The sequence below is a fragment of the Pedobacter flavus genome (assembly GCF_036324285.1).
Classification (GTDB): domain Bacteria; phylum Bacteroidota; class Bacteroidia; order Sphingobacteriales; family Sphingobacteriaceae; genus Pedobacter; species Pedobacter flavus.
Genome location: NZ_JAZDQU010000001.1, coordinates 1002278 through 1117620, shown reverse-complemented (window position 1 = coordinate 1117620; position 115343 = coordinate 1002278). Strand labels below are relative to the sequence as shown.

95 protein-coding genes, 3 tRNA genes and 1 riboswitch (2 of these 99 running past the window's edge) are annotated in these 115343 nt (G+C 33.4%); of the genes, 38 read left to right on the top strand and 60 right to left on the bottom strand.

The genetic code is table 11. The features are described 5' to 3' along the window. The 8 genes from VRU49_RS05155 to VRU49_RS05120 all read left to right on the top strand — a co-directional run. Window positions 1-804, top strand: the 3' portion of a protein-coding gene (locus VRU49_RS05155) for a dienelactone hydrolase family protein (protein WP_330145716.1). Its footprint begins 48 nt before the window's first position; only the last 804 of its 852 coding nucleotides appear in the window; the start codon falls outside the window, past its left edge; its stop codon occupies window positions 802-804. Window positions 805-886: 82 nt separating this feature from the next. Further along, a complete protein-coding gene (locus VRU49_RS05150) occupies window positions 887-1477 on the top strand; it encodes a superoxide dismutase family protein (RefSeq protein ID WP_330145715.1) in 591 nt (196 codons plus the stop codon). 224 nt (window positions 1478-1701) lie between these two features. After that, the gene (locus VRU49_RS05145; protein ID WP_330145714.1) at window positions 1702-2988 is read left to right on the top strand and encodes a Gfo/Idh/MocA family oxidoreductase; all 1287 of its coding nucleotides are present in this window, start codon (window positions 1702-1704) and stop codon (window positions 2986-2988) included. A gap of 18 nt (window positions 2989-3006) precedes the next feature. Beyond that, on the top strand, window positions 3007-6462 hold the full coding sequence (locus VRU49_RS05140) for a 3-keto-alpha-glucoside-1,2-lyase-like domain-containing protein (protein ID WP_330145713.1): 3456 nt from the start codon (window positions 3007-3009) through the stop codon (window positions 6460-6462). Continuing rightward, a complete protein-coding gene (locus VRU49_RS05135; RefSeq protein ID WP_330145712.1) occupies window positions 6462-7916 on the top strand; it encodes a Gfo/Idh/MocA family protein in 1455 nt (484 codons plus the stop codon). Before VRU49_RS05140 ends, VRU49_RS05135 begins: the two co-directional genes overlap by 1 nt. A 3-nt stretch (window positions 7917-7919) precedes the next feature. Then, entirely contained in the window at window positions 7920-9005 is a 1086-nt protein-coding gene (locus tag VRU49_RS05130; RefSeq protein ID WP_330145711.1) for a Gfo/Idh/MocA family protein, read from the top strand. 56 nt (window positions 9006-9061) lie between these two features. Then, the gene (locus VRU49_RS05125; protein WP_330145710.1) at window positions 9062-9454 is read left to right on the top strand and encodes a DUF1398 domain-containing protein; all 393 of its coding nucleotides are present in this window, start codon (window positions 9062-9064) and stop codon (window positions 9452-9454) included. Window positions 9455-9580: 126 nt separating this feature from the next. Continuing rightward, complete coding sequence (locus VRU49_RS05120) at window positions 9581-10843, top strand: DUF819 family protein (protein WP_330145709.1); 1263 nt, start codon at window positions 9581-9583, stop codon at window positions 10841-10843. 147 nt (window positions 10844-10990) lie between these two features. Here the strand turns inward: VRU49_RS05120 and VRU49_RS05115 are convergent, their stop codons facing one another. Both VRU49_RS05115 and VRU49_RS05110 read right to left on the bottom strand, forming a co-directional pair. Further along, on the bottom strand, window positions 10991-11626 hold the full coding sequence (locus tag VRU49_RS05115) for a Crp/Fnr family transcriptional regulator (protein ID WP_330145708.1): 636 nt from the start codon (window positions 11624-11626) through the stop codon (window positions 10991-10993). Between the two features lie 103 nt (window positions 11627-11729). Further along, a complete protein-coding gene (locus VRU49_RS05110; RefSeq protein WP_330145707.1) occupies window positions 11730-13799 on the bottom strand; it encodes a TonB-dependent receptor in 2070 nt (689 codons plus the stop codon). Between the two features lie 261 nt (window positions 13800-14060). Here VRU49_RS05110 and VRU49_RS05105 point away from each other — a divergent pair, with 261 nt between their 5' ends. Genes VRU49_RS05105 through VRU49_RS05095 form a run of 3 tightly spaced genes read left to right on the top strand, consistent with a single transcriptional unit; the run spans window position 14061 to window position 16201 of the window. Beyond that, window positions 14061-14720 (top strand): TetR family transcriptional regulator C-terminal domain-containing protein, encoded by a 660-nt coding sequence (locus VRU49_RS05105; RefSeq protein ID WP_330145706.1) that lies wholly within the window; start codon window positions 14061-14063, stop codon window positions 14718-14720. Between the two features lie 2 nt (window positions 14721-14722). Next, complete coding sequence (locus VRU49_RS05100; protein WP_330145705.1) at window positions 14723-16042, top strand: ABC1 kinase family protein; 1320 nt, start codon at window positions 14723-14725, stop codon at window positions 16040-16042. Between the two features lie 3 nt (window positions 16043-16045). After that, complete coding sequence (locus VRU49_RS05095) at window positions 16046-16201, top strand: DUF2256 domain-containing protein (RefSeq protein ID WP_330145704.1); 156 nt, start codon at window positions 16046-16048, stop codon at window positions 16199-16201. Between the two features lie 200 nt (window positions 16202-16401). Here VRU49_RS05095 and VRU49_RS05090 read toward each other — a convergent pair. The 3 genes from VRU49_RS05090 to VRU49_RS05080 form a co-directional block, all read right to left on the bottom strand. Next, a tRNA-Glu gene (locus VRU49_RS05090) sits at window positions 16402-16473 on the bottom strand. A gap of 80 nt (window positions 16474-16553) precedes the next feature. Next, window positions 16554-16625: transfer RNA gene (locus VRU49_RS05085), tRNA-Glu, on the bottom strand. Between the two features lie 30 nt (window positions 16626-16655). After that, window positions 16656-16728 (bottom strand) — tRNA-Met (locus tag VRU49_RS05080). A gap of 180 nt (window positions 16729-16908) precedes the next feature. Between VRU49_RS05080 and era the strand changes: the two genes are divergently transcribed. Together era and der are read left to right on the top strand one after the other, a co-directional pair. After that, window positions 16909-17799 carry a GTPase Era gene (era, locus tag VRU49_RS05075; protein ID WP_330145703.1) on the top strand — a complete coding sequence of 297 codons (891 nt, stop codon included), beginning with the start codon at window positions 16909-16911 and terminating at the stop codon, window positions 17797-17799. 131 nt (window positions 17800-17930) lie between these two features. After that, a complete protein-coding gene (gene der, locus VRU49_RS05070) occupies window positions 17931-19232 on the top strand; it encodes a ribosome biogenesis GTPase Der (protein ID WP_330145702.1) in 1302 nt (433 codons plus the stop codon). A gap of 5 nt (window positions 19233-19237) precedes the next feature. Here the strand turns inward: der and VRU49_RS05065 are convergent, their stop codons facing one another. Continuing rightward, a complete protein-coding gene (locus VRU49_RS05065; RefSeq protein WP_330145701.1) occupies window positions 19238-20854 on the bottom strand; it encodes a S41 family peptidase in 1617 nt (538 codons plus the stop codon). Window positions 20855-21027: 173 nt separating this feature from the next. On the opposite strand from VRU49_RS05065, the gene murQ reads away from it, so the two are divergent. From murQ to VRU49_RS05015, 10 genes are all read left to right on the top strand, one after another. Then, on the top strand, window positions 21028-21837 hold the full coding sequence (gene murQ, locus VRU49_RS05060) for an N-acetylmuramic acid 6-phosphate etherase (RefSeq protein ID WP_330145877.1): 810 nt from the start codon (window positions 21028-21030) through the stop codon (window positions 21835-21837). A 2-nt stretch (window positions 21838-21839) separates the two neighbouring features. Then, a complete protein-coding gene (locus VRU49_RS05055; protein WP_330145700.1) occupies window positions 21840-22406 on the top strand; it encodes a hypothetical protein in 567 nt (188 codons plus the stop codon). Between the two features lie 38 nt (window positions 22407-22444). Further along, the gene (locus VRU49_RS05050; protein WP_330145699.1) at window positions 22445-23185 is read left to right on the top strand and encodes a Bax inhibitor-1/YccA family protein; all 741 of its coding nucleotides are present in this window, start codon (window positions 22445-22447) and stop codon (window positions 23183-23185) included. Window positions 23186-23379: 194 nt separating this feature from the next. Beyond that, a riboswitch (SAM riboswitch) is annotated at window positions 23380-23493 on the top strand. Window positions 23494-23573: 80 nt separating this feature from the next. Beyond that, a complete protein-coding gene (metH, locus tag VRU49_RS05045; RefSeq protein WP_330145698.1) occupies window positions 23574-27239 on the top strand; it encodes a methionine synthase in 3666 nt (1221 codons plus the stop codon). A 232-nt stretch (window positions 27240-27471) separates the two neighbouring features. Beyond that, window positions 27472-27834 (top strand): four helix bundle protein, encoded by a 363-nt coding sequence (locus VRU49_RS05040; RefSeq protein WP_330145697.1) that lies wholly within the window; start codon window positions 27472-27474, stop codon window positions 27832-27834. A gap of 278 nt (window positions 27835-28112) precedes the next feature. Next, a complete protein-coding gene (gene metF, locus VRU49_RS05035) occupies window positions 28113-29063 on the top strand; it encodes a methylenetetrahydrofolate reductase [NAD(P)H] (protein ID WP_330145696.1) in 951 nt (316 codons plus the stop codon). Window positions 29064-29067: 4 nt separating this feature from the next. Next, the gene (locus tag VRU49_RS05030) at window positions 29068-30573 is read left to right on the top strand and encodes a glycoside hydrolase family 10-like protein (protein ID WP_330145695.1); all 1506 of its coding nucleotides are present in this window, start codon (window positions 29068-29070) and stop codon (window positions 30571-30573) included. Between the two features lie 122 nt (window positions 30574-30695). Continuing rightward, window positions 30696-31616 (top strand): ribosome small subunit-dependent GTPase A, encoded by a 921-nt coding sequence (rsgA, locus tag VRU49_RS05025; protein ID WP_330145694.1) that lies wholly within the window; start codon window positions 30696-30698, stop codon window positions 31614-31616. Window positions 31617-31635: 19 nt separating this feature from the next. After that, window positions 31636-32088 (top strand): D-aminoacyl-tRNA deacylase, encoded by a 453-nt coding sequence (dtd, locus tag VRU49_RS05020; protein ID WP_330145693.1) that lies wholly within the window; start codon window positions 31636-31638, stop codon window positions 32086-32088. A 27-nt stretch (window positions 32089-32115) separates the two neighbouring features. Beyond that, on the top strand, window positions 32116-32442 hold the full coding sequence (locus VRU49_RS05015; protein ID WP_330145692.1) for a nucleotide pyrophosphohydrolase: 327 nt from the start codon (window positions 32116-32118) through the stop codon (window positions 32440-32442). Window positions 32443-32497: 55 nt separating this feature from the next. On the opposite strand, the gene VRU49_RS05010 is transcribed toward VRU49_RS05015, so the two are convergent. The 4 genes from VRU49_RS05010 to VRU49_RS04995 form a co-directional block, all read right to left on the bottom strand. Further along, entirely contained in the window at window positions 32498-32887 is a 390-nt protein-coding gene (locus VRU49_RS05010; protein ID WP_330145691.1) for an HIT family protein, read from the bottom strand. A gap of 1 nt (window position 32888) precedes the next feature. After that, window positions 32889-33362, bottom strand: a complete 474-nt coding sequence (gene greA, locus VRU49_RS05005) for a transcription elongation factor GreA (RefSeq protein ID WP_330145690.1) — start codon at window positions 33360-33362, stop codon at window positions 32889-32891. 141 nt (window positions 33363-33503) lie between these two features. Continuing rightward, complete coding sequence (locus VRU49_RS05000) at window positions 33504-33974, bottom strand: OsmC family protein (protein WP_330145689.1); 471 nt, start codon at window positions 33972-33974, stop codon at window positions 33504-33506. Between the two features lie 28 nt (window positions 33975-34002). Further along, the gene (locus VRU49_RS04995) at window positions 34003-34932 is read right to left on the bottom strand and encodes an NAD(P)-dependent oxidoreductase (RefSeq protein WP_330145688.1); all 930 of its coding nucleotides are present in this window, start codon (window positions 34930-34932) and stop codon (window positions 34003-34005) included. Between the two features lie 82 nt (window positions 34933-35014). Here VRU49_RS04995 and VRU49_RS04990 point away from each other — a divergent pair, with 82 nt between their 5' ends. Further along, window positions 35015-36214, top strand: a complete 1200-nt coding sequence (locus VRU49_RS04990) for a multidrug effflux MFS transporter (protein WP_330145687.1) — start codon at window positions 35015-35017, stop codon at window positions 36212-36214. Between the two features lie 3 nt (window positions 36215-36217). Here the strand turns inward: VRU49_RS04990 and rsmA are convergent, their stop codons facing one another. Beyond that, complete coding sequence (gene rsmA / locus VRU49_RS04985; protein WP_330145686.1) at window positions 36218-37003, bottom strand: 16S rRNA (adenine(1518)-N(6)/adenine(1519)-N(6))-dimethyltransferase RsmA; 786 nt, start codon at window positions 37001-37003, stop codon at window positions 36218-36220. Between the two features lie 101 nt (window positions 37004-37104). Between rsmA and pdxA the strand changes: the two genes are divergently transcribed. The 12 genes from pdxA to VRU49_RS04925 all read left to right on the top strand — a co-directional run bounded on the left by pdxA (window position 37105) and on the right by VRU49_RS04925 (window position 49784). After that, window positions 37105-38184: a 4-hydroxythreonine-4-phosphate dehydrogenase PdxA gene (pdxA, locus tag VRU49_RS04980; RefSeq protein WP_330145685.1), complete on the top strand. Its 1080-nt coding sequence runs from the start codon at window positions 37105-37107 to the stop codon at window positions 38182-38184. Window positions 38185-38471: 287 nt separating this feature from the next. Next, complete coding sequence (locus tag VRU49_RS04975) at window positions 38472-38996, top strand: YceD family protein (protein ID WP_330145684.1); 525 nt, start codon at window positions 38472-38474, stop codon at window positions 38994-38996. A 16-nt stretch (window positions 38997-39012) separates the two neighbouring features. Continuing rightward, the gene (gene rpmF / locus VRU49_RS04970) at window positions 39013-39204 is read left to right on the top strand and encodes a 50S ribosomal protein L32 (RefSeq protein WP_330145683.1); all 192 of its coding nucleotides are present in this window, start codon (window positions 39013-39015) and stop codon (window positions 39202-39204) included. A 103-nt stretch (window positions 39205-39307) separates the two neighbouring features. Then, window positions 39308-40246: a phosphate acyltransferase PlsX gene (gene plsX, locus VRU49_RS04965; protein WP_330145682.1), complete on the top strand. Its 939-nt coding sequence runs from the start codon at window positions 39308-39310 to the stop codon at window positions 40244-40246. A gap of 7 nt (window positions 40247-40253) precedes the next feature. After that, the gene (locus tag VRU49_RS04960) at window positions 40254-41243 is read left to right on the top strand and encodes a beta-ketoacyl-ACP synthase III (RefSeq protein WP_330145681.1); all 990 of its coding nucleotides are present in this window, start codon (window positions 40254-40256) and stop codon (window positions 41241-41243) included. 70 nt (window positions 41244-41313) lie between these two features. Then, entirely contained in the window at window positions 41314-41790 is a 477-nt protein-coding gene (accB, locus tag VRU49_RS04955) for an acetyl-CoA carboxylase biotin carboxyl carrier protein (protein WP_330145680.1), read from the top strand. A gap of 41 nt (window positions 41791-41831) precedes the next feature. Next, the gene (gene accC / locus VRU49_RS04950) at window positions 41832-43175 is read left to right on the top strand and encodes an acetyl-CoA carboxylase biotin carboxylase subunit (protein WP_330145679.1); all 1344 of its coding nucleotides are present in this window, start codon (window positions 41832-41834) and stop codon (window positions 43173-43175) included. Window positions 43176-43232: 57 nt separating this feature from the next. Next, on the top strand, window positions 43233-44093 hold the full coding sequence (tatC, locus tag VRU49_RS04945) for a twin-arginine translocase subunit TatC (RefSeq protein ID WP_330145678.1): 861 nt from the start codon (window positions 43233-43235) through the stop codon (window positions 44091-44093). A gap of 116 nt (window positions 44094-44209) precedes the next feature. After that, on the top strand, window positions 44210-44650 hold the full coding sequence (rpiB, locus tag VRU49_RS04940; RefSeq protein ID WP_330145677.1) for a ribose 5-phosphate isomerase B: 441 nt from the start codon (window positions 44210-44212) through the stop codon (window positions 44648-44650). 24 nt (window positions 44651-44674) lie between these two features. After that, the gene (locus VRU49_RS04935) at window positions 44675-46306 is read left to right on the top strand and encodes a M28 family peptidase (RefSeq protein ID WP_330145676.1); all 1632 of its coding nucleotides are present in this window, start codon (window positions 44675-44677) and stop codon (window positions 46304-46306) included. A gap of 110 nt (window positions 46307-46416) precedes the next feature. After that, window positions 46417-47805: a LutB/LldF family L-lactate oxidation iron-sulfur protein gene (locus VRU49_RS04930; protein WP_330145675.1), complete on the top strand. Its 1389-nt coding sequence runs from the start codon at window positions 46417-46419 to the stop codon at window positions 47803-47805. 89 nt (window positions 47806-47894) lie between these two features. Then, entirely contained in the window at window positions 47895-49784 is a 1890-nt protein-coding gene (locus tag VRU49_RS04925) for an alpha-ketoacid dehydrogenase subunit alpha/beta (protein ID WP_431311596.1), read from the top strand. Here VRU49_RS04925 and VRU49_RS04920 read toward each other — a convergent pair. The 22 genes from VRU49_RS04920 to VRU49_RS04815 form a co-directional block, all read right to left on the bottom strand. Continuing rightward, a complete protein-coding gene (locus VRU49_RS04920) occupies window positions 49781-50395 on the bottom strand; it encodes a SprT-like domain-containing protein (RefSeq protein WP_330145673.1) in 615 nt (204 codons plus the stop codon). The two genes, VRU49_RS04925 and VRU49_RS04920, sit on opposite strands and share 4 nt — an antisense overlap. A 55-nt stretch (window positions 50396-50450) precedes the next feature. Beyond that, on the bottom strand, window positions 50451-52559 hold the full coding sequence (feoB, locus tag VRU49_RS04915; protein WP_330145672.1) for a ferrous iron transport protein B: 2109 nt from the start codon (window positions 52557-52559) through the stop codon (window positions 50451-50453). A gap of 3 nt (window positions 52560-52562) precedes the next feature. Further along, window positions 52563-52778, bottom strand: a complete 216-nt coding sequence (locus tag VRU49_RS04910; protein ID WP_330145876.1) for a FeoA family protein — start codon at window positions 52776-52778, stop codon at window positions 52563-52565. Window positions 52779-52926: 148 nt separating this feature from the next. Next, window positions 52927-55725: an outer membrane beta-barrel family protein gene (locus VRU49_RS04905; protein ID WP_330145671.1), complete on the bottom strand. Its 2799-nt coding sequence runs from the start codon at window positions 55723-55725 to the stop codon at window positions 52927-52929. Window positions 55726-55979: 254 nt separating this feature from the next. Beyond that, window positions 55980-56393 (bottom strand): VanZ family protein, encoded by a 414-nt coding sequence (locus VRU49_RS04900; protein WP_330145670.1) that lies wholly within the window; start codon window positions 56391-56393, stop codon window positions 55980-55982. Window positions 56394-56396: 3 nt separating this feature from the next. Beyond that, window positions 56397-56777, bottom strand: a complete 381-nt coding sequence (gene gcvH, locus VRU49_RS04895) for a glycine cleavage system protein GcvH (RefSeq protein WP_330145669.1) — start codon at window positions 56775-56777, stop codon at window positions 56397-56399. A 32-nt stretch (window positions 56778-56809) separates the two neighbouring features. Next, window positions 56810-63952, bottom strand: coding sequence for a T9SS outer membrane translocon Sov/SprA (gene sov / locus VRU49_RS04890; protein ID WP_330145668.1), 7143 nt, complete (start codon window positions 63950-63952; stop codon window positions 56810-56812). A 37-nt stretch (window positions 63953-63989) separates the two neighbouring features. Continuing rightward, entirely contained in the window at window positions 63990-64574 is a 585-nt protein-coding gene (ruvA, locus tag VRU49_RS04885; RefSeq protein WP_330145667.1) for a Holliday junction branch migration protein RuvA, read from the bottom strand. A 5-nt stretch (window positions 64575-64579) separates the two neighbouring features. Continuing rightward, the gene (locus tag VRU49_RS04880; protein WP_330145666.1) at window positions 64580-66895 is read right to left on the bottom strand and encodes an NADP-dependent malic enzyme; all 2316 of its coding nucleotides are present in this window, start codon (window positions 66893-66895) and stop codon (window positions 64580-64582) included. A 141-nt stretch (window positions 66896-67036) separates the two neighbouring features. After that, window positions 67037-68203, bottom strand: a complete 1167-nt coding sequence (locus VRU49_RS04875; RefSeq protein WP_330145665.1) for a lytic transglycosylase domain-containing protein — start codon at window positions 68201-68203, stop codon at window positions 67037-67039. A gap of 10 nt (window positions 68204-68213) precedes the next feature. Further along, complete coding sequence (gene gatA, locus VRU49_RS04870) at window positions 68214-69623, bottom strand: Asp-tRNA(Asn)/Glu-tRNA(Gln) amidotransferase subunit GatA (RefSeq protein WP_330145664.1); 1410 nt, start codon at window positions 69621-69623, stop codon at window positions 68214-68216. Window positions 69624-69641: 18 nt separating this feature from the next. Continuing rightward, the gene (locus VRU49_RS04865; protein WP_330145663.1) at window positions 69642-69839 is read right to left on the bottom strand and encodes a Sec-independent protein translocase subunit TatA/TatB; all 198 of its coding nucleotides are present in this window, start codon (window positions 69837-69839) and stop codon (window positions 69642-69644) included. A gap of 12 nt (window positions 69840-69851) precedes the next feature. Continuing rightward, window positions 69852-70220 carry a Sec-independent protein translocase subunit TatA/TatB gene (locus VRU49_RS04860; protein ID WP_330145662.1) on the bottom strand — a complete coding sequence of 123 codons (369 nt, stop codon included), beginning with the start codon at window positions 70218-70220 and terminating at the stop codon, window positions 69852-69854. Window positions 70221-70263: 43 nt separating this feature from the next. Continuing rightward, complete coding sequence (locus tag VRU49_RS04855; RefSeq protein WP_330145661.1) at window positions 70264-71526, bottom strand: murein hydrolase activator EnvC family protein; 1263 nt, start codon at window positions 71524-71526, stop codon at window positions 70264-70266. Window positions 71527-71544: 18 nt separating this feature from the next. Beyond that, window positions 71545-72354, bottom strand: a complete 810-nt coding sequence (gene lolB1, locus VRU49_RS04850; protein ID WP_330145660.1) for a lipoprotein insertase outer membrane protein LolB1 — start codon at window positions 72352-72354, stop codon at window positions 71545-71547. Continuing rightward, entirely contained in the window at window positions 72332-73981 is a 1650-nt protein-coding gene (locus VRU49_RS04845; protein WP_330145659.1) for a tetratricopeptide repeat protein, read from the bottom strand. Before VRU49_RS04845 ends, lolB1 begins: the two co-directional genes overlap by 23 nt. Before the next feature lie 53 nt (window positions 73982-74034). Further along, entirely contained in the window at window positions 74035-75519 is a 1485-nt protein-coding gene (locus VRU49_RS04840; RefSeq protein ID WP_330145658.1) for a lipopolysaccharide biosynthesis protein, read from the bottom strand. 16 nt (window positions 75520-75535) lie between these two features. Beyond that, a complete protein-coding gene (locus VRU49_RS04835) occupies window positions 75536-75808 on the bottom strand; it encodes an acylphosphatase (protein WP_330145657.1) in 273 nt (90 codons plus the stop codon). Next, the gene (locus tag VRU49_RS04830; protein ID WP_330145656.1) at window positions 75809-76756 is read right to left on the bottom strand and encodes an NAD(P)H-dependent flavin oxidoreductase; all 948 of its coding nucleotides are present in this window, start codon (window positions 76754-76756) and stop codon (window positions 75809-75811) included. 25 nt (window positions 76757-76781) lie between these two features. Next, a complete protein-coding gene (locus VRU49_RS04825) occupies window positions 76782-77951 on the bottom strand; it encodes an amidohydrolase family protein (protein ID WP_330145655.1) in 1170 nt (389 codons plus the stop codon). A gap of 49 nt (window positions 77952-78000) precedes the next feature. After that, window positions 78001-79143, bottom strand: a complete 1143-nt coding sequence (locus VRU49_RS04820) for a glycosyltransferase family 4 protein (protein WP_330145654.1) — start codon at window positions 79141-79143, stop codon at window positions 78001-78003. Beyond that, window positions 79144-79830, bottom strand: a complete 687-nt coding sequence (locus VRU49_RS04815; RefSeq protein ID WP_330145653.1) for an acyltransferase — start codon at window positions 79828-79830, stop codon at window positions 79144-79146. A 354-nt stretch (window positions 79831-80184) separates the two neighbouring features. Between VRU49_RS04815 and VRU49_RS04810 the strand changes: the two genes are divergently transcribed. After that, window positions 80185-81225, top strand: a complete 1041-nt coding sequence (locus VRU49_RS04810) for a glycosyltransferase (RefSeq protein WP_431311595.1) — start codon at window positions 80185-80187, stop codon at window positions 81223-81225. Between the two features lie 29 nt (window positions 81226-81254). Here VRU49_RS04810 and VRU49_RS04805 read toward each other — a convergent pair whose 3' ends face one another. The 5 genes from VRU49_RS04805 to dxs all read right to left on the bottom strand — a co-directional run bounded on the left by VRU49_RS04805 (window position 81255) and on the right by dxs (window position 88030). Beyond that, window positions 81255-82376: a glycosyltransferase family 4 protein gene (locus VRU49_RS04805; RefSeq protein WP_330145652.1), complete on the bottom strand. Its 1122-nt coding sequence runs from the start codon at window positions 82374-82376 to the stop codon at window positions 81255-81257. After that, on the bottom strand, window positions 82363-83745 hold the full coding sequence (locus tag VRU49_RS04800) for an O-antigen ligase family protein (protein ID WP_330145651.1): 1383 nt from the start codon (window positions 83743-83745) through the stop codon (window positions 82363-82365). The genes VRU49_RS04805 and VRU49_RS04800 overlap by 14 nt, the downstream gene beginning before the upstream one ends. Window positions 83746-83924: 179 nt before the next feature. Next, the gene (locus VRU49_RS04795) at window positions 83925-84830 is read right to left on the bottom strand and encodes a glycosyltransferase family 2 protein (RefSeq protein WP_330145650.1); all 906 of its coding nucleotides are present in this window, start codon (window positions 84828-84830) and stop codon (window positions 83925-83927) included. Beyond that, window positions 84823-86076 (bottom strand): oligosaccharide flippase family protein, encoded by a 1254-nt coding sequence (locus VRU49_RS04790; protein ID WP_330145649.1) that lies wholly within the window; start codon window positions 86074-86076, stop codon window positions 84823-84825. Before VRU49_RS04790 ends, VRU49_RS04795 begins: the two co-directional genes overlap by 8 nt. A gap of 25 nt (window positions 86077-86101) precedes the next feature. Further along, on the bottom strand, window positions 86102-88030 hold the full coding sequence (gene dxs, locus VRU49_RS04785; protein ID WP_330145648.1) for a 1-deoxy-D-xylulose-5-phosphate synthase: 1929 nt from the start codon (window positions 88028-88030) through the stop codon (window positions 86102-86104). A 239-nt stretch (window positions 88031-88269) separates the two neighbouring features. Between dxs and glyA the strand changes: the two genes are divergently transcribed. After that, window positions 88270-89541, top strand: a complete 1272-nt coding sequence (gene glyA / locus VRU49_RS04780; protein ID WP_330145647.1) for a serine hydroxymethyltransferase — start codon at window positions 88270-88272, stop codon at window positions 89539-89541. 90 nt (window positions 89542-89631) lie between these two features. Here the strand turns inward: glyA and VRU49_RS04775 are convergent, their stop codons facing one another. From VRU49_RS04775 to VRU49_RS04670, 22 genes are all read right to left on the bottom strand, one after another. Beyond that, the gene (locus VRU49_RS04775) at window positions 89632-90327 is read right to left on the bottom strand and encodes a ComF family protein (RefSeq protein ID WP_330145646.1); all 696 of its coding nucleotides are present in this window, start codon (window positions 90325-90327) and stop codon (window positions 89632-89634) included. A gap of 76 nt (window positions 90328-90403) precedes the next feature. Continuing rightward, a complete protein-coding gene (gene rlmN, locus VRU49_RS04770) occupies window positions 90404-91453 on the bottom strand; it encodes a dual-specificity RNA methyltransferase RlmN (RefSeq protein WP_330145645.1) in 1050 nt (349 codons plus the stop codon). A 50-nt stretch (window positions 91454-91503) separates the two neighbouring features. Then, entirely contained in the window at window positions 91504-92475 is a 972-nt protein-coding gene (rluF, locus tag VRU49_RS04765; protein ID WP_330145644.1) for a 23S rRNA pseudouridine(2604) synthase RluF, read from the bottom strand. A gap of 150 nt (window positions 92476-92625) precedes the next feature. Beyond that, entirely contained in the window at window positions 92626-93687 is a 1062-nt protein-coding gene (locus tag VRU49_RS04760; protein ID WP_330145643.1) for a hypothetical protein, read from the bottom strand. Window positions 93688-93691: 4 nt separating this feature from the next. Further along, window positions 93692-96010 carry an SLBB domain-containing protein gene (locus VRU49_RS04755; protein WP_330145642.1) on the bottom strand — a complete coding sequence of 773 codons (2319 nt, stop codon included), beginning with the start codon at window positions 96008-96010 and terminating at the stop codon, window positions 93692-93694. 73 nt (window positions 96011-96083) lie between these two features. Continuing rightward, the gene (locus VRU49_RS04750) at window positions 96084-97730 is read right to left on the bottom strand and encodes a capsule assembly Wzi family protein (protein ID WP_330145641.1); all 1647 of its coding nucleotides are present in this window, start codon (window positions 97728-97730) and stop codon (window positions 96084-96086) included. After that, on the bottom strand, window positions 97720-99123 hold the full coding sequence (locus VRU49_RS04745; protein WP_330145640.1) for an undecaprenyl-phosphate glucose phosphotransferase: 1404 nt from the start codon (window positions 99121-99123) through the stop codon (window positions 97720-97722). The genes VRU49_RS04750 and VRU49_RS04745 overlap by 11 nt, the downstream gene beginning before the upstream one ends. A gap of 386 nt (window positions 99124-99509) precedes the next feature. Then, the gene (locus tag VRU49_RS04740) at window positions 99510-101198 is read right to left on the bottom strand and encodes a capsule assembly Wzi family protein (protein WP_330145639.1); all 1689 of its coding nucleotides are present in this window, start codon (window positions 101196-101198) and stop codon (window positions 99510-99512) included. Window positions 101199-101212: 14 nt separating this feature from the next. Then, entirely contained in the window at window positions 101213-102889 is a 1677-nt protein-coding gene (locus VRU49_RS04735; protein WP_330145638.1) for a capsule assembly Wzi family protein, read from the bottom strand. A gap of 70 nt (window positions 102890-102959) precedes the next feature. Then, the gene (locus tag VRU49_RS04730; RefSeq protein WP_330145637.1) at window positions 102960-103625 is read right to left on the bottom strand and encodes a hypothetical protein; all 666 of its coding nucleotides are present in this window, start codon (window positions 103623-103625) and stop codon (window positions 102960-102962) included. Between the two features lie 7 nt (window positions 103626-103632). Then, window positions 103633-105573 carry a polysaccharide biosynthesis protein gene (locus VRU49_RS04725; RefSeq protein ID WP_330145636.1) on the bottom strand — a complete coding sequence of 647 codons (1941 nt, stop codon included), beginning with the start codon at window positions 105571-105573 and terminating at the stop codon, window positions 103633-103635. 132 nt (window positions 105574-105705) lie between these two features. Beyond that, window positions 105706-106680, bottom strand: a complete 975-nt coding sequence (locus VRU49_RS04720; protein WP_330145635.1) for an MraY family glycosyltransferase — start codon at window positions 106678-106680, stop codon at window positions 105706-105708. 8 nt (window positions 106681-106688) lie between these two features. After that, complete coding sequence (locus VRU49_RS04715) at window positions 106689-107588, bottom strand: NAD-dependent epimerase/dehydratase family protein (protein ID WP_330145634.1); 900 nt, start codon at window positions 107586-107588, stop codon at window positions 106689-106691. Window positions 107589-107598: 10 nt separating this feature from the next. Continuing rightward, window positions 107599-108351: a glycosyltransferase gene (locus tag VRU49_RS04710; RefSeq protein WP_330145633.1), complete on the bottom strand. Its 753-nt coding sequence runs from the start codon at window positions 108349-108351 to the stop codon at window positions 107599-107601. A 9-nt stretch (window positions 108352-108360) separates the two neighbouring features. Then, complete coding sequence (locus VRU49_RS04705; protein WP_330145632.1) at window positions 108361-109362, bottom strand: NAD-dependent epimerase/dehydratase family protein; 1002 nt, start codon at window positions 109360-109362, stop codon at window positions 108361-108363. A gap of 210 nt (window positions 109363-109572) precedes the next feature. Next, the gene (locus VRU49_RS04700; RefSeq protein WP_330145631.1) at window positions 109573-110364 is read right to left on the bottom strand and encodes a hypothetical protein; all 792 of its coding nucleotides are present in this window, start codon (window positions 110362-110364) and stop codon (window positions 109573-109575) included. 216 nt (window positions 110365-110580) lie between these two features. Next, window positions 110581-111477 (bottom strand): glycosyltransferase family 2 protein, encoded by an 897-nt coding sequence (locus VRU49_RS04695; protein WP_330145630.1) that lies wholly within the window; start codon window positions 111475-111477, stop codon window positions 110581-110583. Continuing rightward, window positions 111470-112666: a hypothetical protein gene (locus VRU49_RS04690; protein WP_330145629.1), complete on the bottom strand. Its 1197-nt coding sequence runs from the start codon at window positions 112664-112666 to the stop codon at window positions 111470-111472. Before VRU49_RS04690 ends, VRU49_RS04695 begins: the two co-directional genes overlap by 8 nt. Then, window positions 112659-113837 carry an N-acetyl sugar amidotransferase gene (locus VRU49_RS04685; RefSeq protein ID WP_330145628.1) on the bottom strand — a complete coding sequence of 393 codons (1179 nt, stop codon included), beginning with the start codon at window positions 113835-113837 and terminating at the stop codon, window positions 112659-112661. Before VRU49_RS04685 ends, VRU49_RS04690 begins: the two co-directional genes overlap by 8 nt. Before the next feature lie 38 nt (window positions 113838-113875). Next, complete coding sequence (locus VRU49_RS04680) at window positions 113876-114622, bottom strand: AglZ/HisF2 family acetamidino modification protein (RefSeq protein ID WP_330145627.1); 747 nt, start codon at window positions 114620-114622, stop codon at window positions 113876-113878. A 2-nt stretch (window positions 114623-114624) separates the two neighbouring features. After that, the gene (gene hisH, locus VRU49_RS04675) at window positions 114625-115242 is read right to left on the bottom strand and encodes an imidazole glycerol phosphate synthase subunit HisH (RefSeq protein ID WP_330145626.1); all 618 of its coding nucleotides are present in this window, start codon (window positions 115240-115242) and stop codon (window positions 114625-114627) included. A 5-nt stretch (window positions 115243-115247) separates the two neighbouring features. Then, window positions 115248-115343 carry the 3' end of an N-acetyl sugar amidotransferase gene (locus VRU49_RS04670; RefSeq protein ID WP_330145625.1) on the bottom strand. 1056 nt of this gene lie beyond the right edge of the window, so the window shows 96 of its 1152 coding nt (coding positions 1057-1152); the start codon falls outside the window, past its right edge; its stop codon occupies window positions 115248-115250.

Below are 115343 nucleotides of genomic sequence, written 5' to 3'. Positions count from 1 at the left end.
ATAAGCAGAAAAAGTTTTATTAAGAAACTAGCCATTCTAACAGGTAGTACTGCTATGGCTTTAACACTTTTACCTTTATTAGAAAATAATTACGCAGCAGCAGCTGGTTATAATGACCCTAATTTAGATACGGAGATGATAACCTATGCAGGGTTAGAAGGCCCAATGAAGGCTTTTCTTGCTAAACCAAAAAACAAACGTCAATTAGGGTCAGTAGTTATTATCCATGAAAATAGAGGATTAAATCCACATACGATTGATGTTACTAAAAAAATGGCCTCTGAAGGTTTCTTAGCATTAGGAATAGACGCACTTTCACCTTTGGGTGGAACCCCTGAAGATGAAGATAAAGGGAGAGAACTGATTGGGAAATTAGATCCTATGAAAAATTTAAAAAACTATTTGATGGGTTTAGAATATCTTAGAACACATAAAAATAGTAATGGAAAAGTAGGTTGCGTAGGGTTTTGTTGGGGCGGATTAATGGCTAATAGAATAGCAGTGGCTGATCCAAAACTTCAAGCTGCTGTTGCTTATTATGGCTCACAAGCGCCTGTTTCGGATGTGCCTTTAATTAAAGCTTCATTAATGCTACATTACGCCGGTTTAGATGAAAGAATTAACGCAGGAATTCCAGCTTACGAAGCCGCATTAAAAGCCAATAACATTGATTATCAACTCTTTATTTATGAAGGTGTAAATCATGCTTTTAATAACGATACCTCTCCAACTAGATATAATGAGGCTGCTGCAAAATTAGCATGGGAAAGAACTATTTCTTTACTGAAGAAAAAGTTAGGATAGCTCTAACCCAAATTACATAATTCATTTTAAAACAATATGTTAGGTTCGGTGTAGTATTAATAGATTATTTAAACTGATTATTATGAAAACAAAATTAATTTACACCTTATTATTTGGTATTTCTGTCGCTATAAGCGCTTGTTCCAATGAAAAAAATAACTCGTCTGAAGAATCTGTAGATGTTGATACCAATATTATTTCATCGGATACTACCATTTACAACGAAGCTAAAGCCACTATTAGTGGAACAAAAACAGATACTACAGTAACTGGAACGGCCAAATTTGTTAAAAAAGGGGATTATGTAGAATTAACGCTCGATCTAGATATCCCCAAAAAAGCAAATTCTACAGTTGCAGTGCATTTACATGAAGAAGGGGATTGTGGAGATAATGGACAGGATGCTCATGGACATTGGAATCCAACAAACGAGTCACATGGAAAATGGGGAGCCGCACAATATCACTCAGGTGATATAGGAAATATTAAATTGGATAATAATGGTAAAGCTAGTTTTAAATTGGAAACCAATAGGTGGACAATTGGAGGTCAAGATTTTACGAATATCTTAGACAAATCAATTATAATACATGCTGGAGTAGATGATTATAAAACTCAACCTACTGGCAATTCTGGAAGTAGAATTGGATGCGGAGTTATTAATAAAATGTAGTTCTCATCCATAATTCATATTAAAATGCCTTCAAAAATTAATCAATTTTTGAAGGCATTTTTTTAACTCAAAAATCTTATCGCTTACAACAAATAATTTAATTGATGGAAATTCAACGGATGTTTGTGTATCTAATAATTTCTTACTAAAATTAGGCAACTAAATTTAACTTATAAGTACCAATTCTATAATTGGTTACTTAAAACCAAACAAACCTAAACTAAATGAAATCCAAGCAAGCGTCAGAAAAAGATATTAATTCTAGAAGAGACTTTTTAAAAAAGTCTGCTTTAGGATTAGCTGCATTTACCATTGTACCCAGACATGTATTGGGAGGCGAAGGATATATCGCGCCTAGCGATAAACTCACTAAAGCTGTAATTGGGGTTGGTGGCATGGGTCGAGGACATTTCGGATACGAAAACACGCCAGTTGTTGCCATTTGCGATGTAGATAAAAATCATCTTCAACAGGCCGCAAGTATGCTCAATAACGGGGTAAAAACGTTCTCCGATTATAGAGAGCTTATTCAACTTCCTGAGGTAGATATTGTTCATATCGCTACACCTCCACATTGGCACGGGATTATGGCTGTGGATGCAGCTGTTGCTGGTAAAGATATTTGGTGCGAAAAACCTATGACACATACCATTGGCGAAGGAAAACGAGTTGTTGAAGCTATAAAACAACATGGGAATATGTTTAGGCTTAATACTTGGTTTAGGTTTAAAGACACCTTTTATGGTATGGGAACTTCCGTTAAACCCATAAAAAAATTGGTTGATTCGGGAATGTTAGGCTGGCCGCTAAAAGTTACGGTTAGTAAACACACGGGTTACGATTGGAAATTTTATTGGGTTGGAAGAGAAAATTTACCAGAAATGCCTGTTCCACCAGAACTAGACTACGATGCTTGGTTAGGTCCAGCTCCATACAAACCTTATAACGCTCATCGTGTTCACCAAACTTTTAGAGGGTATTGGGATTACGATGGCGGCGGATTGGCTGATATGGGCCAACACTACATAGATCCTATTCAATATTTCTTGGGTAAAGATGACACCAACCCTGTTTCTGTGGAAATTGATGCTCCACAACAACACCATGATGCTGTAGGCACTTGGAAAAGAATTACATATACGTATGCCGATGGATGTCAAATTATTTTAGATGGCGAAGGGAAGGACGAAAATGTAGCCTATATCGAAGGTCCAAAAGGTAAACTATATCCAGGTTTTAAATCAGATATACCTGATTTAGAAAGAAAACTTGCACAGTTTCCAGAACCTCCATCACAAATTGTAGAATTTTCGGAATCTGTAAGAACAAGGAAAAAATTCGCATTAAATGAAGAAAACGGACATAGATCGTGTAATATTATTAATATGGGACTTATCGCTTTAAAATTAGGCAGATCTCTAAAATTTGATCCTGTTAAGCAAGAATTTATTGGCGACGACGCAGCGAATAAATTAATAAACCCAGTAATGCGTGCCCCATATTCCATTTAATTTAGAATCTATAACAAGATGAAAAAAATATTCTTTGCTCTTTTGGTGACCATTTTCTTAACAAATGGATTAACCAATACAGGTGTTTATGCTCAAACCGACACTAGGACTACAGCTACTAAAATCGCTGATTTATTAGCACAATTACCTGCTCAATCTACCCTTCAATTCGAAAAAAATATGAAGGAAATTGGCGCTTTAGGCGAGACAGGCTTTACAAATTTAATTCTCAGCCTAAATAATGAAGGCGCATCTAAACATTTAGTTGAATATGCAATTACCGGATTTACTGCTTTTTCTACTAAACCTGGACAAGAGAATTATAAAAATCTAGCTTTAAACGCTTATTCAAATGCCCTTCCTAATATTCTATCCGCTAAAAATAAAGGCTTTATAATTAGTCAATTCGAATTAATAGGCAACGATAGCTCGGTTCAAGTTTTAGAACTATATTTAAACAACGAGCAATTAGTTGACGAAACTTCAAGAGCATTAGCTAAAATCAATACACCTTCGGCAATAAATGCATTATCAAGTGCATTAAAATCTAATTCAAATAAAATTAAATTATCAGCCATAGAAGCCTTAGGCCATACTAATTCGCCTGCTGCAACAGGACTTATTATTGCCAATTTAGTTGGTAATGATGTAAACCTTAGAAAAGTAAGTTATTTTGCCTTAGCTAATTTAGGCCATTCTCTTTCTGAGTCTATCTTATTAAAGGCAGCAGAAAATGTTGGATTTAAATATGACCCAACTAATGCTGTGTCTTCTCTTATAGTTTACACTAATCAACTTTCTAAATCAAACAAAACAAAAGCTTCAGAATTAGCAAAAACTATACTTTCAAATGCTAAAAATGCAGACCAGGTTAATATTAAAATCGCTGCATTAGAAATTCTTAGCAGAGCAACAAGTGATCAAAAAATATACTTTGACGCATTAAAAGATTCACAACTAAATTATAGAATTGCAGCTGTTCAATTTGCTACTCCATATTTATCTGATAATAATGCCAAATTATGGCTAAAAGAATTAAAAAATGCAGATCCATTAACTAAGGTTGCTATAATTGAGATGTTCGCTAATAAGGCCTATTCGCCAGCAACTAACGAAATAATGAAATGGGTTTCATCCACAGATAAAAATGTAAAAATTGCTTCGGTTAATGCGGTTGTAAAATTAGGTCAATCTTCAAAACTCCCAGAATTAATTGCTTTAATGAATAAAGGTGGTTCTACTAATATTGAAGTAATTGCAGATGGAATAATGAAAATGCAGAAAGAAGGTGTGGCACAAACAATTGCTGCTCATTTAAAATCAGCTAAGCCTGAAGTTAAGGTTGCATTAATCAATATTTTAGCTTCAAGAGCTGCAAATGATGAAATTAATTTTATTTACGAAGAATTAAATAGTCCAACTCCAGAAGTTAAAAACGCAGCTTTTCAATCCTTAAAACACATTGCATCTTCAAATAATTCTCAGAATCTATACGATTTAATAAATAAAACATCGGATAAAAATCACCTTGTTCAGATTCAAGAAGCAATTATTGCGGTTAATAAAGGAATAAAAGATGTAAATCAACAAGCCGCTCTGATTAGAGAAGTTATGGACAAAGCTACAGCTGAGAAAAAACCATTGTATTTTAAAATTCTGGCAAGCTTAGGCGATTCTAATTCTTTAGCTAAATTAACAGAAATATATGCGCAAGGGACAGATTTAACCAAATCTCAAGTTATAGAGGCATTATCTAATTGGAAAGATAGCAGTAGTGCTCAAGAGCTTATAAAAATTGCTAGAAACACAAAAAACACAGAACATTTGGCATTGGCCGTAAATGGGTATTTACAACTTATAAGAAAATCTCAAGCTACCCCAGACCAACGTTTATTATTATTACGTAATGCTTTCGAAGTAGCTCCAAATACGCTCATCAAACAACAAATATTAAAAGACTTAACTCAATCTAAAACTTATCAAACTATTTTATTTGCTGGTAAATATTTAGATGATCAATCCTTACAACAATCAGCTGCTCAAACTGTAATGAACATTACAATGGCTGGAAAATACAGTGGGGAAATCATAAAAGAACTATTAAATAAAACTATTGTCGTTTTAACTGGTCCAGACTCTGATTATCAAAAGGAAGGCTTAAGGAAATATCTTTCAGAGATGGAAAATGGAGAAGGTTTTGTAAAAGTATTTAATGGTAAAGATCTTTCTGGTTGGAAAGGGTTAGTTGGCGATCCTATTAAAAGATCAAAAATGACCGCAGCAGCTCTTCAAGAAGCACAACAAAAAGCTGACGCCGCAGCGCAAGAAAGCTGGAAAGTTATAAATGGTGAATTACATTTTCAAAGTCATGGGGATAACCTTGCCACTATTAAAAAATATGGTGACATAGAAATGCTTGTGGATTGGAAAATTATAGATGATAAAAAAGGGGAAGGTGATGCTGGTATTTATTTAAGAGGCACCCCTCAAGTTCAAATCTGGGATTTAGCCCGTACAAATGTAGGTGCTCAAGTAGGCTCTGGTGGATTATACAACAATCAAAAAAATCCAAGTAAACCTTTATTGGTTGCTGACAATCCTTTAGACGAATGGAATACTTTTAGAATTTTAATGATTGGAGACCGAGTTACTGTTTATTTAAATGGCAAATTGGTTACTGATAATGTTATTTTAGAAAATTATTGGGATAGAAGCTTACCGATTTTTGCAGAAGAACAAATAGAACTTCAAGCACATGGATCTCCTGTTGCCTATAGAGATATTTATATACGCGAAATTCCTCGTCCTAAGCCTTTTGAATTAAGCGAAGAAGAAAAAAAAGAAGGTTTTAAAGTACTTTTTGATGGCACAAATATGCACCATTGGGTAGGAAATACCACAGATTATGTAATCGAAAATGGGAACATGGCTATTAGACCAAAACCTGGCAAAGGTTCTGGAGGTAATCTATTTACAAAAGAAGAATTTAGTGACTTTGTATTTCGTTTCGAATTTCAACTTACGCCAGGTGCAAATAATGGATTAGGAATTCGTGCACCTTTAGAGGGAGATGCCGCATATGTAGGTATGGAATTACAAATTCTAGATAACGATGCGCCTATTTATAAAAATTTAGCCGAGTACCAATATCATGGCTCAATTTATGGCACAATTGCCGCTAAAAGAGGATTCCTTAAACCTGTTGGCGAATGGAATTACCAAGAAGTAATTGCAAAAGGATCAAAAATTAAAGTCATATTAAACGGGAATGTTATTCTAGATGGAGATATAGAGCCTTTCAAAACTAATGGAACGCCCGACAAACAAAATCATCCTGGATTAAAAAGAACATCCGGACATATCGGTTTTCTGGGACATGGCTCACCTTTACAATTTAGAAATATCAGAATTAAGGATTTATCAAAAGATAATACCCAACTATCCACTTCAAAACCTATCAAAAAAACAAAATAATGAATACCGAAAATAAAAATGCTTCTAAAGAACAATCTAGAAGAAATTTTATCAAATCCACTACGCTAGCAACTGCAGGATTTATGATTGTCCCAAGGTTTGTATTAGGAGGTAAAGGATTTTTAGCACCAAGCGACCGATTATTGTTGGCTGGAATTGGTGTAGGTGGACAAGGAGAAAGTGACATCAATGCGATTGTTAGCGGTGGAAAAACCGATGTCTCTTTTTTATGTGATGTAGATGATAGAAGAGCAGCAAATTCTATTAAAAAGTTTCCTAAGGCAAAGTATTATAAAGATTATAGAAAACTTCTAGATAAAGAAGCTAAAAACATTGATGCGGTTATGGTTTCTACGCCCGATCATACACATGCGCAAATAGCCATGGCTGCAATGCAATTGGGTAAACATGTTTATGTTCAAAAACCTTTAGCACATGACATTTATGAGGCTCGAATGTTAACCGAAGCTGCAAAAAAATATAAAGTGGTTACACAAATGGGGAATCAAGGTGCATCTGGCGATGGTGTTAGAAGGTTACAAGAATGGTACGATGCTGGAAAAATTGGCAAAGTACATACTGTTTATGTATGGACCAATAGACCCGTATGGCCTCAAGGAATTTCTTGGCCAACCACAAAAGCCCCTATCCCACCCGAATTAGATTGGGACCTTTGGCTTGGAAGTGCACCATACAAAGACTATGTAGATAAATTAGTTCCTTTTAATTGGAGAGGCTGGTGGGATTTTGGAACAGGTGCCATTGGAGATATGGGTTGTCATCTTTTTGAACCTCCTTTTAAAATATTAGGTTTAGATACCCCAATTAGTGTAGAATGTAGTGTTGGAAGTGTTTATGTAGATGAATTTAAAAGAGCATACCTACCAGAAAGCTGTCCGCCTTCTAGTCACGTAACCATGACTTTTAACCCTACACCAAAAACCAAAGGTGAAGTTCGTATCCATTGGATGGATGGAGGAATAAAGCCGGCAAGACCCGAAGAACTTGGCGCAAATGAAAAACTTGGCGACAATGGCGTTTTATTTATCGGAACAAAAGGAAAAATGATTTGTGAAACTTATGGTAAAAACCCAAAGCTATTACCACTTTCTAAGAATGATAATGACAACACCAAAATATCAATAAAAAGAGTCCCTGGGCAAGAAATTGGACATTATACTCAGTTTGCAGAAGCAGCTATTGCTGGATATGGAAAAATGGAATTAAGCTCCCCTTTTGAAATTGCAGGACCTTTGACAGAAACTTTATTAATTGCAAATTTAGCAATAAGGGGGACAGATATTCAACGCTTAGATGCGGCAGGAAAGGTTACTTACCCTGGAAGAGATATAAAAATGATTTGGGATAAAAACACTATGCGGGTTACCAATTTTGAGGAAGCTAACCAGTTTGTGAAAAGAACCTACAGAGAAGGTTGGACTTTAGGCGTTTAAAATATGTCGGCAGAAAAAAAGATAAAAATTTTAGTGGTTGGTTGTGGAAACATGGGAACAGCACATGCTACAGCTTATCATAACAGTCCTGAATTCGAAATTTGTGGTTTAGTTTCGAGAAATAAAAGTAAAGAAATACTGAACCAAAAATTAAACTCTAATTACCCCTTGTTCAGCGAATTTTATGAAGCATTAAAAATAACTAAACCAGATGCCGTTTGTATTTCTACCTATCCAGATACTCACGAAGCTTATGCTATTGAAGCATTAAATAATGGTTGTCATGTTTTCATAGAAAAGCCACTTGCCGACTCAGTAGAAGGAGCGCTTAAAATTGCAGAAGCTGCAAAAAACAACAATAAAAAGCTGTTAGTAGGTTACATTTTAAGATATCATCCTTCTTGGAACCTTTTTACCGAAAAGGCAAAAGAAATGGGAAAACCATTAGTAATGCGCATGAATTTGAATCAGCAAAGTCAGGGTGCAAAATGGAATGTCCATAAAAATTTAATGAATAGCTTAAGTCCAATTGTAGATTGTGCGGTGCATTATATAGACATTATGTGTCAAATGACTAGATCAAAACCGATAAGAGTAAGCGCAATTGGAGCCAATTTAAGTCCAGAAATACCAAGTTGGAACTATAATTATGGTCAGCTTCAAATAACTTTCGAAGATGGCTCAGTTGGCTGGTATGAGAGTGGATGGGGACCAATGGTTAGTGATACAGCATTTTTCATTAAAGATGTATTTGGCCCAAAAGGATCTGTTTCTATAGTAGCAAAAGAAGCTGCAAAGTATGGTAATTCAGACAATATTGATGATCATACAAAAACAGAATCCATAAAAATTCATTATGCTGATTTAAATCAAGAACAATTATTTAGCAGAAAAGATGAATGGTTAGACTTAACCGACGAACCCAATCATCAGGAACTTTGTAATAGAGAACAACAGTTCTTTTTAGAAGCAATAAAAAACAACTATGATTTAACGCTACAAACAGAAGATGCCATTAATAGTTTAAAGATTGCCTTCGCCTGCGATGAGTCAGTTAAAAAAGGAAACACTATAGATTTAAAACTATAAAATGCTTATATTTAATTTTTTAGCAGTCAATATTTTTAACATTTAACTAACAAAAAGTGGATTTTAAATACGAACAAATTAAAGAAGCCCATAGTAAAGTTAAGTCGGGTGCAGATTTCCCTAATTACTTAAAGGAATTAAATCAATTAGGTGTTTTAAGTTATGAAACCTTTGTAAATAATGGTTCAACTATTTATATAGGCAAAAATGGTTATACGGTTAATTCTCCAGAAAAATATTCAGAATTAATAGTTTCCGATCAACCGAACATAGAACAATTTATGAAGGATTTGAGGAATCACCAACAAGGCAATACAGACTATTTAACTTTTTGTTCGGATTGTGCTAAATCGGGTGTAGAAAAATGGGCTGTAAATATTGAAAATAGAACGTGTATTTATTTCGACAAAAACAATCATAGCATGCTCATTGAGAGCCTACCTCTCTAATACTGCTCTAGAAAATAAACGTTCAACAATTAAACTCAAATTCTTAAGTTTAAAACGCTTAATTAAAAGAGAAATTATCTTTTTCCTATAAAAACAGATAATTAGAAATACATTATATTTACGGCCATGAACACACCTCCTGAAGCTTTAATAAGTAATGATGCCGTAGTATTCGGTCTTTTAATGGCAATTTTAGCCTTAATATTTTACACCAGTGGTTTACAAACAAAATTTTGGAAGAAATTCTATTCTTTTGTTCCAACCGTTCTGTTATGTTATTTTATCCCTGCCCTATTTAACACCTTTAACATTATTTCGGGAGAACAATCTTCATTATACTCAATGGCATCTAGGTATTTATTACCTGCCAGCTTAGTGTTTTTTACGATTGGGATCGACATAAAAAGATTAGTGAAACTGGGTCCAAAAGCAACCATCATGTTTTTTGCCGGAACATTGGGTGTTGTACTAGGAGGTCCTTTAGCCTTTTTCCTAGTTGGTTCTGCATTTCCTGATATATTATTTTTTGAAAAAGAAGAAACTTGGAGAGGGCTTTCTACTATTGCAGGAAGTTGGATTGGAGGAGGAGCAAATCAAGCTGCTATGCTTGAAGTATTCGCCCCTAGTAAAACTTTATTCGCTCAAATGATAGCTGTAGATGTTTTAATTGGAAATATATGGCTTGGACTTTTATTATATGGCGCGCAAAATAAAGCTAAAATAGATAAATGGTTAAAAGCTGATAGTTCTGCAATTGATGAATTAGAAACTACCTTAGAAAAAATCAATAATGAAGAAAAAGTAACCAATACCGGTGTTCCACATTGGATGATTTTATTAGGTGTAGGATTTGGAATGACTGCCCTTTCACATTTAGGTGCAGATTATTTAGCCCCATGGATTGAGACTAACTACCCTGAATTGGCTCAATATTCTTTAACCAGTAAATTTTTCTGGATCGTAATTATTGCGACCACATTGGGGATGTTTTTATCATTTACAAAAGCTAGAAAATTAGAAAACATCGGTGCTTCTAATATCGGGTCATTATTTCTATATGTTTTAGTAGCTACCATTGGCATGAGTATGGATTTAAAGGCTTTATTCGACAATCCGAAATTTTTCTTGGTAGGAATTATTTGGATCTTTATCCACATAACCATCATGTTATTAGTAGCAAGAATAATAAGAGCTCCTTTCTTTTATGTTGCGGTTGGAAGTCAGGCAAACATTGGAGGTGCGGCCTCTGCCCCTATTGTAGCTGCTGCATTTAGCAAATTTTTAGCTCCTGTTGGTGTGTTATTAGCTGTTTTAGGATATGCCGTAGGCACTTATGGAGGCTATCTAACAGGATTAATTTTACAGTGGATTTCAGGAATATTAGCGTAGTTAACTTTTTATAAAATAAATCATTGATGCTTTTCATGTCGATTTAATTAAGAAATTAAACATGAGAGGCATCAATGACTTCCCAAAATTATAAATACAATTCTCTAAACCTCAAATTATAAATTAAGTTATTAGAACTTGATTTACTTATTTCAAGAGTATTTCTACACTATTACGATTTAATTTTATTCGCTTATTCTTTTCCAAAGCTTTTAATAAACGAGAAATCACTACTCTAGAGGTATTTAATTCTTTGGCAATTTCTTGATGAGTTTTAAAAATCTTGGTACTGTTCTCGATTTTACTTTTTTCGAATAAATAGTTCAGTAACCTATCATTCATATCCATAAAGGCAATCGTATCAATCGCATTTAACAACTCATTAAACCTATTGTTATAGCTTTCAAACACAAAAGACATCCAGCTCTTATATTTTCCAATCCACTCCGACATTTTTTGAATAGGGATCATCAACAATGCACCAGGAAGCTCCCCAATTGCTCTAATTTCACTTTGCTTTTCACCCAAACAACAAGTCATAGTAATGGCACAAGTATCTCCTCTTTCCAAATAATACAATAAAAGCTCCCCACTGTCGTAATCCTCTCGCATTACCTTAATTGCACCGGATAAAAGTAAAGGCATCGACTTAACATATTGCTGATAATCAATAAGCACATCCCCTTCTTTAAACTCGATATATTTAGAAATTTGAACAATTTCCTCTAATAATTCAGGCTCAAAAACATCCCCATAAGAGGCATAAAGTAATTCCTTCATCATAAAACTAAGTAAAGCTATAAATCTTAATAAAGATCTATTTAAAAGATAAAATTAAAATAATAAACCTATCTATTAACTAAATCGGGTTAATTTATAAGTGATTTTACAAATTAAAGTTTAATCCAAATGAAAAGTTACGTGCAGGAGCTGGATTATAAAACCTATTTCCTATTGCATTTAAATCATTACCCAAACTATAAGATTTATTTAACAAATTATCGCCACTTACAAATAACTGTAATTTATAATCCCTTCTATTCCAATTATAGCCTAATTTTGCCTGCATTAAATGATAATTTGGAGCCCAAATTAAATTGGCATCATTTAATGGGATACGATCTGTAAATTGATGTTGTAAATAAAGAAAAGCATTATTTAAAAACCCTATTTCCATAGAGTGTACAACATTCCACACTGGAGTTCCCGTTAACTGATTACCAGAATAATTAACCCCATTTACGGCATAATCTCTAAATTTAAACTGATTATAAGTAAAAGATTGATTGACCAATAATTCATTAACCAACCTATCCTTTCTAAATTTTAAAACTTTCAGATTTAAACGTCCTTCAACACCCTGCTGATCTGTACCACCGGAATTAATGAAATAATCCGTCTCGTTGGGTAATCTTCTATTTACAATACTTTTTTGAAGCTTAAAAACATAATAAGAAACATCCAAATTTAAGACCCCAGAAGCTGAATTGTATCTAAATCCAGATTCATAATTTATACCTACTTCTGGCTGTAAATTTGTATTTATGCGGTTGTCTGATGGTCTAATTTCGGCAATAGTTGGAGTAGAATAACCCCTACTAACAGATGAACGCCAATTTAAACCCTCGTTCAACTCATAATTTAATCCCAGTTTTGGCATCCATTGAGCATTAAAACTTCTATTATTAAAATCATTTTGTTGAAGAGGAAATTGATTCAAGAATTTAAATTTATAAAAATTTAAACTTACCCCAGCTTCAACATTTAAACGTTTTGTTAATTGTGACTCATATCGTAAAAAGACAAAACTTTGAGTTGAATTTACTTGATCAAAAATTTGAGGATTGCCTTTTATACCTTTTACATTATCAAAATTTTTAATAGCTGCAGATGTAGTTTGAACCTCCATCCCTAAATTTAATCGCCAATTTCTTTCATCGTTACTAAACCATTGAAAGTAAGAACGACCTCCCAAATTACGCTCTAATCTTTGTTCGTAATTTGTGATAAAAGGATTTTTAAAATTAACCTGCCCTCCAAAAACAGAAGTCACATTTTTTAACGACTTTGAAATAAAAACTTCATTTACAAGTCCGCCTAAGAACATCTTATTATCTATACCTATGTTTTGCTCAATAGCACTTGGCAAAGTCGCTGTAGCGGGCCTAGAAAGCCTAGGATTAGATTCAAACTGAGAGAAGGTTAGTCCGCCGGGCGTTTTATAATTTAAATGAGAATAAAACCCAAAAATCTTCATTGAATTATTACCTCCGTAGGTCATATTATCAGAAAATTGGAAAAACCTGCGAAACATTGAACTATGCTCCCTATACCCTTTAAACTCTTGAAAAGATTGTTGTAAAGTGAAACTATGATTTTTATAATCCTTCCTTAAACCTAAATTTTGATTTAAAGCCCCAAAACCTCCAAAATTTATATTTGCAGAAATTTTTGAGGTGTGTAGTAAGCCTGAATTTAACAACACAACCCCTCCAGAATTGGCTCCAAAAAGACTGCCATCTGGTCCTTTTAATATGGTTATTTTATTTAAAACAGATGGATCAATAGCATTTAAATAAGTATTTCCGCCGGCGTCCGTCAAAGGCACATCATTATAATAAACCTTAATATTTCTAACGCCAAATGGGGAGCGCAATAAACTACCTCTTATAGATAAGCGGTAACTACCAGGTGTACGTTCTTCCATTCTAACCCCCGGAGCTGTATTTAATAAATTCACCATCGAATACTTAGAACTTCTTTCCAATTGCTTTGTAGAAAGAATAGATACCGACGTAGGCACTTTAATCAGCTTTTGTTCGCCCAAATAGGCATTAATTGTAACCTCATCTATCTTAAGCAACGTATCTATTTCTTGGGCATAAGAAATACATGGCACAGCAAAAAACAAAAGTCCAACTATTCCTTTTGCCAGCATATAACCTTTGTACTTCATATTTATTGCGAAATGAATTTAATTTAAGATGGAAAGATATTTAATTTAAATGCAGAATCCATATTAAATTGTAGATCACCGCATTTAATCTAACTTGAAAAATGTGGAAATAGAATAAAAAAACATTCAAGTCTTATTTTAAAAAAGATATTGTTATAGAATAGTAACTAAACTTTTATCCGTACACACTAGTGTAAAATTGCACCAAATTGACAATCAGTAAGTTTGTTTATACACTATATTTGTTTAAAATAATTAGAAATGAAAAATAAAACAGCATTATCTCGCGATTTCATTTTCACTCAATACAGTGATTATCTACTAAATAATGGAGAGAGACCCAAAAATGTATATCTCTTTGCCAAGAAAAATAAGTTTGAAGAAAATGAATTCTATCATTTTTTCTCTGGATTTGAGCAGATTGAGAAAGAAATGCTCAATCATTTTTTTCTAAAATCTGTTGAATTAGTTACAAATGAACCACATCAAGAGCAAACATCAGCCAAAGAAACATTGCTGAATGTTTATTTTGTATTCTTTGAAAACCTGACCATGAACCGTTCAATAGTAATCAAGATATTGGGCGAAAGTAAATTACAAAATTTAAAAATTTTAGATACACTAAGAACTAGCTTTATTTCATTCATCGACTCCTTAGAATTTAAGGAATTGGAAATCTTAGAAAAAGCCAACGAAAATATTCAAAAATTAAATCAAAAATCTAGACAAGAGGCTTTGTGGATACACTTTTTATCGGTTTTAGAATTCTGGAAAACAGACCAATCCCCTGACTTTGAAAAAACAGACATTTTCATTGAAAAAACCATTGATACTGGATTTGAATTATTAGACAACGAACCTTTGAGAAAAATGATGGATTTGGGTAAATTTTTATGGAAAGAAAAATTTAAAATGGGTTAGTGATGAAAATATTAGATAAAATACCCACCACCAAATTAGAAAGAACCAGCAGTTTATTGAAAGCAGGTGCTAAAGTGGGTGTAAATTACCTTAAATATTATGGGAATAAAATAACCAAGGAAGAAGATGAAGCCCGCAAAATACTACACCAAGATAATGCAGAAGATATTTACGACTCACTCAAAGAATTAAAAGGATCTGCACTCAAAGTAGCTCAGATGTTGAGTATGGAAAAGAATATTCTACCAATAGAATATGTAGAAAAATTCTCATTATCTCAGTTTTCAGTTCCCCCACTATCTGGCGCCTTGGTAAAAAAATCCTTCAGAAAATATTTTGGTAAAAATCCAGAAGAAATTTACGACTATTTTTCTCCAGAATCTGTAAATGCAGCCAGTATTGGACAAGTGCATAAAGCGCAAATAAAAGACAAAAATCTTGCTGTAAAGATTCAATATCCTGGAGTTAGAGAAAGTATTTCAAGCGACTTAAAAATGGTAAAACCTATTGCCATAAAGATGTTCAACATCAAAAAAGAAGGGTCTGAGAGTTACTTTCAGGAAGTTGAAGACAAATTATTTGAAGAAACGGATTATTGCCTAGAGCTAAAACGTAGTGTTGAATTTGCAAGTGAATGTAAACACCTACCTAATATCCTCTTTCCACATTATTATCCGGAATTTTCGTGTGAAAAAATTATCACGATGGACTGGATGCAGGGTATTCATTTTTCAGAATTCACGAAAAATAAAAACACTGAACAGGATTTAAATTTAATTGGTCAAACGCTTTGGGATTTTTACATGTATCAAATGCATGTACTTAAAAAAGTTCATGCCGATCCCCATCCCGGTAATTTTCTTATCAGCGATGATAACCAATTATTGGTTATTGATTTTGGTTGCATTAAAGAAGTTCCAGAAGATTTTTATATTCCTTATTTCGAATTGGCAAAAAAGGAAAATTTAGAAAACAAAAAGTTCTTTATTGAAAAATTATATGTTTTGGAAATTCTTCGTGAGGATGACAGCGAAAAAGAGAAAGAATTTTTCAGCCAACTTTTTTATGAATTACTAGAACTTTTTACCCGTCCATTTAATCAAGAAGTTTTCGATTTCTCCGATGAAGCATTCTTTAAAGAAATTGCCGAATTAGGTCAGCGATACGCCAAACTGAACGAAATAAAAGGTTTGAACACCAACAGAGGCTCAAAACACTTTATTTATTTAAACCGTACCTTCTTTGGCTTGTACAATATGATGCACGATTTAAAATCTAAACACATCTTGATTAATAATTTCAAAAAACATATTCAAGATTAAACCATGCCTTCCAACTTGCCATCAAAAATATGTATGACTTGTGGTCTGCCTTTCAACTGGCGCAAAAAATGGGAGAAAAATTGGAATGAGGTAAAATATTGTAGCGAAAGATGTAGGAAATATAAAAAATCAGCTGCTATTGGATTCCTTAAAATCTAAATTGAGAGAAAAGGAATAAATAAAGTGTAGTTAAATTTGTCTTTCTATCAGTTTTTTTTTAATGGATTATATTCAAAAGCTTAAGAAAATTCATTTTATCTCGAGTAAAATAGAATCGAATTACATATTTCAGAAGAACTGCAACCGCCTCAAAACAAAAACAGGAGAAGCGATAATAAATCACTTCTCCTGTATGAGAGTAGCCCGTAGGGGAATCGAACCCCTGTTTCCAGAATGAAAATCTGGCGTCCTCACCCCTAGACGAACGGGCCATAAAACAGTAAATCAACGAGATAAATAATTTATTATTTATCTTAAAAAAAAACACCAACGAAATAGTTGATGTTTTTAGTAGCCCGTAGGGGAATCGAACCCCTGTTTCCAGAATGAAAATCTGGCGTCCTCACCCCTAGACGAACGGGCCAAAAAAGGAAGTGTCTTTCAACTTCCTAGGTAGCGGGGACCAGACTCGAACTGATGACCTTCGGGTTATGAGCCCGACGAGCTACCAACTGCTCCACCCCGCACTATATTATAAGCTTCATTTACTTCAAGTTATAATCTTAAAGTCTTAAGTAAAAACTTAATTTGAACCTTTTTTGTTTTATTCAAAAGCTTTAAAGAACGAACTGTGTTGCTTTTAAATTGGACTGCAAAGATATTATTCGTTTCTTTGTACTCCAAATTTATTTTAAAATTTATTTTCAATGACGCATAAAGCAGGCTATGTCAGCATCATAGGTAAACCAAACGTAGGTAAATCTACCTTAATGAACGCACTTATTGGCGAAAAACTTTCTATTATTACTCCAAAAGCGCAGACTACACGTCATAGAATACTAGGAATTGTTAACGAACCAGACTATCAAATCGTATTTTCTGACACCCCAGGTATTATCCAACCCAAATACAATTTGCAAAACTCTATGATGAATTTTGTGAACGGAGCCTTAGTAGATGCAGATTTAATTCTTTTCGTTACCGATATTAACGAACAACATGACGAAGATGATGTTTTAGCCAAAATCCAAAACACCAATATACCTATTGTGGTTTTACTGAATAAAATCGATCAATCTACCCAAGAAAAAGTTGAAGAGAAGAAAAAATACTGGGAAGAAAAATTAAAACCTAAACATATTTTCGCCATTTCTGCTTTGCACCATTATAATTTGGATGGCTTATTAGACATGATTCTAGAAAATCTTCCTGAACACCCACCCTATTACGATAAAGAAGATTTAACAGATAGATCTCAACGCTTTTTTGTTTCGGAAATAATTAGAGAGAAGATATTTAATCACTATCAAAAAGAAATTCCATATAGCACGGAAGTAATTATCCAATCGTTTAATGAGGTTAATTCTAAAAACGGTCCACTCACCAGAATTACTGCCGAAATAATTGTTGAACGTGATTCTCAGAAAAATATTTTAATAGGATCTGGTGGTTCTATGCTTAAAAAAGTAGGTATGGACGCCCGAAAAGACATTGAAAAGTTTTTAGAAACTAAAGTATTCCTAGAGACTTTCGTGAAAGTTATCCCTGATTGGAGAAGTAAAAAGAACTATCTAAAAAGCTTTGGATACGACGCCTAAAAACCACCATTAATTCAAAAAAATGAACTTCTTTTGAATTGATAACCAACTATAAATAAAAAATAAGTAATTTCGCATTTTGTAATCTATCGCAACATGCGCTTCACCTACGTGAAGAAATCAATATAATTATGAGCAATATCATCGCCATTGTTGGCCGTCCTAACGTTGGGAAATCAACCCTTTTTAATCGTTTAACCGAAAGCAGAAAAGCTATTGTGGACGATTATAGCGGAGTTACCCGCGACCGCCATTATGGTGTTGCTGAATGGACTAACCGCCAGTTTACTGTAATTGATACAGGTGGTTATGTAGCCAATTCTGAGGATGTTTTCGAAACAGCAATACGCGAACAAGTGTTAATTGCTATAGAAGAAGCAACCGTTCTATTGTTTATGGTGGATGTAACTACCGGCATCACTGATTTAGATGACGAGATTGCTCAAATTTTAAGAAGAAGTAAAAAACCAGTTTTCGTAGTTGTAAATAAAGTAGATAATAACGATTTACATAATGATGCAACCGAATTTTACAGATTTGGATTAGGTGAGATTTATAATATCTCTTCTATGACGGGTTCCGGAACAGGAGATTTATTAGACGAGGTTATTAAACACTTCGAAGATATTCCTGAAGAAGAGTCTAATTTACCTAAATTAACGATTGTTGGTAGACCAAATGTTGGAAAATCTTCTCTAATTAACGCTTTAATGGGGAAAGATAGAAATATCGTTACTCCAATTGCTGGTACCACGCGCGACAGTATTCACATTCATTACAACCAATACGGGCATGAATTTATGTTTATTGACACGGCTGGTTTGAGAAAGAAAACCAAGGTTAAGGAGAACATAGAGTTTTACTCTGTTATGCGTACTATAAAGGCCCTAGAAGAAGCCGATGTGGTATTGCTTATGATCGATGCCGTGGAAGGTTTAGAGTCGCAGGATGTAAACATTTTCCACCTTGCCGAAAAGAATAAGAAAGGGATAGTGATTTTAGTTAACAAATGGGATTTAATTGAGAAAAACAATAAAACCATTCAAGAGTTTGAAGATCAAATTAGAAATAAAATTGCTCCATTTACCGATGTTCCAATCATCTTTATCTCGGTTTTAAACAAACAAAGAATATTTAAAGCAGTCGAAGAAGCATTAGCGGTTTATAAAAACAGAAGTAAAAAAATCCCTACTTCTAAACTCAACGATGTGCTTTTACCAATTATAGAGAATAATCCTCCTCCTTCTATTAAAGGGAAATATATCAAGATTAAATATATTACACAAATAAATGCTTCGTCTCCAATGTTTGCATTTTTCTGTAATTTACCTCAATACATAAAAGATCCTTATAAACGATTTATCGAGAATAAATTGAGGGAGCATTTTGACTTTCAAGGTGTGCCTATTCAAATTTATTTCAGACAGAAATAATCTTCTTAAAGGGCTTCGGCTTTATTTAAACTCTGAATTGCTTTCTTCACCATAGGATCAGCCACATTTTGAGCTTTATAATAGCCTTTATCGCCAAAATAGTATTTGTAAAGCATACTTTTTAAATCAGTTTTAATTAATGATTTAGAGGCATTAAATTGCTTAGTATCTACATTAACCTTACGACTTTGAGCAAATTTTGTGAAATCTTTTAAATCGCTTTCAGAAACATTAAAGGTTTCATAGGCGTTTTCTAGTTGTTGAGGCTGATATCTATGTATCAAAACACCATAAACATAATCAAAAAGTATTCTATTGTTTATTAGATTGTAGTAAAGTCTATTATAACCTATTGTATCTATTTTCACAAATACATCTGGCTGAATACCTCCTCCACCGTATAATTTTCGGCCACTTCCAGTTAAGAAAACTTTAGATGTTGTGTCTTGCTTAGAATTAGATTTTGTAAACTCTCCTTCAGCATATCTGTTTTCAATTTCGCTTTGGTAAGTATCAAAATCTATTTTTTTATACGATTTCTGTATGCTTCTTCCAAGCGGGGTATAGTATCTTGCTATGGTTAAATTTAATGCAGATCCATCCTGAAAAGCAAATTGTTCTTGAACTAATCCCTTCCCAAATGATCTTCGGCCTATAATATAGCCCCTCTCTAAATCTTGAACTGCTCCTGCAATAATCTCACTTGCTGATGCGGTTTGCTCGTTTATAATAACGGCCAGCTTTCCATTTTCGAACTCACCACCTCCAACAGAAATATAATCTGTTCTAGGTTCATGTTTGCCCTGCGTGTAAACAATAAGTTTATTTTCAGGAAACAACTGATTTGCAATACCCGTTGCTGCGGTTAAATAGCCACCTTCATTATCTCTTAAATCGAGCACCAGCTTTTTCATGCCTTTAGCCTTTAACTCACGCAGATAATTTGTAAATTCTTGGTCTGTATTTGCGCCAAACTTACTAATACGAATATAGCCTATGTCTTGACTCAACATATAACCCGCATCAATACTACTTACCGCTACTCGATCGCGCATTACATTCATTAATATGGGTTGAGGCTGATTGCTTCTCTTCAACAACAAACTAACGTTGGTACCCATCTTACCTCTAATCCGTCCGGTCATTTTTTCTTTAGGCAACGACTTTCCACTCACCACAACACTATCAATCTTTAAAATCTTATCGCCTAATTTTAATCCGGCCTGATATGCCGGCCCATCCTTCACTACCCCCGTAACCAATAAAGTATCATTTAAAACATAATACTGTACTCCTATCCCTCCAAAATTTCCTTCTAAATTTTCGGCAAACTCAAATGCATCAACTGGTGGCAAATAAGTACTATGAGGATCTAATTGATGTAATAATGAATCAATAGTTAAGTGCTTTAAACTATCTGGATTAACCTCATCCACATAATTTCTACCAATAATATTTATGATTTCAGAGCGTTTATCGTCTGATTGTTCATTAAAAGAAATTAAACTTGAAACAGAATAGCCCTGGTCTCTTAGAAACTTATATCCAAGAAACATTCCCAACGTTAAAGTTACAGAATACGTTAAGGCAATTAAGATATTATTTCGGGATGGCTGCTTCATTCATAGTTAGTTGAACAAAAGTACGAATATTTGCCTTTTATAACTAATAAATTAACCATATCAAATTAATTTTGTTTCACTAAATTTGCAATTTTAAAACTGTAAAGTTTTAAATAAAATAATAGATAAAATAGCTAATCATCCAAAACTAACGGATGAATAACAAACAGGATATGATAAGAATTACAGAGCAAGAATCGCTATACAATGATATTGATAAAATGTCGGTAAGTGAAATTTTGCACAGTATCAATAAAGAAGACCAAACAGTTGCAATTTCTGTACAAAAAGCAATTCCACAAATAGAAAAATTAGTAATTGCTGTTGTAGAAAGAATGATGTCGGGCGGCAGATTATTTTACATTGGTGCAGGCACAAGCGGCAGATTAGGCATAGTAGATGCATCAGAATGTCCCCCTACTTTTGGAGTAGCATTTGACAAAGTGGTTGGTATTATTGCCGGCGGTGATACCGCTATCAGAAAAGCGGTAGAAAATGCAGAAGATGACCCAAATCAAGCTTGGGTAGATTTGCAAGCATTTAATATTCAGTCTAACGATTGCTTAATTGGTTTAGCAGCATCAGGCACAACGCCCTACGTAGTTGGTGGCTTAAAAGAAGCACGCAATCATGGTGTTTTAACTGGCTGTATTATTTGCAATAACGGCGGACCAATAGTAGAACAATCAGATTTCCCTGTTGAAGTAGTGGTTGGCCCTGAATTTATTACCGGATCTACCCGTATGAAATCTGGAACTGCCCAAAAATTAGTACTAAATATGTTAAGTACTTCAGTTATGGTGCGCTTAGGAAGAGTTAAAGGGAATAAAATGGTTGATATGCAGTTGACTAACTTAAAATTAGTTGATAGAGGTACCAAAATGGTGATGAAGGAACTTGATATCGATCAAACTACGGCAGCTGCATTGTTAAAAAAACATGGCAGTGTTAGAAAAGCTGTATTGGCTCATAAGGAACAATAATTATGCATCAATTAGAACCGTTTTATCTATGGCGCGACGATTATATTGCCGCAGAAGATAAATTATCGCCCTTTTATAAGACGGAATATTCTGAATTTTATTTCGATAAACAGATTTATAATTACTTAATTCATCCCCAGTGGGACACCTTCGGATCTAATACACTTTATATAAAAGTATTATTTACAGATTACGATAGAGGCTATGCCATAATTGAATTAATTGGCGAATGGAATGACGCCATAAATAATGACATTATGCTTTTAAAACGGGAAATCTTAGAATTGATGATCGATGAAGGCGTAAATAAATTTATCCTTATTGGCGAAAATGTACTAAACTACCATACCTCCGACGATAGTTATTACGAAGAGCTTTTCCAGGATGTTGAAGATGGCTGGATAGTAGGTGTAAATTTTCAGGATCATGTAATCAATGAGTTCAAAAAAAACAATATAGATTATTATATCAACTTTGGTGGCGATCTAGATGATCTTCCTTGGCGCACGCTCAAACCACTTCAATTCTATAAAAAAGTTGAAGAATTACTGACAAAAAGATTAAATTAATTCAGTATTTTTATATCTACTTAAATAAAAACTACATAATGGAACAACAAAATTATAATTATAACGACCCAAATGTTATTATACAACAGGAAGGTTCAATTTCTAAGAAATTTTTCGCAAATGTCTTTTCATGGATGTTTGTGGCTTTATCTTTATCAACCTTCGCTGCATACTTTATTTCTCAAACCCCTGCTTTTTTAAGCATGTTGGTTACTGAAAAAGGATTATCTACTTTAGGTTATATCGTTACTTTTGCCCCACTTGGTTTGGTATTACTAATGAGCGCTGGATTAAGCCGTTTATCTTATGGTGCCTTGGTTGGGGTATTTATTTTATATTCCATTTTAACCGGTGCAAGCTTAAGTTTCATCATGTTAATTTATACCTCAGGTTCTATTATTAGCTGTTTCGCTGCTGCTGCAGGGATATTTGGTATAATGGCATTTTTAGGCTATACAACCAATATAGATTTAAGCAAGTTTGGACCTATCTTAATGGTGGGCGTTATTGGCTTAGTGATTGCAAGTTTAATTAATATGTTTATCCAAAGTGAGCAATTTAGCCTGTTTATGGCATTTATTGGTATTGCTGTATTTACTGCACTAACTGCTTACGATGTTCAAAAAATTAAAAAAATTGGCTTAGGAATTGAAGAAACTGGAGAAGATGTTTTTCGCGTTGAAACCAAAAAAATGGCTATTATGGGTGCTTTGTCGTTATACTTAGACTTCCTTAATATCTTCTTATTCCTTTTAAGAATTTTCGGAAATAGAAAATAATATAATTTAAATATTTTAAAAACCCTTCTTAATTCATTTTAAGAAGGGCTTTTTTTATTTAACTTATTTGTTTCCGCATCGTTAATTTTAGAATAAAATTTGTCAAACATTAAAAAAAATCAAAACTTTTAGTATTTAATTTTAAGAACCTCCATATTTTTTGGATTTAATCTTTCTTTATCGCACCTTTGTAAAACTTATAAAGAAAGACGGAGGGAATGGACCCTATGAAGTCTTAGCAACCTGTGCCAACAAGGTGCTACATTCTATTCCAACCTAATTTAAAAAGGTTTGGAAAAAGATAAGTAATGATTAGAAAACTACTCTACTTTCTTCTATAAGTCAACATTAAACTGCAATAACATAATTGGTTTTTGCAAAAAAATTTATGACGACGATCAGAGAAGAATTAAATAAAAGAATTTTAGTAATTGATGGTGCTATGGGCACTATGATACAACGCTATCAATTAACAGAAGAAGATTTTAGAGGAACGAGATTTAAAGACCACCCTTTAGACGTTAAAGGGAATAACGACTTATTAAATCTTACACGTCCAGACATTATAAAATCTATTCATTTAGCCTACTTAGAAGCTGGTGCTGATATTATTGAAACCAATACTTTTAGTACGCAGCGCATCTCTATGGCCGATTATAAAATGGAAGAACTTAGTTATGAGCTCAGTTTCGAAGGCGCTAAAATAGCTAAGGAAGCTGTAAAAGATTTCATGGTTAAAAACCCAAGTAGAACTTGTTTCGTTGCAGGTGCTATTGGCCCCACAAATAGAACGCTTTCTCTTTCTCCTGATGTTAATGACCCGGGTTTTAGAGCCATAACTTTTGATGAATTAGAAGCCGCCTATTACGAACAAGTGAGAGGATTAGTAGATGGCGGGGCAGATGTTTTATTAATTGAAACAATTTTCGATACCTTAAATGCTAAAGCAGCAATTTCTGCTATAAAAAAATACGATGAAGTAATTGGAAAGCATTCCGAAATAATGATTTCAGGTACCATTACCGATGCCTCAGGCAGAACTTTATCCGGTCAAACTGCAGAAGCTTTTTTAAATTCTGTAATGCACGCCACCCCATTAAGCATTGGTTTTAACTGTGCTTTAGGAGCTAAAGAAATGCGTCCACATATAGAGGAATTAGCAGCAAAAGCCAATTGTTATATCTCTGCTTATCCAAATGCAGGTTTACCAAACGAATTTGGCGCATATGATGAGCAGCCTCACGAAACGGCACACCTTGTAGACGATTTTATTACAGCAGGTTTTGTAAATATTGTTGGCGGATGTTGCGGAACAAGTCCAGATCATATTCAATGTATTGCCAATAAAGCTAAACAAGGAAAACCTCGAGTAATCCCAACTATTGACCCTTTTTTAAGGTTAAGTGGTTTAGAAGCGTTGACCATTACTCCAGAAAGCATTTTTGTAAATATTGGAGAACGAACCAATATTACAGGATCTCCCAAATTTTCTAAATTAATTTTAAGTGGTGATTATGATGGTGCTTTAACTGTTGCACGCCAACAAGTAGAAGGTGGTGCTCAAATAATTGATGTGAATATGGACGAGGGCATGCTCGATGGTGAAGCTGCCATGACCAAATTCCTAAACCTTATTGCTTCCGAACCAGATATCGCAAAGCTCCCAATTATGGTAGATAGTTCTAAATGGTCGGTTATAGAAGCAGGCCTAAAATGCATTCAAGGAAAAGCAATCGTAAATTCTATTTCACTCAAAGAAGGCGAACAGAAGTTTATTGAAAGTGCAAAAAAAGTAATGCGCTATGGGGCTGCGGTTGTGGTTATGGCCTTCGACGAAATTGGACAGGCCGATAGCTATGAAAGGCGAATTGAAATTTCGAAACGCTCATATGATATTCTTGTTAACAAAGTAGGTTTCCCTCCTCAAGACATCATCTTTGATCCGAATGTTTTAACCGTTGCAACAGGATTAGAAGAACACAATAATTATGCAGTAGATTTTATTAAGACTACCAAATGGATAAAAGAAAATCTTCCATTAGCAAAAGTAAGTGGAGGTATTTCCAATATTTCGTTTTCTTTTAGAGGAAATAATACGGTTAGGGAAGCAATGCATAGTGCATTCTTATATCATGCTATTAAGGCTGGATTAGATATGGGGATTGTAAATGCAGGAATGTTAGAGGTTTATCAAGAAATTGAACCCACTTTACTAGAAAGAGTAGAAGATGTTTTATTAAACAGAAGAGCTGATGCTACTGAGCGATTGGTTGAGTTTGCCGAAACAGTAAAAGCAAAAGGAAAAGTTGTTGTAATAGACGAAACTTGGAGGTTAGGCACAGTAGAAGAAAGACTATCACACGCACTAGTTAAAGGAATTATAGAGCATTTAGATGCCGATGTTGAAGAAGCGAGACAAAAGTATGCACGCCCAATTGAGGTAATTGAAGGCCCGCTAATGGACGGAATGAATATTGTGGGCGACTTATTCGGTGCTGGTAAAATGTTCTTACCACAAGTAGTAAAATCGGCCAGGGTAATGAAGAAAGCAGTTGCCTATCTATTACCATTCATAGAAAAAGAGAAAGAAAATAATCCTGAACTAAATCAAAATGCAAATGCAGGAAAAATTCTAATGGCCACAGTAAAGGGAGATGTCCATGATATTGGAAAGAATATAGTGGGTGTTGTTTTAGCTTGCAATAATTTCGAGATTGTGGATATGGGAGTTATGGTTCCTGCCCAAGATATTATTAAAAAAGCCAAGGAAATAAATGCCGATATTATTGGATTAAGTGGATTAATTACGCCATCCTTAGACGAAATGGTGCATTTTGCCAAGGAATTAGAAAGGGAAAAATTAAATATTCCATTAATTGTTGGCGGAGCTACTACTTCTAGAATCCATGCTGCCGTTAAAATTGCACCAAACTATTCGGGTGCTGCAGTTCATGTTTTAGATGCTTCTCGTAGTGTTTCTGTTTGTAGTTCACTTTTAAATATTGAAACCCGAGATAGTTATATTAAGAGCATAAAAGAGGATTACGAAAAAACAAGAATTGCTCATTTAAATAAGAAATCTGATAAAAGATTTAAAACAATTGAAGAAGCCAGGGCACTTAAACCAACCATAGATTTTGAAAGTTCTACCGCCCCTGCACCCAAATTTACAGGCACAAAAGTAATTAAGGATTATCCATTAGAAAATTTAATCCCATATATAGACTGGACACCATTCTTCCACACCTGGGAATTAAGAGGTAGTTTTCCTAAAATATTTGATGATGAATATGTAGGTATTGAAGCTCAAAAATTATATCAAGACGCACAAGTTTTACTAAAGAAAATTGTAGATCAAAAACTACTAAAAGCCAATGCAGTTATTGGTTTTTGGCCTGCAAATAGCATTAATGACGACATTCAAATTAAGATAAACGATAATAGTATTATGCTACACACCCTTCGTCAACAAGCAGAAAAAAGTGAAGGACTTCCGTATTTAGCCCTTGCCGATTTTATTGCGCCACAAAATTCTGGAATACAAGATTATTTAGGAGGATTTGCCCTAACCACCGGAGATGGCTGCGAGGAATTGGTAGCTGGTTTTGAAAAAAACTTTGACGATTATAATAGTATAATGGCAAAAGCATTGGCCGATAGATTGGCAGAAGCTTTTGCTGAGAAACTTCATGAAATGGTGAGAAAAGATTTCTGGGGCTACGATGCTGATGAAAATTTTTCGAATGAAGAATTAATTAAGGAGGTATATAAAGGAATTAGACCTGCGCCTGGTTATCCTGCTTGCCCAGATCACACAGAAAAACGTACTCTTTTTAATATTCTAGAAGTAGAAAAAAATATTGGACTTAAACTCACTGAGAATTATGCCATGTATCCAGCGGCTGCCGTAAGTGGATTTTATTTTGCAAATGCGGAGTCTAGGTATTTTGGCCTAGGTAAAATAAATAAAGACCAAATTGAAGACTATGCAAAACGTAAGGGTATGAGTGTAGAAGAAACAGAAAAATGGCTAAGCCCTAATTTGGCGTATTAGAGATGGTGGTAAGTAGATGGTATAAAGTAGACAGTAGACAGTAGACAGTAGACAGTAAACAGTAGAAAGTAGACAGTAAACAGTAGAAAGTAGACAGTAGACAGTATAAAGTAGACAGTAGACGGCAGACAGTATAAAGTAGTTAGTTTTATTGAGATCTCAATTATTATTTCTTTATAAATAATTTATTTTCTTTGTATTTAAACATTAATTACTTTTAACTTTCTTGGATATGAATAATTTTAGAGAATTAAAAATATGGCAGTTAAGTATTGAAATAGCAAAACTAGTATTTAAAATGACAAGAAATTTTCCACCGGATGAAAGATATGCATTGACCGCTCAACTTACTAGGGCTTCAGTATCTATCTCCTCAAATATTGCTGAAGGTTGTTCAGGAAAGTCTAAAAAAGAATTTAATCATTTTCTAAGTATTGGTCTAGGCTCTGCTTATGAATTAGAAACACAATTAATATTAGCCTATGACTTCGGATACGTAGATAAGCTAAGTTTTGAATACATAATTCCAAAAATAAACCAATTGGAAAGAATGGTAGGAGGCCTACAGAAAACCTCTGAGAAGAAAAAAGTCTAAGTATTTAGTACTAAGACTTGATGTATTAAACAAGTTAGATTCCAATTAGATAAAAGTTTTGGTAGCTATACTAATCTAAAGATAAAAACCAGCTAGTGGTTAGAACATAACAGACTGAACTAATTACTTATCAAAAAAAGAAAAAACAAAATAAATGAAAATATACCGGAAAGGATTCTGCTGCACCTAGCAATTGTCTACCGTCTACTTTCTACTAAAGACTATAGACTAACTATGCCGCAGGCACCCCATACGAAGCAAAATACTTTTTAAAAACAATGAAAATCACCGATCATATAAAAAGAGCAAACCAAACACTCTTTTCTTTTGAACTATTACCACCAATAAAAGGAAAAAGTATAGATGACATCTATAGAGCAATAGACCCCTTAATGGAGTTTAATCCGCCATTTATAGATGTAACCTACCATAGAGAAGATTTTATTTATAAGCAACACGATAATGGACTTTTAGAAAAAGTATCGTACCGTAAACGTCCAGGTACGGTAGCCATTTGTGCAGCCATAATGAACAAATATAAAGTAGATGCAGTTCCGCATTTAATTTGTGGTGGCTTTACTAAGGAAGAAACTGAAAATGCATTAATAGATTTAAAATTTTTAGGAATTGACAATGTATTGGTTTTAAGAGGTGATGCCCGTCAGGCAGATAATACTTTTATACCTACTCCTGGTGGACACCAATATGCATCTGAACTTTTGGAGCAGGTAATGAACATGAATAATGGCAAATATCTGCACGAAGACCACCAAGCGTTTTGTACAGATTTTTGTGTGGGCGTAGCTGGATATCCAGAAAAGCATTTCGAATCCCCAAATCTTAAAACAGACTTTAAATATTTAAAGAAAAAAGTAGAACTAGGTGCAGAATTTATCGTTACTCAAATGTTCTATGACATAGAGAAATACAAAAATTTTGTTGCCTTATGTAGAGAAAACGACATCCATGTCCCAATTATTCCGGGCTTAAAACCTATTACCAATTCAAAACAATTGATTAGCTTGCCTAAGATTTTCCATATAGATATACCAGAATTGTTGAGCGAAGCCATTAGCGCTTGTAAAAATGAACAACAAGTAAAAGAAGCAGGCATTGAATGGATGATTGAACAGTGTAAGGAATTAATTAAAATTGGGGCTCCGGTATTACATTTTTATACCATGAGTAATCCCGAATCAACAAAAAGAATTGCAGATGCAATATTTTAAAAACATGAATGCGCAAAAAATTTTAAAAACCCTAACTCTTGTATGGTTAATTTTCATCGTCTTAACTGGCCATGCTCAACAATATTCTAAAAAGCAACCAAAAGCAGATGCCGAGTTTAGAGCTGCGTGGGTTGCTTCTGTTGCCAACATCAATTGGCCAAGTAAACCTGGGCTAACTACAGAGCAACAAAAACAAGAAGCATTAAACATTTTAAATATTCTTAAAAACAACAATTTAAATGCAGTTATTTTCCAAGTAAGACCTCAAGCAGATGCTTTATATAAAAGTGATTTAGAACCTTGGTCATATTTTTTAACAGGCAAACAAGGTGTGGCACCAAACCCCTATTATGATCCATTAGAATTTTGGATAGATGCGGCACACGAACGTGGATTAGAATTACATGTTTGGTTAAATCCATATAGAGCACATCATGTTTCAGGAAAAGAAATTTCCGAAAAGTCTATCGTTAAAACCAATCCAGAATTGGTATATAAATTAGCTGAAGGCTATTGGTGGCTAGACCCATCATTAAAAGGCACACAAGATCACTCGGCAGCAGTTGTACGCGATATAGTTACCAGATACGATATCGATGGCGTTCATTTCGATGATTACTTCTATCCTTATGAATCATACAATAAAGGAGCAGATTTTCCAGATCAAAAAACTTATCAAGATTATCTTAAAACTGGAGGCACTTTAGCTTTAAATGATTGGCGCAGAGAAAGCGTAAATACTTTTATAAAAAGAGTGTACGATGAAATAAAATCTATTAAAACACATGTCAAATTTGGATTAAGTCCATTCGGCATTTGGCGACCAGGATACCCTGAGTCTATTGAAGGTATGGATCAGTATGAAAAACTTTACGCTGATGCTAAATTATGGTTAAACGAAGGCTGGATTGATTATTTCTCACCACAACTATACTGGAAAGTAAATACCATTGCTCAAAGTTATCCTGTACTTTTGGGATGGTGGGAAAGAGAAAATAAAACGGGTAAACATTTATGGCCAGGATTAAATAGTGGTTTAGGTGGTGGCCCAACTAATAGCGACGAAATCTTTAATCAAATAATGATTGCCAGAGGTATTGTTCCTAATAGCCCAGGACATATTCATTGGAGTATGGCGGCGCTTCAAACGCACGAAAGTTTGCGTAAAGATTTATTGGCAGGGCCTTACAAACGACAAGCATTAGTACCGCCAAGCCCTTGGTTAGAAAAAGAACAACCAGCTGTCCCTAAAGTTACCACTCAATTAATAAATAATAATTTAGAAATTTCATGGGAAGCAGAAGGGGCTGATAAAAACTTTAGATATGTAGTTTATGCAAAATATGGCGACAACTGGGAATATCAAATTTTAAACAAACACGATAGATGTTTATTAATACCAACCGTACAAACTTTAAGTTCTGGCGCCAAAATTAAGTTAACCGCTTATGGTGTTACGGCTGTGGGTAGAACCGGAAATGAAAGTAGATTTGAAGAGAAAAAACCTTAATTTTAAACGTTAAAATTTTAAACCCGGTAACTAATGTTCCCGGGTTTTTTTATGTTAAATAATACTCAGGATGCTTTTTTGGTCAACTTAACTCTTAAATTTATTGCATAACTTTACAAAATATGGAAGGCCTAGTCATAAAATCTACAGGTAGTTGGTACACAATTGAAGGAGAAGATAAAAAAATATATTCTTGCAGAATTGTAGGTAAATTCAGAATAAAGGATATAAAAACCACCAACCCAATAGCTGTTGGAGATAGAGTAAAATTTGAATTAGAACCTGACAGTGAAAATGGATTAATTACGGCTTTACTTCCCCGTAAAAATTATATAATTAGGAAATCAATTAATCTATCTAAGCAAGCTCAAATTATAGCTGCAAATTTAGATCAAGCCTTCCTAATTGTTACCTTATCCTCTCCTAGAACTTCACTTGGTTTTATAGACAGATTCTTGGTTACCGCAGAGGCCTACTCTGTTCCTACTTCACTTATTATAAACAAAGTTGACTTACATGACGAAGAAGATCATGAGTTCTATTTGCAATTAAAATCTATTTATGAGAAAATCGGATACCCTTGCTTTGAGGTTTCCGCTCTCGAAGGGATAAATATGAATTTAATTTCAGACCTATTAAAAGATAAAATAACCCTCTTTTCGGGACATTCTGGAGTTGGCAAATCAACATTAATAAATTACCTACTTCCTAATTTAGATATAAAAACTGGCGAGATATCCGACTGGAGCAATAAAGGACAACATACTACAACATTTGCAAACATGCACCCTTTACCCCAAGGAGGATATTTAATAGATACACCTGGAATTAGAGAGTTGGGCGTAATTGATATTGAAAAAGCTGAACTTTCTCATTTTTTCCCTGAAATTTTTAAAATTTCTGAAGGTTGCAGATTCAATAATTGTCAGCATTTTAATGAGCCAGGTTGCGCTGTATTAAAAGCAGTTGAACATGGAGAAATAGCCATTTCTAGATATGAGAGTTACGAAAGTATCTATCATGGACACGACACAAGGGCTTAAAAACTTAAATCATAATTAAATGAGAGCTGTTATTCAAAGAGTATTAGAAGCTAACTGCGTAGTAGATGGTAAAATTACCGGTGAAATTGGTAAAGGCTTACTCGTCTTATTAGGTGTAGAAGAAAAAGATACTGAAGAAGACCTAGAATGGTTAGCGGGAAAAATTGCGAATATTAGAATTTTTAGTGACGAAAATGGACTTATGAACCAGTCTTTAGCCGATTGTAATGGAAAAATACTGCTGATTAGTCAATTCACCTTATTTGCTGCAACAAAAAAGGGAAATAGACCTGGATTTACTAGAGCTGCAAAACCTCCTTTAGCCATTCCAATGTATGAATCCATGATCCATAAACTAAGCACATTAACAGGTACAAAAGTAGAAGTTGGGGTATTTGGTGCCGACATGAAAATAAGCTTAATAAATGATGGTCCGGTTACCATTATTATAGACACTCAGCAAAAAGAATAATATTAAAAAATTTAAATTTCCATCAAAATGACAATAAAAGAATCGCAAGAAATTGTAGATAATTGGATAAAAAACAATGGCGTTAGGTATTTTAACGAATTAACCAACACTGTAATTTTAATGGAGGAAGTTGGTGAATTAGCACGCATTATTTCTAGAAAATATGGCGAACAATCTTTTAAAAACAAAGAAGAAGAAGCCAATCTAGCTGATGAGATGGCAGATGTTTTATTTGTTTTAATTTGTCTAGCTAACCAAACCAATACAGATTTAACAGAAGCCTTGAGAAAAAACTTGGAGAAGAAAACTCAACGAGACGCTAACAGACATAAAAACAACGATAAATTAAAATAAAAAATCCCGCAATTGCGGGATTCTTCAAGTTTAGTAGTTTAGTTTAACGCTTTATTTATAAAAAAGATCTTATTTTCTGAGCCGCAGAAGCAAGCTCATCAGCACTTGGCTTTAATTTTTCCTTACTAAAATTCATATCAGATACTGCATTCATCGGCACCAAATGAATATGTGCATGTGGCACTTCTAATCCAACAACAGCCACGCCAACCTTTTTACATGGAAAAGCAGACTTTATTGCTTTAGAAATAGACTTAGCAAATAACCATAATCCCGCATACGATTCATCGTTTATATCGAATATATAATCCTCTGGTTGCTTTGGAATTACCAAAACGTGGCCCATTACCAGCGGACTAACATCTAAAAATGCTAAATAATCGTTGTTTTCTGCAATCTTATGTGCTGGTATTTCGCCCGAAATAATCCTTTCAAAAACCGACATATTATCTACTGATTTCTAAGATTTCGAACTCAATTTTCCCTGCCGGAACTTCTATTTCAGCCATATCACCAACAGATTTACCTAATAATCCCTGTGCGATTGGAGATTTTACAGATATTTTTCCTGTCTTTAAATCTGCTTCACTTTCCGGAACCAGTTGGTAAGTCATAACTGCTCCGTTCTTAACATTCTTTATTTTCACTATTGACAAAGCCAATACTTTAGATGTATCTAATTTGCTTTCATCAATTAACCTTGCATTGGCTAATATATTCTTAAGTTTTGCAATTTTTGCTTCATGTAATCCCTGCGCTTCTTTTGCCGCATCGTATTCCGCATTTTCCGAAAGGTCTCCTTTATCTCTTGCCTCTGCAATCTGTTTAGAAATCATTTGTCTTCCAACAGTAGTTAATTCATGGATTTCTTCCTTTAACTTATCTAATCCTTCTTGTGTATAATACGTAACCTCTGACATCTCAATTTATTTTTCTTATATCCTCTAAAAACAACAAGACCATATCGGGTATTCCCGATATAGTCTTGAAATTGTATAATAACGAAGATAATTTTCCCAGTTTATAAAAGCAAATTTTTAGCGCATTAAATTAAATATCCTTTATATACTACTAAATTTTGCCACATGATTAACCTTGAAATTCAATGAATTAGCAATAAAACACATTTTATTGGCCTCAGTATGTAATTTCTCCGCTAATTCAAACTGTTTATTATCAGCTAAAACAACATTTGGCCTTAATGTAATTGAAGTAAATTTCCCACTTCCAGTACCATCTTCCACCATTATTCCTTCAGCATTATCATAATATTCCATTACCACTATTCCATGCTTAGAACATAAATGTAAATACCATAACATATGACAAGAAGAAACCGCCGATACGAGTAAATCTTCTGGGTTATGCTTGTTTTTATCTCCTAAAAAATCTGAATCTGATGAACCTAAAATTTCAGGCTTCCCATCCATAGAAATTTTAAAGTCCCTATCATAAGACCTATAATCCATGGTTCCAGAACCCTTATTCCCCGTCCAAATTAACTTAGATGTGTAGGTATGTTGCTTTGCCATGAGATTTTAAATTTGATATAATTACATACTAAAATACTATTTTTTGTAGCTTATCTGCAAGAACTTCAGATATTTTTAAATAGGATTCGTACGTCCATCCCGCTACATGTGGACTCAAAATCAGCTTTTGTTCATTAACCAATTCATCAAACCATATTTGTTCTTTCAATTTAGGGAAATTTTCCACCTCCAAAACATCTAAACCAGCACCTAAAATTTTCCCTTCTTTAATACCTTTTAAAATTGAAGTTGTTTTAACAATTTCTCCTCGAGCAGTATTAATAAAGAAAATAGGCTTTTTAAAATGAAATAAATATTCATCGTTTACCATTTCCTTTGTCTCCTTTGTTAAAGGAATATGCAAACTCAAAATATCTGCACGTTTAACCACTTCCTCCATGCTTACTTCCTGTGCATATTGATCTGAATAACCAGTTTTGTATTTATCGTAAGCAATAACTTCTACTTCAAATCCGCTTAGTTTCTTGGCTATGCTTTTACCCATAACGCCGTAACCTATTATGGCAACCGTTTTCTTCTTTAATTCATACCCTCTATTGCCTTCCCTGTCCCAAACACCATTTCTAACTTCAGCATTGCCTTTATTCAAGTTGTTTATCAACGACAATAACATCCCTATAGCGTGCTCACCTACCGCATCCGCATTGCCTTCTGGGGCATTTAGTAAAATAATATCTTTAGATTTTGCAAAGTCTACATTAATATTATCTAAACCTGCACCTGCTCTCGCAACAAACTTTAAATTATGTCCGGCTTCTAACAACTCCTCATCAATTTTAAATTTAGTTCTAACGGCAATGCCCATATAATCGCCAATCACACTCAGTGTTTCTGCTCTGGAGATATCTGGTCTATCGTGCACCTCAAAACCCATATCAACTGCCCTTTCCTTAAAAACGGGATGCAATGCATCAACTATTAAAATTTTTCCCTTCATAACTTCCTTGACATTTGCAACAAAAATATCAAATGTTAGTTTAATATAATGCAATTTAAATAATTGAGCGTAATTTCACGCAATGAAAAACACAACGGAAAAGTTTACCAAAGATCAATTGTCAATTGTAATTATCCTAGGTATTCTATCGGCAATGGGTCCATTTACCATTGATATGTATCTACCAGCATTTGTTCAAATTGCGGATAGTTTATCAACCACCCAAGACCAAATTCAACTATCTCTAGCATCTTACTTTATAGGAATTTCGGCAGGTCAGCTTTTCTACGGACCAATTACGGATAGATTTGGAAGAAAAAAACCATTATATATTGGTTTAATAATTTATACTCTGGCTTCTATAGGTTGCGGAATTGCATCAAACATAGACCAATTAATAGCATTTAGACTACTTCAGGCCTTGGGAGGTTGTGCAGGTATGGTAGTTTCTAGAGCTGTAGTTCGCGATTTATTTAAACCCCACGAGTCTGCAAAAGTATTTTCTATGTTAATGTTAGTGATGGGTATAGCGCCGATAATTGCTCCATCTGTGGGTAGTTTTGTAAGTACCTCTTGGGGGTGGAGAGCTATCTTTACCGTATTAACTTGCCTAAGTTCTATTGTATTTGTGGCTATAGCTGTTTTTCTACCTGAATCTAAAAAAGCAGATAAAAGCGTCCAATTAAAATTTGTTCCAATAATTAAAGTTTATTGGAACTTAATGAAAAAGAAATCGTTTATATACTTTGCCTTATGTTGCTCATTCGGATCGGCTGGCATGTTCGCTTATATTTCTTCTTCTTCATTTATCTACATAACGCTATTTAATTTCACAGAAAAAGAATTTAGTCTATTATTTAGCGTTAATGCAGCGGGTCTAATTTTATGTAGTCAGTTGAATAGAATATTATTGAAAAAATATTCGATGACCCAAATTTTAACTTTTGCTTGTGGTGTTATGTTTATCTCAGGAATATCAATTGCCATAATCAGCAACTTAAATGTTCCAAATATCATTTTCATTGCCTTCCTATTCGTTTTCATAAGCTTCCTAGGATTTATTTACCCAAACAGTACCGCATTAGCTTTAGCTGATACAGGCGCTCAAACAGGTTCTGCATCTGCCTTATTAGGCGCATTACAAATGTTTATGAGCTTCGTTTCATCCATCGCGGTTAGCACATTCTTTAACAACACCATTGTTCCTGTAAGTCTAATTATAGGCATAACAGGAACCTTAACATTATTAACATTAATGCTAATTAAAAGAAGATTAATTTAAAATTTAAGCTTTGGCTAATTGCTCAATATGCTGAGTAAATTCAATAAACTGTGCAACGGTAAGCTGTTCAGCACGCTTATCAAAATAGTTATGGGTATCCATTTTATCTTTAGGAATGGTGCCCGACAAGGCATTTCTTAACGTTTTTCTTCGCTGATTAAAACCTGCTTTAACAACCCGCCAAAAAAGTTTTTCATCACAATCTAATTCCTTAACGTTATTTCTTGTAAGCCTTATAACACCCGAATTTACTTTAGGAGGCGGATTAAACGTCCCAGGTTTAACTGTAAATAAATACTCTATATCGTAATAAGCTTGCAGCAAAACGCTCAATATCCCATAATCTTTAGATCCAGATGGAGAAGCGCATCGCTCTGCAACTTCCTTTTGAAACATCCCTACCATTTGGATAACCTGATTCCTATTTTCTAAAATTTTGAATAAAATTTGGGAAGAAATATTGTACGGGAAATTGCCAATAATTGAAAATTGTTCAGCAAATTTCTCCTTAAAATTTAATGCTAAAAAATCGCCAAGTATTAATTTTTCACCCAATTGAGGATACTTATTTTTCAAATAATCATAAGATTCAGCATCAATATCAATCAAATGAACATCCAAATTATTATCTGCTAATAAATGATCCGAAAGAATTCCCATACCAGGTCCAACTTCCAACACCTGATTATATTGATCTGTTTTAGACAAAGCCTGAACAATTTTACCTGCGATATTTTTATCAGTCAAAAAATGCTGACCAAGATGTTTCTTAGCTTTTACTAAACTCATATTTATAGACACTATTCTCTGGTAAGTAGAGATTATACTTACAAAAATAAGTAAAGATTAGTGGCAAAATCAGTAATTTGCACAAATTCTTTCATCAAGTCATGCAGAAAAAATTAAAAATTGGAATAACCATAGGCGATATTAATGGTATTGGGTTAGAAGTAATTTTAAAATCACTATCTAACGCAAGTATTCTACAAGATTGTATTGCAATAGTATACGGACAAGCTAAAATAGCTTCTTACCATAAAAAAAACTTAAAAATTAACGATTTTCAATTCAACATCATCAATCATCCAGACCAAGCAGTTGCAGGGAAAGCTAACCTTATAAATTGTTGGGAAGAAGAAGTGAAAATTGAATTGGGCAAAACCACAGAAACAGGCGGAAAATATGCAGTAATTTCTCTTCAAAAAGCCACGAACGACTTATTAGAAGGGAAAATTGACGCGATAGTTACTGCACCCATCAACAAAGACAATGCTCAATCAGAAAGCTTTAATTTTCCAGGACATACCGAATTTTTTGAATCAAAAAACCCTGGCAAAAAAGCATTAATGTTTATGTTGAGTGAAGGAATTAAAATTGGTGTAGTAACCGGACATGTTCCTTTAAAAGACGTTTCAGAACATATAACAAAGGCCAACATTCTTCAAAAATTAGTTTTGATGAACGAAAGCTTGAAGAAAGACTTTTGGATAGAAAAACCAAAAATTGCAGTCCTAGGTTTAAATCCTCATGCCGGAGATAACGGACTTTTAGGAAGCGAGGAACAAGAAATTATTAGTCCAGCTATACAAGAAGCCTTTGATAAAGGAATTATTTGTTTTGGGCCCTACCCAGCAGATGGATTTTTTGGAAATGAATCTTACAAACAATTTGATGGGGTTTTAGCCATGTACCACGATCAAGGTTTAGTTCCATTTAAAACTTTATCGTTTGGTGGTGGCATTAATTTTACTGCAGGATTAGATTTTATAAGAACCTCTCCGGATCATGGAACAGGTTATGGAATTGCGGGTAAAGATGTAGCAAACCCAAGTTCCTTTATCCAAGCAATTTATGCCGCTATACATATTACAAATAGCAGAAGAGAACAAGAAGAAATGCTTGCCAACCAATTAAAATCTGGAGGTAAGATAGTTGAAACGCAGTTCGATTTAAAAGATGATGCTTCATAAATTAAACAGCCATTATAACTAGCTTTGTGAAGTATTAAGCTTAGGATTAAAACCCAAATAATTAAATAAATAAAAAGTAAATACAACCCGAATTTTATAAGGATAAAATATTAAAACCAATCAATATTAATATATTTTAAAAAATTAAGGCGATAAAAATTTGGCAGAATGTCCTTAAAATGAAAAAATATACTGATTATATAAAAAATAAATAGGTTGAATTTTTCAAAAACATTTTCAACTTACTAAAATAATCCTTACATTTGCGGGCTAAAATTTTGTTACTCTTGAAACCATTAAAACAATTTTCAATCCCTTTTACAGGCTTAAAAATTGGCAAACATTTGTTTGATTTTGAGATAGATGACAATTTTTTTGCAGCATTTGAATACTCTTTAGTTAAGAAAGGGAATTTAAAAGCAAAATTAGAACTAGATAAACAAGAGACCATGATGATCTTAAATTTTGAGATCGATGGTGAAGTTAGTTTAACTTGCGACACTTGTTTATCGGAATGTTTGACGCCTTTACATATTAAAGAACGTCAAATTATAAAGTTTACAGAAGATGACCTTGAGAGTGACGACTTGGAAATCATTATGATAAACAAACGAGAGAGTGAAATTGATGTATCAGAATTAATATATGAATACATAACTGTCTCGATTCCATATATTGTTAATTGTAATGATATGGGGAACGGACAGCAATGTGATCCGGAAATGATAGCAAAATTGCAAGATTTATCGGTTCAGAAGAGAGAAGAAGAAAAAGTAGACCCTAGATGGGATGCATTAAAGAAATTAAAATAAAATAAAACAATAAGAAATGGCACATCCAAAGCGTAAAATCTCTAAAAGCAGAAGAGATAAAAGAAGGACTCACTACAAAGCTGAGTTGCCATCTTTAACAACTTGTAAAGCTACCGGAGCAATACACCAACCACATCGCGCTTATAACGTAGATGGTAACCTGTATTATAACGGGAAATTAGTTATCGAGAACACCGCCATCGGGTAATATTCTTTTAAAATTTTTTGTGTTTTAAGCGGGTTTAATTTTAACTTAGTCGGCTGCTTTGTTTTTACAAGGCTGCATTATTAATACACAGATTTTTTAAAGTATGAAAATAGGCCTCGATATAATGGGCGGCGACCATGCCCCTAAAGCTATTGTTTTAGGAGCTGTTGAAGCACATAAATCATTAAATCCTAATGAGCATATTGTACTCATTGGCGATACAAGTCAAATATACCCAATTTTAAATGATCTGGATTTTAATCCAGATCATTTTGAGTATATACATACAGACGAGTGCATCAGTATGGGAGAACATCCCACTAAAGCCATCCTTCAAAAACCTAATTCGAGTATCGCAGTAGGTTTTAATCTCCTTAAAGAAAACAAAATCCAATCATTTGCTAGTGCAGGTAATTCTGGCGCCATGTTAGTTGGTGCAGTTTTAAGTGTTAAAACTATTCCCGGAATTATTAGACCTTGTTTATCCTCTATTGTACCAAAAATAAAGGGCGGCATGGGCTTACTATTAGATGTGGGCGCAAATGCCGATTGCAAGCCAGACACTTTATTACAGTTTGGTATATTAGGTAGTTTATACGCCGAAAATATAATGGGCATCCCAAATCCAAAAGTAGGATTAATGAATATTGGAGAGGAAGACGAGAAAGGAAATATGTTAAGTATGGCTACTTTCCCTTTAATGAAAGAAACTAAATTGTTTAATTTCATTGGAAATATTGAAGGGAGAGATATGTTCAATGATAAGGCTGACGTTATTGTTTGTGATGGTTTTACAGGCAATATTATGTTAAAACTTGCCGAGTCATTCTATGTTTTAACTATTAAAAAAGGGCTTAAAGATGAGTTCTTCGACCGCTTTAACTACGAACAATATGGTGGCAGTCCGGTTTTAGGCGTTAATGCACCTGTAGTTATTGGTCATGGAATATCAAATCCAAGAGCTGTAAAGAATATGATTTTACAGTCGAAGGAAATGATCGTTTCTAAGCTAACAGAGAAAATAACCTCTGCATTTAATTAATCTACTTATGAATAAAATTCACGCCGCTATTACAGCCGTCCATGGTTATGTACCCGATTATGTACTTACCAATAAAGAGATGGAAACCTTTGTAGATACTACCGATGAATGGATTGTTAGTCGTACCGGTATTAAAGAACGAAGGATTTTGAAAGGCGAAAATTTAGGAACATCAGATATGGCTGTTCCTGCTGTGAATGCCCTTTTAAAAAAGAGAGGAATTTCTGCCTCAGAAATAGAACTCATTATTTTTTGTACCACTACTCCTGATTTACCTTTTCCTGCAACAGCTAATATCTTGGCAGATAAAATTGGTGCAACCAATGCTTGGGGTTTCGATTTACAAGCAGCATGCTCTGGATTTATCTACGGATTAACCACAGCAGCTCAATTTATTGAATCAGGAAAACACAAAAAAATATTAGTAGTTGGTGGCGATAAAATGTCGTCTATCATTAACTACGAAGATAGAACTACCTGTATAATTTTTGGAGATGGATGTGGTGCTGTTCTATTAGAACCTAACGAAGAAGGAAACGGCATAATGGATGCTATCCTAAAATCAGATGGTTCTGGCAAACAATTTTTACAACAAAAAGCTGGTGGATCTGTAAAACCAGCAAGTATAGAAACCGTAACTAATAACGAGCATTCTGTATATCAGGAAGGACCAACCGTATTTAAATTTGCCGTAACTAATATGGCTAATGTTGCTGCAGAAATTATGGATCGTAATCATTTAACTGCCGACGATGTAGCCTGGTTAGTGCCACATCAAGCAAATAAAAGAATTATTGATGCCACTGCAAATAGAATGGGTGTTGGTACAGATAAGGTAATGATTAATATAGAGCGTTACGGAAATACCACTAACGGAACTATTCCTCTATGTTTATGGGAATGGGAAAGTAAATTAAAAAAGGGCGATAATTTAATCCTTGCTGCTTTTGGCGGTGGATTTACTTGGGGCTCAGTTTATATAAAATGGGCATATTAACCTTATTTTATAGAAAAAATTATAAATTAGAATTTTAAATTTCAAAACGTTTTTATTTAAAATAATAACAATGGATATAAAACAAGTACAGGAACTGATAAAGTTTGTTTCTCGTTCCGGTGTAAACGAAGTTTCAATTGAACAAAAGGACTTCAAAATCACCATAAAAACTAATCAAACACCAACAGTTGTTCAAGCAACAGTTGCAGCGCCAGCACCAGTAGCATTACCACAAGTTGCTGCACCTGCTACACCAGCGCCTGCTCCATCAGCTCCGGTTACCCCAGCTGCAGAAGATACTTCTAAGTATATCACTATTAAATCTCCAATGATTGGAACTTTCTACAGATCAGCTAGTCCTGAGAAACCTACTTTTGTAAATGTAGGTGATGAAATTGGCGTAGGAAAAGTTATCTGCATTATAGAAGCGATGAAGCTTTTCAATGAAATTGAAAGTGAAGTTTCTGGCAGAATTGTAAAAGTATTGGTAGAAAATGCTTCTCCAGTAGAATACGACCAACCTTTATTTTTAGTAGAACCAATCTAGTACCATCACACTGGTACTGAGATTCCAGCTAATTTAAATACATGTTTAAAAAAATATTAATCGCCAACCGAGGTGAAATCGCGTTGCGCATCATTAGAACCTGTAAAGAAATGGGCATTAAAACGGTTGCAGTTTATTCTACTGCAGATCGTGAAAGCCTTCATGTTAGGTTCGCTGATGAAGCCGTTTGTATTGGCCCACCACCAAGTAAAGATTCTTATCTAAATATTCCTAATATTATATCTGCAGCAGAATTAACAAATGCAGATGCAATACATCCAGGGTATGGATTCCTATCAGAAAATGCTAAATTTTCATCGGTTTGTCGCGATTATGGAATTAAGTTTATTGGAGCAACTCCAGAACAAATTAATGCCATGGGCGATAAAGCTTCAGCTAAAGAGACAATGAAAAAAGCTGGAGTACCTACAATTCCTGGTTCAGATGGTTTGTTAAATAGTGTTGCAGAAGGAATAAAACTAGCTAACGAAATAGGTTATCCAGTAATTCTTAAAGCTACTGCAGGTGGTGGTGGTCGTGGAATGCGTATTGTTTGGGAAGATGCAGAATTCGAAAATGCATGGGATAGTGCTCGTCAAGAATCGGGCGCAGCATTTGGAAATGATGGTCTTTACCTTGAAAAATATATTGAAGATCCACGCCATATTGAAATCCAAATAATTGGTGACCAATATGGTAAAGCTTGTCACCTTTCTGAACGCGATTGCTCTATTCAACGTCGCCATCAAAAGTTAGTTGAAGAAGCTCCTTCACCTTTTATTACGCCAGAATTACGAGAAGCAATGGGTAAAGCGGCAATTAAAGGTGCAAAAGCAGTTAAATACGAAGGTGCAGGAACCATAGAATTCTTGGTAGATAAGCATAGAAACTTCTATTTCATGGAAATGAATACACGTATTCAGGTTGAACACCCTGTTACTGAAGAAGTTATTAACTACGATTTAATTAAAGAACAAATAAAAGTAGCATATGGGGTTCCTATTACCGGAAAAAATTACTACCCAGATATGCACGCTATAGAATGTAGGATAAATGCTGAAGATCCATTCAATAACTTCAGACCTAGTCCAGGAAAGATTACAAACTTCCATTCACCAGGCGGACATGGGGTGCGAGTAGATACACACGTTTATTCGGGCTATCAAATTCCATCTAATTACGACTCAATGATTGCGAAATTAATTTGTGTAGCTCAAACTAGAGAGGAAGCCATAAGTACTATGGAACGCGCATTAAGTGAGTTTGTAATTGAAGGAATTAAAACAACTATTCCATTCCATTTAAAATTAATGAAGGATCCTAATTTTAGAGCAGGAAATTTCACAACAAAATTCATGGAAACCTTTGACATAAACGCTCAATAGGTTTAATCTAATCATTGCTCCAGCAAATGCTGGAGCATTTTTTATAATAAATTAATTATGGCAACTCAAAAAAGAACCACATTAGAAGCAGAAATGTCGTTTTTTGATCATATAGATGTTCTACGTAAGCATTTATTAAGGTCGTTGTTAGTATTAATAGTTTTTACAGTAGCAGCGCTTTTCTTTTCTGAATTTATTTATGAAGAGATAATTATGGGGCCAAAACATGCAGATTTTTGGACCTATAGAATGATGTGCTTAATGGTAGAAACATGGCCAAATATTATAAGTTCAGATTTCTGTGTAACTAAAATTCCTGGTGAGATTATAAATACTCAAATGGCCGGACAGTTTACGCTTCAAATTAATTCTTCTATTATTTGTGGTATTTTATTTACCATCCCTTACTTTTTATTTGAGATGTGGTTATTCATTAAACCAGCCTTAAAAATCAATGAAAAGAAATCTGCACAAGGCTTTGTATTCTTCTCATCTGCCCTATTTTTTATTGGAGTTTTATTTGGCTATTATGTAATTAGTCCACTTTCGATAAACTTCTTAGCCAACTTTACAGTTAGTCCAGACATTAAAAACACTTTCACAATAGATTCTTACTTATCTACTGTTGCTACACTTACCTTAGGTTCAGGAGTTATTTTTCAATTACCCATTGTGATCTACATTCTTTCTAAACTGGGTATTATGACACCTAAATTTATGAGAAGTAGCCGTAGATATTCTACTGTATTAATCTTAATAATTGCCGCAGTAGTAACGCCAACGGCGGATGTATTAACCATGTTAGTGGTTGCCGCTCCTTTATTCTTACTTTATGAGATAAGTATTTATATCTCGGCTTATATAGAGAATAAGAAAAATAAAGAGCTTTACGGTACATCCTTGGTTAAGAAAAACTAAATAAGTTTAGTTCATGAAATCTGGAATTTAAAAAGTATAAAATTTTATGCTTTTTAACCCTTACTATATCAAAAATCTTACTAACTTAATCATTTATTCTACCTAAATTTGAATAAATGTCCCAAGATAAAAATATAAAAATTGCAATTGGTGCCGATCATGCTGGCTTTGAATTGAAGGAAAAATTAAAAAATTTCTTATCATCAAACACTGTAAAAGATTTTGGAACCTATTCAACAGATTCTGTAGATTATCCAGATTTTGCACATCCAGTTGCATTAGCTGTAGAATCAGGCGAGTTTAACTTTGGTATATTGGTTTGTGGCTCTGCAAATGGAGTTGCTATTACGGCCAACAAACACCAAGGAATACGCGCAGCAATTTGTTGGGACACAGAACTTGCATCTTTAGCTAGAATGCATAACAATGCGAATATAATTTGTATCCCTGCCAGGTTTGTAACAGAAAAACTTGCGGAGGATATGGTAAACATATTTATGAAAACACCTTTTGAAGGGGGAAGACACACAGGTAGAGTTGAAAAAATCTCCTGCTAAACTTAAATTTTAAATTAACCAATAATGAACAAAAAATTTCTTTATGCGGGTATAGGCTTGTTGTTAAGCTGTACTACCTTTGCTCAGAAACAAGACAAAGATGCTGTAAAATTCAGCGCTGTCATTAACAAAGATGTAGCATACAAGCATTTAAGCGTGCTTGCTTCTGACGAGTATGAAGGCCGTGAAACAGGTACAAGAGGTGCTTGGATGGCTGCAGAATACATCAAAAACCAATTCAAATCATTTGGATTAACAGGTCCAGTAAAAGACAACAGTGATCCTTATTTCCAACCAGTAGGTTATTCTTCATTCCCAGTTATTGGTAATGTGGTTATCAATGGTAAAACTTTAGAATCAGGAAAAGACTATTATTTTCAAAATAATAGCGTAAGTTCTAAAGGTACTTCGTTACAATCTGCATCTATTCTTTTTGCTGGATACGGAATTTCTAAAGACGGATACAACGATTATGAAGGTCAAAATGTAGCTGGTAAAATTGTTATGGTTTTCGCTACTGGCGATCCAACTGTAGCTCCTGCTCCGGCTCCACAACCTGGTCAACAAGCTCGTCGTCAACCAATCGCTGGTCCAACTGCAAACAAAGTAAAATATCTTTTAGACAATAAAGCTGCAGGTGTAATTCTTATTAATCCAATTTTGGATAATGTTACGCCTCAATTAGCTAGAATGATAAATGGTAACCCTATTTTAACGACTGCTGAGCGTTTAAAAAACTTAGATGCTGGTGCTCAATTACCAGTTCTTAACGTTTCTACAGCTGTAGCTAACCAAATTTTAGCTGCTGCTAACTTAAACGTTGAAGGTGTTAAAGGTGCTATTACTGCATCAAAAAAACCAAGTACTCAATTAATTAATGTTTCGATTAATGCACAAGCATCTAAAAAGGAACAAAAAATTCGTGCAGAAAACGTTTTAGGATTTTTAGAAGGTTCAGACCCTAAATTAAAAGAAGAGGTTTTAGTAATCTCTAGTCACTATGACCATATTGGTTTAGTTGCAGATCCTAACGCAAAAGATAAAGTAAACAATGGTGCTGATGATGATGGTTCTGGTACTACTGGTGTTCTTTTAGTTGCAGAAGCTTTCGCAAACGCGAAAAAAGCTGGCAAAGGTCCTAAAAGAAGTATCTTATTTATCTGCGTTGTAGGTGAAGAAAAAGGATTATTAGGTTCTGAGTGGTATGGTGAATACCCTGTATTCCCTCTAAAAAATACAATCACCAACTTAAACATCGATATGATTGGTCGTGGAGATGCTGCACACCCTGACAACAACTTCGTTTACATCATTGGTTCTAATATGTTAAGTGATGATCTAGATAGAATTGGTAAAGAAGCTAATAATACTTATACCAAAATGTTCTTAGATGAGAAACACAATAACAGAACAGACCCTGAGCGTTTCTACTATCGTTCTGACCACTATAACTTCGCGAAACACAACATTCCAGTAATTTTCTACTTTAATGGTGTTCACGATGATTACCACGCTCCAGGTGATGAGGTTGATAAAATCGATTTCCCTATGTTAGCGAAACGTTCTCAATTAGCTTATTATACAGCTTGGATGTTAACCAACGGAAAAGACCGTCCAGTAGTTAACAAAGATGCTGATGGTAAATTAATTAAATAAGCGTCTAAAATAAATACTTAAAGATCCCGATGAAATAATATTCATCGGGATCTTTTTTTATACGCATTTTAATTGAAAGCATCGTTAAGGATTAGTTATATTTGTAATGAATGAAGATAGCAGAAGAATTTATAGAACAATCAAATGCTAAGGTATTCGACCTACCGCATAGAGCAACCATCAATTACAATATTGGCAAGTACAATATGGCTGTCGAACGCGGGCTATCTAAATTCGAAAACTTAGAAAATTCTAAAAAGAAAGCACATGCCATTAAATGGCGTGTAATGGAAAACCTCGATAAATTTCTACCAGAATTTGAGGCAAACTTTCAGAAAAAAGGCGGAAAAGTTATTTGGGCAAGTACCATTGAAGAAGCTCAAAAAGAAATTCTCCAAATTATTAAAAGTAAAAATGGGAAGTCTGTAATTAAAGCAAAATCTATGACTACCGAAGAAATTCATCTCAATGAATTTCTAGAGAAAAATGAAATAGAAGCTTTAGAAAGTGATCTTGGAGAATACATTGTTCAATTGTTAGGCCAGAAACCTTATCATATTGTAACTCCAGCTATGCACCTCAATAAAACTGAGATTGCAGCCATTTTTAATGAAAAATTTAATACCCCATTAGATGCTACTCCTGAGCAACTCACACAAAAAGCTCGTGAATTACTTAGAGAAAAATATTTAAGTGCCGATATAGGTATTACAGGTGGCAATTTTCTTATTGCCGACACAGGAAGTATTGCACTTACAGAAAATGAAGGGAATGCCCGATTAACCACTACTTTCCCTAAAGTTCATATCGCAATTGTGGGCATAGAAAAAATTATTCCATCTATTGCCGACTTAGATTTATTCTGGCCATTATTAGCAAGTCATGGAACGGGTCAAAACCTTACCGTTTACAATACCATATTAAGTGGACCACGACAAGCAAATGAAACAGATGGACCAGAAGAAATGTATGTTGTACTTCTAGATAATGGAAGAACAGATTTATTAGCAAAAAAAGAACAGCGACAAGGACTCTATTGTATTAGATGTGGCGCTTGTTTAAATGCATGCCCAGTTTATAAAAATGTGGGGGGCCATACTTACAATACCACCTATAGTGGACCCATTGGTTCTGTTATTACCCCTCATTTGAGAGGTATGGAAGATTTTAAACATTTAAGCTATGCATCTTCATTATGCGGAAAATGTACCGAAGTTTGCCCGGTTAAAATAGATATTCATAAAATGCTATTACTAAACAGAGTAGATGCGGTTCAAGAAAATCTAAACACAAAAACAGAAAACTTCGGTTGGAAATTATGGCGAAAATCCATGAAGAAAAGAAGTTTAATGGATAAAATTGGCGGAAAATATAAAAATTTCATTCTTAAAACCCTTTTCAAAAAATTATGGGGTAAGAATAGAGAAATGCCAACCATTGCGCCTAAATCATTCTCCGCTATCTGGAAATCAAGAAACAATAAAAAACAAGACCACTAAAAATGCAATTCCAAAGAAACAATAAAGACAATCGAACTTTAATAGATCTTTATAAAAGTTTGGTTTTCCCGAGGCTTATAGAAGAGAAAATGTTGATCCTTTTAAGACAAGGGAGAATTGGGAAATGGTTTTCAGGAATTGGTCAAGAAGCTATAGCTGTTGGTACTACATTGGCCATGAATGCGGATGAATATATCCTACCTATGCATAGAAATCTTGGTGTTTTTACTTCAAGAAATATCCCATTAACCAAATTAATGGCTCAATGGCAAGGTAAAATAACAGGATTTACAAAAGGTAGAGATAGATCTTTCCATTTTGGAACCCAAGAATATAAAATCATTGGTATGATTTCACACCTTGGTCCACAATTGGCCTTGGCAGATGGAATTGCTTTAGCAGATATTTTAAAAAATGAAAAAAAAGCAACTTTAGTTTTTACAGGTGAAGGTGCTACAAGTGAAGGAGATTTTCATGAAGCGCTAAATGTGGCAGCTGTTTGGAATTTACCAGTTATTTTCATCATAGAAAACAATGGATATGGCTTATCAACCCCTATTAAAGAACAGTTTAAATGTGAAAATCTAGTAGATAAAGCAATTGGTTATGGAATAGAAGGTGTTCAAATAGATGGAAATAATATTCTTGAAGTTTACGACACCATTTCTAAAATTGCAAATGATATTAGAGAAAATCCAAGACCAGTATTGGTTGAGTGCTTAACTTTTAGAATGAGAGGCCATGAAGAAGCTTCTGGAACAAAATATGTTCCTACAGAATTGTTTGAGCAATGGGAGAAAAAAGATCCTGTAAAAAATTACGAAGAATACCTTAAATCTATTCAAGTATTATCTATTGAAGAAATTGAAAAAATAAAGTCTGACTTTAAAAATCAAATAAATGCAGATGTAGAAGCTGCATTTTTAGAGCCAGAACCAATAGCAAATCCCGAGCAGGAATTAGAAGATATGTATGCTCCTACTTCAGTTCAAATTATTGAGCCTACTAATTCTGTAACCGAAAAGCGATATATTGATGCTATTAGCGATGGTCTTGATTTAGCTATGCAACAACATAATAACTTAGTTATTATGGGGCAAGATATTGCCGAGTATGGTGGGGCATTTAAAATTACAGATGGCTTTATTGAAAAATTTGGAAAAGGCAGGGTTAGAAATACGCCAATTTGCGAATCAGCCATTGTTGGTGCCGGATTAGGATTAGCTATCAACAATTATAAAGCAATTGTAGAAATGCAATTTGCAGATTTTGTAAGTTGCGGATTTAACCAGATTGTAAATAACTTGGCAAAAACTCATTATAGATGGGGTCAAAATGCCGATGTGGTAGTTAGAATGCCCGCAGGTGCTGGAACAGGTGCTGGCCCATTTCATTCTCAAAGTAATGAGGCATGGTTCACAAAAACTCCAGGGTTAAAAGTAGTGTATCCAGCTTTTGCTGATGATGCTAAAGGACTTTTACTCGCGTCAATAGACGATCCAAATCCAGTAATGTATTTTGAGCATAAATTTTTATACAGAAGTTTAGTTGGAAATGTACCAGATGGCTATTATCATACAGAAATCGGTAAAGCAAAAGTTGTAAAAGAAGGAGAAGATTTTACCATTATTACCTACGGTTTAGGTGTTCATTGGGCATTAGAGTATGCAAATAACAACCCTCAACATAGTCCCAAAATAATTGATTTAAGAACATTAATACCTTGGGATAAAGAAACTGTATTAGAAGCCGTAAAAGCTACGGGGAAGGTACTAGTACTTCACGAAGACACAATTGGATCTGGATTTGGAGCCGAAATTGCAGCCTGGATATCAGAAAATGCTTTTACTTACCTAGATGCACCTGTAATGCGTTGCGGAAGTTTAGATACAGCAATACCTATGAGTAAAGTTCTTGAAGACAGTTTCTTGGCAAAAAGCCGATTAAATGAAACTGTAGACAAACTATTGAAATTTTAAATTTCAGTTTCCAGAAAAACTTCGGCCAGAGGATTAAAGAGATATAACTTTTGATTGTCTAAGCACAAGCATTTAATTCGCTTTCTAATCTTCTGCCCTTTTTCAAATTTTCTACCGTCTTTTAACTGGAAGACCTGACCTTCTTTAATCCTTTCAACAGTTATTGTATTATTATTAACTAAATCATATTTCTTTAAACTTCTTGCCAGTTGTAAATCGGTACAACTAGAAGCGCCGGGGTTATTTAAATAGGCTGTTATAGATCGATGTAAATCGTCTGGAAATATATTTAAATCATAAAAAGGAGCCATCATTCTTTTAAAGTTTGACTTCCACTCAATACCATGAGGCTTAACTTTATTCTTATGCTCATTCCAGGTAAGCAAATGTGCAAATTCGTGAACAGTAGTTACCAAAAATGCATATCGATTTAAATTATTATTTACGGAGATTTTATGGCCTTGATGTTTAAATGGATGTCTATAATCACCCAATTTAGTTTCCCTAGCCTTAGAAATCGTAAATTCACATTGAAAATAATCTATCCATTTAGAAATAATTGGAGCTGCTTGCACTGGCAAATAATGAGAAAGTAATTCAATTCTATCCACTCCCAAATATATCTAAATCAAAAAAAACACCCAATAGAGTGTTTTTCAATTTTTTTTATTTTAACAATTGATAAGCAATTAATCCAGCGACATAGGCAAGTGCGGTCATATATCCCAATTGAATAAGTGGCCACTTCCATCCTTTTGTTTCTCTATAAACTATAGCTACAGTACTCATACATTGCATAGCAAAGGCGTAAAACAACATAAGTGAAACACCCGTAGCAAAAGTATAGACAGGTAAACCGGTCGATGAATTAATAGATGCAGACATTTTATCTCTAATTGTGCCCGTATCCTCCTCACCTCCATCTACACTATAAATGGTAGCCATAGTTGCAACAAATGCTTCTCTAGCCGCAAATGAAGTAATTAAAGCAATTCCAATCTTCCAATCATAACCCAATGGTTTAATAACAGGCTCTATAAATTTCCCCATTATACCTATGTAAGAGTTCTCCAATTTCTCGGATGCTATAATCGTCTCTATATGTGTCGGATCATCCGAATTTTGCAATTCAAAAGCGTATTTATTATCTATTTCATTAAATCTATCTGCAGGTCCATAAGAAGCCAATACCCATAAAATAATTGATATAGCAATTATAACCTTACCTGCTTGCACTACAAATGCTTTAGATTTTTCGAACATAGTAAGGAAAACGTTTCTCCATCGTGGCGACCTATAAACAGGTAATTCCATAATGAAATAAGATCTTTCTTTAGCTTTAATAACTAATTTCATCACCCATGCAGCCACTAAAGCCATTACTAAACTTATGACATATAAAACCATTAAGGCCAAGCCTTGAAGATTAATAAATCCCCAAACGGTTTCTGATGGTATAACTAATGAAATTAATAAAATATAAACTGGTAATCTGGCAGAGCAACTTACCAATGGAGTAACCATAATGGTAATTATTCTATCCTTGCTATTTTCTATTGTACGAGCACTCATAATAGAAGGAACAGCACAAGCAAAACCACCAATTAATGGAACTACAGATTTACCACTAAGGCCAACCTTACGCATAATTTTATCCATCATAAAGGTAACACGTGCCATATAACCCGTATCTTCCAGAATAGAAATAAAAGCAAATAAAATAGCAATCTGAGGTATGAAAATAACAATTCCGCCAATTCCAGCTAACACCCCATCCAGCAATAAATCTGTTAATACGCCTGGAGGTAAATAATTTTTACCAAGCTCAGCTAATTGCATAAATCCATTTTCAATTAAGTCCATAGGTACAGACGCCCAACTAAAAATGGCATTAAAAATTACAAATAGAATAAATAGAAATATTAATAAACCGTAAACCTTATGTGTTACTATTGAATCTATTTTTTCTGTTAATTGGAATCTTTTATTTGCAGATTTTAATTTAATAATTCCAGATAAAACAGTACTTAATGCTCTATATCTCTGTTGAACCTCATTACTTTGAACTTCTTTTGAATTAAAATTATATTTTGTGGCAATAGTTTCTAAAACCTTATGCTGTGCTTCGGAAATTGACGTTAGTAAATGATGTTGATTTAAAAATTGAAGTGCTATATAATCATTTTCAATTTTAAATATAGATTTCACTTCCTCAATTGCTTCAGGAGCGAACGATTTAACTTCCAAAATTGAAGGTTGAAAATTAGATGAAGTATTTTCTATTGCTTTTTTAAGCACTTCAATACCTTGATCATTTCTAGCAGAAATAGGAACAACTAAAACGCCCAATTTTTGAGCTAATGCATCTACATTTATATCTATTCCTTGAACATTAGCCAAATCAGACATATTCAATGCCAATACCATTGGAATGCCTAGGTCTGCTACTTGAGAAAAAAGCAATAAATTTCTCCTTAAATTAGTAGCATCAGCAACTAAAACTATTAAATCTGGATAATTTCTATCCAGCTTATTTGCTAAAACTTCAAAAACAATAGCTTCGTCATTACTTTTTGGGTTTAAACTATAACAACCTGGAAGGTCTATTATAGTTGCCCTTCTTCCGCTTGGCAATTTAGTTTCACCTGTTTTTCTATCAACAGTAACGCCTGGAAAATTTCCGATTTTTTGATTTAATCCAGTTAAAAGATTAAAAAGCGTAGACTTACCTGTATTAGGATTACCTACTAGCGCAATTTTAAAATTATTCTCCAAGTCTTAAACTAATTTAATTACTTCAGCTTCACTAAGGCGAAGGCATAATTGATAACCAGAAACCTTAATAACCATAGGATCACCAAGAGGAGCAAATCTCTCTACTAAAACATTTTCGCCCGGTAAACATCCCATTTCCATTAGTTTAATCGACATTTCTAAATCGGTGAAGGAATCAATTATTCCGTTTTCACCAGGTTTTAATTGAGCTAGATTCATAATCATGTGTATACACAAATTTACAACTATTTATAATAAATCCAAATTAACACAAGAACATAAAACCAGATTAAAATCCAGATGCTTGAATAAAAAAAGCCTCGAAATTTCTTTCGAGGCTTTCAAATAAATTATTAATTGACAGGGATTACATTCTCATCATTCCACCGCCCATCATTCCGCTTCCACGTTGTTGGTTACCTTGGGCACCACCAACATTTTGTCCACCTACACGGTTAAGGGTATAAGTAAATCCAAATAAGAAGTATCTTTTTAATACGTTAAAGTTACTGTCTTGAATTGAGTTAGCTGAAGCTGTTCTTGTTATACCCGTATTCTGATTAAATAAATCGTATGCTGATAACTTAAACGTTCCACGGTTTTTAAAGAACTGACGACTAATGAAAGCGTTAACTAAAGTATATTCAGTATCGAAACCATTACCTCTTCCTGTTACTTTGTTGTAGTTAACATCTGTTTGGAAACGGATATTACCTGGGAACATATAACTGATATCAATATTAGGAGTTAAGGTATAGTAATCTGTATTTGAGTTAGGTTGAGCTGAGAATTTAGAATTATCATATCTCAATCTTACACCAGCATTTAAATCTAGTTTATCCATGTTAGAAACTATCTTTAAAGTACCTTCTCCACCAAATCTATTATTGATGTTTTTTAATCCATTCGTAAAGTTGGTTTCTTTATTATAGTTACCATTAAAACCAATACTCATAGAAATCTTATTGTTTTCTAATAAAGGCTGGCCTAAGTTAACACCACCATTTGCAGATATATTACCTTTTACGTTAACAAACGTTGTAGCAATTTTACCATAATTAGGGTCAGTTGGATTAGTTACTAATCTTTGATCACTTGCAAATGCATTAAACGTTTGAGTGAAGTTTAAATAAGAGAAGAAACTCTTGAATGATGCAAAGTTAAAGTTACGATAACTCATTCTTACATTATTTCCAAAAGATGGTTTTAATAATGGGTTACCTAAAACTACCGACTGAGTATTAGTGTTATCAGGAATCGGCTGAATTTGGTTTATACTTGGCTGTTGTGTAGATCCACGATAGTTTAATTCAAAACGTTTGTTTTGGCTAAATGTATATCTATACTGAGCAGTAGGAGTTAAGTTGTAGAAATTTTGATTAAAAACTGTTCCTTTAGAAAGGTTTAAGTTTTCACGATCAGTATTCTGAACGGCTAAACCAACATTCCAATTATATTTTTTCTCAACTTTATTAATACTGAAACCTAATGAGTTAGTTAGAGTTTTATTCTCAAACATATTCGTATATGTTGGATCTAGAATTGTAAACTCTTGAAGAATTGGGTCAAAATTATAAACTAAACGATCGTTATTGTCTTTACTAAAACTATTTTGATAGTTTAATTCAAGATTTAAAGTTTTAGATAATGGCTCAGTGAATACCAAACGAGCAGTATTACTGAAGTTTTTACCATTATTATCGTTCAACTGGTTAGTTAAATTAGTTATAGTTCCTGTTCCTGTTGTTATAACATCTTGTATCTTGTTGTAATTATTTGCATCGGAACTATTAATATTAGTATTAACATTTAATGATAATGTTCTACCTCTTCTTTGGAATTTCTTTCTAACTAAGATACTGTTGCTAAAGCTTGGAGCAGTAGAATGTGAATCAAAGCTTTGGAAACCTACAGTTTGAGTAGTTAATACATTACGATCATAGCTATTTGTACTTAACCCGTCAGATTGAGTATAACTCAAATTTGGTTGAATACGGATTGAAGTAGTACTGTCTATTTTAGTATCAATTGTAAAGTTTAATCTGTGGTTTAATCTTTCAGATAATGAATAAGCATCATTTTTTACAGTTGTAGTATTATTCCCAAATAAATTCTGCGTAAATGAACTTGAAGTATTTAAAGTAGAAGTTTTATTGAAAAAATAACTACCATTAATCTTAGTTTCATCAGCATAAGTATCAGCGAAGTTAAAACCAAATGCATTAGTAGTAGTTACACCACTTGCACCGCCACCGCCGCCAAAGCCGCCGCCGCCCATACCGCCACGACCGCCGCCCATACCGCCGCCACCGCCAAAGCTTTGTTTGTTGATGTTGTTAAACTGACCAATTACAGAAAACTGTTGGTCATTTTTGAATTTATTTACGTTAATAGATGCTTCATATCTATCATCAGTTCCACCAGCAATTGTACTATTACCAAAGTAACCGAATTTCTTTTCTTGTCTAGTAGTAATATTGATAATCTTTTCGCGATTACCATCATCAATTCCTGAGAATTTAGATTGATCAGATAAATCATCAATAATTTGAATTTTATCGATCATATCAGCAGGTAAGTTTCTTGTAGCTAATAATGGATCATTGCCCATAAAGTCTTTTCCATCTACACGTACTCTTGTGATGGTTTCACCTTGTGCGGTAATTGAACCAGATTTATCTACCTCAACACCTGGTAATTTTTTAAGAACATCTTCAACTACTGCATTTTCTTTCACTTTAAACTGTGAAGCAGCAAATTCAATTGTATCTTTTTTAACTCTTACAGGGGGAGCTTGACCAACAAACTCAACACCTTCTAAGTTAACTGCGCTCTCAATTAATATATTTCCGATATTAACATTTGATCTATCTGCAGCAATGGTGAAGTTTTTAATCGCTGTATTATAGCCTAAAAAACCTGCTTGTAAGAAATAAGCTCCAGGAGCTAAATCTTTAATTTCGAAAACTCCAGTTGGAGCTGTAACAACTGATTTTACAGTTGAAGAGTCAGATAATTTTCTAACTACTACAGAAGCGTAATCAACAGGTGAGTTATTAGATTTATCTAAAACCTTTCCTGATACATTTCCTGACTTCTGGGCCTGTGCGGTAAAACCCGCAAAAAGACACAAAATTAAAATTAGTCTTTTGGTAAAAATATTCATATTGTTGAATTTAATTTGGGCAATTTTTATCTATCAGACTCATATAAGTCCAAAAAGTTTGCTGTAGCTCGTTAAAATATGGGTAACATTTTAAATACAACTAACTTTAACGTTACAACTTTATTGAAAATCAATTCAAATTATTGAAAATCAATTATTTACTTTATTATTTGATTTTAGTGATTAATTTTATTTTTTAATTAAACCTTTAAAAAAACAGCTCAATCAAACTGAATTTAATCCCTAATTGGAGATTAGGAATTAGAATGGTTATTTTTTTGAAATTGTGAAGCATGTATTATTACATAACTAAATACGGCCATCCCAGTTCCAATTAAATCACTTGCAAAATCCCACCACTCTGCACCTCTATATGTAAAGACTTTCCACTGTAAGAGTTCAATACTACCCCCTATAAAAACGCAGATTAAAATTACCTTTACAATGGTTCCGATGCTGAATTTATAATTATTAGCCGCTTTAGATCTGCCGTAAAATAGCAAAACAGCTAACACAAAGAAAAATATAGTATGAACTAATTTATCAAAGCCGTCAAAAAAGAAGGAGCTTTCTGCTAGGCTATCTGATAATTTTAAATTACAAAGAAAAAAGATCAAAACAGACCATAAAATGGCCCATATTTGATCTTTCAATTCCTTAAAAAGCATAATTTATGCTCCTACTAAAGCTTTATAAGCCTCAGCATCTAATAGTTGATTTATTTGATCAGAATTAGCATTAGTAACTTTTACCATCCATCCATCACCATAAGGGTCAGAATTTACTAACTCTGGATTATTATTTAGCGCTTCGTTTACTTCCAAAACTGTTCCAGTTACAGGCATAAACAAATCAGATACAGTTTTTACTGCCTCAACAGTCCCAAATACTGAATCTTGTTCTACTTCATCACCAAGTGTATTGATATCGATGTAAACAATATCACCCAATTCTCTTTGAGCAAAATCTGTAATACCTACAATTAGTGTTTCTCCGTCTACTTTAACCCATTCGTGGTCCTTAGTATACTTTAGTTCAGAAGGAAAGTTCATATTTAATTCTTTATTTTTTACAAAGTTATAAATTAATTGAAGATCATACTCAAAGAAAATCCAAAATTACTATAAGAAGTTCTAAAAGATTGAGAAGTATATGGTTTTGAGATATTAGAATCATAAAAAATTCTAATATTGTAACGTTGATTTAACACGTAATCTATGCTCGGTCTTATGGCTATATTATTTGCACCTGCAGATACATCTGCCTCTGCTATATCAGGTCTAAAAATGACCGTTTTATTATCCCTCACAGAAACATCAACTTTGAAATTTAAATTATTATTAAGTTTAAGTTGCTTAAATAAACCAAAAGGGAACCTAAAGTTATTGGTCATATAACCCAATCCAAATACAATATTGTTTTCTGTAAGTTGTGCCATTTGCATATTGGCTAAACTCAAACCCAATAATCGTGTTCTGTTTAATTCAAAATTTGCAGATAAGTTGCCTTTAAATTTTGCACTTACGCCAATTAATGGGTTTAATTGTTCGTTTATGGTAACTTGCGTAAACTGATAAAACGGAAGGAAATTATTGTTGTCGTCTCTTGAACTCGTAAAACCATTAGATTCCTCATACCTCAAAAGAGAGTTAAAACCATTTACACTAAATGTAGATCTATAACCATGGCTAATTACAATATCATCGAATCTTTCAGAAAAGAAAGGAATAGTATTTAATCCTGTATAGTTTAAGCGCCAATTTGGAAGAGGAATTTTAGGCATGGAATTTAATTTAACGCTCCAAGGGTCTCTGCCTGCATAAGCAGCAATAAATGCAGGAATAACTACATCTTGTGCATTTTTATCGTAACCATCAAAATATCCATCTGGTAATGCTCCTGTAGAATTTGGGTTTAATCCACCTAAACGCTGTGAAATAACTACTCTATTCTGCATAAATTTATTGAAGAATTTAGAAACATTTGAGTTTTTCATATCCCCAAATGCACTACCAATTGAAATAAAAGAAACGCTATAATCACCCGTTGTTAAAGGACTAAAGTTTAAAAATGTTTGAGCATTCTTGCTGTACCTATAATTGGTTGAGTAGTTGAAGTTTTTAGTTTTATTTGCAAATACAGTAATTCTTAAGTTATTAACTGGCTCCATTACTCCGTTAAAACTAATATCTTCTCTTAAGGTGTTTAAATATAATTGTGTTTGAAGGGTATCTTGTGTTAACCATCCATTTTGTAGCGCTCTTAATCGGATATCTTGCTGACTACCAAACACAAAACCTAACCCAGGCGCACCCGTATTATTTTCTATTCCAAAGTAGTTGGTGTTAGGCATATAACCTGGCATATAAATACCTCTATTTTCTGTGTAGGCCATTTCTAGCGATTTCACACTGGTTAATAAATTCACCAATATTTTAGAGGTTTTACTCGCAGAATCTGCTTGTTTAATTCTCTTGATGAAGGAGAATTTAGAATATAAATCGTCCATTTTTAGTTCTGGATTAATTTGAACAATCCTGGAGTTCTGAATTGTATTTCCCAAATTAATATTTGGATTTCTCAATGTAGATAAAGGTTCGGTCTGCCAATTAAAGTTTGTACCATATTTGGCTATTACTTCTACCCAATCTAAATATGGCAACTTATTAATCGGAAGTGTATAATCTAGATTTAAGCTATGATTGTAGTCGGTTGTTCTACCTAATGTTTTTAAATTTTGCCAAACAGTATCGCGTTTTAATCCATTAATTCTTCCTTCTGGCTCATCTATAATTGAATAATTTGTAGCGTTAAAATTTAATTTCAATGAATTGGTTAACAACCACCCAATTCCATAAACCCTAGTCATAAGAAAGTTCTTATTAAATGTGGTGTTTATAGGGATGTAGTTATTAGGATCATTATTTCTTAAATTATTTTCTGAGAAATATCTATCTAAATCTACCCGAAACAATACAGAGTTTGGACGCAAAGTAAAATTAAAATCCTTCAAGAATTTCAGCATATTAGATTTAAGATGACTAAATGGTTCGTAAGATTTCGCGGTACTATTGAAATTATAAGCCAAAGATCCTCTATAAGTTTTTTGAATATTGCTTTCAACTAAGAAATCACGATGTAAAAAATCAGTAAAACCATAACTCAGGTTAAAGTTTTCTACATCCCATAACCTAATTGCTTTATTTGGGTTTCTATCTATCCTAACATTAGTAAAGTTTATACTTCTCCTGGTAGAATAATCCTGAGCATAGTTTAATATGGAGTCTCTTACACTCCTGGAAACATTTTCAGTTGCATTTTTTAATTTTAAATCCTGGGTTCTAGGATCAAATTGTGGCGTTCTAATTTGATTCGAATAGCTAAAGAAAAACGGAATTCTTACCCTAGTTTCTTTTGGAAAAAACTTTCCTAAATCTAAATTGGAAGAAAGATCAAAGAACAAATCATCCGTCCTTAATCTTTCGCTAACTCTTTTTTCTATAGCGCCAAAACCAATGGTGTATTTACTTCCAGAAACATTCAGGTCGCCAAAATCGGCCAATTTAGCATTCATCCTAGCTGTTGCAGCCCAGCCACCACGTTCATCAAATTCAGTTAATCTTAATTCATTAAACCATGCCAATCCAGATTTATCTAATCCATCGTCATTTCCTGGATTTGCAGAATTTCTTAATGGGTTTTTCAACCCTAACATAATTACCCTAACCGAGCTTAAATCTGGTTGTCCTTTAATTATAACGGTTTTACCATCTTGTGTAAAAGTAAATGGAAGATTTATAGGCCAAGGCATTCCTCCAGCAACTTTAGCATTATTTCTGGCAATTTTCGCATTTTGCAATAGCTCTATTTCTAATTGAATTTTATTCTCTTCAGGCCAAACAGAAAGTGGATTTACAGATCCAGGCAAGGTTACTTTTAACGGAATAGAATATTCATAATAATTATCTAAATTATCTGATCCCAATCTTAAAAATGCATGTAAATCGCCATTCTGTAAGCTACCTTTTAATGCTTCCAAATGCACATACATTTCTATTTTCTTGTATGACCTTAAATCGTTTATTCCTTGTTTATAGGTGGCCCTGGCATAGCCGTCTCTTAAATCGTTGACAGCAAATGATAAAGATTGTTCATTTTGGCGAGTTTCCCCTCTATAATTAGTGAAATCACGTTCACGTTCAATTCCTGGAGGTAAAACATACGGGATAGGTGTTCTTCTTCCGTTTTCTTCAATGTTAACTGTAGCAATGTCTATCGACGAGTTATCAGGACCAATTGGAAGTAAAGATTGGTCAACTAAAATATCTTTGGTTTCATTTTTCGGATTAAATGCCCTCCAATCTCCACGCACTAATTGCAATTTTGCAAATCTTAAAACTGTAGTGTCTGCAAAATCGGTCATAAAAAATCTTAAAAATCTAATGCTCCTAAAATCTTGGATCCCTCCAACTTTAGATTGATAATCATTTATTGGGATTCTTATCTGATACCAGGTAACTGGTTGTGTTTGTCCGTTAGCCAATTTTACATTTGAAACAATCTTATCATTGATAAAATTTTTGCCAACCTGCAAATCGCCAGGTCTTAATGAAACTTTGTATTGGAAATATTCATCAGACTGAGACATATTATTGTCTCTATTTACGTCTTCTCCGTCTGGAAGCGATGTAGATGCAGCATTCTCAATTCCAATTTCCTGCATAGATTGTTGCGAAGTTTTTGAGTTGCCGTCGGTTCCATTGTAGTTTTCGTAACGTTTTAAAATACCCGCATTAATTCCATCTAAATAAGGTCCTCTATAATAAACGAAATTATCTGATGAAGGATCCGTTTCAAATGCTTGAGCAATTTGTGGACTTAAAACACTTTTTATTTGATTAATGATGTTAGCGAATTTATTTCTTTCATCTGAATCAGATAAACCATCTAAACCTACATCTTGATTCTTTCTAGAGTTTGGGTCATTATCAAAAGCTTGAACTACAGGCTGCAGTTTTGTAACCCTTCCCCAATTGGTTTCATCATATTTGCTGGGATCACCATTTGCTGGTAAAGCATTTTCTAAAGCTTTTCTTCCATCCTTTAGAATATCCTCAGAAATATTCCCCAAATTAAAATATAAGTCGCCACCCGCAGAATTCGGTTTATAAATAAATGGATCCAAAATCCATGCTTCAATATACCCAACGTTTATTGACTCGAAATCATTTGATTGAATAGCCCTCATATAACCACCCCAGCGTTGGCGTGGATTTAATAAATTACCATTTGATTGAAATCCGGATGTGGTATAATTATATGGCCCCCTTAAAAAAGGATAAAATGCTACATCTAAAGTTGGTAAGGCTAAATTTTGTCCAACCGCAGTTTCTTTAAAAGGAAATACTTCTTGTTCTATAACCTGCCTAACATAATGATTTGAAAGCTCGGTTCTATTATTTCTAATATTATCGGGTACTAATCCAGATCCACCAGTATAAAACAATGGATCTATACTATACAATGCCATTTTCGCCCGATTATAGCCATAAGCTAAATCATTTATTAAACTAGATTCTGGGAACATTTGAGGCGTTCCAGAAAGTTGCCACGTAGTAGGACTTTTTAAATCGATTATAGAACGAGTACCTTCAAAATCATCAATATAACTTATTCCACCCTTGTTACCGCCAGCGTTTAAGGCTGATGGATGACCCGGTATGAGTTGAGCAAATTCGCCTCCAAATGAAATAGATGAAGGTTCTTTAGTTGATAAAAAAGGTAATTTATCAACCATTTTAGTTAAAAATCTTGATGGAGAACTATAATTAAAATCGATCCCCCAAATGGTATTTGAAATTGGCTCCTCCCCATAATTTACCTTAGCCGTAAGTGGTTTTTCAGTAAGATTCATAAGCGTTGCACCCAAGTTCAACTTACTATTTACTCTATAATCTAATCGAGTTCCAAACAAAGACCTTTGTTGTAAACTAAAAACATCATTATTCTCCGTAGAAATTCTAATAGGCTGACCAGAGGTGATTAATGCGGTATTAATTATTTTTACCGAACCCATTTGGTAATTAACAGTAAAATCTTGACCTTCTACCAATGGAATAGTTCCAGCAAACACCCTTACAGAGCCTGGCGCCACATTAAAGGAATTTAAACTTATATCAGACGAATATTCCGATTGGTAAGTCCCCTTTATCACATATTTATTTTTATTAATAAATAATTGTTGAGCGTTAACTTTTGTAGAATCATAAAGCTCCTTAAATGTATATCTATTTATGAGTTCCCTTTCGGTGATGTTGTTAAACTTTTGTTTTAAATCGTCGCCAAATGGCTCTATTGATGGAAATATTAACCGTCCGTTTACTGGGTCTATAGTTACATAACCATTAGTTACATTATTATTTACATTTGGATTTATATTTCCATTCGCTGTATTTAAAATTTCATTAGCCGAGCCTGAAATACTTTGTGGCGCATAGGTATATGGATTAAATGGCCTTAATTCTGCTTCATAATCAAATACACCATCAGGTTTTAATTCCTTTTGCGCATTTAACTTATCGAGCCCTAATAAATCTATCCAAAGCTTATATTGAGTTTTTTCTCCTTCCAAAATTAATGGTCTTTCCACACCAGTCTGATCATCAATTCTAAAAATATCTAACCTGAAATTTTGATTACTTATCTGAAACTCATTCAATGAATAAATATTTTTCATCATTAACTTCCAGGTAGGCAAATTCACTTTTATGGATTCGTTTTTAATCAACTTTGTGAATAAAACTTTTGGACTTGCCGCATCAAATGGTATATCGGTAGAAAACTCTCCAACCTGATATTCTATACCATTATAAGTATACCTGTAAGCCACAGACAAAACCTCATCTGCATCTAATGGAGTCATTAAAGTTATATACCCCAGTTGAGGTTGAAAAACAAATTCTCGCTCCGTTAACTTGCGAGCATAAGTAACCTTAGCATAGTTATCATTAGACCCATTTGCAGCAAAATAGGATGCAATTTCATTTGAATTGGTAAACCTTGCATTGGGCGCGAATGAAGCAATATTTTGCAATAAATTATTCGATTGCTGTGTAAATCTAGTTGAGTTAAATCCTGCTGGAAGTACAGAATAACCACTTCCTCCGGCAATTTGATTTGTGTTATATGGCTTATTTTCACCCAAATCTAAAAATGCAAGCACATCCCTCGATTCCTGAGTATTCCCCGTTTTATTGGTTACCCAAACCTCTATCTTAGAAATTAAAACTCCTGAATTTATTGTTGGCGGAACTGAGAGTGCTTTATTATAATTATCCCTAAAAAATTGAGCTAAGAAATAATGTTTATTAGCTTCATAATTATCGCCAGTAATTCTAAATTCTTTCTTCTGAACACCGTTATCAACTCTAATTTGTTTAGCCTGTGACCGTTGTTGACTAATAATTGTACTTACACTTAATTTCCCAAACTGCAATTGTGTTTTTAGTCCGAATAAAGATTGAGTACCGTTAATAAGAGTTGTGCTTAGAGGGAAATTAACATTTCCTGCTTCAATTTTTTTAATGATATCATCCGCACTTCCTGTATAATCGAGTTTAAATTGGTTTTCAAAATCAAATTGAGCTTCAGTATTATAATTAAGATTAAGCTTTAATTTGGTTCCAATATTACCGATTAACTGCATCTGAATACGTTGATTAAAATCAAATGTAGTTTGCGTACGTTGCCTTTCATTAAACAATGGATTCTCGTTTTTATTAATCCTACCAAGCATAGTTAAACTTGCTTCCCCTACGGGTTTAAGATTAATATCTGAGCTACCAAACATTTTTTCAAATGCTTTGCTTTTTACTTTAATTACAGGAATTATTCCAGTATTTCTAGTTTCTTCAATTTCTGAATTAGAAAAAAATCGCCAATTATTTTGTTTTAACTCGGCTGTAATTAATTTTTGATATTCTTCAACGGTTAAATATTGAGGTGTAGATAGAACTCTATCACCTACCATTTCTCTAATAATATATTTATTCGTACGCACATCATACTGTACGTCTCTATTCATATTGGTAGGAAATGGGTAAAAGGGTCTTCTACCAGAATTAATTCCGAGTTCTTTACGCTCTTTCAGGCTGAAAGAATTACGTAGTGTATCTTGTTTAGGTGTTGAAAGGATTTGTCCCTTTGCACTCCATGTCCAACAAAACATCAAAAGAATGAGCAAAATTTTAACTTTCCTCAAGCAATTATAAATTCTTTAGAGCTAGCTTAATTAATTGTTCAACAGATGGTTTATCTGCAGTTTGTTTTAATATATTATCTAATGCTTTTTCAGCACTTTGTTTAGCAAATCCAAGCATCACTAAAGCGGATAACGCTTCATCCTTAGCTGTATTATGTACAGGTGCTAAAATTAACGACCCAGTACCTTCTTTTTTTAATTTATCCTGTAATTCTAAAACTAACCTTTGTGCAGTTTTAGCACCAATCCCTTTAATTCTTTGAATTAAAGGGATATCTCCTTGTATTATGGCTTGTTGAATTTCATTCGGCGTAATAGACGACAACATCATTCTACCCGTGTTCGGACCAATACCACTTACAGAAATTAAATGTAAAAAGAGTCTTCTTTCTCCTTCATCTGCAAATCCATACAAAGTATGGGCATCTTCTTTCACATGTAACCATGTATAAATTTTGCATCTTTCAGAATCATTTAATAAACCGTAAGTGTTTAAAGAAATATTAATATGATAGCCAACACCACCAGCCTCAACTACAATATAAGTGGGGCCTTTAAAAGTTAGTTTACCATCAATGTATGCATACATAATTATTATTTCTTATTTCTTATTCCAAATATTCTTCTTTTTTTAGGTGCCGCCTCTTCTTCCTTTGCTTGAACATCGAGAACGGCAATTGTTACCATATTTACAATTTCTCTTACCGAACTACCCAATTGAACTATGTGAACTGGTTTATTTAATCCTAATAAAATTGGTCCAATTGCTTCTGCACCTCCCAATTCTTGAAGTAATTTATAGGCAATATTTCCAGACTCTAAATTAGGGAATACCAAGGTATTTGCTGGTGCACCTGCTAATCTGCTAAAAGGAAAATTATCATTTAACATAGCAGAATTCATTGCAAAATTTCCTTGCATATCACCATCTACCAATACATTTGGATGTTGATCGTGCAATATTTTCACAGCATGCCTAATTTTATCTGGCACTGGACCATCATTAGAACCGAAATTAGAATAAGACAACATAGCAATTCTAGGCTGAATATTAAATTTCTTAACAGATTTATCCAACAACAACGTAATATCAACCAATTCTTCTACAGAAGGGTTTACATTAACCGTTGTATCACCAAAAAATACTGGCCCTTTTCTGGTCATCATCATATACATCCCTGCCACCTTGCTTACATCAGGAGCTGTACCAATTATCTGCAATGCTGGTTTTATGGTAGATGCATAATTTTTAGTTAATCCAGAGATCATAGCATCTGCATCACCTGCTTCTACCATTGATGCACCGAAATAATTTCTATCGCGCATTAATTTAAGCGCTTCATATTTGGTGATTCCTTTACGCTGTCTCTTTTTAAATAATATTTCAGCGTAATTAGCTGAACGTTCTGCCTCTAATGTTGGATCAATAATTTGAACATTATCTAATTCTAATCCGTTTTCCTGGATAATTTTATTAATAACATCCTTGTTTCCAAGTAAAATTGGGATAGCGATATTATCGTCTTTAACAATTTGTGCAGCTTTTAAGATTTTATAATTATCTGCCTCAGCAAATACAACACGACGAGGATCTAACTTTGCTTTATTAGTAATGGCGCGCATAATAGCATCATCCATTCCCATTCTTTGCTTTAGTGTATCAATGTATTCGTCCCAATTTGTAATTTTCTTACGTGCTACACCACTCTCTATAGCTGCTTTTGCTACTGCAACAGATACATTCGTAATTAAACGAATGTCCATAGGTTTAGGAATAATATAAGTCTTACCGAATTTTATATTTTTTTCGTTGTAAGCCATATTAACCGCCTCAGGAACTGGTTTCTTTGCAAGATCTGCAATAGCTCTAACCGCAGCAATTTTCATTTCCTCATTAATAGCGGTTGCTCTAACATCTAAAGCACCTCTAAAAATATATGGGAAACCTAACACATTATTCACCTGATTAGGATAATCAGATCTACCGGTAGCCATAATTAAATCTTTACGACTTTTTATCGCAAGTTCATAAGCAATCTCCGGATTCGGATTAGCCATGGCAAAAACAATTGGGTTTTTAGCCATTGACTTAAGCATATCTACAGATACACAATCAGCAGAAGAAAGCCCGATAAATACATCTGCATCCTTAAGCGCTTCTTCTAAAGTATCAATTTTTCTAGTGGTTGCGAATTCAGCTTTAATTTCATCTAAATTACCTCTATCGCTACGAATAACTCCGCTGCGATCACACATAACCACATTTTCTTTTTTTGCCCCTAAGGCAACATATAACCTAGTACAAGATATTGCAGCAGCTCCAGCGCCATTTACAACTATCTTAACTTTGTCTAATTTCTTTTTTTGTAATTCGCAAGCATTTAATAAAGCTGCCGCAGATATTATGGCTGTTCCATGCTGATCATCGTGCATTACAGGAATATTCATTTCTTCCTTTAAACGACGTTCTATTTCGAAGCATTCTGGTGCTTTTATATCTTCTAAATTTACACCACCAAATGTTGGCTCTAAAGATTTCACGATTTTAACAAAGTCATCCACATTTTTAGTGTCTAACTCTAAATCAAAAACATCAATATCAGCATATATTTTAAAAAGTAAACCTTTTCCTTCCATTACAGGTTTACTTGCTTCCGGACCAATGTCTCCTAATCCCAAGACAGCAGTACCATTACTTATAACCGCTACTAAATTCCCTTTAGCAGTATATTTATAAACATCCTCTATGTTATCAGCAATTTCCAAACAAGGCTGTGCAACCCCTGGCGAGTAAGCTAAAGTTAGGTCGCGCTGCGAATTTGTTGGTTTGGTAGGAATTACCTGAATTTTACCTGGTCTACCTTGTGAATGGTAATCTAAAGCATCTTGTTTCCTATTAATCTTACTCATAAATCACTTGAATTGATAATCAGGCAAAGTTATCATTAATTTTATGAGTATGCGCTTTTTTTTTAAAAGCTTAACTTCTAAAAAAATCTACTATTCAGCAAAGCTGATTTAACATAATAAATAAAAGAAAGTTCTTACAACTTAGTTAGAAGCAAATGCTTTTTTTGACGCCAAATAAGGGATTCTTAAGTTTTGACCAATTTTTAAATCATTAGAAACCAATGCATTTAAATCTTTCAAATCCTGAACAGAAACATTATATTTTGTTGCAATTTTTGTCAAATTATCACCCTTTGCAACAACGTATATTATAGTATCACCATTATTCAACTCCGTTTGGATGGAGTCTTGTTTTTTACCTGTGTATAATAATGCAGAGTTAGATTCTGCATTAAATATATCATACAGGAGTGCATATTTTTCCGCAGTAAACTTAGGCAAGGTTATTTTTTTAGGCTCATTTAATGTAGCCTTAATTATTTTTCGTTTGTAAACTGGATTTAACGTTACGATAGTTTGCTCTGGAACTTCTAAAATTTTAGCTATTTCTGGAAGCATAACTACATTATGTACCAGCACTTGTTCTACGTCTTTAGATAAATCACTTGGACGAGAAGCAATTCCTAAATCTTCAGCATTTTTTAAACTATATAAAGTAGCAATATAGGCGGGAATATAATTCTGAGCTTGTAAGGGCAAATAAGGTCTTAAATCCCAATAATTGGAAACATTATACTTTTGCATAGCTCTTCTAACGGTACCCGCACCACTATTATATGCTGCTAAAACTAGAAACCAATCACCAAATTCAGCATATAAATCTTTCAAATAGGCAGCAGCTGCAAAAGTAGACAAACATGGATCATGTCTTTGGTCTTCATAAGACGTAATATGCAATCCATAACCTTTACCCGTTGTGGGCATAAATTGCCATAGCCCAGCTGCTCCAGATACAGAAATGGCTAAAGGGTTTAATGAAGATTCAACAATTGGAAGATATTTTAAATCGTCGGGTAACCCCAATGATGCCAATGCTTCTTCAAATAATGGAAAATAATAAGAAGATAAACCTAGCATCTTGCCCATTTCTCCTTTGCGAGCATCGTATTTCACAATTGCATCATGTACCAACTGATTATATGGAAGTGCTACACCATCAGAAACCTTATCTAAACGCGATTTAATAGCTGTATTGTAATTTGGAAATGGAAATTCTGGGACAGCATGATTTACAGAATCAAGCGCCTGCGCTTGGCTGATAGCAGGAATTAAAATAATAAAAAATAGAAAAAGTTTAAACTTATTCATTTATGTTATTTTAGTTTGATTGAATTTGCTTAGCGAAAGTACACAAAAATTCATCATCAAATTTATTAGCAAGCAACTGATATCCAATAGGTAATTTATCAACATTTGCACCAAGCGGCAAAGAAATTGCCGGATTTCCGCCCAAATTTGCTAATACAGTGAAAATATCCTCCATATACATAACTAATGGATCTTTATTTAACTCATTTAATTTAAATGGCGGAGTAGGCGTAACAGGGGTTAATAAGAAATCAAATTCCTTAAATAATTCATCAAGTTTATTTACTATTAATCTTCTTACTTTTTGAGCTTTTTGATAATAAGCATCATAATATCCTGCACTTAAGACAAATGTGCCTAATAAAATTCTCCTTTTCACTTCTTCCCCAAAACCTTCAGCCCTACTAAGTTTATATAATTCATTTAAGTCTTCTGCAGAATTATTTCTATGTCCATATCTTACCCCATCATATCTATTTAGATTTGAGGAAGCCTCTGCCATAGTTAAAATATAATAGGTTGGGACTAAATAATCGAGAAGGTCAAAAGAAACCCATTCTACTTGATGACCTAAAGATTTTAAAGTTTCAATTTTATTTAAAATAGCTGTTTTTATATCCTTATCTAAGGCTTCACTTTCTATCATTTCTCTTATCACCCCAATTTTTCTTGGTGAATTAGAAGAATCTATAGTTTTTAAAGGTAAAGATGAGGAAGTACTATCTTTAGGGTCAAATCCGGCTAGTACATCATATAATACTGCAGCATCTTCCACTGATTTGGTAAAAGTACCCACTTGGTCAAATGACGAAGCATAAGCAATAACGCCAAAACGCGAAAATCTACCATAAGTAGGTTTAAAACCTACCAATCCAGTAAAAGCAGCAGGTTGTCGCACAGAACCACCTGTATCTGTACCCAATGAGGCTAAACACATTCCGGCTTGTACAGCAACAGCCGAACCTCCAGAAGACCCTCCTGAAACTCTTGTAGAATCTGCATAATTTAAAACTGGTCCGTAAAAGGAAGTTTCATTGGAGCCACCCATTGCAAATTCATCACAATTTAAGCGACCAATTATTACGGCATCTTCAGCAATTAATTTCTCTATAACAGTAGCAGAATAAGGCGCAATATATCCTTGTAGCATAGCCGATGAAGCTGTTACTTCATGATCTAGATAACTGATATTGTCTTTAATACCAATTACCATTCCAGCTAATTTTCCAGCTGAACCATTCTTTATTTTATGTTGGACAGAAATAGCTTGAGAACGGGCAGAATTAAAAAACACCTCATTAAAAGCATTGAGGTGTTTAAATTCTTCGATTTTAGAAAAATAATGTTCTAAAAGGTCGGGCAAAAGAAGATTGCCGACTTCAATAGCCTCCCTGATCTCTTTCAGATTTGAAAACAGCATCAAGATGGAATAATAAGATTAAACAGTTTTATTAGGCGTGTTGGTATTGTCGTTATTAGAATCTACACCGTCTTTTCCGTCTTTAAATTCTTTAACACCTCTTCCTAAACCGCGCATTAATTCAGGAATTTTTTTACCTCCAAAAAGAAGTAAAACAATAACAAGAATTACAATAATCTCTGTTCCGCCAATTGGCATCAATAATGTATTTAACATACTATTTATATTTTAGTGAGGTTTATCTGAACTATTTTGATCTTGCTGATCAATGGTAGAATTATTTGTATTGTAAGGAGGATTTAAATCAACTTCGTTAATATCTTCTATTTGATCTAATCTTCCTGTAGGTTTGGTTTCTGGATGATGTCTGCTATTGTCATTAAGATTTAAATCTTCATCTAAATCTACGGCATTTATATTTCTGTGAATTTCTCTTTTTACACCTTCCGATGCATCTTTAAACTCTCTAATACCTCTTCCTAAACCTCTGGCTAGTTCTGGTAACTTTTTACCTCCAAAAAGAAGTAAAACTACAGCTAAGATTACCATTATCTCACTTCCGCCCATATTTAGAAACAACAACATTCCGTTACTCATCTGATTTTATTATAATTATTGGCAAATATAAAAAAACCAAGTCTTATCTAGCTAACCATGACTCAGGATTTTCTGGTACAGTCCCATTTGCATTCGCTTTATGAATTTGAAATGATAATTCGGCATTATCACCTACTCCAACCTTGCCAATATTTTGTCGTGTTGTTACTTTTGCTCCTGCAGAAACATTTACAACTTTTAAGCCTTGATAAACAGTAAAATATTGTCCGTGGCTTATAATAACCGCAAAAGTATTTTGAATAGGAAACACACTAGATACCGTCCCCTCAAATACCGCTCTTACATTTGCTCCTTCTCCAGTTTGCAGCTTAATACCATCGTTATTATAGGTAGCCGCATCAATTTTATGTTTTCCAAATCTTTCTAGAATTAATCTGTTTTCTACAGGCCATGGCAAACTTCCTTTATTGCTTATAAAAGCAGAATTTAATTTTTCTACTTCCGGAGAACGAGTTAAACTAGCATTAGAACTTGTTGAAGGAGGAGGTACAGGCTTTCCCTCTGCTTTTGCTTTTGCAGCTGCCGCAGCTTGCTCACGCTTACGCGCTTCTGCCAATTCTCTTGCAATTGCTGCCCTCAATTGTCTATCTATCGTTGCCTGATCGCTTTTACGACGTTGAATATCGTTTTTAAATTGATTTTCTTGCTTTGTATAATTTTTTAAAACAGTAGCTTGCTGGTTCTGATTTTTTTGTAATTTCTTACGCTCTTCCTCTTCGCTCGACAATAACTTACTCTTTTCTTTTAAGCTTTTATCTAGTTCAGAAATTTGATTTCCCAAATCTTTTTTCTTTTCTTCAATGTAACCAGCTTGCTTTTTTCTGTATTGACCAAATTGCTGTAAATATTTTACACGCATATAGGCTTGATTAAAATTCTGTGCAGAAAAAATAAACATCATCTTATCATAAGCGTTTCTATTACGCTGCGCAAACCTAATCATACTAGAGTACTCCTTTTTCAAAGTAGTCAACTGATTTTGAAGACTTCTTACTTTAGTGGTATTCTCACTAATTTGATTATCAAGATTTCTAATTTCAGAATTAATGGTAGAGATTTTAGATTGGCGCAATCTAATTTGTGCTCTTAAAGCATTTACTTGAGATAAAGTTGCCTTTTTATTAGATTCAGCTGCTTTTAACTTCTTTTGCAGCTGGTCAATATCACGCTGTATAGCTTCTTTTCTTCTACTTAATTCAGCGGAAGTCTGTTGCGTTGATTGCGAAAAAGCAGCAAACGACACCATTGAAAACAAAAAGACGAAAATTATTTTTTTAATGTACATCAATCAAAAATAAAAAAATTAGTTGATAACCTCATACCTAGATGGAACTGTAAACGGAAATTCTACAGGAACATTGTAATCTATTGAAGAAAATTGAAGCTGAACCCCAATTAACTTTTTGCCTGCTTTACTCCTCATTTGAATTTTCCCAGGAAACATTAACCCATTATAAACATTATGGGAAGCATAAGAAATACTTAACTCTTGTTCTAAGTTAGACTCTATTAAATCTGTTTGCTCTAATCTTTTTAATGAATTATAAGTGAATTTATAATTAATATCATTAGTTAATCCTGAAACCAAAAAATAACTGTTAAAATCTTCAATTTTAGAATTATCACTTATAAACTTTTGTATAGAATTACCTATTAAAATAGATTGTAAAACCGAATAGTCCATCTGATTATTGGTATATTCCTGCATAAAATTAAAAGGCTTCTTAATATAATTCCCTTCTAATCTATTTATAATTTTGACCGTATCAGGTGTAATTAACACCCTTGCCACTTCTCCAATTATTGCCGAAACACTCACCCATATTTGCTCGTCCTTTTTTATTCGCATGGTGATGTTCACATCATTCTCCTTATTATCAATATTTAATTTTGCCTTTCCTTTTAAGACCAAAGTGTTAAAATTAAACTCAGTTGATCGAAAATCAGATACTGAAATATGCTTAACTTCATTTTTAACAGAATCTATTTTAGCAACATAAGGAACAGAATCTTGAAGAGTATTTGCGGTAGTAGGTATTGATTTCTTAACAGAACAGGCAGATAAGAATAGAATTAAACTTATGATTAGACTAATCGAAATATTTTTTCTCATTTACTTTTTTTAACAAATTACTTGAAGGAAAGCCTACTTGTGCAGATTTTTCCCAAAATTGAATGGCTTCTTCCTTAGAACCTAAAAGAAATAAAATATCACCCATCAGTTCTGAATAAACGGGATTTTCCTGCTTATTGTTTTGTATAGCTTTTGTAATCCATTCTTTAGCTTCATCCAATTTTCCCATCTTCTTTAAAATAAAAGCATAGGTTGCTGCATGACTCATATTATTTGGCTCAGCCAAAATTGCCTTTTTAATTAAATCTTCTGATTGTTTTAAATCAATCAGTTTTAATGCCAAAAAATAAGCATAACTGTTAACTAAAATGTAGTTGGCAGGATCTATGGACATGCCTTTCTCAAAAAATTCCATCGCTTGCTTAGATTTATTTTTATTCCAAGCCAGCTCTGCCTTTAACCCTTGAATACAGGAAAGTAATCGCTTATTATCCGTATCTAATTTTATAGCGAAATCCAAATTATCTTGAATTACCTTTTCTCCCATTCGATGTTTCGCAAAAGTATTATAATAATATAGAATAGCTTGATTTGGATAACTTGATAAAGCTTCTTCTGTAATTCTAATTACATCTTTATAATTACCATATTGGTTGTAAATAGAAACCAACTTCTCCCAAATCAAATAGTTTTGATCATTTTTAGTAAGCGAAATCTCATATTGTTCTGCTGCCTTTTTAATTGCGCCATATTTAAATAAATACTCAGCATAAATATCATATGCTCTACTATCGTTGGGGAACTGATTTTTAAAAACTTCAGCTATTTTTAAAATGTTATTATCATTTTGAGGGTCGTAGTCAAATAATTCTTGATGTAAAAATTTAAGCTTCAAATCAAAATCCATTTGTCCATTTGTAAACGCTTCTAGTAAATGGGCGTAACTCTCATCCAATTTTTGAATTTTCTTAAAAGCAAAAGCTCTTAATAAAGCTATTTCATAACGTTTCCCAACATTATTTTCGGCTCTGCTTAACACTTCTAAAGCTAGGTCAAATTTCTTTTGAACTAAAAGCACATTAGCTTTATCAATGTAATTTTCAAGATTTAAAGGATCTGTATCTATCAAATGATCATAGTCTTTGGAAACATCTTTATGTATCTCGAAAAAATTTAAAATTCCCTTTGCATCTTCTAGTCGAGAGGAAGTTCCAAATTTACTTTCAATTAGGCTATAAGTCTCCATAACTTCTGCCAATCTTGAAATTTGATATAAAGCAGCTGCCTTATCAAAATACAAATCCACATCTGAAGGTTCTAGCTCTATTAAATTATCGTATGTTGCAATTAGCCTAGAAATATTATTCGTTTTCTTTAAAATGGCCAATTGATGCCTATAATACCAAGTATTGGTTTTATTTAATGCAATAGCCTTTCTGATATTAATTTCAGAATCAATATAATTCTTCAATCCAAATTGGGCCAAAGATAATTCGTATAATACTGCATCATTATTGGGATTTAGGGCTAGAAATTTTTCGTAATTCTGAGCAGCAGCTCCATAATTCCCTTTCAACTTTTCTCTAATTCCCTCAAAAAAATAAGTTTTCGACTTTACATCGTCTTCATTTAATGTAGCTTGTCCGTATAGCGTAAACTGTGCCATTATTAATGGACAGGAAAACAACAATATAAACTTTAGCCTTTTTAACATCACAATTAACTTCTTATTAGTTTTTTTAAGTTATGGCGTTCTAAATAATATATAAAACCCGCATACATTAAAAACAATAGATTTCCGTAATAAATATTCCTATCCAACACGTAAAATGAAATCCAAACAATTATAATTGAAGAGATTAGATACAAAGATATGGATTTTAACTTATATGGAATTGGATAATATTTCTGTCCCAAAACATAAGAAATGATCATCATGGAAGAATAAGTCGCCAATGAGACCCAAGCAGATGCCATATATCCATATTTTGGAATCAAAATAATGTTGAAAGTTATGGTTATAAATGCCCCGATTAATGAAATATACAATCCAAATTTGGTTTGGTCTGAAAGTCGGTACCAAACCGATAAATTCATATAGATTCCTAAACAAACATATCCCAAAAGTAGATAAGGTACCGCAGGTAATCCGCTCCAATATTCTGCAATATTTGCTTTATCTCTACTGATAAAATATTTCAATATTTCAATATTAGCGACTAGTCCGACTAATAATAACGCAAGCGCAATTACAAAATATTCTAGAATTATGGCATAGGTTTGTTTTGCATTTTCCTTCTTAGCATAACTAAAGAAAAAAGGCTCTGCTCCTAACCTAAATGCAGTATTAAAAATACTCATGAATATGGCAATCTTACAAACTGCACCATAAATACCCACTTGAGTTTCGGTAGAGTATTTATCTAATAAAATTTTATCGAGGTTTTCGTTAATAATAAACGACAAATTAGCCACTAAAATTGGCCAACTATATCCCAACATATTTTTAAATAACCTTTTATCAAACTTTAACTCAAGTTGTAAAAACTCAGGAATTAACAACAAAAAGGTAACAACACTTGCTATAATATTAGAAATAAAGACATAACCAATCCATTTTTCTCTGTACCAACTTCCAAAAAAATCGACACCAATTTTTGCTTCCAAGAGTGCTGGAATTACATAAATAAAAATAAGGTTGAATGCTACGAATAAAAATATATTAATAAACTTAAGCAAGCTGTATTTATAAGGCCTATTATCAGCCCTTAATTTTGCAAACGGGATTAGCGTAATGGCATCAATGAATAATAACCAGATGAAAATTTGAACATATAATTTCTGATCTTCAAATGAAGCGGTAGATTCGTTGACAATAAAATGAGTTATGGGATCGGTAAAAACCAAACCTGTAATTAAAAACATTACAGAAATACCAAAAACCGCGAAAAAGGTATTATTATAGACCATTTGTTTCTGGTCTTCGTGCTTATTTAAGTATCTGAAATAGGTAGTTTCCATACCTAGAGCCAGAATAGCATTAATTAAAGATGCATAGCTAAACATCTTTGTTAAAATACCATAAGCCGCGGCAGGGTAAGTACGGGTAAAAATTGGGGTTAATATAAAGTTAAATAGCCTGGAGAATATAGTGCTAATCCCATATATTAAAGTCTGACCCGCAAATTTTTTAAAAACCGACATGTTTCTTTTTAAAAAGTTACTTTTTTAAAACTTCGAAATTTTTATAGCCTTTTATTTCGGCTTCATGAATTTCTACATTTTCTACAATGGCTCTATCCGGGCCTTCATTACACCACTCTAACATTTCCTCAATTAATATATCACCCCCTTCAATTTCCATATAAACCGAACCATCCTTTTCATTTCTTACAAAACCCTTCACACCCATTTGATCAGCTATAATTTTGCTCGTCTCTCTAAACCCTACTCCTTGAACCTTTCCAGTAATTTTTATATTTAAATGCTTCACTTAACCTAAATTTAAATTTTTTATACGCTCTTTCTCCTCTAAAAATTCTTCCCATATTTTCATCAAAATTTCCTTTGCTGGAGTAATTTTTGTTAAACGGGCCGAAACCTGACCAATCTCTAATTCTCCTTCATCAATATTTCCTTCAAACATCCCCAATTTAGCTTTGGCTCTACCTAATAGCTGCTCTAAAGTTTCTTTATCTGCTCCTTCGGCTTCCGCTTTTGCTACTCTTTCTGCAAATTCATTCTTTAACAATCTAACAGGCACCAGCTTTTTTAAAGACAACTTAGTATCACCTTCATTAGCTTCCAATATTTTTTGCTTAAATGCCTCATGCGCCGAGCTCTCTTGTGCAACCGCGAAGGCCGAACCTACTTGTACACCTTCTGCGCCCAGTGCAAAACAGGCTAGCATAGATCTTCCGCACGCAATTCCACCTGCTGCGATAATAGGAATATGAATTTCATCCTTTAACATCGGTATTAAACATAAAGTAGTGGTTTCTTCCCTTCCATTATGTCCACCTGCCTCAAATCCTTCCGCTACAATTGCATCTACACCTTCTGTTTGAGCTTTTAAAGCAAATTTTAAATTTGCAACAACATGAACAACGGTTATACCATGACTTTTTAATTTTTTCGTCCAAATTGCTGGATTACCGGCTGAAGTAAATACAATAGGTACTTTTTCTTCAATTATAATTTGAACATGCTCTTCAATATTTGGATATAATAACGGCAAATTAACTGCAAATGGTTTTAATGTAGCGCCTTTGCACTTCTGAATATGCTCCCTTAAAACATCAGGATACATAGATCCTGCACCTATAATGCCTAGTCCACCAGCTTCAGAAACAGCAGAAGCCAATCGCCAGCCACTACACCAAATCATGCCCGCCTGAATTATAGGATATTTTATATTAAATAAGGTCTGTATTCTGTTCATAATATTTATTACAAGTATCTATGTTTTATACCAATCTCCGAACTTTATTGTTCAAAATTTTTCTATGACTATCTACAGAAATTAAATTTAAACCTGGCGACTTTCCAATTTCAATACTGCCCAATCTATCTTCAACATTCAATAGTTTAGCCCCATTAATAGTAGCCCACGCTAAAGAATCAACTAAAGGAACATCGGAGAATTGTTGCAAGATTAACAGTTCTTCTAAAATATTCAAAGTATGATTACTTGCTAAACTATCCGTCCCAATAACCAAGTTCACACCAGCACGCTGCAACATTTGCACGTCTGGTAATCTATCCTCAATATATAAATTAGCAGCCGGACAAAGACAAAAATATAAGTCATTATGTGTTTCCTTAGCATAATTCAGATCTGCTGAACTTATATAGGTATTATGTACCAACACCGTTGTTTGCTTGCTTAAATAAGGCAAATAAGTTTCTAGTGGACGCTTTTTAAATTTTACTGCTGCAGGGAATTCGGTATTTAAAAATTCATATAATTTTAAAAAATCGCCTTCACCATTTTCAAAAAGTTGGTTTTCCTGTTCCGATTCTTGGTTGTGAATACTATAAATATTTACGTGTTGTTCACCATAACTTTCTAATAATTTAAACAACGCTTGGGAAACTGAATAGGGTGCATGAGGAACTAACGATCGCGGTTGATACTTAAATGCTTCCTGTATATTTAATGCGCGTTCAAAAGCAACATCAGCACGTTTAGGATCAACGCCTAAAGTTTCAATAAAAGTATGGTAATATATTTTCGACTTTTCTTTAATAGAACTCGTAATACTTAAATTACTAATATCACCAACAGCAACTATACCGTTTTCAAACATTAAAGCATCAGCATTACTTGCTTCTTTTATAATTACCGCCTCCTCACTTGCACGAAGCTTCATAATAGAAATTAAAAAATCTACTAATCCGCTTTTAGGGGTCACTTTACCCAACATGTGCGACAGCTCAAGGTGACAATGTGCATTTACAAATCCCGGAACAATTGCACCTTTAACAATTTCGATTTCATTAAAGCCTAAGCTATCTGCTTCCTTTCGGGTGCCAATGAAAGTAATTTTACCATCTTGATCAACAGAAACCACACCATTTTCTATTGGAGATCCAACTATTGGGAAAATTATATCGGCTGTATAGTGTTTAATCATTATTCAAAAACAGTGAACTTCATTACCCAAAACTTTAATGAAAATGGGTTTATTTTCTATTTACAGTCTCAAAAGCTTCAATTATATTGTTTTTAAAGGCCTCGAGTGAAAAATGTTGCTGAATTCTATCTCTTCCAAGCGCACCTAAATGCTTTAAAGTTACTTCATTTAAAATTAAGCCAATTTCATGAGCTGCATTAACTGCATCATCAAAAGGAATATGAATGCCCGTTTTATGCGGATCAATCATTTCTAGTGCCCCTCCATGAGCCGTTGCAGCAACACAGGTTGAACTAGCCATTGCCTCCAAAATTACCGTTGGAAATGGATCTGGCTGGGTAGAAGGAAGGACAAATAAATCGGCAGACGACAATAAATTAGGAATATCTTCGCGATAGCCGATATATTGTACTTTCTGCTTAAATGATAAATTATTTATTCTATTTTCTAATTTCTCAACTAAATGTTCATTTCCAGGATAAGCATCTCCAGCCAAAACAAAATGTACGTTTTTATACTGTTGATGGATTAATTGAGCAATATCTATAAAGTAATGGTGTCCTTTCCAATGATTCACCCTTCCTATCATCAAGATTAAAAGAGCATCTTTCGGGATATTTAATTCTTGTTTTAATTCACCTTGCTTTTGTTCAAATGGAACGGTGTTAATACCATTATAAATCCGCTCAATTGGAGCTCCATTAATATGATTTTTCCAATGATTTTTCACTGCATCAGAAACCACGATCACTAAATCACTGTATTTACCTAATAAATACCCTAAAATACGGGTAAATGCTGCTGGTTTTTTAATGATTTCATGTACATGCCAAATATGTTTTATTTTCCTTCTTTTGGCGAGAAATGCACCGATAAATACACCCGTTGTATTGGAATAAATCAAGTCAATCTTCTCCTGATCAACAACCTTATTTAATGCTTTCCATGCTTTAGAAGTAACAGATATCCTATTTAATATACCTGAAAGCGATAGATATTTACGTCTTAAAATGCCGAGTCTTATAATTCTCCACTCAACACCTAACTTATCTAATTCTGCAGTTAATGGGCCATTTTCTGATAGTATAACAATGGGCCTATGTTTTCTTTCTGCTAAAATACTTACTACGATAGATAATATTCTACTCCCACCATACAAATCAGAAGTATTGTTTAATACCAGAATATTCATCTAAATTCTACTTTTTATAATTTTTGCTGGAACACCGGCAACCACCGATCCCGGAGGTACATCTTTCGTAACTACACTTCCAGCGGCAACCACAGAGCCTTCGCCTATGGTAACTCCAGAAAGAATTACAGAATTTGATGCAATCCAACAATTATCTTCAATTTTCACAAACTCACGCTTCACACCCTGCTTCATAATTAAGGTGTCCTTATCATCAAACAAATGGTTCTCCGCATAAATACTCACCCGGGGCGACATAATTACATTATTCCCAATCTCAATATACCCAGAACAGCCTATATAACTATACGGACCAATACTAGAATTATTTCCAATTTTTAACCCCACACCTATTTCAGAGCCATAAATATTTACGGGTCTTACGATAGCATTTCTTCCAATAGTTACTCGATCTCCAATTATTATTTTGTTGTGAGCCATACAATTTAGCTCGGCATTATCTTCAATAATAAAATCCTTGCCCACACTTAAATGTCGAGCATAGCGAATAGAAGCGCCCTTACCTACCAATACTAAACCTTTTGATTTTGAGAAAAATAAGCGCTGAAAACTTCCTCTCACGAAAAAGAAAGAAAGTCTATATAATGTGGTAATTATATCCAGTCCTTTCCAATCTTCTGGAAATCGCTCCTTTATAAACCCAATTTTTCTAAGTATTCTACTCATGCTCAGCAAAACTATGATTTTTTTTCAACTGATACTGTAAAATAGATAAAAGCAAGCACGACAATTAAATTTATTTATAATTATCACTATTCCTTTAACATCTATATAGTAATTAGTAAGGAGTTGAACTATTAATAAATCCAATTTTTTGATTTTAAATATTGAGTTACAATATCAAACTAACACAAAAATCACTCTTAAATTTATTACTTTTACATCGGTAATATTATCTAAAAACCGAATACCATATTTTAACAAGGAGGAGTTATCAAGCAGAAAGAGGGCAAAAAATTAACCTTATCTATTATCGGATCACGCGGTTATCCCTATGTATATGGTGGTTTCGAAACTTTTGTGAAAGAGTTAAGTGAACGATTGGTTAATAAAGATGTTCGCGTAATAGTTTATTGTCAGAAAAACCTGTTTTCTACTTTCCCTAAACAAGTAAATGGCGTAGAATTAGTATATATTCCAACCCTACCTTATAAATCTCTAAATCAGATTATCCACTGTTTTTTTTCAATTATTCATGCTACCTTCAGTAAAACTGATGTTTTATTGGTGGTAAATCTGGCCGCAGGGCCGATGGGATGGATTCCAAAACTAAGTGGAAAAAAAACCATGATTAATGTAGATGGATTAGAATGGTTACGCCCAAAATGGAAAGGATTTGGATCAAAATATTTTTACTATGCGGCTAAAATTGCAGTAAAACTTTACGATCAAATCATCACTGATGCTGATGCTATGCGAGATGTGTATTTAAAGGAATTTAAAACAGATTCAAAAGTTATAGCTTATGGCGCTCCTAAATTTAGTGAGGTTACCGACCAAGATAAATTAATATACCCTTCTAATTCTTATTATTTAATAGTAGGCCGATTAATTCCGGATAACAATGCTGATTTAATAATCAGCGCATTTTTAAAATCGAATTCCATCAAAAAGCTTATAGTAGTTGGCGATGTACCGTATAAAGACGAATATGCGCTTTCATTAAAAAAACTACAAAACGATAGATTAATATTTACTGGATATATTAAAGATCAGCAACAATTAATGGCACTTTACCAAAATTGTTTTATGTATCTGCATGGACATAAATTTGGCGGAACGAATCCAGCGATGTTAAAAGCGATGTCTAACCATTGCGCCATCTTAGCCTTAAATACTAAATTCAATCAAGAAATGTTAAATAATGGAGCCTTTGGATTGTTTTTCGAAGAAGATGAAAATTCATTAATTCAACAGTTTGAATTAATAGAATCTAATCCAGCGATACCTGAAAATTTACAAAAAGTAGTTGCTAAAGGTCTAACCCAAAAATACAATTGGGATTCTATTACAGACGAATACATAAAAGTTGCGGAAAATTTAGTTCAAAAAAATAGCTAAAAAGGACTATTCACTGATATAAATTACGATTATTTATCGCTTACTGCAGTTTGAAAGATGCGAACAAGTTGGGAGGCTGTAGATTTCCAATTGAACAATTTTACTCGTTCAGTTCCTCTTTTAATTAACTCCTTTGCCAATTCGGGTTGTTCAATAACCTCTACCATACATCTTGCAATCTCATTAACTTCATTTGGATTAAAAGAAAGGGCAGCATCTCCTGCTACTTCAGGCAGGCAAGAATTATTAGCAATAATAACTGGTATTTTATGTTCAAAGGCCTCTAAAACTGGAATTCCAAAACCTTCATTATAAGAAGGAAAAACATATAAAAATGCATTTCTATACCAAGCTATAATTTCATTATCTGGAACATAACCTGGCAATATAACCTGATTGGATAAACCTTCTTCTTTAATATAATTTAGAATTTGTGCTCTATCGTCCATATCAGATTTCGGACTAAACTGACCCACTAAGGCCAATTTAAAATCGGGATAAACTACTTGCACTTCCTTAAATGCGCTTAATAAATTAAGTAAGTTTTTTCTCTTTTCTATTACTCCAACATGTAGAAAATATTTCTCACCAAACAATGACCCCAATATTTCTTGATCCGATTTACTAGGAAATGGCATCGATTTGGGCCCTTCGTAAACCACTGCAATTTTCTCTAATTCAATATTTGTGAAAAAATTGATTCTTGTTGCTGTATAATGGGTTGGTGTGACTATAAATGGCGACTTTTTAGCTGCTGTTATTCCAATATTTTTAAATAACCATAACCATTTGCTATTATAATGACTTGGATATTCAAAGAAAAATGCGTCGTGTAAAACAGGAATTGTCCTTGCTTTAATTGCAAAATAAGGCACAAAAAAATCTGCACAAAAAATCAAATTGCAGCCTTTAAAATAGGCTAATAAAGGCAGGGAAATTTGTTTCCAAATAAAGAACTGGATATGCTCTAATAACTTAAAAAACTTATTTTTACCCGTATAAGGAGCAATAAATGAATCGAGAAACACAAAACTTACCGCCTGATTATCTAACGTCTTAAACTCACGAACAAGTTCCTCCAAATAGGTTTTCACACCTGTTTTAGCAATTTTTAAGTCTCTTATATCAACAGCTACCTTAATTTTTTGCATCTTCTAATTTACGCTGAGGCTTTGCTTTTCTAGAAATTATAGAAATAAACAAACCACTTAAAAACCAACCTATGTAGGCAATATAGATATAAGATTCAAAATCTGCAGTTAAGAGGGGGATTATACTACCTACTTTTAATAGAAATAAACTAATTGCAATTTTTCTTTCCTTACCTTTCAGCTTATTTATCCATCTAAATGGCAACCATAATAAACAAGCCTGAATTAAAAAATACGTGAAAAACGCAATAAATCCGGCTTGAACTCCAATTATAATAAACTGATTTTCTCCACCCACATTTAATCCCAACATCCCAGATACTTTACCAGAACTTCCCAAACCCAGTCCTAGTGGCTTACTAATCATAGCTTCAATTCCAGTAACCCATTCTAATACGTGTCCTAAACTAGAAGCATTTCTAAATGTTAAAGTATCCACCACAAAGTCATAAATATCTGTGTTGGTGATCAGAAAAATAAAATAAATTACAATAGCAATTAGTCCAAAATGAAAGGTATGTAGAATATACTTCTTACCTGTCACAAGCGCATACACATAGATCATTGCAAAATAACTAACCATGGAAGCCCTTGATAAAGCAAAAAACACTGAAAATTGAGTCGCCAGTAATGCTATTTTACCGAATAAATCTAGCTTAAGCTTATTAGAATCAGACGTATAAAGTCCTGCCAACACACTTAAAGCCAACAAAGTTGCTGCCGCATGTTCTAAAGGGTTAGCGAAAAAACTCGCAAATCTTTTAAATCCATTTTCCGTTTCAAAAGTCCATGTCAACCCATAATTCCCGCTTGGTTCTTGATCGTATAAATAGAAATTAAAATCTGCATAGCCTGTCATAGTTTGCAAATGTGTATTGGTTACTAATTCGTAAGCCAATACAATAGCCGCTGCAACAGCTACAAACAAGATATAATGAAAATACTTACTTAGAAAAATTTCCTGGGGTTTAAACAACCTACCTGTAGCATAAATAACTGCAAAAAACGCTATACTTTTACTAGCATTTAACCGCTCTAAAAACGAATAATCGCCAATTGGAATAAATACATACGAAACAATGTATAAAAAGAAAGCACCAATAATATAATCTACAAAATGAAGCTTAAACTTGCCTTTATAATTCCATACAGCAATCCCAAATACAACCAATACCAATAACTCCTTTAGCGGTTGCATAAATGAAATTATACTTCGTAACCCTAATTCAAAAGCTAAAGATTGACTAACGGTATAAATAGATAGTCCAAAAATAAAGAACAATAACATTCCAGATTTATCGCCCTTCAAAATTTCTTTTGATGCCCAGACAAAGGATAAAAAGTAAATAAAAGGGAATAAGATCAGCATTAAAACACCGGGTTATTAATTTAACTCCAAATATAAGAGGATTAACACCACCAACTAATTAAATTGGCATATTTTTGAAGTTAATAAATTGGAAGTTTAAATCTAAACCATCAACACCACTAACTCAATTAATGGAATAAGGCTCTAATAAAAATAGGCTCAATTGGCTTTAGTACAAACTAATTTGTTGAACTCAACTTAAACAATCCATCATTAAGTCCTCGCAGCAACATTTTGGCCTTTTTAAATCGTCTTTTCATTAAAAAATAACCTAGCATTGAGCCATAGAAACCTAAATTATAAACTAAATAAACAGGATAATAAACAACTTTACCATTGATCCTCAAGTTCCAAATTCGGTTTCTAACATTATAATAATGGATAATAGGACTTATCGTACCTTCGTTTTCTTTACGTTCGATCTTTCCAGAAGAGCCTACCGCATGATAAATTTTTGAAAAAGGATAAAACTTCAATAAGTTTCCTGATTTCCTAATTCTGAAAGACAATTCTACATCTTCATAATAGAGAAAGAATGCTTTATTAAACAAGCCTGTTTCCTTTAGTACATCATTTCTCAAAAACATACAGCAACCTGTTAACCAGTCTACATCTTTAATTTCTGGAGCTAGACCATTATTCTCAGAATAAGTAATTCCCAAAACCGAATTAAAATAAGATCCGCCATTCCATAACGAATTAGCATCATCTAAATAATAAATAGCTGGTTGTACACCTCCCACATCTAAATTATTCTCCATATAATTAAAAAGAGGTGTAACTATATCTTCCCAAACTTCCGTATCTGAATTTAAGAGTAAGGAATATTTATAACCTAATGCTATACTTTTTTCAATCGCTCTATTATTTCCTTCTGCAAAGCCAAGATTTTCCCCATTTTCTATAATGGTAAGATCAGGATATGAAGTTCTAAACTGTTCAACCGAATCATCTGCAGACCCATTATCAGCAAGAATAATATCGAAAAGCTCATTATTATTATTTTCCAACAATGTCTCAATACACCTTAAAGTTAGTGACGGTGTATTCCAATTTAACAATATAACAGCAATAGGTTTAGGCATTTCTATATTTCCTTATAGCCATTTCATACATCAATAAATTAACACTCTCAATTAATAACGCATAATAAGCAATAGCTATATAATTTTTTTCTTTAATAAAAATAAAGACAGTAATTATAGAAATAATTAAGGAAATCATAGAGATTCTAAATACCGCAGCATTTTTATTTTTAATTAATAGGTCTAAAACATTTAAAGAATTTAAGGCTGCTACAGTTGGTACCAAGGCCATTGCTCTTATAAAATTGATGGCATGCGCTTCCTGAGTATTGGTTAAAATTAGGATTATATAATCTGGGAAGAAATACATGATTACAGATGCAAGAATAAAAAAAGCAGTAATTATAATTTTAAACTTAAATCTAAACTTAAACCATAATTCTGGCCTTTCGTTATACAATTGTACACCTTTTGGATAAATCGCATTCGAAATCGCCATAATTAATAAGCGTCCTCCCCAAAGTAATTTATCACAAAATGAATAAGCACCTAATACAATTTCTTCTCCCCATTTACCCAATGCAAAAACCATGAGAGATTGTTGTAATTGAACGGATAAATTGTTTACAGTTAAATAGAAATTATCCTTAAACTGATATAAAAGGATAGAAAAACGCGGAATTAAAAGCTTTAGTTTATAAACCCTAAATGCCGAGACCAATAAAAGTCCATAAATTAAAACGCCCGAACTTCCAATTATAAAATTAACCTTATAATCGTCATATTCATTTTTTATCAATAAAAGCACTGCAATTATAGAGATAAGCTTAGAAAGCATATTGAAAAGGTTATAGTATTTTAACTTTTCAATGCCTATATAAAAATAGAGCGGATTTAACACTTCAGCTAAAATTAATGGAAGTGAAAAAATAATTAGGGTAAAATATTGACTATTAAAATAACTTAAGCCACCTAAAACCAAGAGATAAGCAATAAACAGAATAATTCTAATCCATAGAATATTAGAAATCACCCTACTCATAGTAGTTTTACCAATATTGCTGCTTACTTCTCTAATTCCAGATTGGTTGGTACCATAGTTAATTACACTTCCTGCAACCCCACAAAATGTACTGGCAACAATAACCTTTCCGAAAGTTTCGAGACCTAGAATTGAATTTATTAGGTAATAAATATAAATCTGAGATAAAGCGTTAATAATTTGAATAACGCTTAAATTCAGAAAATTAGCCAAAATATTGGTTTTCCCGATCCTGATAAATGTGCTTGTTATGAGCTTTTTCACGATCTCAAAAGATTTTTGGGCTCAACTAACTTGCTATGGTATCTGTTTTACGACAAATAGCTACTTTTTTTACAGCATTTATAATAGAATCCTTATCATATCCACAAAGTGCCCAAAGTTCTGGTTGCTCACCATGCTCAATAACCTCATCTGGAATACCTAATCGAATAATACTTGAGTTAAAATTATGATCCACCATAAATTCAGCAACAGCAGATCCCATACCTCCTTGCAAGCATCCGTCTTCTACCGTAATTACAGTTTTAAACTTCGTAAATACTTCAGTTAATAAGGCCTCATCAAGTGGTTTAACAAACCTTAAATCGTAATGAGCAGGGAAATAACCTTCAGAGTTTAACTCCTGACATGCCTCAAACGCAAAGTTTCCAACATGACCAAATGTTAAAATTGCCACGTCTTCTCCATCACAAATTTTCCTTCCCTTACCAATTGGCAATTCTTGAAAAGGCGTTTTCCAGTTAACCATTACCCCATTTCCGCGAGGATATCTAATAGAAAAAGGTCCTATGTTTTCTAACTGAGCGGTATACATCATATTTCTTAATTCTTCTTCATTCATTGGAGAAGCAATAATCATATTAGGAATACATCTCATATAAGCAATATCGTATGCTCCATGGTGTGTTGCACCATCAGCTCCAGCTAAACCAGCTCTATCTAAGCAAAAGACTACATTAAGGTTTTGAATAGCCACATCGTGGATAACCTGGTCGTATGCCCTTTGCATAAAACTTGAATAGATATTACAAAACGGCACCATTCCTTGAGCAGCCAATCCTGCTGAAAATGTAACCGCATGTTGTTCTGCAATACCAACATCAAAAGCGCGTTTTGGCATGGCTTTCATCATTATATTCATAGATGAACCAGAAGGCATTGCTGGTGTAATACCAGTAATTTTCTGATTTTGTTCAGCTAATTCTACCAATGTATGCCCAAAGACATCCTGGTATTTAGGTGGCTGTGGCTTATCAGAAGAAGATTTTTTAATCTCTCCGGTTATTTTATCGAATAAACCTGGCGCATGCCATTTGGTTTGATCTTTTTCTGCTAATGCAAATCCTTTTCCTTTAACCGTAACACAGTGTAATAATTTCGGACCAGGAATGGCTGATAAATCTTTAATAACAGATGCTAATCTTTTCACATCATGTCCGTCAACAGGACCAAAATATCTAAAATTTAAAGCCTCAAAAAAGTTGCTTTGTTTTAGTAGGGTACCTTTAATGCTCTTTTCTATTTTCTTAACGTATTTAGAAGCATTAGGCCCTAATCTAGAAATATTGTTTAGTACATGTGCAACATCGTCTCTAAATTTATTATATGATTTAGAAATCGTGATGCTGGTTAAATATTCTTTTAAAGCCCCAACATTCGGGTCAATAGACATACAATTATCATTCAGAATTACTAATAAATTAGAATTCTCAATTCCAGCATGATTTAAACCTTCGAAAGCTAAACCGGCTGTCATAGCCCCATCCCCTATCACTGCAACGTGTTGTCTATCTGTTTCTCCTTTTAATTGAGCAGCAACCGCCATACCTAAAGCTGCAGAAATAGAAGTCGACGAGTGGCCTACACCAAAAGCATCATATTCACTTTCCGCGATTTTAGGAAAGCCACTAATTCCATTGATTATCCTATTGGTATGGAATAAATCTTTACGACCTGTTAAAATTTTATGGCCATAAGCCTGATGGCCTACATCCCAAATTAATTTATCGTATGGCGTATTTAGAACGTAATGTAATGCAACAGTAAGTTCAACCACACCTAAACTAGCGGCAAAATGCCCCCCATTAACACTAACTACATCAATTATATGTTGACGTAACTCTTTAGCTATTTGTTCAAGATCATTCTCTGAGAACTTCTTAAGATCAGCGGGATAATTGATCTGGGATAGTAAGGTGTTTTCTTTTATTTCCATTCAATGTAAAAATACAAATTACGGCAAAATTGTTTAAATATGAATAATTTTCAAATTTAGACTTTCGCCAAAAGAATCGTTTGGTTACACAAAACTAATTATAAATTAACAAGAAATAAGATAACCGTCTATATTTTAAATAAAATGACGATTAAGTTGACATAATTCTGGAAGAAATTGCAGCTTTTGAATACATTTTTATAGATACTTATGCTTATTTTTACAACAAATAATTAACCATGAAAAGAGATACAGTAATTTTCGATCTTATCCAAAAAGAATTGGATAGACAAGAAAATGGAATTGAACTAATCGCATCAGAGAATTTTGTAAGCAAACAAGTAATGGAAGCTGCAGGCTCTGTACTAACCAATAAATACGCTGAGGGTCTTCCTGCAAAACGTTATTACGGTGGATGTAATGTTGTAGATGAGATAGAGAATTTAGCCATCGATAGAGCAAAACAATTATTTGGCGCTGAATGGGTAAACGTACAACCTCACTCAGGTGCTCAAGCAAATGCGGCGGTGATGTTAGCTGTACTTCAACCAGGTGATAAAATTCTTGGTTTTGATTTATCTCACGGCGGCCATTTAACACATGGTTCTCCTGTTAACTTTTCAGGTAAATTATATCAACCCTTATTTTATGGGGTTAAAAAGGAAGATGGATTAGTAGATTATGCTCAGTTAGAAGAAGTTGCTTTAAGAGAGAAACCAAAATTGATTATTTGTGGTGCCTCTGCTTATTCTAGAGAATGGGATTATGCTTTCATTAGAAGTGTTGCAGATAAGATTGGAGCTCTAGTTTTAGCTGATATTTCTCACCCTGCAGGTATGATTGCTAGAGGTTTATTAAACAATCCACTTCCACATTGCCATATCGTTACTACTACTACCCATAAAACTTTAAGAGGTCCAAGAGGCGGAATGATCATGATGGGCAAGGATTTTGAAAATCCGTTCGGTCAAAAAACTCCAAAAGGAGAACTTAAAATGATGTCTGCAGTTTTAGACATGGCTGTTTTCCCAGGAACCCAAGGTGGACCTTTAGAACATATTATTGCGGCTAAAGCGGTTGCATTTGGTGAAGCATTATCTGATGAATACTTAACCTACATAAAACAAGTTAAAGCGAATGCTACTGCTATGGCAGCTGCTTTTGTTGAAAAAGGCTATGGAATTATTTCGGGAGGTACAGACAACCACTTAATGTTAATTGACCTTAGAAATAAAAACATTACAGGTAAAGCAGCTGAAAAAGCATTAGAAAACGCAGAAATTACTGTCAACAAAAACATGGTTCCGTTTGATGATAAATCTCCATTTGTTACCTCTGGAATTCGTGTGGGTACTGCTGCTATTACTTCTCGTGGATTAAAAGAAGCTGACATGAAAACTATTGTAGATTTCATAGATGAGGTTTTAACTAACCCAGATAATGAAGAAAATATTAAACATGTAAAATCTAAAGTAATCACCTTTATTAAGCAATTTCCGCTTTATAAATAATAGAAAAATACTTTATTTTATTCCAATAGGGCATTTACAATACAGTAAATGCCCTATTTTATTTAATCGGGTTTTAGCTGCTACCCTAAATCATTTTACAAAAGCTAATGTGGCAATATTTATTTTGCCTACACCTCTCTCCAAAAGTTTTACAGCACAAGCCTCAATGGTGGCACCTGTAGTAAAAACATCATCAACCAGCAAAACTGTTTTCCCTTTTAATTCTTCATTTTCAGGTACGGCAAACACCTCCATTAAATCATTAAATCGCTCGAACCTATTTTTAAAAGTCTGGCTTTGTCGTTCTTTAATTCTAATCAGTAAATCTTCTCGCGTTGGGATTTCTAATATTTCTGCAATTCCAGTAGCCAAAAGTGCACTCTGATTATACCCTCTTTTCTTCAATTTTTTGGGATGCAAAGGTATAGGAATAATAAAATCTTGTTGGTAGTAATAAGGGCTACTTCTTATTCTAAGCCCCATTAAATTGCCCATTTTAATCCCCAAATCTAATTCCCTCTTATACTTAATGTGATGAATAAGGTGTTGAACATTGCTCATTTTCATAAAATATAACAATGCCATAGATGCATTTATTGGCACCCTACCCCATAATTGTCGAGCCAAAGGATTAGCCAAATAAATATGAAAATCTGTATAGGGTAAATCACTATGGCAATGCGTGCAGATTAATACTTCGCCATCTCTCAACTCCCTTCCGCAGCATTTGCAGAGAACTGGAAAAAACAAGTGTAAAAGATCATGAATATATTGAAACCACCGCATGGATCAAATATATCACCAACTCAAACTAAAGACTTTAGTTTAAACGTTTAAAAACGGAAATACACGTTTATAGATATTATGAAGGCTGTTTAACAGCAAGCTGACCACAGGCCGCATCTATATCCTTACCTCTACTTCTCCTAATATTAGTTGTAATACCTTGTTTACGAAGGTATTCTGCAAAAGCGTCTAATTTGTCGGCTTCAGTATTGGTAAAGGCAGCAAACTGAATAGGATTGTACTCAATGATATTTACTTTACAAGGAACGTGCTTACAAAACTTTGCTAATTCTGCAGCATCCACAATTTCATCATTAAAATTATTGAAAACAATATACTCGTAAGTTACTGGATTCTTAGTCTTAGCATAATAATACTTCAACGCATCAGCTAAAGCTTCCAATGAATTATGCTCAGTAATCGGCATAATTTCATTTCTTTTTTTATCATTTGCGGCGTGAAGCGATAATGCTAAATTAAATTTCACTTGATCATCGCCTAGTTTTCTTATCATTTTTGCAATTCCTGCAGTAGAAACAGTTATACGTTTATAAGACATATTTAAACCATCTTCTGCAGTAATTCTATCGATAGATTTTAACACATTGGCATAATTCAACAATGGCTCACCCATCCCCATATAAACAATATTGGTTAAATTTTGCTTATAATTTAACCTTGCTTGTTGGTCTATTAACACTACCTGATCATAAATTTCATCAGCATTTAAATTACGCTTACGATCCATATAGCCGGTGGCACAAAACTTACACGTTAAGCTACATCCTACTTGCGAGCTTACACAAGCAGTCATTCTTTCGTCTGTTGGGATTAAAACGCCTTCAACAATATTTTTATCATACAATTCAAATGTACTTTTTATGGTATGATCGTTACTGAACTGAGAATTATGTACTTTAACTGCGTTAATCGTGAAGTTTTCCTCTAAAATAGATCTAAGCGACTTAGATAAATTTGTCATTTCGGCGAAAGTATGGGCAGACTTTTCCCAAAGCCATTGGTAAACCTGCTTAGCCCTGTAAGAAGGCTCGCCTAAGTTTACAAAATGCTGTTGAAGTTGAGTAAGATCCAGACTTCTTATATCGATCTTTTTTGTGGAAGACATTTTACAAATATACGAAAACCTGTAGAAATACTTTTTTTGGTATTCTCCTATTATCGTTTACCTGAACGTTTTGATCCTGCGGGAGCGCCTGATTTACCTTTCGAAGGTCTAACTGGTCGCCTAGATGGCCCATTACTTTTATTCCAATCGTTTACATCCGTTGGCTTATAAGAATTAGAGGCCTTACTTTTCTTAAACTTTAGGTTTTTATCTTTTGGAGCAGTTGGCTTTTTCGACTTCGGAAATTCAGATTTAGGTGCACTTAGTTTTCCCGTTGTTTTTTTCTTTGCAGGAGCTGCTGTATTAGATTTAGAATTAGAAACCAGCTTATTTATAGCATTTGTTTCTTCTTCTGTCAACACTCTCCAATCGCCGATTGGCAAACCTTTAAGTGTAATATTCATAATTCTAATTCTCTCTAATTTAACCACCTCAAAACCCAAATACTCACACATCCTTCTTATTTGGCGGTTTAAACCTTGAACCAAAATTATATTAAAAACATTAGTGCTTATTTGTTTCACCTTACACTTCTTGGTCATTACCCCTAAAATGGGTATACCTGAAGCCATTTTTTCAATAAATTGAGGCGTTATAGGTTTATTTACAGTAACCACATATTCTTTCTCATGGTTATTTCCGGCACGAAGGATTTTATTAACTATATCGCCATTATTGGTTAAGAAAATTAAACCTTGAGAGTCTTTATCCAACCTACCGATTGGGAAAACTCTTTCGCTATAATTTACATGATCAACAATATTGTCCTTTACCTTACTTTCTGTTGTACTAGTAATTCCAGTAGGTTTGTTATAGGCAAGAATAACTGTATTTTCTGGTTGTTGTGGCTCAATTAATTGGCCATTTACCATTACTACATCACCGAAGAAAACTTTATCGCCAACTTTAGCCTTTTTCCCGTTAATAAAAACTTGGCCATTTTCAATAAATCTATCTGCCGCCCTTCTAGAGCACAAACCACTTTCACTTATATATTTATTCAGGCGACTGATTTCTTCCATTATTGATGTATTTTTTACAAATATACGAGAATCGTATGGTAAACTAACTATTAGAAATATGGGCTTAAAGCTTATTCCAATTTAACATTGAATAAAAGAGGGCTAGAACCAATTGAACTTCCAGCTTACCTTAGCAATAATTTTTAATTTCTATTTAGATTTTCTTCTAGACAACAACCATAAACTGCCCGACAACCCAATCAGCACAATTCCTCCTAAACCAGCGGTAGAATATTTTAATCTATTCTTCCTAAGTGGCAAGAATGGCGTATCTACAATTTGAAAAGTTGGCGTTTCTTGAATTAACATCGTTCTAGAAACTTCCAAATTCTTTACAATTTCGCCATAAGAGGTCTGAACTAAACGCTTATCTCGTTCCTGCAATTCTGATGGAACATTAGCCGTTGCATAAGCTGGATTTAAATCTAATAAAGTACTAGATGATGCACTTGATGCATAAGTCTTTCTATTTAGAATACGTTCTAAACTATCGGCTCTATGTTGGAGTTTATTTACGTTATTTCTTAATCGTTGGGTCTTAGTTTGGATATAGAAATCAGCAGCAATTTGAATCAAATTTTCATTAAACTTAGCCGCTAATTCTGCATTTTTCATTGTCGTATTTAATGCAAAAAATCCTAGTTTTTTATCCGGTTTGTTTACTGAAATCTGCTTCTCCGAAATTGTTTTTAATATTTCATTTAGCAAACTATCCTGAAGTCTGGTAAACTTAACATGACCTACTGGAAATGCCAAAGGCGATTCTTTAGTATATTTATCCCACTTCTTATCTAACTTATAAACCTTTACATATTTATCTGCAATAGATTCTGTACTATCTGTAAATGGCGACAAAAGTGTTTCTCTTAATAAACGTTGACTAATTAATAATTGCTGTACATTATCACCTTCCAAAACACCACTAGAGCTACCCATTAACCCACCAATATCTAGCCCCAATGATCCTGCTAAAGACGACATTAAACCACCACCAGAACCTTTACTTTCTTCTACCACAAAGGTTGTACGCGCTGTATATGAAACAGGCCATACCCATGCCAGAAGCAATCCTAATAAACAACCTGCAACAGCAAAAAGTATTACTTTAGTCTTATTCTCCCAGAGATAATTAATATCGTCCATCTTAGAGCTTATGGCACTTCTAAAAGTGTAATCTTCTTCTAAATTAGATGGGTCGTTAGGCTGATTCATAAATTTACTTAATAAAAATAGCTACAACAGTTAATAATGCTGTGAGGCCCGAAGCAATGGCAGAGATTTCCACCACATTTAACTTACCTTTTCCTCCTTGTTGCTCTGGAACAACTATTTTACTTCCCTCAATAATTCTAGGGAAATTTTTAAAGAACAAGAATTTTTTAACTGGCTGATTGGTTCCATTTGGATATTGAACATATGCATTTTTCAATCTTGCATTCTCTTTTAATCCGCCTGCAGCATTTATATAATATGAAAAATTTGAACTCGAAAAGTTAATTAACTGAGGTGTATTTACCGCTCCAGCAACTTCTACAAAAGGCATTAACCTTGGTACGTGAACACTATCGCCCTCCAACAGCACATAAACCCCTTTCTGATTTTTTAAATTCACATTAGACAAATTAATTCCAACACGAGTTCCGTTTCTAAAAACTTGGGCATTTTCTAAAGAACCTACTGGGGTTAAACCACCCGCTCTCTTAATAAATTCTGCTGCAGTTTCGTCTCTTCTTGTAAGTGGATAGTTGCCTGGAAATAACACTTCTCCTGTTACTTTAATATTTCCTAAAGATTTATAATTAACCAACCTAGGAACATAAATATAATCTAAAGGCTCAAGTCCAAACTTTCCTCCTTCTCCCATCATTAATGAATCAAGATTAACCGTAATTAAATTAATCAAGTTATTAGATACCGCATCAGATCTGTCCATTACTATTCTAGAAACTTCTATTCTATGCGTTGCCGCTTCAGGAAGAAATCCGTTTGCCATTACCAAGATATCCGAAACCGTCATTCCTTTTCTATACTCAAAAATGCCTGGATTTCTAACATTACCACCAATAGTTACAGTTCTTTTTTCTAATAATTCTTGTCTAGATTTAATAACCACCGTATCTTCTCTCAACAAAGTGATGTCTAAATCTTTACCGCTTAAAATATTTTGTGGATTAAAAGAAATCAACACTTTATCTAAGTTCGGATTAGTTCTTTTTATAAAACCCGTAACTAAAGACGCGTCTTCTCTCAAACCTTCGCCTTTTTCTATTAATTTTTTTAGCGTAAGTCCTGCTTCTAATTCAAAAGGTCCAGGTCTAAACACGGCACCTTCCAAATTCACTCTATTGCTATATCGATCTAAAATTGCCCCGAAGAATACCGAATCTGCATTTTTCAAAACATATCTATCAAACATATCAGAAGAAACATCTTTTACACTTCTTTCGCGATCATTTATTTGCGAAACCTTAGCGATACTTTTGTAAGCATTATCAGAAAATCCGCTTGCATATTTCACTAAATCTGCAATTGTTTCATCAGATTTTAATTCATATAAACCAGGTTTTCTAATTTCCCCATCAACAGCTACTCTTTTTGTATAAGCTGGTATTCTAATTACATCTTGATCTTCCAACCTTACGTTTTCAGACATTATACCGCTCTGAATAAAAGAATATAGATCAACTGTTTTTATTACTTTATTACCTCTAATTAATTCAATATTTCTAAAAGAACCAATATTAGTTGGTCCGCCGCTTCTATAAAGTGCATTAAACAAAGTTGATAATCCAGAAACAGGATGTGTTCCAGGTAATGCCACTTCACCAATAATGGTAACTCTAATTGTTTTAACTGAACCTAATGTAACGCTTAATTTTGTTTGGCCAGTTGCCAATGCTGGATAAGCAACTTGTTGTGCACGAAGTTTAATTATATCGTAAGCTTGCTCTATTGTTTTTCCATTAAGATTAATTAATCCTAATCTATTTACTTGAAGATTTCCTTCTGGTGAAATTCTTGATGTAGTTACCGCTTCATTTAAGCCAGTAAAAATAACATTTACCTCATCATCAGCGCCTAAAATATAGCCCTTTGGAGTTGCTACTCTATAATTTGGTTCGAAACTTAAATTAGGATTATTAAACAAATCCATACCAAAAATTTTGGATGCTTTTTTCACTACAGCCACAGGTGGTACTTTTGTTGTGTCCCTACTGTAATCGTAAGACATAGGTCGTGCTGGTCCTGATGGTTTATTAGCACCAGTAGCCCCCGAAGCTCTTAAAGCCTTTAAGCGCTCACTGAGCAAATTAGCCTCCAATGGATCTAATCCTTGCTTTATCAACAAACTTGTCGCCTCATCTTCTGAATATTGACCTTCAAATTGTTTGTAAATTTCTAAAAGTTTTGCATCTGTAACATTAGCTGATTTTAGATTACTTAAATCAACCGATGTAGGTATCTGAGCTTGTGAAGTAGGGATAAAAAATACTAACCCAAGGAAAATTAATGATAGAAATATTTTTAAGCGCATGCTCTAATTTTATTAACTGCTGATAACAAATATACTTATAAATGGTGTTTTATCAACTCCTCATTTAAATACATTAAAACCCAAGGCTCAATCCAAACTTAAAATTATTGGTGGTTTGCTTGGTATTTGTAGAGATCGTACTTAATGAAATATGCTGATAATTAGCATTAAAATATAAATTATGAATTACCTCATAACCTATATTTAATTGTAATAAATTTTGTTTAAACTGATAATCGTCTAAGAATTTAGGTTGAGGTTCTTTAAAGTATTGGTCTAATAATGAACCTGGATTCCCTTTTCTAACCGATTGAATAGTTAATGATGTTTTAAGTCTCGAAATTGGAGTATATTTTAAATAAGCTAAGAATCTATCTGCATTTGCCCCCATCCAGTCACCCAATGTATAATCGTGGTGTGTATAATTTTGCGCTGGAATTAAGTTTTGATAATTAAAAGGATTTAAACGGGTATATTCTGCACCAATAGTTAAATAAGGAATTCCTATATCAGTTACAGATGCACCTAAATTATAACCCAATTGATTTCTACTTTTCTGCGCATTAAAAGCATTTGTAAAACTTATTTCATCAATAAATAAAGTAGCATACAAATGGGTGTTTTTTATAAGATTTCTAGAACTTGCCTGGAAAAAGAATTGAGAATTAGAACCTGTAGAGATTTTATATCTGCTGGCATGTTGATCATAAACTTTAAAAAACATTAAAGGAAATAAATAACCTGCTTCCAGTTTATCTGTATAAATTACTGATTCACCTGCTGTTAAACTCAACCCTTTAGTCGGGTAAAAAGTTAAACTATGTGAAGCCATATATTTTTGAATATAGGACTCCCTAACATCTCCATAAATAGGATTTCCCTTATTATAGGTCGCATTAGAATCTATTATTGCAGAGTTAAGCCAAGTATGTATATAATTAAAACTTAACCATTTTAAAGGTTTATAATCTAAACGAATAAATGGAGCTGCGGGAGCTTTATCAGATAAAACCAATTTTCCATTTGCACCATAGCCAAAAGTTAGCTGATCGTATCCAACAGAAATAGAACCATTTTGCCAATTATAAGTTGCGCTACCTCTAAAATCCGAAAAATTTAAAGATTTTGGATCATTACCTTCGGTTCGTACCACCCCAGTTTCAGGCGTAAAACTTTTCAATTTATCAATTCCATCACCTTTTTCAGTATTATCTGTAAATCCTGCTTGAAACGCAATGTGTTTACCTGCCTGACCCCAAAATTGAGCTCCATTCGCAATTCCTGTAATACTTCTCTGGGTACCTTGAATACCATAAATAGATAAGGTTGGATCCCCATTTAAAATAAAATCATCCTTTCTAACCGCCAAAAATCTCAATCTCCCATGCTGATCCTTTTTTAAAAAGCTTACTTCATCTACTGCTCCATCATTAAACTCTGCATATTCTTGTCTATAAAAATCGAGTTCTTTAATTTCTATTGGACTTAACTGCGTTCTTAAAGAATCTAATTTACTTAAATGAAAAGCAATATCTTTTCTAGAATAGGGCTGAATAAGATCATCCAAATCAATATTCCCTTTTTGAGCTTGTCGAGATAGAAACTGATAAATTTCTTTATTTGGATTTTCCCAAACCTTCTGCGCCAATAAACCTTCTGAGGCAAAAAGAAGGACAGAAACAACCAAAATAAATTTAAAATATAACCGATTAATATGCATTATCGTCCCCCTTAATTAGATTAATAATAGTCTGAAGTATAATTTGGCAATCTAATAGAAAAGTCCATTGATGAATGTAATACAAATCATAATTCACCCTTCTTTGCATAGCCCCTGGCGCACTGGTTTCGCCTCTACTTCCATTTACTTGGGCCCAGCCTGTAATTCCAGGCTTTACTAAATGTCGCAACATATATTGATTTACAGACTCAATAGATGATAAATTTAATGGGGTTACATGTGGTCTAGGGCCAACAACCGACATATCACCAATCAATACATTCCAAAACTGAGGTAGCTCATCAATGTTTAGCGCCCTTAAATATTTACCTATCGGGGTAATTCGTGCATCGTTTTTCGAAGCTTGTAAAAAATTACCGTCTTTATCTTGTTCCGGACTATCAACATACATCGTCCTGAATTTGTAGCAGATGATTCTTTTATTATTTAAGCCCCATCGTTCTTGTTTAAAAAACACAGGACCTTTACTCGTTAACTTTATTAATAACGCTACAATAGGCATAAACCACCAGCCTATTAAAACAAAAAACATCGTAGAGAAAACGACATCAAAAACCCTTTTTATAGCCTTATTAGACCATCTATCTTGGGGTAGAGATCTTAAATTAATTACAGGAAGTAGGCCGATATTATTTACCTGTATATTACTCGAAGTATAAAGTGATAAATCTGGAATCATTCTCACTCTTTTTCCAACATAATCGCCAGCATCAATACACTTTCTAATTTCTTGCTGATAAGTATTGGGTAAAGCAATTATGATTTCGTCTACCTCTTCATTTTCTAAAATTTCTGGCAATAGATTTATTGGCCCCAAATACCTACATCCGTTTAACTCTTTAATCTCGTCATCTAAGAAACCAATACATTTATAACCATAATATTTATGATTATTTATTGTATAATAAAAATCACGTGCTGCTGGGGTAGAACCTACTAAAATTATCTTTTCTAATAATTCACCCTTATAAAAAACACGATGTAATAACTTTCTAAGAATATATTTAAAAGAGAGGATTAGGACAAAACTTACCGACAAAAAAGCGGCTAAAAAGTAAGTACTAAAATTTACAGAGCCTCTTATATAAAACAGGAATGAAGTATGTACAAACGTAAATAAGAATAGAGTTAAGAGAATTTGAATAATCTCTTCAGAAAACCTATTTGACCTTAAATCTTGATAAATTTTAGAAAACTGAGCTGAGATATACCAAGCTAAAATTGCAGATCCAATGTATAATAAAGTTTGATTAGGCGTCGCACCTTCATTTAACTTAGGAAAAATAGCTCGGGTTAGAAAGAATGCTCCAATTAGTACCGGGGCATCAATTAAATAACGAATTGTATTATAAATAAAATGTGGCCTCGTCATAAATTCATTCTCGCATCAATCCAATTTATCGCAGATGCAAAACAGTAGGATTAAGATAATTGGATAAAGTTTTATTCATAAACACTAGTCGGTTCAGTTTACTATTTTTATGGCAAGCAAAAATGAAGCCATCAATTCAATAGTATTCTTTGGTAAAGATACAGAATTAACTGCTACTCAAAAAGAATACAAGGTGCCAATTAAATATTATTTAACTAATTGAATAAAATTTTGATGATTTAGTCTTTTAAATACAGCCTTAAGATTGTCGTAATCTTTGAGCAGATTTTCCTCTAACTCTTCATCCCAAGCCAGCATATCACGGAGTAGTCCTGAAGCGGAATGGAATGTAGCGTAGAAACGCCCTCCTAAATACAGTCCCTCTCCTAAAAACGATACATTAATCCCAAAGTACCATGGAAATTAAAAACATCATTTTTAGGTGTATAATAAGCCGCATTCGGGTCATAATCTTTTAATCTCCACTGATAATTAAGGGATTTTACGCCAGTAATATCTACTTTAAATAAAAGGTTTTTATAAGCCGCTTGCCCATTTAATCCTAAAGCAAAATCGACCCATTTTCTGCTTTGTTGATTAAGATCATTTATGAAATATTCATAAAAATCTACATTCCTATCTATTCTTTGAAATTTTAACCCAACATTACTTAAGCCCTTATGAAAATTAACCTGTAATCCTGCTACATTAGAACCCGATCCAGGGCCCGAACCTAAATTCTGACCATAATGGGTATAACCTTGCCTAACTTGAAAATGCTGATAAAAACCACCCGCATCACGCACCAACCTATCAACCGTTTGAGAAAGCTGGGTAATTTCAGCGTTAAAAGAAATATATTTCTTGTGAGCATTTAGCGGCAATAATTTGCTAAAGCCAAATTGGTAAGCGCGGCTATGATCTGGAGACCCAATAAAATCTCTAAAATTATAAGAGTTATCATTTAACCCAAATTCGAAATAAACTTCAGCATTAGATTTTGGAAAGACCCAACGCGTATAAAACGACAACCTTTGATCACGATCAAAATTATCTTGATCCACATCAAATTTCTGAAACCTAATAAATAAAGGGAAATAATCTTTAAAACCATTTAATTCCGACTCATAAGCCATAAAGCTTCTGGTAAAGCCTAAATATAAATTTGGAACCCATTTAGGCTGATAATTTATATTTAATGCCGATAAGTATCTCCAACTACCAATAAAAGTTGGATTTAAATCGTGTCCCGTAGATACAATAGAATTCTGTAAAGCAGGTTCTTTAGAGCTTTCTAACCTTCCACCTATTAATTGAGCCTCAAAAGAACCAATTCCTGTTTTAATAGGTTTATTAGTATGAATTGTTAAATGCTGAAAACCAGGCGCATCATTTCCCATTATAAGTGAGTTTTGTACACCTGGACCCCACCATAAATTTTCAGTCGAATAACCTACACTAACTGGACCAAAATTCAATTTCACAAAACTCTGACCTGGAAAAATTTTATTGTATTTTCCATCGCCAAAACGTTCTGGAAAATCAATATAATTATAAAACTTAAAGTAGTTTATCTTCTCTAAATCTGTTCTTCCTTCGCTATACGATGGAAAATAAGGATTTTCTGCATTAACCCATTCTGGATTCAACTGAACTTCTAGCGGACCCAATTTCACATTTAAACCCGCACTTAAATAAGTTTGCAAGCCTTTTGCTGGAATAATAGGTCCATTATTAAAACCAAATGGATGATGACTATTATAACTTAATACACCAGAAATTGGCAAAACAGAAATTTGCGTATTCTTTAAGAAATTGCTTTTATAAAGTACAGTAGGTAATAATGGTTTTATTATTTCCTGCTGGTTAGAATCTAAAACTTGTATTCCTATTGGCCTAATTGTAGCAGAAAAAGATGTTTTATCCCCAAACAATTGTCCAAATCTAGTTTGAACATCTAATGCACCCCCTACTGGAATAGTTTGGCCCTTAAGAAGAACAGAACTTCCAATTATAAAAATCAGGGTTAATCCCAATTTTATACTGCTCAATTTATATTTAAAATGAAGATTCATAATCACTGGCCAATTCAAAATCTATAACTTAAACCCAACTGTACATTAAAATTAAAAGCATCTAAACCCTTTACCATATAAGATTGGTTTTGATTTTGAGATAAATACCACTGATAATTTAAAGACTTAATAGCTTGTACCTTAGCATTAAAAATAAAGTTCTTATAATTCCAATCGCCATGGGCGCCAATACTTAAATCTACCCAATGTCTTCTAAAATCTTGCGACTCCGTGAAAATATAATAATACAAGTCATTATTATGAACATACCGCTCAAATTGTAAACCTAAGCGTTTTAAACCCTTAACCCAACTAACATCTAAAGATTGAACATTACCGCCTGGACCAATTCCAGCTCCAATTACTTCACCTAAATGCGTATATCCTTGTCTTATGTATTTATTTAAATACCAACTTCGACCTTGAGCAATAAGTTCTGGCTTTGTTTCTTGCAATTGACTAACCTCTACTCCAATCATTAAATTTTCTTTATTTCTGGAGCCAAAGGGTATTAATTTTCTTACACCAACTGTATAACCTCTAGAAGTTTCGGGTCTTAAAGCATTTTCTCTAGCTGTTTCACGATAATTATTTTTACCGTATTCTATATAAAACTCTGCTTGCTCCTTACTCCATAACCATCTCAAAAAATAGGAATAACGTTGATCTGGTAAATTATTTGCTTGAGCAACTGTATTTTTATTCGATGATAGGAATGGTAAATAATCTCCAATTTCATTTAAATCCTTACTATACAATTGTTTGGTTTGGGTAAGTCCTAAAAATAATCCTGGTACCCATTTAGGTTGATAAGTAAAAACAAAACCGGTTAAATAGCGCCAATCTTCTGATTTAGGGACGTATAAATTGCTGTTAAAATAAAATCTATCTTCAGCTAGAGGAGCATATCCCGATCCTTTTAATCTACCTGCAATAATTTGTCCTTCTAAACTTCCAAATTTTGTATTTATAGGTTTTATAGTGTTTAAAGTTAAGTGTGCAAACCCTGGCGCATTATTACTCATTAACAACGAATTACGCAATGCTGGCCCCCACCATAAATTCTCTGTTGATAATCCTACCGATAGCGATTTATGATTTAACCTAATACTACTTTGCCCTATAAATGCCTTTGCATACGCTTTTGTTCCAAACCTCGTAGGCAAATCAATATTATTATAAAAATCATAATATCTGGCGGTTACCACATCATAATGATCCTTATTAAATTCATCAAACGCATTATTTGAAGCAACTACAAACTCTGGATTAAGCTGAATACTTAACATCCCAATTTCAGCAGAAAAACCTCCACTCAGATAAGCCTGAATTCCCTTATTCGGAATCATTGGACCGTCATTCATTCCATAAGGATGATGAGAATTTATTTGTGTCTTAAACTCTAACGGCAATAAATTCACCTTCCATTTGCTATTTGCAGTTGAGAAAAACGATGCTTGATCTATCCTTTTAAAATTCACATCCTCATCCGCTGTAAAGAATACATCTTCCTTATTGAACTTAACTTTTGGATAAATTGGTCTAACCGTAAAAGAAACATTCGAATCAATATTTCCTAATAACTGCTGTCTTCTATAATAATCTTCCAGGCCAATTTTGCCCACCGAAATAGTTTGAGCATTGGCGCTAAAACTTATAGACAGAAAAATTAATGCGATTAAAACTCTCAAATTATATAGTTTAGTTTAGGCTTATTAAATTTAACAATTACGGTTTAGCAAAGCTAAAGTACGTTACTTTTTACAACTCAATTACTCGAACTCGAATATTATCTATAGACCAGCTCTCATCACAAAGTGGATTTGAGGTATTCTTTTGCACCAATAAATCCTTAAATGATAAAAGCATTTTATTACTATTATGTTTTATGGTCTTAGAAATCTTATATAAACTAGTGCCTGAAGGGTTATTGGCTTCTAAACAAACTCCTGGCATAGTACTAAAAACGCCAGCCCTAGGCAGATTATTATTGTTGGGATAATCGTTAGGGTAAGATTGAGGCGGACAATGTCTTCCTGGTTCACAATAAGTATTAGAAAAAGTAGTATTGATATAATTTTTATCATCAACACTAAACTTCCATATATCAGGTCCACCTATCCCGTCGCCCTCCAAGCTATTCCCATCCCAACTATCATGAATATATAAATCAAAATCAATAATTGCTACGGCATGTTTTGGGAGATTATTTATTTCAACTAATAATTCTTGATTATTATAAAATCCGGCAACCTTAGTTTGAAAAAAATCTACCACTTTTAAATTTTGAATACCAGTAGAATTTCCAGATTCAAAATCATTAAAATAAACTTCAGTTTCTAGTTTTACTTGTTTTGCGCAACTAATATTAAATAAAACGATTATTGACAAAAGAAAAAAGGCAGCACTAGAGTTAAACCTTAGCATAGTAATCTTATTTATTTCTTATACTGTCTAACTCTTCGAAAACCGAATTATTACTGATAAATTCTTTTACTAACTCCTTCATTTTCACCACCACGTTTCTATCGTTACTCACTTTTGCAAAATCAATGAGTTCATAAATTTGGGTTTCAATTTCTGTAAACACATACTCTCTAACCTTACCAATCATAATTTTCTCATGGTGGGTAGGCAGCGTATTTTCATTATCGTTTAAAAGCTCCTCGTAAAGTTTTTCTCCTGGTCTTAATCCCGAAAATTCGATCTTAATATCCTTATTTGGCACCAATCCAGCCAACCTAATCATTTTTTTCGCGAGCTCTATTATACGCACAGATTTACCCATATCGAAAATGAAAATCTCTCCACCTTTTCCCATACAGCCCGCCTCCAGAACCAACCTACAAGCTTCAGGAATAGTCATAAAATAGCGAGTTATTTCTGGATGTGTAACTGTAACTGGACCTCCCTTTTCTATTTGTTGCTTAAATCTAGGAATTACAGAACCGTTAGAACCTAATACATTACCAAATCTTGTAGTAATAAATTTCGTAATAGGTTTTACACTTAAATCGTTAATATAACTTAAGCCATTTGTGAATAAATAATCATCGCTACTTAAGGTATTATTTAAAGATTGTACATAAATTTCGGCTATCCTTTTAGAAGCACCCATTACATTTGTAGGGTTTACAGCCTTATCAGTTGAAATCATTACAAACTTCTGAACCCCAAATTTCACAGATAAATCTGCAATATTTTTAGTCCCTAAAACATTGGTTTTAACGGCTTCGGATGGACTGTCCTCCATTAAAGGCACATGTTTATACGCTGCTGCGTGATATACGTAATGTGGCTTATAATTTAAAAACAAATGTTGCATTCGTTTTAAATCCCTCACATCTCCAATAAATGGATGGAAATTTTTATCATCTCTATAAATCTCCAGCTCTAAACATAATTCGTGTAAAGCTGTTTCATTTTGATCACATAAAATAATTAACCCAGTTTCAAACTTAGTTAATTGCCTAATAATTTCACTTCCTATTGAACCTGCAGCACCAGTAACTAAAATTCTTTTATTTTTAAGCTGATTACCTATTCCTTCTATGTCTATTTGAATAGACTTTCTATTTAGTAGTTCTTCAATATTTAAACTTTGAATTTGAGTAACTTGTAATTTTCCTCCAATCCAAGCATCATGTGGAGGTATGGTTAGGACATTAACTTCACTAGCCAAACACTTATCAACTATTTCATTCTTCCTTTCAACTGGAATACTGTATGAAGCAAAAATAACTTCATCAATTTCATGTTTGCTAATTAATTGCTCTAACTTTTGTGCATTTAAAATATTTACCCCATCAATAGATTTACCTACTTTTCGCAGATCATCATCAACAAAGGCAACAATACTTTTATTTACTCTATTATCATGATCAAAAGTTCTTTTAGTAGCCAACCCTGCTTCCCCAGCTCCGTAAATAATGACCTTCTTCTTGTCTAGCTTTAAATTCTTGATGTACATAAAAAAGTACTTCACCATAACTCTATAAGTTATCAGCATCAAGAAACTGGTTAAACCATTCGCAATTAATACAGTATAAGGGATTAAAGAAGTAGAATAAAAAGCAACTGAAATTAAATTTAATACAAAAAATACACCGTTAGAGATTACGATGGAGCCTAAAATCCTGAATGAATCCTGAGCACTTGTATATCTAATAATACCACTATAAGTTTTTATTAAATAGAAAACCACAGCATTAATAATGGAGAGTATCAATAAATTTCTAGACAGCTCTTCAATATCAACAGCTGTAAGATCCATATTAAATCTTAAACTGTAAGCAAATATCAATGCAAAACTACAAGCACTAATATCTAATAAAAATATAATCCAACGCGGAACAATATTAATCTTCTTAAACAAGGGATGACAAGTTGGTTAGTATATGTAAAGATACTAAAATCTTTATTTAAAAAATCAAGAAAAAATTAACTTTAAATTCAGTTTTTTGCAATTTGGCTGCAACTTAAAGAAATTATATATCAATATTTAGCTCTAAATGCTAGTAGATTTCATTAAATAATCTTTACCCTCTACTTTAAATCTACATACCACAAATACTATTGTAATAGCAAGCACCAATGCTAGGGAAGCAACAAACTCCCAATTTAAAAATAGAATAGCCATTATATTAAAGCACAATTGTAAAAACATATATAAGGAAGCTACTTTTAAATGTGGCCATTTTAACTGATTGGCTAAATACTGATAAAAGTGCGATCTATGTGCTTTAGTAATGTTTTCTTTTCTAATTACTCTAAAAATTACCGTTATAGCTGCATCCATACCATAAAATAGCAGCAGAAATATATAGCTAAAATTACCTGTAGAAACTATTAATTGACCAATTACAAATGCAATAATAAAGGCTATGGCAATACTCCCAACATCACCAGCAAAACACCTGGCTTTCTTTCTAAAATTGAAGAAATTGAATGCGAATAAAGACAAAAGTGTTAACAATAAAAAATTCTGCGAAGTAAAATTCATACTCGAATTAAGATACATCAACGTACCTATTGCCACTGTGCTATAACCACCAGTTATCCCATTTATTCCATCCATAAAGTTATAGGCGTTTAGCGTTGCTAATAAAAAGACCATAGCCACCAATAACCAATACCACTCAATTGCAAATAACCCTAACTGATAAAACATCAATAATGCCGCTATTAATTGTACAGTTAGCCTTATTCCACTTTTCAATTCAACTATATCATCTAAGAAACTAATTGCAGAAATCAGGATAAGCCCAGCTAAAAAGTATGGAAAGTTATAATAATATACCCCAAATAATAACGTCAAAGAAAATATTACCCCACCACCTCTAATAGTCACTTTGGTGTGAGAGCTTCTTTCATTAGGTCTATCAATTATATGAAATTGCTTTGCCAGCTTAAAGTATAAGAGCTCTAATACAAAACATAGAGGCAAAAAGATGAGTATTATTTCCAAATTTATAGCGGCCATAAAGCAATTTAAGATTTAGTAGTAAACGATTGTGCTGTTTTGAGCATACCCGCTGCAGCTGTTAAAGGCAAATTAACCTGAAGCGCTTTTTTAATTTTAGAATTATCTACCACAAAATTTTCAGTCAATTTTTCTAATCGTTCTTCATTTAAGGGCAATTTTAATATGCCACCTATTTTCGAAATAAGTTTAATCAGTTTTGTAGATAAATTCCAAATCTTTGGTTGCTTGCCTACAGCAGAAGAAAGGATTTTAACCACTTCAACTGTAGATAATGGCTCGTCGTCCGAAACATTATACACACCACTCGGCGCTTCCTTTTTAATCAGGTTTTCAATAATAAAGTTCAAATTATCTATAGATAAAAACGATCTTTTATTATTAAATGCACCTAATGGATATGGAATGCCCCTTTTTGCAAACTGAAACAACAAATTTAAGTTGCCCTTATTCCCTGGCCCATGAATCATACATGGACGCAGAATATAAAAGCGCTTCCCTTCCGGCAAAGGATAGTTTAAAATATAATTTTCGGCTTTAAGTTTAGATTTACCATAATCTGTAATTGGTCGAGGCTCAATTTCTTCTGTCAAATTACCCTCTACAGTATCAGCCGCAGCTTTTACCGAACTTATATAAATAAAACAAGTGGCCTTTGAAGCAATAAAAGCATCAAAAAGTGCCTTGGTATATTCGTAATTAACGGTATAGTAAAGATCTGGTTGACTAGACTTTTTTAAATCGTGTGCTAAACCTGCCAGATGTATAACCGTATCAGCCTGTATTTCTAAATTATTAGGCACACCATTTCTAAGTGAAAGTCCTTCTACTTTAAATTGATTAGCGAGAAAAGGCGCCAAATTTGTTCCTACAAAACCATTAATACCTGTAATTAGGATATGCTTCATAGGAAAAGGTTTAGAATTTCAATTGAAATACTTTAGAAAAAGTTCTTATTGGAGAAAGTAAAAACCAAGCAGGCAAATGCTTACTATTACGTTTTGCATAATCAGCAACCACTTTAAACTGCCTAATTACTGCCTTTTTTGACCCAGTACTCGCGCCACCATATTCCATCTTTAAATGATGTGCATTTAAAACATCTATTTTAAAATCAGGAACTTTAACTGCTAAATCTAACAGCCAAACAGTATCGCCAGCAATATTATTATAAAGTTTATAATTAAACGGACCTACTTTTTCGTATAAATGACGTTTAAGGAATAGTGAGAAATGCGGAGGGAAAATACCCCATTTTATTTTCTTAGATGATACACTATCTGGATACCAAGTTCTAATAATTTTACCTTCTTCATTAAAAAACTCGCAGCCGATACATACGCCATCAAGCGAAGAATTGGCATTAAATTTATTTACAACTTGCTCAAAAGCTAAATTATCCGACAAATAATCGTCAGACCCCATTAGGTAAATCACATCGCCGGTTGCTAATGCAATTCCTTTATTTAATGCATCAAAAATACCGTTGTCTTTTTCAATATTAACTTTAACATTTGGCAATTGGGAATAATAGGCTAATAATTCTTCATTTTTAGAGCCTCCATCAGCCACAATCAGTTCAATGTTTTTATAAGTCTGACTTTGAACAGAATTAATTGCTCTCGATATACGTAAATCGTTAAAATTGGGGATAACTACTGATATTTTCATGTGCAGTTATTATTCAGCGACAGCTTGTTTTTTTACTAAATCAGATACCCATTGATAGGTTTCTCTCAGTCCATCTTCTAAAGAAACCGATGGTTCCCACCCCAATACTTCTTTTGCTAAACTATAATCTGCGAATCTACCTTTATCACCTTCAGGCTTAGTTAAATCGTAGTGAATTTCAATTTTCTTATTGGCTATTTTGTTCACTAAAATTTGAACCAACTCCTTTATAGAAGTACATTGATTTGGGCCAATTTGAATAATTGGAGGTAAATTTTCTTTGTTTAAAGCCGCTACAAATGCATTGCAAATTTCATCTACATGCATAAAAGCGCGACCTTGATTTCCTGAACCCCATACATCTAGTGTTCCGCCTTCTGGTAGTTCAACTATTTTTCTGATGATAGATGGAATAACTTGAGAAGTTTTAGGATCTATATCACAATTTGGACCATAAACATTATGCAACATTAAAGTTGTGGTTTGCATACCATATCTTTCTTGCATAAATTGAAGTTCTAATGACCCCATTAGTTTACTCCAACCGTAAGCTGATTCAGGTTCTGCTGGATATAATTGCGTTTCTTTAAGCTCAGAGTCTAAGCTCATTTGCAAGTCTTTAGGAAAACTACATGCTGTTCCAGCGTAGATAATCTTTTTTACTTCTGCCTTAGCGCAAGCATTAAAAAGATTGGTATTGATTAAATTATTGATTCTAAAAATCTCGTATTGATTGTTGAATACATATCCAATTCCAGCAACTATATCTGCTAAGTGAATTACAGCATCTGCATTTGATAGAATTGAAACAACTTGAGTTTGATTTTCAGGATTTGATAAATCGATATTAAAAAAATCGTGCTCCATATTAAAGCCCGATAGGTTGGCGATATTCTCCAATTTACCTCGCCATAAATTATCTATTATCTGAATTGAATGTCCTTCTGCTAAAAGTCTCTTTGTAAGTCTGCTTCCAATCATTCCGGCTCCGCCGGTTATACATATCTTCATAAATCCTATCAATAATTTGCAAATATACCAATATGCTTAAATATAAAGTGAAAAAATTATTGTTTAAGACTACAAATGTCATGGTTAAAGTAAACTTAACCTTGACTTTAAATTAAAGCTGAGCGTTGAATGTAAAAAATTAGCTCCAAAACCAATTAAAAATTGAGAAAATTCACAATTGAAACCTTAAAATAGAAAAGGAAGATTAAATTAAAAAGGCTTAAACTTTTCAAAATCTATATATTCTATAAAAAGCTGTTTAGCAAATCCTGAATCCCCAAATGAGTTCGTCAGAAATTCTCTGAATGGGACTAAAACTTGCCTATAATATTTAGATTCTGTCATGCCAAAATGTGGCAGAAAATATAAGTCAAAATTGGTTTTACTAGAAGGAAAACGCTTTGAAGCTAATAAACCTGTATTCGCATCTATGGTAAACCAGTTCCCGTCTATTTCAACTTCATTGAATATATGCCCCGAAATTGACACTATTCTATGTTTAAATTGATAATGCGCTAAATATCTCCCCATTATATAAGCATAATCTGTACAACAACCTATCTCACTGTTTTTTAAATAGAAATAATCTTTATTTAAAAGAGGAGCTGTTTCTACCTCTTTTAAAGAAGCGTTCTCTATTAAACAACCCACTTCTTCTTCTAATGGCCTAGGATTTCCATAAGCGAAAAACGTTGACAATAAAACCGAAATTGCCGAAACTTTTGAAAGATCTTCCTTTATTAAAAGTTTTTTCTGCAATTCTACAATAAGTATATCTGTATTTCTAAGTAATTCATCGTAAGAATTAGATTTTTCGATAATAGCTCTACTTCTTACTTGAAGGACATTCAAATAATTTGGCTCAATAAAGACCTCTTTAGCATCGATTTTCCTTTTTAGATGATATAAATCATAATACGTCATATAAACAAATGGTTTATATGCTCTAACAAAATAATAGCAAAAAACAAATGATAAACCAATGAAGAATAAATCAACCAATAAAAATTTTCATTTTTTCTTGAAGGTCAGCATTGAAAACAATCCAACGGAAAGCAGTAAAATAATGGCAAGCCCTATTATAAAATAATATCGTCCTTCATTTAAAAAATGCATAGGTCAAGTTTTTAGCACATTTTCATTAAGTATTTATCATATTAGATAATTTCTAATAAAATAAAGATAATAAAAATTATCTAAAAACTAACTATGAATCAGCTAGTTAAATAAACCGCTAAAAAATTTAAAATATTTATAGCGAATTTTATATAGGAAAGGGGAACTATAAAAAACGAAGATTAAACGCTCACGAAGCGGTAATTTCGTCATGGTCATAATAGGCAATCTATTCCATTTTCTAGCGTGCGCCAATGCTTTCACGAAGGAATGAATATAAACATCTACAAAATCGATCCCTTGATTTTTAAATTTCTCATAAAATAGCTCATAAGCCGACATTCTATGCAAAAACTTTTCTCTCTTCTCTTCAAAACTTAAAGTATAGCCATAAGAATTATTGTCGTGTATTCTATAATGATAACATACTTCTGGTAAATGGAAATTTTTCCCAAAAGCTCTAATGTGTAACGACGACCAGGTATCTTCATTTGGCAATGAAGAAGGAATTGGGAATAACTTCTCTGCAATGTTTCTATGAAAGAAAATGGACCCACCTGAATAATTTGGCGAGTCTTTCTTTTTGGGAAAAACAACTCCATTGTGAGCAGAATCATCAGAAAAAGTCTTCAACAAACAAGTTGAAGTGCCATTTTCTTTTAATTCAATTATTTTTAATCTTTTCTCAATACTTTCAAACTCTAATATATCATCCGCAGCAAAATAACAAATAAAATCGCCTGCACTTTCTTCAAAAGCTTTATTATAAGCTTTAGTCTTACCTTTTTCTAATAGTTTAAAGAATTTAATTCTGTCATCTAGCTCAGCATATTTTAAACAAATTTTTGCCGTATTATCAGTTGAACCATTATCTACAATAATCAATTCCCAATTCTCATAAGTTTGATTGAGCACACTTTGTATGGCAGCTTCAATGTAGGCTTCTCCATTATAAACCGCTAATAAAATAGATACTTTGAGATTTGATGAATTAGGCATTAGACAAGTTTTGGAACTTTAAAAAATTATTCTGTTTTAAATTTCTTCTTAAAATTAAACCAACAATAACACCTAGCGTAGGAATACCAATAGGGCCTGAAAACAAATTTAACAGGAACCAAAAAACAAGCATGAATTTTAAAGCTGCAGATCCATCCTTTAACTTAAAAATCTGAACAATTACGTATATTAAAAATATTGCAGCTAAAAGTCCTAATGATGAAACTATACTTATAAAGCCTCCTCCTTGCAATAAAGTAAAACCATCTCCAAAAATGAAATTATTTTTTATATTCTCTATATAGGCAAAAAATGAACCAAACCTTGAAGCAAAACTGGCATCATTTAATATTAATGCTGGATTTTTAAGTAATATTTCTGTAAGCAATTTAATCCCTCTAAAATCTGCTAAGGAATCAAAATAATTTAAAATTAAACCAGATGAAGCCATAAATATTAATCCAAAGATTATCATGGTTTTAGTATAACGCATAGAAAGAATCAGCAAAAATATAATAAAACCATAACCACTAAGCGAGGCCAATAAACAAAAACTAGTTAACCAAAATACTACATCTCCATATTTCTTTTTAGATTCTTTACTTGCCAATAAATGAAAAATCAAATACAGATTAAACATATGTAAAGCAAAAAATGAAGGTTCAGGAGAAAGAGTTTTTGCCCCTCTTCCTGAGGCTGCTAACATTTCAAAAGAATCGGTTCTAGATGATATTAATATTCTTTCTACTAATCCATGTGTTAAGAAATAAATAACAGAAAAAATCGCAAAAACCCAAAAAACCTTCTTTAGAGATTCTATCTTGAAGAAGTATGCAGAATTATAGGCAAAGAATAAAGCAAAACTAAATTGCAAAAAAGATATGATTCTAGCCCATAATGTTGGCGACGCTATAAATAGTTTAGCCAAAATCACAGACATTAAAATTAATCCAAAAAGGGCACTAATAGCCCCAATTTTATTATAATTAAGCTCAAAATATCTACTTTGATATTGATAATTTACCAATAAATAAATCATCGAACAATTAAATAACAAAAAAAAAGTTGGTTGGGTATCTGTTCCAGGGATAATACTGGGAATAAATGGAAAAAATATGGTAAAAAACATACCTATATGCATCCATTTACCAGGACTAAAATGTAAATTATAGTTAATAGTCCTATCCATTTAAATCTCTAAGTACCTTTTCTTTCACCATCATTTTATATTTATGTGGCAAAAACCAGCTGGTCCAATTATATATTTTTTGTCGAATCGTAGCGTCTGTACCATAAAATTCATGCGCCACATTCTCTTGATTTAAAATAATTTCAAATTCATCTGTCGTAAAACCTAATTTTTTAGCAATATAATCCTTGTCCTCTTCTTGCAGATTTAGATCATAAGTAGGTTTAGATAACTCTACTAAGGCTTCTTCTCTTGTTATCTGCCCAGAAAATATCATGTTAGAAAGGTGAGGCTTCCTTTTGTCGACCCCAAATTTATTGGGCAGTACTACTCCTTGATAGAAGCGGGTAAAAATATTTTCAAAGTGTTTCCCCTCGTAGTTCCTCCATCCCAATTCGCGTTGTAAAAGCTCTACAACATCTTTTTGGTTGTAATCCACATAATAAAGTAGGGGAATCCCAACTATTCCATGCAATCTATATTTAATTTGATCAAGAACTCCATTGGTTGGCACGCCTTTTAAAGGCAATTCTCCGAACTTTTTGTGGATATTTTTAATATTAATCAAATCCGTCTTCAAATAATTCCATCCTTTAGGCATAATCAACTCAGTTTGATAATTAGTACCATTTAATAGATGCTTAATGCCCATTTTTTTCGCTATTTGAAAAATAGAACCAAAAATGGTATGATCAGCTGGCACATCCAAATCTATTACAGATGCTTTATAGTAACTCCTCTGCAAGTCTCGTATAATAGGCCAATCTATCACATAAGTATACAATTCAAAGCCTAATTTTTTAGTGACATTTTCTATGTTAGAAGTAGCTAAATCTGTATTCCAACCATAATCAAAATGAACAACCAACGGTCTTAATCCATGTTCCTTTGCGATCCAAGCCATATAAGAACTATCAGCCCCACCACTTAAACCTAAAAGACAATCGTATTTTTTGCCTTTACCAGCCTCCTTCATTTCAGCGATTACTCTTTCTAAACCTATTTTTTTGTTTTCAGGGGTAAAACGCTCTTCTGAAGCAAATTTTTGATATTGATAATAATAATTAGAGATACCTTCTGCATCAAATGTAATGTTTGGATCAGAAATATTATCCATCACACTTTTAGTACATTGTTTATAATCTAAAGGCAAGAATTTAGTCGGTATCATACTTTTTAAAATATACGCTAAAGTTAGTAAAAGAGTTTTTAGATCAACTCTTTTTTAGAAGGATAGGTTATTAAAACAGCTCTATGTTTGCCTTGAAACACAAAAAAGCTACCTGCTGCAACTGCAGAAGCTCCTTTGTTTACAGCATCTTTAAAATGCTGTACAGCGCCTGCACCTCCACACGCTATTACCGGAATACTTACATTACTCGAAATAGCATGTACTAAATCTAAGTCGTAACCATTCATAACCCCATCTTGATCTATAGAGTTTAATAAAATTTCTCCAGCTCCTAAATCTTCAATTTGTTTTGCATAATCAACAGGACTCTTCTTGGTGTTTTTTGTCCCAGCCATCGTATAAACATTTTGCCCTGAAAGAAATCCCTTTTTAACATCCATAGAGACAACTATAGTTGAACTTCCAAATTTTTCTGATGCCTCAGCTATCAATTTTGGATTTTCGAAGGCTTGTGAATTTAGTGACACTTTTTCTACCCCACAGTACAATATCTTTTCTATTTGACTTAACGACTTAATTCCACCTCCATAACACAATGGCATGAAGCATTCTGAAGCAATGTCTGTAAGCATGTCATAATTAGGCTCTCTTCCCTCTACTGTTGCTGTAATGTCTAAAAAAACGAGCTCATCAACTTCCTTCTCGTTAAATATCTTAATTGCATTAATGGGATCGCCAACATATTTATGATCCTTAAATTTTATAGATTTATATAATCCCATTCCCTTTAATAATAGAACGGGAATTACTCTTACATTTTCCATATCTAATACTTTTCTACAAAATTTCTAAACAAACTCATTCCATATTTATGCGATTTCTCAGGATGAAATTGCACCCCTATTATATTATCCTTTTCAAAGGCAGATACAAATTCATAAGAATAAGTGCTATTAGTAAGTATTTGGGCTGGATTATGTACCTTAAAGTGGTACGAATGTACAAAATAAAAGCGAGGCACTTCTTCTAAGTGCTGATCAAATAATTTACTCTCTTTCATAATATGAGTGTTATTCCAACCCATATTAGGCACTTTTAATCTCGAAGTTTTATCGATATCAAATCTAACCGTTTCTGCATCTACCCAACCGAACCCTGCTTCATTACCTTCTTCACTGCCTGTTGTCATTAATTGAGCGCCCAAACAAATGCCCATAATGGGTGTTTTTTTAACCAAGACTTTCTCATTTAACACATCCCAAAGACCCAATTCTTTCAAGTTTCTAACGCCATTATCAAAAGACCCTACACCTGGCAGGATGAGTTTCTCCGCATTTTTCACATCATCCAAGTTTGAAGTAATGATAGATTGCTCTCCCACCTTCTTCAACATGTTTTTAATTGAACCGAGATTCCCTACTTTGTAGTCTATAATGGTGATCATATAAATTACCTGTTTTTAATTTTCTTAATAACTGATATAACCGGGAGTACAAGCTCCAAAAACCTCATAAAAGCATTTTTAATGAAAATATTATTTTTATA

Coding starts and splice junctions, on each gene's coding strand:
- VRU49_RS05100 (WP_330145705.1), top strand. CDS start 14,723: ATGAAAATATTAGATAAAATACCCACCACCAAATTAGAAAGAACCAGC.
- VRU49_RS05120 (WP_330145709.1), top strand. CDS start 9,581: ATGAACACACCTCCTGAAGCTTTAATAAGTAATGATGCCGTAGTATTC.
- VRU49_RS04845 (WP_330145659.1), bottom strand. CDS start 73,981: ATGGCACAGTTTACGCTATACGGACAAGCTACATTAAATGAAGACGAT.
- VRU49_RS04820 (WP_330145654.1), bottom strand. CDS start 79,143: ATGAATATTCTGGTATTAAACAATACTTCTGATTTGTATGGTGGGAGT.
- VRU49_RS04705 (WP_330145632.1), bottom strand. CDS start 109,362: ATGAAGATATGTATAACCGGCGGAGCCGGAATGATTGGAAGCAGACTT.
- VRU49_RS04775 (WP_330145646.1), bottom strand. CDS start 90,327: ATGCGGTGGTTTCAATATATTCATGATCTTTTACACTTGTTTTTTCCA.
- VRU49_RS04815 (WP_330145653.1), bottom strand. CDS start 79,830: ATGAGTAGAATACTTAGAAAAATTGGGTTTATAAAGGAGCGATTTCCA.
- murQ (WP_330145877.1), top strand. CDS start 21,028: ATGATAAGAATTACAGAGCAAGAATCGCTATACAATGATATTGATAAA.
- VRU49_RS05065 (WP_330145701.1), bottom strand. CDS start 20,854: ATGAAGCAGCCATCCCGAAATAATATCTTAATTGCCTTAACGTATTCT.
- VRU49_RS05010 (WP_330145691.1), bottom strand. CDS start 32,887: ATGTCGGTTTTTGAAAGGATTATTTCGGGCGAAATACCAGCACATAAG.
- rsmA (WP_330145686.1), bottom strand. CDS start 37,003: ATGAGTTTAGTAAAAGCTAAGAAACATCTTGGTCAGCATTTTTTGACT.
- dxs (WP_330145648.1), bottom strand. CDS start 88,030: ATGGAAATAAAAGAAAACACCTTACTATCCCAGATCAATTATCCCGCT.
- accB (WP_330145680.1), top strand. CDS start 41,314: ATGGATATAAAACAAGTACAGGAACTGATAAAGTTTGTTTCTCGTTCC.
- gatA (WP_330145664.1), bottom strand. CDS start 69,623: ATGCTGTTTTCAAATCTGAAAGAGATCAGGGAGGCTATTGAAGTCGGC.
- pdxA (WP_330145685.1), top strand. CDS start 37,105: ATGCAGAAAAAATTAAAAATTGGAATAACCATAGGCGATATTAATGGT.
- plsX (WP_330145682.1), top strand. CDS start 39,308: ATGAAAATAGGCCTCGATATAATGGGCGGCGACCATGCCCCTAAAGCT.
- VRU49_RS05050 (WP_330145699.1), top strand. CDS start 22,445: ATGGAACAACAAAATTATAATTATAACGACCCAAATGTTATTATACAA.
- rsgA (WP_330145694.1), top strand. CDS start 30,696: ATGGAAGGCCTAGTCATAAAATCTACAGGTAGTTGGTACACAATTGAA.
- VRU49_RS05095 (WP_330145704.1), top strand. CDS start 16,046: ATGCCTTCCAACTTGCCATCAAAAATATGTATGACTTGTGGTCTGCCT.
- VRU49_RS04935 (WP_330145676.1), top strand. CDS start 44,675: ATGAACAAAAAATTTCTTTATGCGGGTATAGGCTTGTTGTTAAGCTGT.
- VRU49_RS04800 (WP_330145651.1), bottom strand. CDS start 83,745: ATGCTGATCTTATTCCCTTTTATTTACTTTTTATCCTTTGTCTGGGCA.
- hisH (WP_330145626.1), bottom strand. CDS start 115,242: ATGATCACCATTATAGACTACAAAGTAGGGAATCTCGGTTCAATTAAA.
- VRU49_RS05140 (WP_330145713.1), top strand. CDS start 3,007: ATGAAAAAAATATTCTTTGCTCTTTTGGTGACCATTTTCTTAACAAAT.
- glyA (WP_330145647.1), top strand. CDS start 88,270: ATGAAAAGAGATACAGTAATTTTCGATCTTATCCAAAAAGAATTGGAT.
- VRU49_RS04905 (WP_330145671.1), bottom strand. CDS start 55,725: ATGAATATTTTTACCAAAAGACTAATTTTAATTTTGTGTCTTTTTGCG.
- VRU49_RS04680 (WP_330145627.1), bottom strand. CDS start 114,622: ATGGAAAATGTAAGAGTAATTCCCGTTCTATTATTAAAGGGAATGGGA.
- VRU49_RS04805 (WP_330145652.1), bottom strand. CDS start 82,376: ATGCAAAAAATTAAGGTAGCTGTTGATATAAGAGACTTAAAAATTGCT.
- metH (WP_330145698.1), top strand. CDS start 23,574: ATGACGACGATCAGAGAAGAATTAAATAAAAGAATTTTAGTAATTGAT.
- VRU49_RS05040 (WP_330145697.1), top strand. CDS start 27,472: ATGAATAATTTTAGAGAATTAAAAATATGGCAGTTAAGTATTGAAATA.
- accC (WP_330145679.1), top strand. CDS start 41,832: ATGTTTAAAAAAATATTAATCGCCAACCGAGGTGAAATCGCGTTGCGC.
- VRU49_RS05000 (WP_330145689.1), bottom strand. CDS start 33,974: ATGGCAAAGCAACATACCTACACATCTAAGTTAATTTGGACGGGGAAT.
- dtd (WP_330145693.1), top strand. CDS start 31,636: ATGAGAGCTGTTATTCAAAGAGTATTAGAAGCTAACTGCGTAGTAGAT.
- VRU49_RS05030 (WP_330145695.1), top strand. CDS start 29,068: ATGAATGCGCAAAAAATTTTAAAAACCCTAACTCTTGTATGGTTAATT.
- lolB1 (WP_330145660.1), bottom strand. CDS start 72,354: ATGAGAAAAAATATTTCGATTAGTCTAATCATAAGTTTAATTCTATTC.
- der (WP_330145702.1), top strand. CDS start 17,931: ATGAGCAATATCATCGCCATTGTTGGCCGTCCTAACGTTGGGAAATCA.
- VRU49_RS04860 (WP_330145662.1), bottom strand. CDS start 70,220: ATGAGTAACGGAATGTTGTTGTTTCTAAATATGGGCGGAAGTGAGATA.
- VRU49_RS05145 (WP_330145714.1), top strand. CDS start 1,702: ATGAAATCCAAGCAAGCGTCAGAAAAAGATATTAATTCTAGAAGAGAC.
- VRU49_RS04750 (WP_330145641.1), bottom strand. CDS start 97,730: ATGCATATTAATCGGTTATATTTTAAATTTATTTTGGTTGTTTCTGTC.
- VRU49_RS05135 (WP_330145712.1), top strand. CDS start 6,462: ATGAATACCGAAAATAAAAATGCTTCTAAAGAACAATCTAGAAGAAAT.
- VRU49_RS04755 (WP_330145642.1), bottom strand. CDS start 96,010: ATGCGCTTAAAAATATTTCTATCATTAATTTTCCTTGGGTTAGTATTT.
- VRU49_RS04990 (WP_330145687.1), top strand. CDS start 35,015: ATGAAAAACACAACGGAAAAGTTTACCAAAGATCAATTGTCAATTGTA.
- VRU49_RS04900 (WP_330145670.1), bottom strand. CDS start 56,393: ATGCTTTTTAAGGAATTGAAAGATCAAATATGGGCCATTTTATGGTCT.
- VRU49_RS04710 (WP_330145633.1), bottom strand. CDS start 108,351: ATGAAAATATCAGTAGTTATCCCCAATTTTAACGATTTACGTATATCG.
- rpmF (WP_330145683.1), top strand. CDS start 39,013: ATGGCACATCCAAAGCGTAAAATCTCTAAAAGCAGAAGAGATAAAAGA.
- VRU49_RS04880 (WP_330145666.1), bottom strand. CDS start 66,895: ATGAGTAAGATTAATAGGAAACAAGATGCTTTAGATTACCATTCACAA.
- VRU49_RS04865 (WP_330145663.1), bottom strand. CDS start 69,839: ATGTTAAATACATTATTGATGCCAATTGGCGGAACAGAGATTATTGTA.
- VRU49_RS04960 (WP_330145681.1), top strand. CDS start 40,254: ATGAATAAAATTCACGCCGCTATTACAGCCGTCCATGGTTATGTACCC.
- VRU49_RS04730 (WP_330145637.1), bottom strand. CDS start 103,625: ATGCTAAGGTTTAACTCTAGTGCTGCCTTTTTTCTTTTGTCAATAATC.
- VRU49_RS05130 (WP_330145711.1), top strand. CDS start 7,920: ATGTCGGCAGAAAAAAAGATAAAAATTTTAGTGGTTGGTTGTGGAAAC.
- VRU49_RS04995 (WP_330145688.1), bottom strand. CDS start 34,932: ATGAAGGGAAAAATTTTAATAGTTGATGCATTGCATCCCGTTTTTAAG.
- VRU49_RS04855 (WP_330145661.1), bottom strand. CDS start 71,526: ATGTACATTAAAAAAATAATTTTCGTCTTTTTGTTTTCAATGGTGTCG.
- rpiB (WP_330145677.1), top strand. CDS start 44,210: ATGTCCCAAGATAAAAATATAAAAATTGCAATTGGTGCCGATCATGCT.
- VRU49_RS04760 (WP_330145643.1), bottom strand. CDS start 93,687: ATGAATCAGCCTAACGACCCATCTAATTTAGAAGAAGATTACACTTTT.
- sov (WP_330145668.1), bottom strand. CDS start 63,952: ATGTTTTGTTGGACATGGAGTGCAAAGGGACAAATCCTTTCAACACCT.
- VRU49_RS04720 (WP_330145635.1), bottom strand. CDS start 106,680: ATGGCCGCTATAAATTTGGAAATAATACTCATCTTTTTGCCTCTATGT.
- VRU49_RS05150 (WP_330145715.1), top strand. CDS start 887: ATGAAAACAAAATTAATTTACACCTTATTATTTGGTATTTCTGTCGCT.
- VRU49_RS04875 (WP_330145665.1), bottom strand. CDS start 68,203: ATGAATAAGTTTAAACTTTTTCTATTTTTTATTATTTTAATTCCTGCT.
- gcvH (WP_330145669.1), bottom strand. CDS start 56,777: ATGAACTTTCCTTCTGAACTAAAGTATACTAAGGACCACGAATGGGTT.
- VRU49_RS05110 (WP_330145707.1), bottom strand. CDS start 13,799: ATGAAGTACAAAGGTTATATGCTGGCAAAAGGAATAGTTGGACTTTTG.
- rlmN (WP_330145645.1), bottom strand. CDS start 91,453: ATGTCTTCCACAAAAAAGATCGATATAAGAAGTCTGGATCTTACTCAA.
- VRU49_RS05105 (WP_330145706.1), top strand. CDS start 14,061: ATGAAAAATAAAACAGCATTATCTCGCGATTTCATTTTCACTCAATAC.
- VRU49_RS04685 (WP_330145628.1), bottom strand. CDS start 113,837: ATGATACCGACTAAATTCTTGCCTTTAGATTATAAACAATGTACTAAA.
- greA (WP_330145690.1), bottom strand. CDS start 33,362: ATGTCAGAGGTTACGTATTATACACAAGAAGGATTAGATAAGTTAAAG.
- VRU49_RS04840 (WP_330145658.1), bottom strand. CDS start 75,519: ATGTCGGTTTTTAAAAAATTTGCGGGTCAGACTTTAATATATGGGATT.
- VRU49_RS04830 (WP_330145656.1), bottom strand. CDS start 76,756: ATGAACAGAATACAGACCTTATTTAATATAAAATATCCTATAATTCAG.
- VRU49_RS04910 (WP_330145876.1), bottom strand. CDS start 52,778: ATGAATCTAGCTCAATTAAAACCTGGTGAAAACGGAATAATTGATTCC.
- VRU49_RS04795 (WP_330145650.1), bottom strand. CDS start 84,830: ATGCCTAAACCTATTGCTGTTATATTGTTAAATTGGAATACACCGTCA.
- VRU49_RS04745 (WP_330145640.1), bottom strand. CDS start 99,123: ATGACGAGGCCACATTTTATTTATAATACAATTCGTTATTTAATTGAT.
- VRU49_RS04715 (WP_330145634.1), bottom strand. CDS start 107,588: ATGAAGCATATCCTAATTACAGGTATTAATGGTTTTGTAGGAACAAAT.
- era (WP_330145703.1), top strand. CDS start 16,909: ATGACGCATAAAGCAGGCTATGTCAGCATCATAGGTAAACCAAACGTA.
- VRU49_RS04690 (WP_330145629.1), bottom strand. CDS start 112,666: ATGGATAGGACTATTAACTATAATTTACATTTTAGTCCTGGTAAATGG.
- VRU49_RS05055 (WP_330145700.1), top strand. CDS start 21,840: ATGCATCAATTAGAACCGTTTTATCTATGGCGCGACGATTATATTGCC.
- VRU49_RS05115 (WP_330145708.1), bottom strand. CDS start 11,626: ATGATGAAGGAATTACTTTATGCCTCTTATGGGGATGTTTTTGAGCCT.
- VRU49_RS04695 (WP_330145630.1), bottom strand. CDS start 111,477: ATGCCTAATTCATCAAATCTCAAAGTATCTATTTTATTAGCGGTTTAT.
- tatC (WP_330145678.1), top strand. CDS start 43,233: ATGGCAACTCAAAAAAGAACCACATTAGAAGCAGAAATGTCGTTTTTT.
- VRU49_RS04925 (WP_431311596.1), top strand. CDS start 47,895: ATGTTGATCCTTTTAAGACAAGGGAGAATTGGGAAATGGTTTTCAGGA.
- ruvA (WP_330145667.1), bottom strand. CDS start 64,574: ATGTATGCATACATTGATGGTAAACTAACTTTTAAAGGCCCCACTTAT.
- metF (WP_330145696.1), top strand. CDS start 28,113: ATGAAAATCACCGATCATATAAAAAGAGCAAACCAAACACTCTTTTCT.
- rluF (WP_330145644.1), bottom strand. CDS start 92,475: ATGGAAGAAATCAGTCGCCTGAATAAATATATAAGTGAAAGTGGTTTG.
- VRU49_RS05015 (WP_330145692.1), top strand. CDS start 32,116: ATGACAATAAAAGAATCGCAAGAAATTGTAGATAATTGGATAAAAAAC.
- VRU49_RS04930 (WP_330145675.1), top strand. CDS start 46,417: ATGAAGATAGCAGAAGAATTTATAGAACAATCAAATGCTAAGGTATTC.
- VRU49_RS04825 (WP_330145655.1), bottom strand. CDS start 77,951: ATGATTAAACACTATACAGCCGATATAATTTTCCCAATAGTTGGATCT.
- VRU49_RS04740 (WP_330145639.1), bottom strand. CDS start 101,198: ATGAATCTTCATTTTAAATATAAATTGAGCAGTATAAAATTGGGATTA.